This is a genomic window from Lentzea flaviverrucosa, from assembly GCF_003350445.1.
GTDB lineage: Bacteria > Actinomycetota > Actinomycetes > Mycobacteriales > Pseudonocardiaceae > Lentzea > Lentzea californiensis.
This window is the reverse complement of sequence record NZ_QQAU01000017.1, coordinates 1-113123: the sequence shown is the minus strand read 5'-3', so window position 1 is coordinate 113123 and position 113123 is coordinate 1. Positions and strand designations below refer to the sequence as shown.

The following is a 113123-nucleotide window of genomic DNA, read 5'->3' as shown; positions in this document are numbered from 1 at the left end:
ACGATGTCGCTGAGCGCACCGACCGCCGTGGCCACCACGGGGACACCGCAGGCCATCGCCTCGAGCGCGGCGCTGCCGTACCTGTCGGCGGCCGGTGCGCACACCGCGACGTCGGCCGACCTCAGCACCGCGGGCCGGTCGGTGCGCGGAACCGCGTTCGCGTCCACCAGCTCGACGTGATCCACAGTGGACACCACGGCGTCCACGGCCGAAGAGCCGGTGCCGGAGTCCAGATCTCCGGTCACGGCTATGCGCATTCGTCCATCGTGGACGGCGGCCGGACCGTCCGGGGTGAAGAAATCCGAGTTCACACCACTGGGCACCACGGAAATGCGGTTGCGCCGCACGCCCAGCTGCGACAGTTCCGCCGCTTCCGCCGAACTCGTCGCCGTGATCCACGCGGCTCGGCGTGCGATCAGCGCCTCGGCGTCGGAACGCTGTTTCATCCCGGACTCACCGAACCCGTGATAGGAGTGCACCACCGGTACCTGAAAGCGATGCGTGCCGATCACCGATACCAGCCCGGACGCCCAGTGGTGCGAGTGCACCACGTCCGGAGGCCGTGCCTGCCACTGCTCGGCGAGGAACTCGGTGAAATCACCGAGGTGGTTCACGAGCTCGTTCTCCGCGAGTGTGCGAGCCGGTCCGGCGGGAACGTCCACGACGTCGTAACCGTGGCCGGAGCTGAGAGCTGCCGGTGACGTGGAATCGTCGCGCCGGGTGTAGACGACCAGCTCATGTCCTGACGCGCTCAACCCCGCGCACAGTTCCGCGACGTGCGCGGCCTGTCCCGCGCTTTCAGCGAGCGGTCCTGCCTGTACTGACACCATCGCTATTCGCATTCGCCCGGCCGCATCCTCGGTCTTCAGCTCGACTCCGAGCTGCCGGCTCAACTCGACCAGTTCCGGTGGTGAATAGAACGACCGTATTGGTTCTCGGCACCGGCGACAAGAGTGCGCATCGGCGGCCGCGCACGCGCGCACTGGGCCCAGCGCGCCTGTCAGCATCTCGTGCCACTGCGCGAAAGTTCAGAAGAAGCACTGCTCAGGGCGGTTGGCGAACCCTTCGAGTGAGGTCTTGCCGATCACCGAACTGAACCCTCCGTGCTGTCGCGAGGGAGGTGTGCCTGCGTGATCCGAGGCTCGATCGCAGGCCGGGCCAGGCTTTCACCCCATAGCAGGATGCGAACGCGGAATACTTTGATCTTGCCTGCTCATCCGCCCGATACTTCCTAAACACAGATATTCGAGCATCACCCGATGGTGTGACGTGAGGCTGGGGTGTTCACACCATAGCGTGATTGCTAATTTGTTCTTGCTTGATTGTTTGGATACGGTCCTGCTCGGACTTGCGGCTGGCGTGTTGCCGACGCAACCCTTTCTTGACAAGTCAAACAAGGAGATTTCTGTGCTGAAGAAGGCAGGGGCGGCCGTCGCTATCGCGGGCGCATTCCTCGGTTTTGGTACCACGGCGCTGGCCGACGCCCCTGAGCTGGACATCACGGACCAGGTCGGCGTTGCCGACCTGAACGACTCCGAGGTCGCCAGCGATCTGAACGCCTGCTTCATCGACGTCAACGTCATCGCGGTGCCGGTGCTGTCGGACAACGACAGCGGCCTGTGCGCCAACCCCGACGACAAGTGACGTGAGACGGCGCACGCTGCGGTGGGGCGCCGTTCTTTCGATTGAGGGAGCGGAGTTCGGCGGATGTTGCCGACTCCGTTTCTCTCTTCGTTGCACGTGCAGATCAACGACTGACTCCCAGGAGAAAACGTCATGCTGAAGAAGGCTATTGCCGCGGCTGCTGTCGGCGCGGGTTTCCTGATGATGGGCACGCCCGCCTTCGCCACTCAGGGCGGCGCGATGGACGACATGATGGATCTCGCCTCGAAGTACGACCACGACCACCAGGTCGGCCTCGTGAACATGGAAGACTCCGAGCTGCTCAGCGACATCAACGTCTGCCACGTCGACGTGAACGTCATCGCGGTGCCGCTCTTCTCCAACAACGACGGCGGACCGTGCACGAACCCCGACATCGAGATCGAGGAAGTGCACCACCACCACGACGGGGACGACTCGGACCGCTGACTCGCGGCACATCACGCGACATCGGCGACGCACTGGCTCCTACCGGTTGATCACTTCGGGGGCCGGTACGCCTGACACGACCACGCGTGGTGTCGATGGTCCGGGACGAGTCCGGACACCCCTGTTCCTCCCGCGAAGCGCCCGGCTGCCACAAGCAGCCGGGCGCTTTGTGCATGTCCGGTTGTCGTTGTGCCACAACGGTTTCGGGCGTTGAACACGTCACCCGTTCTAGCGGTTTAGATGCGTTTTGACGTGATTTGTGATCTGGCCTCATCACCATTGTCCGCATGGTCAGGACGCCGATCTTCGACGAGCTCTACGCCAAGTACGTGGCCACTCCCGCGAGAACTGCGGTGGCGCCGCAGACTCCGCAGTGGCCGGCTGAAACCGACGAGGTGCTTCCCGCACCGAGCCACGCCGCGGCCGGTTCGCTCGAACCCGCCGGTCCGCCGAGCCACCGACGTCTGATGTAGCGGGCTGGGATGAAGCTCAATCGGATCAGCCTGTTGTGCACGGCGCTCACGGTGACGGCCGCCTCCACGACGCCGGTGGCCGGTGCGGAGGTCCTGCCACTGGCGGAACGCCTGCGCGAAGCGGTCGTGGCGCAGAACTTCAGGGACGTCGTCGACCTGACTCCGCCGGAACCCGGTGCGCCACCGGTGACGCAGCAGGAGAAGTACGACGCTTCGCCCGCCGAACTGATGAGCCGGGCCCGGACGCGTTCCGGCGGCAGGCCGCTGCACCAGACCCCGAACCTGGACGTGGCGATCATCGGACTCGACCCCGCCGGCCGCCCGGCGGCGGTGGCGAACGTGCTGCTCAGCCCGCAGCACCCGAACGGCGTGGTCGTGCCGGTGCAACCCCAGGGGCTCTCGACCGACCACGTCCGTTACCGCTGGTGGAACGACACCGAGTGGGACAACAACGGCGGCGTGGGCACTCGGGACGTGCTGCCGGGCCGGGAACACGCGCCGATCGACTTCGCCTCGCCGTACCCGGCGTCGGTGCTCAAGCTGCTGGTGGGCTTCGGCGTGCTGCGGCTGGTGGACCTGGGCAGGATCAACCTCGACGCCGAGTACGTGTTCGACCCGAACCCGGCGCGTGCGGTGTGCGGCGGGCCGTCGGTGAAGACGGTCCGGCAGCACTTCGACGAGATGATCACGAAGTCGCAGAACGAGTCGACCTGTGCGCTGGTGAAGCTGCTGCACGACCTGAGTGCGTGGGACCAGGTCAACCGGACGTTCGCGGACCTGGGGATGCCGACGCTGATGGTCACCGGGACGAATCCCGGTAACGGGGGCGCCTGGGGAGGCGCGAACATGAGCTCTCTCGACACCGCCAAGCTCCTGCTGCTGATCAACGGTGGCGCGGAAGTGCTGTGGACGACGACCGAGGGCAAGCCCGTCACCGCCGCCGAACTCTCGGCGTCGTCGCGGAAGTTCTTCCTGGACACGCTGGCGGCCCAGGGTCACAACGAGATGCTGTCCACGTCGAACTGGTGCGGGCGCGGCTACCCGGTGCAGGGCATCCCGCAGCAGGTACCGGCACGCTGGATCGAGCCGGACGGCACCGTGACGGTGGGCGACGCGATCTACGACCGGGACGTGCGCCCGTGCAACGAGACCGCCGAGGTGACCTTCGCTCACAAGACCGGCTGGACCGCCACCGCCGGTTCCGACGCGGGCATCGTGAAGTCGTTGCCCGGCAAGGACAAGCGCGACTACATCGTCGTCGTGTTCGGCAACCTCGGTATGGACTACGCCGACGCCGCCCGTCCGGCCGACCCGCCCGGCGTCTTTCCCGTGCTGTACACGCAGAAGTACGCGCAGCTCGGCAAGGCGATCGACGTCATCATGAAGACTTCGTGACCAGAGAGGTCACACCGTGAGCGGGCAGGGGATCAAGGCCCACACGGACTTGCCGACCGCACGCTGGACCACGCCCCACTGCTTGGTCAGCTGGTTCACGATCAGCAGGCCGCGGCTGCGCACCGAGTCGGGTGAGAACGGCCGCAGGACGGGCGCGGACGGGGACGAGTCCTCGACCGTGACCGCGACGACGCACGGCTCGCCCGACTTCCGCAGCCGGACGCGTGCCGGGAATCGGGCGTGGTCGTAGACGTTCGTCACGAGTTCGGTGACGACCAGCAGCACGTCGACGAGCTCGTCCTGGTGCAGGCCTGAGAGGGAGGCCTCGGCCCACCGGCGCACCCTGCCGATGTCAGCTAAGTCGCGGTCGAGTTCGTAAACATGTCCCGCTTCAGAAAACGGCTTGCCCTTCGTCACACCGCTCTCCTTTCGCGCCTTACCGCCGTGCGGTCCTGTCCGCGGTCCTGTGGTTCAGGGGTGCCCGCTCGGCGTGGCCGTGAACCGGCCGGCCCGATCATGCGAAGCTGGGACCCGCACGACCTGTTGTCGTCCGTACGCGCGGTGAGCGGAGTGAAATGGCTGAGAGCAGCGGTGCGTCGATCCGCCTGCGTGTCCTCGACGCCGTCACGGACGGGGCGCTCAAGGAGTTCGACCTGGACAAACTCCTCGGCACCCTGCTGGAACGCACCCGTGAGCTGTTCGAGGTCGACACCGTCACCGTCCTGCTGGTGGACCGCAGTGGCATGCAACTGGTGGCGCGGGCGACGTCGGGTCTGGAGGAGGAGGTCTTCCAGGGAGTGCGCGTGCCGGTCGGCAAGGGGTTCGCGGGCCGCGTGGCGCAGTTCCGGGAACCACTGCAGATCGGGCACGTCGACGAGTCCACGGTGGTGAACCCGCTGCTGTGGGAGCACGGCCTGCGCGTGCTGCTCGGTGTGCCGATGATCGCGGAAGGCGAGCTCACCGGAGTCGTCCACGTCGGCAGCACGACGGCACGCCTGTTCACCGACGAGGAGATCGAGGCGCTGCAGCTCGTGGCCGACCGCCTCGCGGTGGCGGTCTACGTGGACCGCACGCGTTCTGAACGCGCCGCGGCGGCGATGCTGCAGGAAAGCCTGCTCCCCGCGCGTCTGCCGAGCACGGAAGGCTGGGAACTGGCGGCCCGCTACGTCCCCGGCGCGGAAAGCGGTGTCGGCGGGGACTGGTACGACGTGTTCGAACTGCCCGGCGGGCGCATGGGTGTGGTGATCGGCGACGTCGCCGGCAACGGGCTGCGGGCAGCTGTCGTGATGGGACGGTTGAGGAGCGCGCTGCGCGCCTATGCGCTGGAGTACCCGGATCCCGCCGAGGTGCTGCGCAAGCTCGACCGCAAGGCCAGCCACTTCGAACACGACACCATGGCCACCGTCGCCTATGCGGTCATCGACACCGTGGCCCACCGCATGAGCCTCGCCGTCGCCGGGCACCTGCCCCCGGTCCTCGCGGTGCCGGGGGAGGAGGCCCGGTTCGCCGGCGTCCACGTCGATCCGCCCATCGGGTTCGACCTCGGCACCACCGGCCGCCGGAGCCTCGACGTCGAGCTGCCCCGAGGGGCCGTGGTCGTCCTCTACACCGACGGTCTCGTCGAACGCCGTGGAGAGGACCTCGACTCCGGTCTGGAGCTGCTGCGGCAGGCTGTCGAGCCGATGAGTCCCGAGGCGGTGTGCGGTCAGGTCATGGCCACGATGGTGGGCGACACGCCGGCGACCGACGACATCGCTTTGGTGGCGATCCGCTCCAGCGAGTGAGACGCCGCTGACAGCAATTCAGGGTTGAGGTTCGGTCGTGCGGGCACCCCAGGGTGGATGTCGCACCTGAGACTCAGGTGTCGGGGAAGGACGACATGGGCACCGACGACAAGTTCGAAGCCAAGGCCGACCAGCTCAAGGGCAAGGTCAAGGAAGGCGTCGGAGACGCGACCGACGACCCGGGCCTGCAGGCCGAGGGCCAGACCGACCAGTCGAAGGGCCACCTCAAGGAGGCGGCCGAGAAGGTCAAGGACGTCTTCAAGAAGTGACCTGCTTTACCCAGGAGGGGTGCGTGCATCGGCTGATGCACGCACCCCTCCTGGGTTTTCGCCTCGGTTAGGGTCGGGCCGTGGATCGAATCGCGGGATCGTTGTACGGGTTGGCTTTCGGGGACGCGCTCGGCAAGCCGACGGAGTTCCTGACCGTTGCGGAGATCGACCGGCAGTTCGGTCCTGCCGGGCCGGATGACCTGGTGGGCGATCCCGCACTGGTCACCGATGACACGCAGATGGCGCTCGCCGTCGCGTGGGCGCTGCCCGATGTCGGCCGGTACACCGCTGACACGCTCGAACCACGGCTGCGGGAGCGGTTCGTGGCCTGGGCGCACAGCCCGGAGAACGACCGCGCGCCCGGGATGACGTGTCTGCGCGCGTGTGGCGGCCTGGCGGAGGGCTTGCCGTGGGTGGAGGCGACCGTCGCCGGGTCCAAGGGATGTGGCGCGAACATGCGCGTGACCCCGGTGGGTCTGGTGCCCGGCCTCGACCTCGACGTGCTCGCCGGGGTGTCGCAGCTGCAGGCCGCGATGACCCACGGTCATCCCACGGCGCTGGCCGCGTCCGAGCTCACCGCCTACGCGACGCGGCTGCTGGTCGACGGCCTCGATCTGGCCGATGTGCCCGCCGCGCTGCTGGCCCGGTGCGAGGAACGGCGCTCCGTCTACCTGGAGGAGTGGCTGGGAACGCTGTGGCAGGTGCCAGGGGCGACCACACCCGCCGACTTCATCGCCCGAGGCTGGGACGAGTGCGCCGGGGTGCTCGAGCGGCTGGTGGCTGCTCTCGCCCGGCCTGACGACGGCCTGGACGTGTGCCTCACCACCGGAGAGGGCTGGATCGCCGAGGAGGCGCTGGCGAGCGGTCTGCACTGCGCGATCCGGCACGCCGACGACCCGGTGCGGTGCCTGGTGCGGGGCGCCCGGACCAGCGGCGACTCCGATTCGATCGCCGCGCTGGCCGGTGCGTTCGCCGGTGCCGCACACGGTCTGGAGGCCTGGCCGGCGGACTGGGTCGCGCGCATCGAGTACGCGGACCAGCTGACCGCGCTCACGAGCTGATCTGAGGCACCCCTGGACATAACAAAGCCCGGCCGGATGGATCACCCGGCCGGGCTTCGGCAGTCCTGCGTGCCGCTCGCGGCAGAAGGGACTAGGCGGGGACGATGTTCTCCGCCTGCGGGCCCTTCTGGCCCTGCGTGATGTCGAAGGAGACCTTCTGGCCTTCCTGGAGCTCACGGAAGCCCTGAGCGGCGATGTTCGAGTAGTGGGCGAAGACGTCGGCGCCGCCACCGTCCTGCTCGATGAAGCCGAAGCCCTTTTCAGCGTTGAACCACTTGACGGTTCCGGTGGCCATGGTGCACTCCAAGCATGAATTTGGCGCCCGCACTGTGCGGGGCCGGGTCATCTGTCATGACCGAAGGCGTTGAACAGCAAAACGCCCGTGACCTGCGATCACGGGCGAACGGTACTTCGGGACCATGACAGATATCAGTACCGTACACCGGATGACCTTCGTCGTCGCATCGACACGCCCGAAGTCTTCGAACCCCGCCGCGGTGGGGTATGCGGCAGTCGGTGAGAGTTGGCTGGTCATCGTGCGGATTGCGGTGTCGGGCGGCCGGCACGACGACGCCGAATAAGTGACGAGCGTCACTTATTCGTGGCCGCAGCGAGCCGGTTGCGGACTGTCCATTGTGCATGAATCGATCGCCGGAACCCGTGTGCAAGATCCGGGTAGCGTCGCGGTGCTGACCTTCGCGTTGCTGGCGGTCGGTCAGGACGGGCCCGGTTCGGTCGTCGTCGCGCTGGTCGTCGCCACGACCGCCTGGACGGTGATCCGCGCCCGGCGGCAACGGCTCGAGTACGAGGCGCGCCTCACCTCGTGGGCCGCGGAGCACGCGACGCACCAAGAGCGGCTCAGGATCGCCGGGGAGCTGCACGACATCGTGTCCCACGGCCTCGGCCTCATCATCGTCCGAGCCACCGCCGCACGGCGGGTGCGCGGCGACGGGCAGGAAGCCGAACGCGACCAGGCGCTCACCGACATCGAACAGGCGGGCCGGGACGCCGTCGCCGAGCTGAGGCGCATGCTCACCCTGCTGCGCGACGGCCACGAGCGCGACGCTCCGCTGCGGCCCGTGCAGAGCCTGGCGGACATTCCGGCCGTCGTCGACGCCGCCCGCGCCACCCCGCGTGCGCAGTCGTGCGGGAGCCGTGGTCTGTCAGACCCAGGGCGGCGATCACCCGACCGGAGACGACTCCGGCCGTCGCGGCGTGGTGCCGCGACGGCCGAAGTCAGCAGGGGCTCAGCAGGCGGGCGCGCCTACCGGGCCGAGTCCGATGTAGGGGGTCCAGCTGCTGGCGGCGGTCCAGAACTTCTGGATGAGGTCGCCGTTGCTGTTGCGGCTGAAGACGTCCATGCGCTGGCTGCCCCACGTGACGGCGGTGGGGCTGGTCGTGATGTAGCCGCCGAAGTCCTGCGGCTTGTAGGTGGTGTAGTCCGCGCCGTCGGGCGAGTACCACTGGATGAGGCTGCTGTCGTAGTGGCGCAGCAACAGGTCCACGCTGGTGCCGGCGCGCGTCGTGGCGGCGGGACGGCCGATGATCGCCAGGCCCCGGTCTGCCCAGTTGTACCAACCGGCGCTGCTGGTCCACATCAGGGTGAGCAGGCTGCCGTCGGCGGAGCGGGCGAAGACGTTCATCCGCGTTCCGTCGGCACTGGCCACGGCGGCCGGTGCGCTCGACGACGAGACGGTGGCCGCGTTCTGGCCGATGGCGGTCCAGTCGTTGACCCAGCCCTCGGCGATGCTGAAGTGGCGGTAGACGATCTTGTTGGCGGCGTTGCGGGCGAAGACGTCGAAGCCGGTGGTGTAGCGCATGGTCACGGCGGGCGAGGACGTGATCGTGTACGTGCCGAGGTCGGCCCAGTCGTACCACTGCTGACCCGAGATCCAGGTCAGCTTCTTGAGCCGGTTGTCGATGCCCTGGGCGAAGACGTCGATCCTGGCGCCGTTGGCGGACACGACGGCGGCGGGATCGCCCTTGATCTTGGCGTTGCCGGGCAGCGTGGCCCAGCACGACCACTTGCCGGCGGAGAAGTTCCGGTGCTTCAACCGGTTGTCGGACGTCGTCGCGAACACGTCGATCGACCCGTCCGCCCGCGAGACCGACGAGACACCCGGCATCGTCGGCGGGGCCTGGGTCCCGCAGTTCTGGCTGACGAAGGTCTCCGTGCCGCCCGCGTAGTCGAAGGGGTCGCCGTGGAACGACGCCGGCCTGATGTAGGCGGGGTAGCTCTGACCGCTGCCCCGGTTGCGGAACTCGAAGTGCAGGTGCGCCGAGATTCCCGAGGTGTTGCCGTCGGTGTTGCCGACGGTGCCGATCAGCTCGCCCTGGTGGATGGTGTCGCCGACACCGACGGACTTCTGGTCGAGGTGGGCGTACAGCGTCGAGTACCCGCCGCCGTGGTCGATCTCGACGTAGTTGCCGTAGTCGGAGCTCTCACCGCCCTCCCACCTGACGGTGCCGGCGGCCGCGGCGACGACCGGTTTGCCCTTGTCCTCGTCGCCGCTGGTCCCGGTCATGTTGAAGTCGATCTCGTTGTTGCGGTGCGCGCTGCTGCCGTTGGAGTTGCCCTTCCACGACGTGCCGCACACGAACGGCAGCTCGAGGGCAGGGGCGGCGGCGTGCGCGGCGACCGGGAACGCCAGCGAGGACGCGGCGACGGCGGCGGCGAGGAGGAGCGGGCGGACTGTCGCTGTTCTGGTGAGGTGCATGAGCACATTCCGCTCGACCGGTCGCCCAGAACTTGCCCAAATCCTGCCCGGATCGCGTAGCGGTCCAGGCACAGTGGGTGAGTGGAGTTTCGTGTACTGGGGTCACTTGAAGTCCGCGACCAAGGCGCCGCCCTCGCACTGGGCGGCGCCCGGCAACGTTCCGTTCTGGCCGCTCTGCTGCTGAGACCAGGGCAGACTGCCAGCATCGGCTACCTGGCGGACGCGGTGTGGGAGACGCCGCCCGCCAGCCCGGCGTCGAACCTGCGCACCTACGTCGCGGGACTGCGGCAGTGCCTGGGCGCCGACCGGCTCACGACCCGGTCCGGCGGCTACGCGCTGGAGGTGCGACCGGGTGAACTGGACCTCACCGAGTTCGTCGCCCTCAGCGGCGCCGGCGACGACGCGCTGCGGTCCGGTGATCTCGGTGCGGCGGCAGGCGCGTACGCACGGGCGCTGGCGTTGTGGCGCGGCACCGCGCTGGAGGGGCAGCCGATCGGCGCGGGGCTGCGGCCGGAGGTGACGCGCCTGGACGAGGAACGCCTGGTCGTCGCGGAACGGTACGCCGACGCCCGGCTGGGGCTGGGCCAGCACACCGATCTCGTGGGCGAGCTGCGCAGGCTCGTCGCCGACCACCCGTTGCGCGAGCGGCTGTGGGAACAGCTGATGACCGCGCTGCACCGCTCGGGCATGCGCGCCGAGGCGTTGCACAGCTACCAGCAGCTCTACCGGCTGCTCGACACCGAACTGGGCGTCGCGCCCGGCCAGTCGCTGCGCGATCTGCACGCCGCGCTGCTCGCCGACGAGCCCGCACGCGCCGTGCCCGCCGTCCAGCCCGATCGCGTGCCACGGCAGCTGCCACCGGAGGCCGACCACTACACCGACCGCGACGAGGCACTGGCCGAGCTGTCCACGCTGGTGACGCTGTCCGCGGTGCTGCCGGTGGTCACCGTGACCGGCAAGCCAGGTGTGGGCAAGACGGCGTTCGCGATCCGCGCCGGGCACCGGCTCGCGGCGGCGTTCCCCGACGGTCAGCTGTTCGTCGACCTGCGGGGCGCCGACACCAGACCTCGTTCGAGCGACGACGTGCTGGCCCGGTTCCTGCGCGACCTCGGCGTGCCGGGAGTGGACGTGCCGTCGTCCGGCGAGGAGCGGACGATGATGTTCCGCGACCTGCTCGCGGACCGGAAGATGTTGGTGGTGCTCGACAACGCCGCGTCGGAGCAGCAGGTCCGGCCGCTGCTGCCAGGGCACCCCGGCTGCTGCGTGGTGGTCACCAGCCGCAGCCGGCTCTCCGGCCTCGACACCACGAAACGCCTTGCGTTGCAGGCACTCGGCCCGGTGGACGCGGTGCGGTTGCTGGACCGGCTCGCGGACGCGGCGGGCGACCCGCAGGTGCGGCGCATCGCCGAGCTGTGCGGCGGGCTCCCGCTGGCGTTGCGCATCATCGGCACGAAACTGCGCTCGCTGCCGAACCTCACCGCCGACGTGCTCGCGACGCGGCTGCACGACGAGCAGCACCGTCTCGACGAGATGGTCGCGGGCGATCGAGAAGTGCGCGCGAGCTTCCTGTTGAGCTACTCCGGTCTCGACGACGCGCTGCGGCGCACGTTCCGGCTGCTCGCCCTGCTTCCCGGCCGCACGTTCCCGTCGTGGGCGGTCGCGGCGGCGCTGGGCGTCGACCTGCGCACGGCGGAACGCCTGCTGGACCGGCTGGTGGAGGCGAACCTGCTGGAGTGCGCGGGCCGCTACCGGTTCCACGACCTGCTCAGGCTCTTCGCGCAGGAGAAGGCCGCGCAGGACAGCTCGGAGGAGGAACGGGCGGAGGCCGAGCGCCGCGTCGCCGGCGCCTACCTGCACTTCGCCCAGCTCGCGGACGGCCTGCTGGAGTTCGGCGGCCTGCCGCGGTTCGACGCCCCCGCACCGGACTTCGACGCTGCCGACGTCGTCGACGCGCTGTCCGCCGACCCCGCGGCCTGGCTGGACGGCGAACGCCACTGCCTGACCGAACTCGTCGAACGAGCCGTGCGCGACGGACGTGACGAACAGGCCTGTCAGCTCGTCGCGACCTTGGGTGCGTACTGCGAACTCCGCGCGCGTTGGGACGACATGGTCATGTTGATGACTCTCGCCTTGGGCGCCGCCCGCAGGCACAACAGCGCGTACTGGCAGGCGTATGCGTTGTTCGGCTGGGGAATCGCGTCGCGAGAACAACGCGAGTTCGTCGTGGCGGAGGAACGTTTCCGTGAGTGCTTCGCGGTGCTGCCCGACGCGGGCGACCCGCTGCTGGACGTGGTCGTGCGCCTGTCCGTCGGGGTCGGGCACCGGCTGCGCGGCCGTTTCCCCGAGGCCGTCGTGGCGTTCGCGGACTGCATGACGAGGCTCGCGGCGCTCGACGCCCCGAGGTGGCTCGGCTACACGAAGCGGGAACTGGGAGTGCTGCACCGGTACCAGCAGCGGTGGGCGGAGGCGGAGGTCTGCCTGTCGCAGGCCGTCGAACTGTTCGGCGGCCTCGGCAACCGGCGGTGGCGCGCGGCGTCGTTGCGGGACCTCGCCATCGCGCGCCGCGACCAGGGCGACCCGGTCACGGCGCTGACGATGCTGACCGAGTGCCGCGAGGTGTTCGCCGACGTGCGCGACCGGCGCCGCGAGGCCGCGACCTGGCGCAGCCTCGCCTATGCCCACCTCGCGCTCGGTGCGCTCGACCAGGCGCTGTCGTGCGCTCTGCGCAGCCGCGAGATCTTCGCGTTCACGCTGGACGACCACGGCACGGCGTGCACCGTGGTGTGCCTGGGCGAGGTGCACCTCGCACTCGGGCGGCACGACGAGGCGTTGGCGTTGCTGCGGGACGGTGTGGCGCTGTTCGAGCGGCTGGGCGACGTGCGGTGGCACGCCAGGGCGTTGCGCGGGGTGGAACACGGCAGCGCCCAGGTTGGCCTGGTGCAGTAGGTCAAGCTTTGCTGTGGCGGTCGAGAAGTGCACGCAGGGCGGCCATCTCCGTGGCCAGCGCCTTGCGCCCAGCGGCCGTGACGCTGACCCAGGTCTTGGGCCGCTTGCCCTCGTAGCCCTTCTCGACCGCCAACAGCCCGGCCTCCTCCAGCACCGCGATGTGACGGGAGAGGTTGCCCGCGGTGAGGTTGAGGGTGGACTTCAGGTAGGCGAACTCCACACGCTTCACCTCACCCGCGATGGTGAGGATCCCGAGCCGGTGCCGCTGGTGGACGACGTCGTCCAGCGCCGCCGTCGGGTGCTCCGTCACGACGAGGCCCAGCTGGCCACGAGCGCACCCAGCCCGCCGAGCACGAGCACGGTCGCGAGCAGCAGGACGCCCGTGGCGCCGCCCAGAGCGTCGTTCTCCATGGACGCATTGTCGACGATCAAGGCGCCGGCCGTGAACACCACCGCGACCACCGAACACCACACGCTGCGCTCGATCCACGCCAGCGTCAGCAGACCAACTGAGATCGCCATGAACTGCGCGCCGCCGCCCATCCCGAGATCGACGCCGACGTCGGGCAACTGCAGCAGCGACAAGGCGATCGAGGCCAGCAGCAGTCCGACGGGGATGAACAGCGGCTGCATCCTCTTGGCGCGGAATGCGAGCACGGCAAGTCCCAGGAGCACCGCCATGGCGACGGCGGCGACGAGGGGCGTGGGGTAGAACAGGGCGTACTTGTGGATCACGCTCGTGCTCAGCGGAATCCCGAACAGCACGGCGACCAGCCCGAGCAGCGCGACCCGGACGTACGAACCGGTGGGAGTCTCCACGCCAACGCGTCGGGCGCGCCAGCGGTACCACCACACCGTGGCGAGCACGGCCACGAGCAGCGCGCCGAGCCAGTACAGCGACAGCGCGAGCGGGTGCACGACCTCCGTCTTCAGCCTGAGGTGCGCCAGCGGGCTGATCCACGGGCCCGGCCCGCCGTCGGTGAGGTGGTCGGCCGGGTTCGGGTCGGCCTGGGAGAGCGGTAGCGAAAGCAACGACAGGATCCCCGTGAGCAGCAACGGGAACCAGTACCCGTGCCGGTCGCCCCTGGCGCGCTTGCGCAGGCCGGCCAGTTCGTCGAGCAGTTCGCGCGGATCACTCGTCATCTCGTCCCCCAAACATGCCTGTGATGCAGTTAGGTTTGCATTGCAAACCAGAGCTGTCAACGGCACCAGCGCCGCCGCCGCCGGTCAGGCCAGGTCCGCGCGGAACGCGGCGTGAGTGCCGGGCAAGGATGCGCTGACCTGCTCGTAGGTGGGGAGGACGCCGGTGATCAGGCCTGTCAGCCGCATGCCGCGGGCCACTGCGCCCTGGTACCGGTGCCGCCAGCTCTCGTCGTCGGCATCGTCGTCGGCAGCGAGGTCGAAACCCGCCTCGCGGATCAGCGGGAGCAGACGGTCGGGGTCCGTGCCGCCACGGCTCTCGGGGTGGTTGAGGTTGAAGAACGTCCTGACGGTGCCGTCGACGGCGTGGGTGAAGCGGGGGGCGGCGAAGTCGTGCCGCACGACCGCGCAGGCCTCGGTGCCCCGGGACAGCGCGTCCACCACCGTTTCCAGCCAGAAGCTGGTCGGCTGGACCAGCACCGTCCACTCGCCCAGCGCGAACGCCGACACCGCTTCCAGGTCGCGGACGCGGCGCAACGCCTCGGGCGGGCCGACGTCGCGGACGAAGGCGAGCGAGAAGATCTCGCCCAGGAAGGCGGGGTCGCCGTGGCCGGCGTCCGCCCACGACAGGTCGTGTTGCTCCATGTGGTCCCCAGGCCGGTGCCGAGCGGAGTTTTCGCGCGTCCGAGTGACGCTCGTCGCCCTCCGCCGATTCGGGCTGCGGAGGGCTCAACGCCTAGGGTGCTGCATGTGTCGCAGTGCGACCTCGCCCGGTTGCCTGGGTGCTTCCACGAGCGCGGTCGCTACCGGGGACAATTGCCCCCGACCGTTCAGCTCCAGGAGGATTGTTGATCCACAAGTTCTCGGTTCGCTCCGCGGGGGTAGCGGAGCCCGACATCCGTGAGCTCGGCCGATCGTGGGAGCTCGACGACCTCGAGGTGTGGCGCGACTACTACGTCGAGTTCGAGAGTGCGCCCGATGCCGCCGCGCTCGCCGAGGTGGCCGCCGTGCTCGGTGACCAGCTCGACGTCGAGGTCTCCCTGGACCAGCCGCTTCCCGCGGGCGCCGTGCAGGTCGCCTACAAGCGCGGCGTGGTCGACAACGAGAGCGACTCGATCATCACCGTGTGCGGGCTGCTCGGCGTCAAGGCCCGTGCCGGCAAGGTCGCCACCAGCTACCGGTCGGAGTCGCCGCGGCTGCGGGACCTGGTGGTCTCCACGCGGTTCAACGCGACCATCGAAGAGCTGCACGACGAGGAACCGCACTACGACACCCTCGTGCCGCAGGGGCACTACGAGTCGGCCGTGCAGTACGACCTGCGCGGGCTCGACGACACGAAGCTCGCCGAGCTCGGCACGGCGGGTGGGCGCAACCTGTCGCTCGCGCAGATGAAGCACGTGCAGCACGTGCAGAACACGCTCGGGGACGAGTTCGTCACGGACGTCCTGCTGGAGGCGCTCGACGCCCGGTGGAGCGACCACTGCGCGCACACCACGTGGAAGTCGCTCGGCAGCCTGCTCGGCCGGCTCGTGCAGGCCGCGAAGGACGTCGACAACCCGAACGTGCTCAGCATGTTCCACGACAACGCCGGCGTCTGGGACTTCTACGACGGCCACGCGATCGCCATCAAGGCCGAGACGCACAACGGGCCGTCGGCGATCTCCGGCTACTTCGGCCAGCTGACCAAGCTCGGTGGCGTGCTGCGCGACATCCTGGGGACCGGCCTGAGTGCCGACCCGATCGGCAGTTTCGAGTACACCGCCGTCGGTGAGCCCGAGGCGCCCGCGCCCATCAAGGGCCGGCCGGACGCGCGCCGCCTCGCCGGCGAGACGATCCGGGCGATCAAGGAGTACGGCAACACGTTCGGCGTGCCGATGATGTCGTCGCGCATGACGTTCCACCCCGCGTACCGCGCCAAGCCGTTCGCGCTCGGCGGCAGCATCGGCCTGCTCCCGGTGTCGGCGGCGCAGCGCGGCACGCCGCGGCCCGGTGACTTCGTGGTGCTGATCGGTGGCCTGACCGGCAACGAGGGCATCCACGGCGCGTCCGCGAGCTCCGCCGGTGCCGTGATGGACACGGCCGCCGTGCAGATCGGCGCACCGCTCGAGCAGGTCAAGTTCCGCAAGGCGCTGATCGAACTGCGCGAAGCGGGCTGCATGAGCGCCCTCACCGACGTCGGCGGAGCGGGCCTGAACAGCGCCGTCGGCGAGATCGGCGAGGCGTGCGGCGTCTGGATCAACACCGCGCTGGTGCCGCTGAAGACCGCGGCGCTGCCGATGTGGCGGATCCTGCTGTCCGAGTCGCAGGAACGCATGCTGCTCGCCGTGCCGCCGGAGCACCAGGAGCGGGCGAAGAAGATCCTCGACCGCCACATGGTGCGCTCGACGGTCATCGGCCGGTTCGCGGACACGGGTCGCTACCACGTGTTCCACGCCCCGGACCTGACCGAGGAGGCCCTGATCGCGGGCGCCCCGGACGTCGTGCCCGCCCACCAGGGCGAACTGGGCTTCGACGTGGCGTACGACCTGCTCGACATCGAGGTCGAACGCCAGGAGGTCGGCCCGCCCCCGCGTCCGGCGGACGTGCCCGAGTGGCCCGAACTCGCACCCACGCAGCTCGCCGGGCTGCTCGAGGAGGTCGTCGCCGACGCGGAGGTGGCCTCGCAGCACTTCGCCGACTCGCAGTACGACTCCACGGTCCAGGGCAACACCTGGTACGGCCCGCACTACGGCACCGAGCACTCGGTCCGCACGGCCTACTGGGCCGGTACGCCGGTCGCCGGTTCGCCCGCCGCGGCGGTGCTCAACACCGCGTTCAACCCGTGGATGTTCGACGCCGACCCGGTCGCCGCCACGCGTCAGATGTTCTGCTCGGCACTCGCGGGCCAGGTGCTCGCCGGCGTGGCGGTGAAGGACGTCTGCATGTGCGACAACTTCTACACCCCGCACCTGTCGCCGCACTGGCGTGAGTGGCTGGTCGGCATGGTCGACGAGCTCGCCGTGCTGGTGCGCCACTTCGGCGTGCCGCTGATCTCGGGCAAGGACTCGTCGGCGGGCTCGGTGCACACCGACGAGGGCCTCGTCAGCGTGCCGCCCGCGGTGTTCCTCAGCGCGCTGGGCAAGGTGCCGCACACCGACGCCCTGCTGCGCGAGCAGTGGACCACGCCGGGCAACGTCCTGGTCCGCGTCGGCCTGGCCACGAGCTCCCCGGTCGGCACGGTCGCCGCCCGCAAGCTCAGCCTGCCGACCGGCGCGCTCGACGACCTGGCACTGTCCGATGTGGACAGCTACCTGAGCGCGCTCACCGCGAGCAGGAACCTGCTGCGCAGCGGTGCCCGCATCGGTGCCGGTGGCGTCGCGGCCACGCTCGCCCAGGGCGTGCTGGCCAGCGGCATCGGCGTCAAGCTGGAGTCCGCGACCACCGAGTCGCTCTTCGCCGAGCACCGCGTCGGCGCTGTCGTCGAGGTCGCCCCCGACAACGTCGCCGCCCTGCCCGCCGAGCTCAGCCCGGTCGTCCTCGGTGTCCTCGAAGGCACGCTGGAAGGCACCGGAATCGTGCTCGACGGCGTCGACCTGTTCGCCCCGGCCGCGCGCGACGGCTGGCTCAACTCGTTCACGGCGAGGATCGCATGAAGCCGACCGTCAACGTCCTGTACCTGCCCGGCACCAACTGCCAGGAGGAGACCGTCCGAGCGTTCGCCGAGGTGGGTGCGCAGCCGCGGATGCGGTTCGCGGCCGACCTGCTGGCGGGCACCGAACGGCTCGACGACGCCGACATCCTCTGCATCCCCGGAGGGTTCTCGTTCGGCGACCACCTCGGTGGTGGCGCGGTGGCCGCGGCGTTGCTGCGCAGCCACCTGGCCGACCAGTTCGAGGCCTGCCGCACCCGTCCGCTGATCGGCATCTGCAACGGCTTCCAGATCGCCGTGCGCGGAGGCTGCTTCGGCAAGGTCGGCCTGAAGGTCAACAGCGCCGGGACGTTCCGCAACGAGGAGAACCAGCGGCACGTCGTCGACGCCGAGAACGACAGCCCGTGGCTCGCCGGCCTGGGCGGTCAGACCCTGTCCTTCCCGTGCGCGCACGGCGAGGGCCGGTTCGACCCGGGTAGCGAGACCGAGGGCTACCGCGTCGCACTGCGGTACGAGAAGGACTCCAACCCCGACGGGTCGTTCGAGGACATCGCGGGCATCACGAGCGCCGACGGCCTGGCGTTCGGGCTGATGGACCACCCGGAGCGCGCGATGGACCGCGAGGTCCGGCTGGCGTTCTTCGAGAACGGTGTCCGCGCGGTTCGCTGACGTCCCAGGGCCTTCGCCACGGCCGGTGCTCACGATTTCCGTGAGCACCGGCCGTTTTTCGTTGATGGGCCAGGCGAGTGAGAGGCGTAACGGAACTCCGGTCGCTTCCGACGGAACGTGGCATCAGTGAGTCGACGTGGGAGGTAGTTGTGGGAGACACCGTCAAGTGCGGGAAGTGCAACACGGTCAAGATCCCTGGGGGCACGTGCGTGGGTTGCGGGAGCTGACGCGGTTGCCGTTCAACGGCTGCGACAGGAGCCGGATCGACTGGAAACGGCTGCGGCAGCTCTCCCGGCGCACCGCCCGCGAGACCAAGGTGGCTCGCGAGACGCACTCCGTGACCGTGCAGACGGTCAGGACTCGCGAAGTGCGCGGTGGATTTCTCAACCTCGCCAAACGAACCGAGAGCTACGGGGCGCCCGAGATCAGTCCGATGAGCGACGACGACGCGCTGCTCGACTTCGAGGCGAAGTACTACTCGTTCGATGACGGGATATCGGTCGCCACCGACCGAGACCCGGACAAGCGGCGCCCCAAAGGTGACGTCAAGGGCGCGGGGCTCACGTCGGCTCTGACGAGGCTGCTGACCGGCAGGTAGTCGTGACCCAGTACGACGCCACGATCCTGGACTTGGCGCGGCTTCGGCAGTTCGCCCAGCGGGTGGCGAGGCAGACCACCGTGCGTCCGAGCCCGGAGATGACCCATCAGGTGAGCAAGTCCGTGCCGTCGACTGAGACGAGACGGGCCGGCTTTCTGGGAATGCGCACGGAGATCGTCCACACGACGAAGTCCGTGCGGGTGAACGAACAGGTGATCGGGCCTTACTGGATCTTGCACAGCACCAACCACCACATCGAAACCCATGCGCGTGGGAAATACACCGAGTACCACGAGCAGAACTACTGGGTGCTGCGCACCGACGGCAGCCTGTGGACGATCTGGTGCTGGGAGGAGTTCACCCGCTGGACGGACAGTACGACGCGGCTTGAAACAGATCGCACGGCGAAGGAGATGACCGAGGACAAGGTCGTCCGGCTCGACTTCGCCGACCGGAGCATGGAGCAGGGCACCCACGGGCGCGGCACCAAGATCTGGGGTGACCGCGAACCGGGTCGGAGGATTCACCACGCCAAGGGAGTAGGGCTGTCGAAGGCCCTGAAGTCCCTTCTCGGCACCTGAATGAACAGGAGAAGCCATGGACTACAGCCAACCCCCGAACCTGGTCGGAAGCCCTCCCGCCCACGAGGACAGGAAGTTCGCGGAGGAGCAGGAGAAGATCCGAAGAAGGCGCGAAGAGGAACGCAAGAAGGCGATGGACGCCGACCTCCGCCTGCGTTCACAGCAGACACAGCAGGTCGACTGAGCTCGCCTGGTGCTGGCCCTACCGCGAGCGCGGGGGCCAGCGCCATGGTCGCGGCATGGTCACCACGGCACCGTGGTGATCATGAAATCACTCCTGATCGCGGCGATGGTCGCGGTGACTCCCTTACCTCCGCTGCAGCCGGAACTGCTGCGCGCGGCCATCGCCGACCTGGACAACCCGGCGGCGACGTCCGCGCAGCTGCGGGTCTCGGGTTCGGCGGGGTGCTGGTACGGCACCGAAGGCGTCGCGGACCGGCGGACGCAGCGCCCGGTCCGGCCGGACGACAGGTTCCGGATCGGCAGCGTCACCAAGGTGTTCGTGGCGACGGTCGTGCTGCAGCTCGCCGCGGAGCAGAAGATCGGCCTGGAAACGCCCGTCCGGCACTACCTCCCGGACCTGCCGCCGACGCTGGACGAGGTCGAGGTCGGGCAGTTGCTCGACCACACCAGCGGGATCCCGTTCGAGGTCGGCTTCCCCGACCTGAGCACGCCGGAGAAGGTCCTCGAACACCGCTACGACCGGTACGCGCCGGACCAGCGCCTGAAGATGATCCCGGCCACCGAGCCGAAGTTCACCCCTGGCACGCGGCAGGAGTACCGGGGCATCAACTACGTGCTCGCCGCGATGATCATCGAGAAGGTCACCGGCCACGGCTACGGTCACGAGGTCGACAAGCGCATCGCGCGTCCTCTCGGGCTCACCAAGACCTACGTCCCCGGCCGCAACGAGACGGGCATCCGCGGGGCGCACGTCCACGGCTACCTGGACGTGCCCGGTCAGGGCCTGGTCGACGTCTCCGACTTCAACACGTCCAAGTCCTACGGCGAGGGCGACATCATCTCCACGACCGGTGACCTCACCCGGTTCGCCGAGGCGTTGTTCGACGGCGACCTGCTGCCGCCCGCCCTGCAGGAGAAGCTGTTCACGCTCCCGCAGGTGTCCATGGTGGACGGACGGCCCGCCGCGTACAGCACCGGGCTGCAGACGTTCACCATCAACGGCGTCACGGTCTGGGGGAAGACGGGGGAGCAGTACGGGTACAACGCGGGCCTGTTCTCGACGCGGGACCAGCAGCGCCGCATCGCGTACTCGTTCACGCCGACGGCTCGCAACGACGCCCAGCAGCTGATGACGCTGAGGATCGCGAACGCTGCGACCAGCCCTGCAGCTGGTCGGCCTTGATGCCGTACTGCGCCATCTTGCGGTAGATCGTCGCCCGCCCGATGCCGAGCTCGGCGGACGCCTGCGCGATCGTCGCGCCCGGCGCGTGCGAGCTGATGGTGCTGGCGGCGCAGGGGAAGGTGACGCTGCACACCCAGAAGTACCCGCTGGACCGGTTGCAGGACGCGATCGACGACCTCGACGGCGGACGGGTGCGCGGCAGGGCGATCCTCACGCCGTGATTCCACGCCGGGGCGGCCCACTAGAATGGGGCCGTGGACTTGGCGCGGGTGCGGAAGCGCTGTGAGGAAGAGATCCGGCGACTGCGCATCAGCACACCGCTCGACGTCACGGCCCTGTGCGAGCAGCTTGCGGAGCAGCGCGGCAGGCCTCTGCACCTGCTCGCGCTGACTTCGCGCACCTCCAACCCGTCCGGGCTGTGGGTGGCCGCGAAGAAGGCGGACTACATCTTCTACGACGAGTCCGTGGGCGAGGCGCATCGCGCGCACATCGTCCTGCACGAGATCGGGCACATGGTGTTCGAGCACGCCGGGGTCGCCGAGCTGGACGACCTCACCGCGCGCCTGCTCGCGCCGAACCTCGACCCGAAGGTCGTGCGGCAGCTGTTGTGCCGCGACAGCTACGACAACGAGCACGAGCAGGAGGCAGAGCTGTTCGCCACGCTCGTGCTCGTGCGGGCCGGGTTCGAGGTCACCGTCACGCCGGATGCCGACGCCCCTCCGGGGCTGGCCAGGCTGCGCGAGGTGCTGAGTGCTTAGGGCGTTCCACATCCTCGTCGTGGTGCTGTTGTGGGCCTGCACGGCGTACCGGGTCTTCGTCCTCGTGCGGCGGCCGTCGCGGAGCTTCGGCAGCGTGGCCGTGTGCCTCGCGCTGTTCTTCCTGGCACTGGGTTTCACGGTCGGGCTCCCGCCGCTCTACCTGCGGATTCCCTGGCTGGCCGAGTCGCCGAGCCTCGTGCGGCTGGTGCAGCCCGTGTTCATCGTGGTCAGCGTGTTCTGGCTGAACATGTTCGTCGCTCATGCGGCGGGGCTGACAGCGCGCGTGATCGTGCTTCGGACCGCGACGGCGGGCACCGCGCTCGTCGCGATGACCACGCTGTTCCTGCTGGCCTCTCCCGGAGACGACGCGGAGGACTTCGTCCGGGCGTACGCCAAGGCGCCGTTCGTGACCGAGTACCTGCTCGCCTACCTCTGCTACTTCGCCTTCGTCCTGGCGGACGTCTTCCGGCTCACACGGCGGTTCGCGGCCAGTGCGCGGGAGGGGCCGATGAGGTTCGCCCTGCGCCTGTGGTCGATCGCGAGCCTGGTCGGGTTCGCGTACACCTCGCACAAGGCCGTGTACGCCCTGGGAACGCGGCTCGACGTCACGCCGCCCTGGGAGGAGGGGCCGGTGTCGACGACGCTGTCGGGGCTCGTCCTCGTGCTGCTCGTCGTGGGCATGACCGCCTACCTGTGGGGTCCCCAGTTCGAGCAGTACCGCACGTACCGCACGCTTCAGCCGTTGTGGCGGGCCTGCTACGACGTCATGCCGGGCATCGCGCTCATGCCGCCGGGCGTCCGGGTGCCGATCGACCTGCGCCTCTACCGGTGCGTCATCGAGATCCTGGACGGGCGGCTGGCGTTGCGCGCGTACTGGGACACCGCGATCGCCGAGCAGGACGGTGAAGCCGCGGCGCTGGCGGCCGCGCTGGCGGCGAAGGCCAGGGAGGAGCCCGTCGAGGGTGGTCCGGCCGGTCTGCCCGCGCTCGACGTCGCCGGGCTGACCGCCGTCGCCCGCGAGTTCAGGACTCTTTCGGCGGCAGGCCTTCCAGCTCACGCACGCGGTTGATGATCTCGGTGATCGTGTCGAGGCTGCGGTCCGACAGCCCGGCCGCCCGCATGGCGACCTCGCGGACGCCGTTGTCCTTCAACGCGGTGACGAGCGCGATCTCGCCCTCCACCTGCTCGCGCACGGCGTCGTCGAAGAAGTACGCGGCCGGCACGCCGAAGAACGTCGCCAGCGCGGTGAGGTGCTTGAGCGTGGGGTTGTCGCGCTGGCCGGTGCGCAGGTACCAGAGGTAGGACGCGGAGATCGTCACGCCCTGGTCACGGGTGATCGCCTCGGCGACGTCCTCGTTGCTGTACTCGCGCTGCCCGGACGCCCGGATGGAGCGGAACAGGTACTCCAGCCGTGCGGCCAGTGTGTGCGGCTCAGGTTTCTCACGCTCGGTCATCCAGCCCACCTCACGTTTTGACTGGTGTGAATCACAACAATACCGCATTCACACCGGTTGACGATCAGGGGTGGACCAAGGTTAACTTGCCCCGCCTCGACTGCTGTGGATCCGCTCGACTTCTGGTTCACGTCAGTCAACGGTGCGTCCGGACGGCACAGCCGGTTCCGGACCAGCGGCGGTGAGGCGGGGCCACGTCACTGGGGGTGGCGTGGCCCCGCCCCCCGCCGGGGCCACGCCGGGCACCTACAGGCGCACCAGGTTCGACGGCCGTCGCGGCGGTTCGGCGTCCACGGCGGGGAGCTCGTCCGGCAGCCAGGAGCGCAACGCCCGGCCGAACATCAGCAGCGTGCGCCAGGTGTCCCAGAGGGCGATCAACGACGCCGACAGCACCACGGCGACGGCGACTGCCAGCACGCCGCGAGCTTCCAGCAGCACGACGACGGCCACGATCGCCCACAGCTGGACGAAGGTGAAGACGACGGTGAGCAGGACCTGCTCCGTGTACTTGCGACGCGCCCGCAGGACCTGAGTGCGCGAGTCGGGGTCGGGCAGTGAACGGCGCTTCATGACGGCTCCTGCGGGCTCGGCGAACTGTGTCCCCAGGAAATCGCCACGGGCCGCGGATGTCTGCGTCAGATGCCACAGAGCGTCAGATCCCGCAGAGAACGCGCAGGAGATGCTCGCGGGATTCCGGAAACCCGTCCCAAGGCCAGCGTCGCCGTAGATCCGTGACCGAGTTCGTTCGGGGTGTAACGCCGCGCGCGGGCGGCAGGATGAGATTTCCATGGGTCTGGTCACTGTCGAGGGTCGCCGAGTCGGCTTCACCGACGCGCTGTCACGTGTCGCCGAGCAGCTGAGCCCGCTCGGCGACGCCGGCCGGTGCGTCGCCGAGTCGTACGCCCTGGCCACCGAGATTCGCCGCCTCAGCGAGGCGAAGGCCGTGGACGACAAGGAGGTCAAGCTGGCGCTGCTGGACCAGCGCCGGCGGGAGTCCACGGCGACCCTGCGCAGCATGCGGAAGGAACTGGGCCGGGCCGACAGGAGCGCGTCGGCATTGCGGGAGTGCATGGTCAACATGCAGCGCGCGACCGTGAAGCCGGGACTGGAGCTGGCGGAACGCCGCGCCTACATCGACCTGACCCAGCACTTCACCACCATGCTCGTGCAGCACCACTCCGAACTCACCGGAGGCGTCGCGGACGTCATCGACAAGGTCCTCAACGGATCCGGCGCGGCCGCTCTCGCACCCGCCCGCCGCACCAAGCCGCGCCGCACCCGGTGAGCCGCGACCAGCGGGGCTGTGGCGGGTGCGCGTTCGCGTTCCTCGCCCTGGTCCTCGTGATGCCGCTTGCGGTCGTGCTGGTGTCGCCCGCGGTCGCGGCGCGCATCGTCGTCGACGGCCTGCCCGAACACGCGGTGCACCTGCAGGAGTGGCTCTGGGGCTGCGCCGTGGCGGTGCCGATGGCCGCGCTGCTGGTCCGGTTCGCGCTGAACCGCCACGGCCGGCTGCGCCGCTCACCACCGATCCGGCGCTGGACGGGCTTCCTGGTGCGCGGCCTGGTGCTGCTGGCCGCCGTGAACGTCCACGTGTTCCTGCGGAAGTGGCCTTCCCTCCCCGGCGACCACGTCGTCGACGACGGCACCACGCTCTTCGGAACCGCGGCGCTGATCGGCGTCGCCGTCCTGGTCGTGATGAGGCTCTGGGACCGCCGTGCCCGCAGGGTCACCGTCGAGGAGGTGCGGGCGGCGGCCACCGAGGCCGACCAGGCGCTGCGGCGCGTCCGCACCCAGAACGACCGGGTGCGCCGCCAGGCCCAGCAGGTGCGCGCCCGCGTGGAGAAGCTCCAGCGTTCGGAGCGGCCCGGCGTCGAGTTCCACTCCCTGCGGGTGTTCCACCGCGAGTCCTACCAGTGCGCCGACACCGCCCACATCGCCTACCACTCGGCGCAGAACTCGTTGCGCACGATGGCGAGCCTCGTCCGCCACGCCCGGCGCGCGCCTTACCAGTTGACCGTGAGCAGCCGCGCCCGAGCCGAGATGAGGGCCGCCGCGGCACACCTGGCCCGCTCCCAGGGCGAGCTGCGGACTCACGTGGACGAGGGACTCGGCATGGTCCGCACGTTGAACGCCAACACCTCCGACCTCAAGCACGAGATCCGCGACCACTGCGGCGCACCGGGCCGCGAGTGGTTCGCGGCACTGGAGGAACGCGTCGAGCAGGCCCGCGAAGAGCGCCGGGTGGGAAACCGCTTTGGAGGCGGTCAGTAATCTCCTCGCCACAGCCTCACGTGAGAGGGTTAGGGCGATGCCTGGCGTGTTCGTCAACTACCGCACCGGTGACGGTGAATGGGCGGCTGCCCTGGTCAAGCGGGAGTTGAGCGCGCGCTTCGGAGGTGACCAGGTCTTCTACGCGAGCCAGTCGATCCGCCTCGGCGAGGACTTCTCCCGCGAGATCCTGAGCGGCCTGCGCCGGTGCGAGGTCCTCCTGGCCCTCATCGGCCCCCGCTGGGTGCACGCCGTGGACCGTGAGGGCGTCCGCCGCCTCGACAAGCCCGACGACTGGGTGCGCCGCGAGATCCTCGAGGCCTTCGACTGCGGCCTACGGGTCATCCCGGTCCTGATGGACGGCATCGACCCGCTGCGGGAGGCCGACCTGCCCGACGCGTTGCAGCGCGTGGCCCGCTGCCAGTACCTGCGCATCCACCACCGCAGCGACGACCTGGACCTGCCGCGCCTGGTCGACGAACTGGTCGAGCTGGTGCCGGAACTCGTCGCACCGCGCCCGTCGTCCGCCCCGCGCCCCGGCCGCCCGGCCGAGGGTGAGCTGCGCAGCCCGATCACCGAGTTCCGCCAGGCCCTGTCCGAACCGCTGGGACTGTCTGTCCACGAGCGCGTTCAGGCGGCGGCATCGGCGGCGCTCGAACTGCTCACGGAAGTCCGGTACCCCACCACCGGTCACCTCCACGACAGTGACCTGCCCTCCGACCTGGAGAAGCGGCTCACCGGCTACGAGCACGACCTGGCCCCGCTGCTGCGTCTCGTCGCCATCGGCGTGCGGTCCGGCGACCGGCGGCACGACGAGGTGTGGACCGGCCTGGTCGAACGTTTCCTGCGCAGGCAGCCGCGGCACCACGGCGCGCGCGACGTGTGGGTCAACGCCTCGGCCTACCCGGCGCTGCTGCTGACCTGCGTGATCGGCGTCGCCGCCACGGTGGCGAACAGGGAGGACCTCCTGCACCGCCTGCTGTGCCGGACCGCGGCCACCTCCGCGGACGGCCGCACGACGCCGGTGCTGCGGGAACTGGCGCTGCGCAACGTGGTCGACCCGCGGCACGCGGCAGCACTTCCCACCTGGGGCGGTGCGCCTCCTCACCAGGCGCTGAGCGTGCAACTGAGACAGGTGCTCAGCCGCGTGTTCTTCAACGTCGTGGACGGCCCGGCGTTCGAGTGGGCGTTCGCGGACTACGAGTTCCTGCGCAGCCTGCTGGAACTGCACGACGCGCCGTTCTCGTCGCTGGGCGAGTTCGCGGTGCGCCTCGACCACGACGACTCCGTCATCTACCAGCGCAACGCCGCGCGGCTGGACGCCGACTCGGTGCTGCTGCGCGCCGGGGCGTTCGGCGGGGAGCCCGACAACGTTGCCGTGGCCTGGCGCGAGCTGCGCCAGGCCACCCGCGCCCGGTACTCCTGACCGACCGGCGGGCGCGGATCACTCCAGCAGGACCAGGCCGTACGAGCCGCCGGCGGCGATGCCGATGACTCCGTGGTCGAGCTCGGCCGGTACGGGCGGCACGGGGGACACGGGGTACCCCATGTCCAGGCCCCAGCCGATGACGGAACCATCCGTCTTCAGCACCAGCACGTGCTGAACATGCGCGTCGACCGCGACGACGTCGTGCTGTGCGGCGGGTGGGACGGAGAACGGGCCGTTGTTGTCCAGTCCCCAGCCGGTGAGCGTGCCGTCCGTCCGCAGCGCCAGACAGGGCCCGTACCCTCCCGCGACGGTGCGGACGTCGTGCATCGGCGCGGGAGGGTCGCAGGTGTACTGGCTGGTGTCACCCCAGCTGACCACTGTGCCGTCAGCTCGCACGGCCATGCTGTGCATCCCTCCCACGGCGATGGCGGTGGCTCCGGTGAGGGACGGCGGAGGCGTCCAACTCCACTGGCCGGCGCAGCACAAGACGCCCCACGCGACCAGACTGCCGTCTCTCTTCAACGCCACGCTGTGCAGGACTCCGGCGGCGATCGCGATCACGTCGTGCCGGGCGTCCGGTGGGACGTCCGTGACCCCGTACTCGCTGATGCCCCAGGCGAGGACGGATCCGTCGGCTTTCAGCGCCAGACTGTGCTGGTAGCCCGCGGCGATCGCGACCACACCGCTCAACGCCTCCTCAGGCACGTCCGACTCGGTGGAGTAGTTGGAGCCCCAGGCGATAACAGAACCGTCCGCCTTCAGCGCCAAGGCGTGCTGGCCGCCGGCGTCGATGGCGATCACGCCGCTGGAGACCGATTCCGGCGGGGTCATGTCGACGTCGATGGTGCGACCCCAGAACCTGACCGCTCCACGTGCGACCGTGACCTCGCGGGACGACCGCGAGGTCGCCGTGCCGGTCGTGATGATGAGTGAGACGGTGTAGGCGCCGGCGCTCGAGAACCTGTGGTCGAACTCGGCGGTGCCGGCGGTGGCCTCGGGCGTGGCCGAACCGGTTCTGGTGACGGTCCACCGCCAGCTGTCCGGCCGCCCGGTGGTCTCAGCGCCGAAGCGCACCAGCTCGCCGATCACCGGCTTCGGCCGCTGGACCGCGATTCGGGTGATGCTCGGCGGGGCCCCCGGCTCGGTGATCGTCACCGTGGTCTCCGCCTGCGCAGTGCCCCCGCCGTCGAGGGACGCGGTGGCACGGACGGTGAAGCTGCCAGTCCGCTGCCAGCTGTGGCGGACGGTGGTGCCCGATCCCGCCGGTGCGTCGTCACCGAACGACCAGCTCGCCGGTGCCGCGGACGCCGATGGCGACACCATCGTCAGCTCGAACTCTTCACCGACCACGCCGTGGGAGCGCGGACTGACCACAATGGACGCCGCGGGAGGCGCGCCGGGTGTCGGCGGAGAGGGCTGACCCGTCTGTCCGGGCAGGCCCAGGTGCCGGCCCTCACGGCGATCGATCTTCTTCGCCGGGTCCGCTTGCGCGCGCGGGTCGGGTGACGGCCGGACGTCGCCCCTGACGGGCTCCCGGGTGTACTTGGTGATCGTTCGGACGCCGCCGGTCAGGTCCAGCACCCCGGCCGTGTCACCGCCAGGGTCGTTGAAGAAGACGACGTCGTCGTGGGCGATCAGCTCGAACTCGACGGGCTGGTCGAACAACTGGCGCTGGGCGACGACCCTCGAGTGGACGAGGTCGACGATCGTCGCCTGCCCGGTGGAGAGGTCGGGAACCACCGCGTGGCCGCCGACCTCGACCGGCTTCCCGAGTTCGGCACCTGCGGCGGAGACCTTCACGGGCGAGGCACAGCCGGTGCCGAACGTGCACGACACCAGTTCACCGCTGCTGCCGATCGCGACGAGCAGTCGTTCCTCAGCGGTGGTTCCCCCGATCGCCAGTTCGTCGCCGGCGGGCACGCCGAGCCGCACCGACCGCGTGATCGCACCGGTGGCGGGGTCCAGCAGTCCGGCCGTGCCACGATCTGGATCCACCAGCGCCACCCAGCCCCCGGTGATCGTCAGGCGGGCGTTCTTCGTCGCGGCGTGGGTCCGCCGTCGCCCGTCTTCCAGCCAGACCACGTCACCGGTCGAGTCGTCGACCGCCCAGACCCGGTCCTGCTCGTCGACGGCGGCGTTGCCGGGCCTGATCGACCCCGCCAGCCGCACCGGCTCGCCTCGTGGCGCGAGCGTCGCCGGGTCGACGGCCGCCGACATTCCACTGTGGACGTCGACCACGTGCAGCGCCTTCGGTGACGGCAGCACGACCAGCCCGTCACTCGCCGCCAGTGCGGCTCCCGCCGGGGTGACCCGTTCGCTGGCGCCGTCGACACCGCTCAGCAAGCCCGTCTTCCGGTCGAGCACCACGGCGGAGCCGTCCCGCTGGGTGACGGTCAGGTCCGTGTCCGGAGCGGCTACGGGCACGCGGGCCACCACCTCGGCGGCGGCGCCGTTCACCAGCGTCACCTCACCGGTCCGGGCCGACGCGAGCCAGACCGTGCCGGAGTGCATGCGCACCTCTGCCGCGTCGTAGCCGGGCCCCACCACCAGAACGGCCGTGGCGGCAGTGGCGACGGCGGTGAGCGCGCCCAGCAGCCGCGCCCGTCGCTTCATCGGTCTCATCGGTCAGTTGAGCCCGTCCTGCAGGACCAGGTTGAACCCCTTGCCCGCCGCGACGGCTGTCACCCCGCGGTTGTACTCGGGCGGCGGCGGGGGCTCGAAGTCGTACTCGAGGCCCCATCCGAGCATGGTGCCGTCGTTCTTCAGCGCCAGGACGTGTTGTTGACCGAAGTTCAGCCCGACAACGCCACTCTTGGCCGCCTCAGGAACGAAGGCGAGGGGGGACGAGAGGAAGCCCCAGCTGGTGACCGAACCGTTCTCGCCCAGCGCCAGGGTGACACTTTCCGAGAAGCCGGCTGCTCGTACTTCACCGTCGATCCGGCCGGACGCCTCTTCCCCGAACGGCCAGACGATGATGGAGCCGTCCTCCTTCCACGCCGTGCACCTCGGGAACCCGGCTTCGATCCCGATCACACCGCTGGTCGCTGCCTCGGGCACCGGTTGCAAGGAGGAGCTGGGACCCCACACGATCACGCGGCCGTCCTCGTTCAACGCCATGCTGTCGAACGACCCGGCGGAGATGGCGACAACGTTGTGCTGGGCCTCGTCCGGCACGTCCGACTCTCCGCCGTCGTTGCTGCCCCAGGCGATGACGGAGCCGTCGGCCTTCAGCGCGAGACTGTGATCTCCACCGGCGGAGATCGCGGTCACGCCGCTCAATGCCTGCGGGGGCACGTCCGACTGTCTGAACGCGTTGTCGCCCCAGGCGATCACGCGGCCGTCCGCTTTCAACGCCAGGACGTGGTTCAGCCCCGCGTCGATCGCGATCACCCCGCTCTCCGCCTCCCGCGGAGGTTCGAGCGCGAGGCGTTCGACTTCGCGGCCCCAGGCTTTGACGGAGCCCTGTCCCACGCTGAACTGCCGAGACGACTGAGCGGTCCGGGATCCCTTGGCGATCGTGAGCGTGACGACGTACTGGCCGGCTGCGGTGAACGCGTGGGAGAACTCGGCCGTCCGCGCGGTCATCTCGGGTGCCGGCTTGCCGGCCCTGATGACGGTCCACTCCCAGCGGTCCGGATCGCGGGTGGTGTCGGCACTGAAGTCCACCGGCTCGCCGACCACCGGTTTCGGCCGCCGGACGTTGAGCTCGGTGATGGCCGGCGGGGAGTCCGGCGGGTCCACGATCACCCTCGTCTCCGCCACGGCCTGCTTGCCCGTGCCGAACGTCGCGGTCGCGCGGACGGCGTAGGTGCCCGGCTCGGTCCACCTGTGCCGGGCCGAGAAGCCAGACGCGCCGGCTCCGTCGCCGAACGACCACCCGATGGTCGCGTTGACGGCAGGCTGCAGCACGAAGGTCAACTCGAACTCGTCGCCGATCTCACCGCGGTTGCCGGGCTTGACCAGGATGGACGCCGTGGGGCCTGGAACTCGCCGGCCGGGATCACCGCTCAGGCTGGGCAGTCCCAGCCCGGCGTCCGGCGTCTGCCTGCCAGTCTTCTTCACGTCGTCCGACGGCTTGCCCTCGGACACCTGCGGGAGGGCGGGCGTGGCGGGGTCGTCGGCGTACTTGGTGATCGTGCGCACGTCGCCCCACAGATCGAGGACGCCGGCCTTGGAGCTCTCCGGGTCGTTGAAGAAGACGATGTCGTCGCGGGTGATGAGCTCGAACGGGGCCGGCTGATCGAACAGCCGCCGCTGGGCCACCACCCGGGACGTGCCGAGATCGACGATCGTCACCTGTCCGGTCGAGTGGTCGGGCACCACCGCGTGGTCGTCGACCTCGACCAGGGCGCCGAGGCCGGCACCCGCGGCGGCGACTTTCACGGGCGCGGTGCAGGAGCCGGCGTCGAAGGTGCACGTGATCAGTTCACCGCGGGAAGGAATCACGATCAGCACCCTGGCGAGGCCGGGGGAGCCGCTCACGACCACGTCGTCTTCGGGACGGAGTTCCGGCCGCAGCGTGCGGCTGACGCCCCCGCTCTCGGGGTGGATCAGCTGAACGGTGCCGTGCTCGGGGTCCACCAGCGCGGGAAGGCCCTTGGTGATCGCGAGACGGCCGTTGCCGGTGCCCGCGGCACGGACTCGCCGCTCGCCCTCGCTCAGCCAGACCACGTCGCCGGTCTCGTCGTCGATCGCCCACACCCGGCCTTCGCCGTCGACGACGCCGCTGCCCGGCCTGATCCTCCCGGCCAGTCGCTCGGGTTCGCCGATCGGCGCCAGCGTCACGGGGTCGGCCGCCACGGCGACCCCACTGTGGACGTCGATCACCCGCAGCGCGTCCGGTGAGGGCAGCACGACCACTCCGTCGCTCGCGGGCAGCACGGACACCGTCGGCGTGACCTCTTCGGTGGCGCTGTCGACCCGGCGCAGCGCGCCGGTCCTCTCGTCCAGGACCAGGGCGGCGTCGCCCTGCTGGGTGACGTTCAGGGCCGTGCTCGGATCGCCGACCACCACCTGGGCCTTCACCTCGGCGGACGCGCCGTCCACGAGCGTCGCCTGGCCGACCCGTTCGGACGCCAGCCACACCGCCCCGGAGTGCATCCGCGCCTGGGAGGTCTCGTACCCGGGGCCCGCCACCACGACAGCGCCGGTCAGCGCGGCGATGACGGAGAGCATGACTCGGACGTGTCTCGGTTTCATTGGTACCGCCCCGTTTCCAGCCTCTCGCCCGCCTGCCGCCTGCGCCGCGTGGCGCCCCACGAGGTCCACAACGGACGCGGGTCCACCGCCGCGCGAACCCGTGCGACGGACAGGCGTCGCTGGTGGAGCACAGCGTTCAGCCGCGCCTCGTGTTCCCAGGCCTGATCGGATTCCGGCTGGCCGAGGAGTTCCGGTGCGTAGATCGCCGTGGTCGCCAGCCGAGCGGTCTCGGCGATCGGGTTCGCCGTGTCACCGAGCCTGCCTCGTACGTGCAGCGCCACCTCGTGGAACGTGAGTGAGACAGGTGGCGAGATGCCGCGTTCGGTCAGCCGGTCGAGCTGTTCGTGCCACGCTCCGAGAATCCGTGCCGCGTTGTCCTCACCGCTGCGCCTGCGCCTGCGGCGGCCGGCTTTGCCCAGTGTCACCAGCGCGCCGGCGAACAGCAGGAGCAGAACCGACGCCGGTATCAGGACCAGCGTGCCGTTCAGGACATCGCTCCAGCGCAGCGCCCACGCCTCCGGTGCGACGACGGATTCCGCTTCCGCCTGCGGCGCGGGAACTTGAGCCTCAGTCGGTGGGGCGACCTGCGGCGGGACCACGCGGGGTGGCTCCTCCGGTGGCGGCGGCGTGCTCGCGGTGTTGTCACCGGTCGGGTCGAACTTGACCCAGCCGAGTCCGGCGTAGTGCACCTCGGCCCAGGCGTGGGCGTCCGCGGTGGTGACCCGGAAGACGCCGTCCTGGGGAGAACGCAGGCGGTAGCCGACCGCGACCCTGACCGGGAACCCCCACATCCTGGCGATCACCGCGAACGCGGCGGTGTACTGCTCCGCGTTCCCGCCGGTTTCTCCCAGCAGCGCGCGGTTGATCGCGGCGTAGGAGTGCCCTGGAGGCCGGTCCAGCCGGTAGCTCAGGTTCCGCAGTTCGTGCTCGAGGAAGAAGAGCTGGGATTCAGCGGCGTTCGCGTGGCGTTCGCGGACCTTCGCCGCCAGCGAGTTGACCGAATCGGGAATGCCGCCGGGAAGCGCAGCCGAGTGGTTCGCCGCCGGTGTGGGCCGTCCCGGTTCGTCGAGCCCCTGGTTGGTCTCGGCCGTGAGGTCGTAGCTGAACCCCGGCGAGTTCGAACCGCTGCGCACCACCACACCCGAATCCGGGTCGAACCCGAACCTCCCACCGGTCCCGGCCTGCACGTCCAACCGGGACGGCCAGCCGACGACGGGCAGGTACGGGCCGGAGAGCTCCTGCAACTCGACCCGCATCTTCACCTGCTTTCGATTCGTCATGTCCGGGTCGACGGTGAGGCGGCTCCCGGCCACGCGGTAGGTGTCGTCCGCGGTCCAGGTGGTGCCGTCGAACCGGTCGAGGGCCGCGGTGCGGATCCTGTCGAACTTCGAGGCGGTCGCGGCGTCCGTTCGCACGACGAACAGCGGGCGGGGCGGGTTCTCGTTGAGCTGTTTCTTCAGTTCTGCCAGCGGGGTCAGCGTGTCGGTGCCGAGGACCGGCGGGGCCAGCACGTCGCGTGGGTCGAAGCGGTGAGCACCAGACGCGAAGGGCAGCACCTGCCCGCCGACGACACCGGACAACGCACTGGCGGCGACCATCGCGGCCACGAGGGCGAGGGCGACGACCGGCCTGCCGGACGGGCGTCCGGTGCGCACCGGACTGCCTCGATGAGTGCGGACCGTGATCAGGAGCAGCGCGGCGAGCAGGAACACGACGGTGGCGGCCAGATGGCCGCCTGCCTGGTTGCCGACGGCCAGGAGAGCGAACAGGAAACCGGCCAGTGGCGGGGCGAGCGGTGCCAGCGGGTGGCGTGTCCGCAGGACGAGCAGGACCGACGAGAACGTTACCGCCCACGTCACCAGCGCCGGCGCCGCCAGCAACTCGGGCCAGCTGTCGGCGGGAGCGGTCACGGTGAGCAGGCGGTTCCAGCTGCCGCGCGTTCCGCTGAAGACGGCGGAAGCGGCGCCGCCGAACACTCCGTAGACCATGACGACGGCTAGTCCCAGGGAGCCCAGTACCGCCGTCGCCCACATGTGCCGGTGGCCCGCCGCGGCCGTCAGCGCGCCCGCGAGGCACGCGAGCGCGAGCACCGGGAGGTAATCGGAGGTGGCGAAGAACCCTTGGTACACGAGCATTCCCGCCGCCGCGGTCACCACGGCGAGCACCACCTCGGCCGTGTCGCCCGGCGCGAACCTCTGCCAGTTCATCGCAGCACCAGCCGGTTCCAGCTCGTGGCGAACTGCTCGCTGTTCGCCGCGGCGATCGCGAGCACCCCGTGCGGCCTGGCCGGCAACGCCGCGTCCGGCGAGACGAGCTGGGCCAGGCTGACCGAGAGGAACCGGGGACGCAAAGACATCAGCAACTGGGAGGCCGCGGCGTCCGTGCGACCCGTGACGACGACGAGGGCGACGCCCTGGGTGTCGGTGACCACGTCCCGCACCAGGTCGGGCAGCGCGGCGAGTCCCCGATCGGCGCTGTCCCGCTGCACGGTGGACAGGAGCTCCAGCGCGGTACCGCTCGACTCCCGCTCCGCCCCGCCGGTGGTGCGGAGGTGCAGCGGCAGGCTCGATCCCTCGGCGGCGACGCAGAACGACGCGGCGACGCGGACCGCGTCCTCGAAGAGCGTCCCGGTGTACGGCGCGGAACTGGTGTCCAGCACGATCAGCTGGCGCGGCTCGTCGGGCACCACCACGTGGCGGGCCATGACCGTGCCGGTCCTGGCCGTCGCGCCCCAGTGGATGCGCCGCCAGTCGTCGCCGGGCACGTACTCCCGCAGGCTGTGGAACGCCGCCCCGCCCAGCGGAGCGTTGCTGGTCGTGTGGCCTTCGGCGTCCTGCGCTCCGCCGAACGTGTTCATGGCCAGCAGGTGCACGCGCGGGTAGACGTGCACGACGAGTTCGGACCCGGCCGCGCGGCCGCGCTGCAGCAGTCGCATCGGGTCGGAGTGCCCGAGCCGCACAGGTGGGATCGTGTAGCGGCCGCGCCGTCCGACCGGGAGCGGGTAGCTGACCGTGCAGTCGTGGCCCGCGGCCAGCGCGGGCACGGTGACGGTCGTGCGGTCTCCTCCGAGCGTCTCGGTGATCACCAGCGGCGGGCTTCCCCGCCTGCCCACGTTCGTCACGGTCAGCGTGCCCTGGGCGGCGCTGCCCTCGAACACACGCCTCGGCCGGACTTCCCGCACGGTCGTCAGCTTGGGCGTTGCCAGCAGCCACAGGGCGGCGACGAGCAGGGCGCCCGTCGCGGCCAGGCCGAGCGTCACCAGTTCCGGGTAGTCCGCCCACGTGCCGGCGCCGGTCAGGCACACGGCGGCGAGCGCCATCCAGGCGCCGGTCGAAGTCAGCCCGGTTCTGCGGAGCCGGGAAACGGCGCTCATCGGCCCGCCGGCACCGGCGCCGTGGCCAGGACCTCGGTCAGGATCGCCTCGGCGGTGCGTTGCTGGATGCGGGCTTCCGGGGTGAGCAGCAGGCGGTGGTTCAGCACCGGCACGGCCACCGCCTTCACGTCGTCGGCGGTGACGTAGGGACGACCGGCGGAGAGCGCGTAGGCCTGGGCTGCTGTGATCATGGAGATGCCGCCGCGCGGGCTCACGCCCAGCTCCACGTCCGGGTGGACCCGGGTGGCGCGGACGAGGCGGGCGACGTACTCGCGGAGGTCGTCGGCCACGCGTTGTTCGCGGACCGCGCGGATCATCAGGCGGAGGTCGTCGAGCTCCATCACGGACTTGAGCTCGTCGGGGCGGCGGCGGGTGACGCCGTAGGACAGGATGCTGACCTCGTCGGCCAGGTTCTCGGGGTAGCCGATGCTGATGCGCATCATGAACCTGTCCAACTGCGCTTCCGGCAGGGCGTAGGTGCCCTGGTGCTCCACCGGGTTCTGGGTGGCGATGCACAGGAACGGGTAGGGCACCGGGATCGGGCGGCCGTCGACGGTCACCTGGCCTTCGGCCATGACCTCCAGCAGTGCCGACTGGGTCTTGGGGGAGGCCCGGTTGATCTCGTCGCCCAGCAGGATGTGGGTGAAGACGGGGCCCTGGCGGAACTCGAAGCGCGAGCGGCCCTGGTCGTACACCTGCACGCCGGTCACGTCGGACGGGAGCAGGTCGGGGGTGAACTGGATGCGCTTCACCTCCGCGCCCGCGATCGAGCGCGCGATCGCCTTGGCGAGCGAGGTCTTCGCCACGCCCGGTACGTCCTCGATCAGCAGGTGTCCCTCGGCGAGCAGGCACACGAGCGCGAGCCTGACCACTTCGGGCTTGCCGCGGATGAAGTCCTCGACGTTCGCGGCCAGCGCCTCGAACCTGCGCTGGAAAATCGCCGCATCGGACACTTCAACGCCCCCATCGTGCTGTGTTCGGTGAATCGTTAGTGGAGCTGACTGCGCAGGGCCGCGTTGAGGCGGGGGTAGACCTCGCTGACCGAGGCCTGCCTGCGCTCGCGGCCGAGGAGGCGGGCGAGTTGCTTGAGGTCCTGGCGCACGGTGGCCGAGTCGACCAGGTCGGCGGCGTCGAGGACCTTCGCGGTCAACGCGCTGGCGTGGTCGATGTCGCCTGCGCTGGCGTAGGCGAGGGCACGGCGGGCGCCGAAGCGCGCGTGGGTGCGGTGGGCGCTGTCCGGCACCAGGGACAGCTGGCGGTCGAACGCGTCCGCTGCCTGGCGGGACCGGCCCAGGTCGTGCAGGCACCAGGCCTCGACGAGGCTGATCAGGTCGGCGCCGCTGACCGAGGCCGAGCCCATGGTCATGCCGTCGGCGGTGTCGGCCCTGGCGAGCAGGACGGCGGCGCGGTCGAGCGCGCGGCGGCAGTTGTCGTAGTCGCAGGCCAGCGCGTGGCCCTGGGCCTCGCGCAACGCGGCGAGCCCTTGCACGCGGGGGGAGGTGCCGGGTGCGGCCTGCGCCTGCCGGGCCAGGTCGACGGTGCCTGCGGCGTCCTCGCGGTAGAGCGTGATCAGCGCCTGCCTGATCAGTGAGTACGTGGCCATCTCGGTGTCACCGGCCGCGGCGCCCATCTCGACGGCGTTGCGGGTCCACCACATCGCGGCCCTGTCGTCACCGGCCTCCTGGGCCATCCACCCGGCGTACTCGCTGTAGCGGGCGGCGAGCCCCAGCAGCTGTTCGCGCACGGGGGTGGGCGCGCCGTTCGCCATGCCGCGCAACGTGTGGGTGTGCACCGTGACCATCGGCAGCACCACGCTGGGGCTCGTCGTCTGCCCCAGCTTCCTGACCTCGGTGAACAACGAGCGGAACGCCGCCAGGGTGCCGTCGTGGGCCGCGCTCGCGGAGGCGGCGCGGGGAGCGCCCAGCGTCAGTCCGAGCAACGAGGCGGCGCCCGCCGCGATCGCCTCGCGCCGAGGCATCGGAACCATCCAGCTCGACCCGTCCGGAGCCATGCTCATCACCCACACTTCGCCGTCGCCGTCGGCCGCGACGGCAGCGAGCGGGCTCGCGGGGGCGGGCTGGTCCACCAGGGCTGCCAGACGTCCACCGGCTCCGAGAACCGCGTCGCAGCGCCGGGCCAGATCAACACCTGGTTGCTTGAATCCAGTCTCGATCTTGCCCAGATAGCCCTTGCTGTAGTGGACCTGCTGCGCCAGCGCCGCCAGCGACAGGCCCGCCGCGGTGCGCAGGCGCCGCAGCTCCACCCCAAAGACATCCGACTGCTCAGCCATGCGTCCCCGCCCTCGACCGCCGCTCCCAGCGGCCGGTGAATCGACCGTTGCAGACTACTGAGCCGCTGGTCGCAGGCCCAGTCCCCCCGGAGCGCCGGCGTCGGCGGACGCCTGGCTGCCTCCGAGTCTGATCCGCCGCCCGGCCGAATCCCAGGCGTCTCCCGTCGCCTCCGTGATCGGGAGACGGGAGACCCCTGCCCCGCGGAGCCGTTGCGGGACATGCTGGTTCCGGACGGCACGCAAGACGTCGTCCGGTTTCTGGGGGGTGTGGCGGCAGGCCGGGGCTGGGGGCTCAGTCCTGCCGCCACAGACAAACGTGGAGAAGGGGAACCGAAGAGTGAACAGGGACTGGACGGGCGCGCCCTCCTGACCACGCGTCACCCGGTCGTGCACCCGGTCAACTGCGCCGAATCGGCGCCAGAAGATCACGGATGTGCTGAACTGAACGGCATGGGCACGCGCACGATCCGTTACACCGCACTACTGGCCTGCATCGCGGCTCTCACGGCCTGCACCGCGCCGCCCGAACCGCCGGTGGCCTCGCCAGGACCGGCGCTGGACCCGCAGGCGGTCAACTACGACAACCTCGACTTCGTGAAGTCACGGCCCGCCGTCTTCGACAACAAGTGCGGCACGCTTCCGCGCGACCTCCAGTCGGTGCTCGGGCTGGAGTCGAAGCCCGCCGACGGCATGGGCGGCGGCTGCAACGCGCGGGAGTCGTGGGGGAACCTCTCGATCCACCTGTTCAGCCCGATGTCGAACCGCAAGTCGCGGGCCCAGTACTTCTCCGACGCCTGGAACGGTGACCTCGGCGCGGGCGGCTACTTCCAGCGGTCGATCCTGCTGGACCGCTACTACGCCGTCACCAAGATCGCCGGTTCGGTCAACGACAGCTGCACGGTCACCGTCGACACCGGCTCCGAGCAGCCGTTCGAGGTCACGGCCTCGATGGACTTCGACGAGAGCATCGCGCTGTCGGCCCAGGACGTCGACCAGCCGATCGACCGCGCCCTGCGCGACTTCTGCCCCAGGGCCAAGGAAGCGGCGGAGAAGCTGCTGCCGCTGCTCGACGAGAACGGCGGCAGCCGCGCGGGCTGAGCCTCAGCCCGCGTCGCGCCTGCTGAGCACCACGAGCGAGATGGCGAGCAGCGTCAGCCACACCACCAGCGACGAGATCGTCTGCGGCCACCCCGCGCCGTCACCGGCCATGTGCCAGGCCGCCTCGAGCGGGTAGATCAGCCCGAAGACCTCCGGCAGCGCCAGGCGGGCCACCGCCAGCAGCGGCACGACGACGAAGAACACCGTCAGCGAGCCGCCCGTGTTCGGGATGAGCAGCGAGACGATCAACGCCGTGAGCAGCACCTGCGCGGTGGCCAGCATCGTCACGCCGAGCACCCAGCCCGGCCGTGAGCCGAGCAGGTAGTTGTGGTTGATCCCCTGCGCCGCGCTCTTGATCATCAGCGGGTACAGGACGAACGTGAACAGCGAGCACGCCAGCCACACGCCGGCGAGCACCGTGCCCTGCGCCAGCAGGTAACGCAGGCGTGAGGGCTGCACCAGGAGCGTGGGCTGCACGCTCTTGTACTGCCACTCGCCCGCGACGAGCTTGATCACGGTCGCGAAGACCAGCAGCAGGCCGAGCTGGATCACCATGAGCATCGGCTGGAGCTGCCTGCCCGCGCTCGCGAGGTTCGTCTGCAGCAACGTGAACAGCGCCATCAGCCCGAGCAGGAACACCGGCGCGCAGGCCATCACGATTTTGTCCGACCGCGTGCCGACGAGCTTGCGCGCCTCCACCGCCACCAGCCGCCAGAACGACGACGATCGGGCGGCGCGGGCGGCCCACGGGCCGGGTGCGGCAGGAGGCTGTTGCTGTTGCTGCTGCCACGCGGCCGGATGACCGACGGTCATGACCTACCTCCACTGGTCAGGCGGAAGAACAGGTCTTCCAGGCTCATCTGCTCCTCGCGCAGGCCCAGCAACGGGATTCCCGCGGCGAACGTCACGTCGGAGATCTTCTCGACCGGCGCGTGCGCGGCGATGAAGCCGTCCGGCGCGGGCTGGACGGCGATGCCACCCCGCTGCAGCGACTCGGCCAGGCGGTTCATGTCCTTGGCGCGCACCAGGGAGCGGGACGACGTGGTCAGGCTCGCCAGCGGCCCGTCCGCCACGATGCGCCCGCCGCCGATCACCAGCACCCGGTCGGCCGTCTGGTCCACTTCGGACAGCACGTGGCTGGACAGCAGCACGGTGCCGCCCCGGGAAGCGTGCCCCCGCAACAGGTTGCGCACCGCGCGGATGCCCTCGGGGTCGAGACCGTTGATGGGCTCGTCGAGCACGAGCAACGGCGGATCGGTGAGCAGCGCGTGCGCGATGCCGAGCCGCTGCCGCATGCCGAGGCTGTACTTGCCGATCTTGCGGGTGGCGGCGTCGGCCAGCCCCAGCACCTCCAGGACCTCGTCGGCCCTGCGAGCGGGCACGCCGGCCAGCGTCGCGGCCATCCGCAGGTGACTCCGGCCGCTCCGTCCCGGGTGGACGGCCGCCGCGTCGAGCAGCACGCCCGCGACGTGGGACGGGTTGGGCCACGCGGTGAACGCGCGCCCCGCGACCGTCGCCTGGCCGCGGTCGGGCCGGGTCAGTCCGGTGATCATGCGCAACGTCGTCGACTTGCCCGCGCCGTTCGGCCCCAGGAAGGCGGTCACGGTGCCCGGCTGGAGCTCGAACCCCACCTGGTCGACGACGGTGCGACCCTCATAGGCCTTGGTCAGCCCCCACGCTGCAAGCACCTACCCACCGTAGCGGTAGTCACTGTCCGTCGTGGACTGATTCGCCGTGTCGCGGCGCAGTTGCACAGCCGTTCACCCGCGCAGGTACGTGAGCGTGGCGAGCACCCGGCGGTTGCGGTCCTCGCCGGGCGCGAGGCCCAGCTTGGTGAAGATGTTGCCGACGTGCTTGTTCACCGCCGCCTCGGAGATGACGAGGTGATGGGCGATGCCCGCGTTGGCGTAGCCCTCCGCGACCAGGCCGAGGACCTCGCGCTCGCGATTGGAGAGACCGGCCAGCGGGTTGCGCTTCAGGAGTGTGCGGACCACGTCGGGGTCGACGACGGTGCCACCCGCCGCCACGCGCCGCAGGACGGCGACGAACTCCTGCACGTCGCCCACCCTGTCCTTGAGCAGGTAGCCGACTCCGGCCCCGGTGCCGGAGTCGAGCAGGTCGGCGGCGTAGCCGGTCTCGACGTACTGGCTCAGCGCCACGACGGGCAGGTCCGGGCGGGTCCGGCGCAGTCGCACGGCGGCGCGCAGCCCCTCGTCGGAGAACCCCGGTGGCATGCGGATGTCGGTGACGACGAGGTCCGGGGCGTGGTCGGTCACGGCGGCGACCAGCGCGTCGGCGTCCGCCACGGCCGCAACCACCTGGAAGCCGAAGCGGTCGAGCAACGCCGCGAGGCCTTCGCGCAGCAGGGCGCCGTCCTCGGCCAGGACTGTGCGGATCAGCACGGGAACTCCGCTCGCACGGTGGTGGGCCCGTTTTCCGGGCTGGACAGGGACAGGGTGCCGCCCAGGGCGGCGCAGCGGTCGGCCAGACCGGTCAGGCCGCTGCCGTGCCCGGTGTCCGCGCCGCCGCGGCCGTCGTCGGTGACCTCCACGGTGAGGACGTTGTGCCGCAACGACGCCGCGACCTCGATCCTGGTGGCCCCGCTGTGCTTGGCGGCGTTGCTCAGGGCCTCGGTCACCACGAAGTAGGCCGCGCTCTCGACGGTGCCGGACGGGCGTGCGGGGACGTGGCACCGCACGGTCACCGGGATCGGCGAGCGGTCGGCGAGCTCCTGCAGGGCGGCGGGCAGACCCAGGTCCGACAACGCCTGCGGGTGGATGCCGTGGACGAACTCCCGCAGCTCCACCAGCAGCTGCTTCGCCTGCGCGTGGGCACCGGCGACGGACTCGGCGGCGGGGGAGTCCGGTGGCAGCTCCAGTTTCGCGATGCCCAGCTGCATCACGAGGCTCACGACCCGTTGCTGCGCACCGTCGTGCAGGTCCCGCTCGATGCGGCGCCGTTCCGCGTCGAACGCCGTGACGAGCCGTTCGCGCGACTGCGCGACCTGGACGAGCTCGGTCCGCAGTCGGGTGCCGGACGGGTGCAGAAGAGCCCGCGCGACCGTCGAGTGGACACCGGCGACGAGGGCGAACACGTACAGCAGCAACGGAAGCAGCGCCAAGCCGGTCAACGCGAACGGCACCGCCTCCTGCACCGTGCGCACCTCCCCGAACCCGAGGGCGAGAACGCGGTCCGGTGTCACGAACAACGGGCCGGCGATCAACGCGAGCACCAGCACCAGTGCCAGCCCGAGCACCAGGGACGGCACCGCCAGGAGCACCACCACGAGCAGATGGGCGACGTCCCACCAGGAAACCGGGCCACCGGCGGAAGCCGCCCGGACGAGCCGCAACCGCCGGCGTTCCACCGCGACCACGGGACGAGCCGCCAGCGGCCCGCCCACGAGTGCGAACGGCAGCACCGCAAGGCTCGCCGCGGCGGCCAGCGGAGTGCTCAGAACGTACGCCACCGCGCGCCACGGCCAGCTGCTCAGCAGGAACCGCCACCGTCCCACGGCTTCCCAGATCGTGCGTTCCCCCACCAGGACCACCGTAGCCGGGTAGTAGTTCTGCTACCCCGGAAGCGGACGTCAACACCAGTGACTCCGCCCCGAGCGCGCGGTTGAGTTCTCCCATGTCGTTTCCAGCCGTGGAGCTGCGCCAGGTCACCCGCTTCCACGGGGCCAGGAACACCGGTGTCGCCGCGCTCGACGGCGTCAGCCTGGCCTGCCCGGCCGGTACCTGGACCGCGATCATGGGGCCGTCGGGGTCGGGCAAGTCGACGCTGCTGCACTGCGCCGCGGGGCTGGACCAGGTCACGACCGGCCGTGTCGTGCTGGCGGGGCGGGACATCACCACGGCACCGGACGGCGTGCTCACCGAGATGCGCCGCCGGACGATCGGGTTCGTGTTCCAGAACTTCAACCTGATCGGCTCGCTGACCGCCGAGCAGAACGTGGCGTTCCCGTTGAGGCTGGCCGGGATCCGCGCGTCCAGGAAGGACGTCCGCGGTGTCCTCGGCAGCGTCGGGCTCGCGGACCGGGCCACGCACCGGCCGCGCGAACTCTCCGGCGGCCAGCAGCAACGGGTCGCCATCGCCCGCGCGATGATCTCCCGCCCCGCCGTGCTGTTCGCCGACGAACCGACCGGCGCGCTCGACTCGCACTCCGCGAAGGTGGTCCTGGAACTGTTGCGGGACATGGTGCGCGGCGCGGGTCAGAGCATCGTCATGGTCACGCACGACCCCGCGGTGGCGGCCAGCGCCGACGCGGTGGTGTTCCTCGCGGACGGGCGGATCGCGGACCGGCTGGACGGGCCGACCACGCACCAGGTCGCCGACCGCCTCGCCCGGCTGGAGAGCTGATGCTCCGGATGTCGTTCCGCACGTTCCTCGAGCGGTGGCAGCTGTTCGCGGGAGCCGTGCTCAGCGTGGCCGTCGGTGTCGCGCTCGTGCAGGCGTCGTTCATGGTGCTGGTCGCCACGGGGGAGCCGCGGATCCCGGAAGGCCTGTCCCGCCAGGAGCACGACCGGATCCGCGAAGGGTTCGTGGGCGCGGCGACGGTCATGGGCATGACGGCGTTCCTCGCCATGTTCCTCGCGGTCTTCATCGTGAGCTCCACGTTCGCCTTCACCGTCGACCAGCGCCGCCGCGACCTCGCGCTGCTGCGGCTCACCGGGGGCAGCCGCGGCCAGGTGCGGGTGTTGCTGCTGTCCGAGTCCGTGCTGCTCGGCCTCGTCGGATCGGCACTGGGGGTGCCGATCGGACTGGTCGCCAAGCACGCGCAGACGTGGCTGCTCGTGGGGATCGGCCTGCTGCCGGACTGGTTCGCGGCGCCGTGGCGGTGGCAGGCGGTGGCCGTCGCCGGGGTCATCGGTGTCGGCGTCGCGCTGACCGGCGTGTTCGCCGCCTCGCTGCGGGCGGCGCGGATCCGGCCGCTGGAGGCACTGCGGGAGACCGGGAGGGCCGGCAGGGTCATGACGACCTCCCGGTGGCTGCTCGGCCTGTCCAGCGCGGCCTGCACGGTCGCGATGGCGGTGTGGGCGCACGGCGCGAACCTGATCGGCGCGATGCTGGCGGCGCTGGGCATCTCCATGGTCGGCGCGGTCGCCATGAGCGCGCTGAGCCCGCTCGTCGTCCCGTTCACGGCCTGGCTGCTCGGCCTGCTCCTGCCCGGCAGCCTGGTCGTGGCCTCGCTGCGGGACGGGGTGCGGCGCAGCGCGGCCACGGCGTCCCCGCTGATCGTGCTGGTCTCGTTGCTGCTCGGGCTGGCGGGCACGTTCGGCTCGCTCGCCGCCGCCGGTGGCGAGGAGGCGAAACGATCGGTGAACGGCCAGCTGGTCGTCACCTCCACCGGTGCGCAGGCGGAACGGCTGCCCGGTATCGAGGGGGTGGCCGTCGCGTCCCGCCAGAACACCGTGGACATCACGATCACGGCGGGGGAGCGGCGCAGCGTCTACTCCGGGATCATCGCGGTCGACGCCGCTGACTACGCGCGCACGCACACCCTCGTGCCGGCGAACGGTGACTTGAACGCACTCACCGGAGACACCGTTTTCGTCGGCCCCGCCCAGCACTCCGAATGGATCCGGGCCGGCGAGGTGCTCACCGCCCAGGTTGAAGGAATACCGCTGAGCCTCACCGTCGTCGGAGGACTTCCGGAGACGCTCGAACCTGGCGAGAACTTTGTGGTCCCGCGACGGATTCTGCCTCCGCGGGTCTGGGAGAACGCGCCGACCGAGTCCGTCGTCCAGGTCGAAACGGAACAAAACCCCGGTGCCGTCGCCGAACGGATCGAGCGGGCGGGTATCGGTGAGGTGAGCACCGTGGCGGATTGGGCGGAAGCACGAGCGGGCAGAAATCAGGCAGAAAACATGAAGATACTTTCGGTGCTGATGGGATTGGCCGGGCTCTACGCGTTGATGGCCGTCGTGAACTCGGTCGTCGTCGCCTGCGCCGAACGCCGGCGCGAGTTCGCGGTGTTCCGGGTGTCCGGGCTGAGCAGGCCCCAGGTCGTCCGCACCGCTGTGGCCGAGGCCACTTCGGTGGCGGTCATCGGCCTGGCGCTCGGCTGCGCGGTGGCCGGTGCGGGATTGGCGGGCATCGGCGGTTCCGTCCGCGCCGCGATCGGCGTCGCCGTCGTGCGCGTTCCCTGGACGCTCCTCGCGGTGGTCGCGACCGGATCTCTCGCCGTTGTGGCGGTGACCAGCGGTATCACCGCGTTCTCAGCGACACGGCAGAGGCCGGTCTCGCTGATCCCGACCGAGGAATGACCTGTGATGATCACGGCCGGTCGCCGTGATCGTCATGCGAATTCCCGAATAAGAGCTGGTGACGGATAGCGACGATTGGTCGCGCTCCGTTCTCGCGTAGAAGACGCCGTGCGCCGCTGTCAAGTTCGCCGTCAATAGCGCCGCGTTTCCACAGTTCAGTTAGCAAAAGCCCAGCTCGGCATCCTTTCGCCCGCTCGGTCACGCCGGCCGTCCTGCCTGCGAGAGCGTGTTCCTCCACCACAACGGTGCGACCGGTCCTCGGAACGGGGGGTGTTGCGTTGCGCATCCGACTGAGTACTCTGCACTCACCCCCTCAAGATCATCGCTGTTGGTCATGTTGATCATGTGGTGTTATCTTTCCGTCGCCAATTCGGGTGGTCGTGGAGCGTTGTGAAGCTGAAGAACGTGCCTGAGACGAATTACAAGACAATTCGTTCCCGGCTCACTGGTGTCGTGGTGGTTCCCAGCGTCGTCCTTCTGGCCATGTGGGCGTTGTTCTCGTCCTACACGGTGTTCGAGGGCCTCTACCTCCAGCTGGTCGCCTCCGGTGCGCGGGACGCGTCGATCCCCGCCGTCCAGTCGTTCGCGTCGCTGCAGAAGGAACGCGAGCTGTCCATGACGAGCCTGAGCCGGTCCGGCTCGAGCACGTCGGCGTTGCTCAAGCAGCAGCAGGACACCGACAAGGACGTCGAGCAGATGAAGTCGGCGTTCGCGGAGCTCGCCTCCCAGGCGCCGCAGGAGATCGTCGACGGCATCAACAAGCTCAACGGCCTGCTCGACCAGCTGCCGGAACAGCGTGAGCGCCTGGAGTCCGGTGCCACGTCCAAGGACGAGGTCTACCGCTACTACAACAGCGTGCTCGACGCCGGTGGCTCGCTGTTCGGCACGCAGGCCCGCATCGTGCCCGACGCCGAGACCGTGCAGGGCGCACTCGGTGCGCTGCAGTACTTCCAGGCCTCCGACGCCATGTCGCGGTCCAGCTCGATCGCCGCCGGTGCGATCGTCACGGGCAGGTTCACGCCCGAGGAGCACCGCGAGTTCGTCAGCCTCGTCGGCGCGTACCATTTCACGCTCAACGTCATCGAGCCCACCTCGCTGCCGAACGTGCGCGAGCACTTCAAGCAGCTCACCGGCAGCGCGCCGTACCAGCAGCTGGTGACCCTGGAGAACCGCCTGCTGCAGAACGCGGAACGGCCCGTCGGGCAGCAGGTCACGCTGGCGGACTACGAGAACGCCACCCGTGCCGTGTCGCAGGAACTCACCACGATGGTGCAGGAGCAGTCCACCGGCGCGGTCAACATCGCCATGGCGAACGGCAAGGAGAAGTTCACCACCGTCCTGATCGGCAGTCTGATCGCCCTGATCGCGGTCATCGCCGGCATCTTCGTCGCGGTGCGCGTCTCCAACCGGCTGGTCAACAAGGCGTTGATCGTCCGTCTGATCAGCCTGAAGAGCGACTCCCTGAAGCTCGCGCACGAACGCCTGCCGGACATCGTCGAGCGCCTGCGCGAGGGCAAGCACGTCGACGTCGCCGCCGAGGTCCCCGCGCTCGACTACGGCAACGACGAGATCGGGCAGGTGGCGGACGCGTTCAACGCCGCGCAGTACACCGCCGTCGCCGCGGCCGTGAAGGAGAGCCAGACCCGTGAGGGCGTGAACCGGGTCTTCCTCGACATCGCCCGCCGCAACCAGGGCCTGGTGCACCGCCAGCTCAAGATCCTCGACAAGCTGGAGCGCGAGGAGGAGAACCCCGACCACCTCGACGCGTTCTTCCAGCTCGACCACCTCGCCACCCGCGCGCGCCGCAACGCCGAGAACCTGATCATCCTGACCGGCGAGCAGCCGGGCAGGCAGTGGCGCAAGCCCGTGCGCATGCTCGACGTCGTGCGCGCCGCCGTCGCGGAGACCGAGCAGTACGCCCGCGTGAAGGTCAACCCGGTGCCCGAGGTCGCGCTGGTCGGCGCCGCCGTCGCGGACACCATCCACCTGATCGCCGAGCTCGTCGACAACGCGACGTCGTTCTCCTCGCCGCGCTCGCAGGTCGAGATCCACAGCAGCGAGGTGCCGCAGGGCCTCGTCATCGAGATCGAGGACCACGGCCTCGGCATCAAGCCCGACGACCGCGAGCTGCACAACAAGATGCTGGCCGCGCCGCCGGACTTCGAGGCGATGAGGCTGCGCGGCGAGTCCCGCCTGGGCCTGTTCGTCGTCGCCCGGCTGGCCGCCCGCCGCAACATCCACGTCGAGCTGCGCGACTGCCCGTCCGGCGGCACCATCGCGCTGGTCCTGATCCCGTCCGAGCTGATCGTCGGCGAGGTGGGCGCGGCCGACCCGGCGGACTCCCAGCAGATGCCCAAGCCGACGTTCCGCCAGCAGGCGCTGCAGCAGGCCTCGCGGTCACCGGAGGCCCTGGAGGCCTCGGTGCCGATGCAGGGCGACCTGGTGCGCGACTCCCGGCACGGCGAGAAGCCCACCGAGACCTTCCGCCTGGACGACTTCTGGGCCGGGAGGGCAGTGGGAAACGACCTGGACCCAGGCCCGGACAGGGACCTGGACAGCAGCAGTGGACACATCGAGCTGCCCCGGGAAGACCGCCTGGCCGGGGTCTGGCCGGCCGACGACCCGGCGGAAGGTGAGGCGACGACGCGTCAGAACACCCGGCCGGAGCTGCCCCGCCGCAGGCGGCAGCAGCACCTCGTACCGCAGCTGGCCAACGACGAACCCAGGCCGATGCCCGAACTCGCGGAGTTCAACCCCGAGGAACGGGCGGAACGCACCCGCGACGGAATGTCCGCCTTCCAGCAGGGCACGCGCAACGCCCGCCAGGCCGACGACGTCGTGGAACCGTGATCACGAAACTGAAAGGGCTATTTCCGTGGACGACCTGACCGGCGGGCACCCCGAGCTCAACTGGCTGCTGGAGGACCTCGTCGCGAGAGTGGTCGGTGCCCGGCACGCGGTGGTGCTCTCCGCGGACGGCCTGCTGCTCGCCCACTCCCCCGAGCTCTCCAAGGACGACTCCGACCACCTCTCGGCGATGGCGTCGGCGTTCCAGAGCCTCGCTCGCGGCACCGGACGGCACTTCGGAGGTGGACAGGTCCGCCAGACCATCGTGGAGATGGAACGCGCGCACCTGTTCGTCACAGCGGCGGGGCAGGGCGCCTGTCTCGCGGTGGTGGGCGACGAGGACGCGGACATGGGCATGATCGCCTACGAGATGAACATGCTCGTGAAGCGTGTCGGCGCGTACCTCTCGTCGGCGCCCAGAACACTGGCGTCACCGAGGATGCCCAACCCCCTCGGACTGTCATGAGCAACTCCTCCGACTGGTGGTACGACGAGGCGGCGGGCCCCATGGTCCGCCCGTACGCGATGGTGAGCGGCCGCACCAGGCCCAAGCCCGCCGGCGAGGACCTGACCCTGACGACCCAGGTCCGGTCGCTGCGCACGACGACGGACCAGGGCACGCTGGCGGTGGAGCACCTGGAGATCATCAAACTCTGCCGGAAGCCGCTTTCCGTCGCGGAGGTCGCCGCCTACCTGCACGCGCCGCTCGTCGTGGTGAAGGTGCTCCTGAGCGACCTCATCCAGCGCGGTGACGTCATCACCAGCGGCCCGGCCACCACGGTGGCCCCGGTCGACATGAACCTACTCCAGAAGGTGCTCGATGGTGTCCGTGCAATCTGATCGGCCCGGTTCCGGGCAGGGCGGGGAAGAGCTCCTCGTCCCCTCGTCGGTCAAGATCGTCGTCGCCGGCGGCTTCGGCGTCGGCAAGACCACGATGGTCGGCGCGGTCAGCGAGATCACCCCGCTGCGGACCGAGGAACTCCTCACCGAGGCGGGCGAGGAGATCGACGACCTCTACGGCGTCGAGGGCAAGACCACCACGACGGTCGCGCTGGACTTCGGCCGCATCACGATCAACCCCGAACTGGTCCTCTACCTGTTCGGCACACCGGGCCAGGACCGCTTCTGGTTCCTGTGGGACGAGCTCGCGATCGGCGCGATCGGCGCGGTCGTGCTGGTCGACACCCGCAGGCTCGACGCCGGCTTCGGCGCGATCGACTTCTTCGAACGCAGGGGCATCCCGTTCGTCGTGGCGGTGAACTGCTTCCAGGGCAGCCACTCCTACACGGCGGAGGAGATGCGCGCGGCGCTCGACGTCGCGGACACGGTGCCGCTGGTGCTGTGCGACGCCCGCGACCGGGAGTCGTGCAAGGCGGTGCTGGTCCGCGTGATCGAGCACGCGATGAACCGGCTCGACGTGATGGCCTGATCTGACCTTGCTGAAGCCCTTGGCGTTGTACGCCAAGGGCTTCGGCTGTTGCTACGGCTTGACCTGCTCCAGCCGGCACCGGAACGGCCGCAGGATCGGCGGCACCTCGGTGAGCCGGTAACCGGGTACTCGCTCAGGGTTCTCGGCGATGGACGCGAGCGTCTCCGCCACGTACTCCAGGTGGCTGCGGGTGTAGACGCGGCGCGGGATCGCGAGCCGCACCAGCTCGAACGGCGCGGGCGTGATCAGGTCGCCGGAGGAGTCGATGTCGCCGAGGTAGAGCGAACCCACCTCGGCACAACGGATCCCGCCCGCGAGGTAGAGCTCCGACGCGAGAGCGTGGCCGGTGAAGCGGCTCGGCGGGATGTGCGGCAGCAGCCTGCCCGCGTTGAGGTAGACCGCGTGCACACCTGCCGGCCGCACACTGTCCACACCGGCCTCACGCGCGCAGTCGGCGAGGTACGCGGTGGCCTCGGCCCGCTCGCGCAGGTACAGCGGATCGGTGACCTCGAGCAGGCCCTGCGCGCACATGTCGAGGTCGCGGCCTGACAGCCCGCCGTACGTGCTGAACCCCTCGGTGGCGATCAGCAGGAGTTCGCACTGCTTGGCCAGATCGGCGTCCTGCAGCGCGAGCATCCCTCCGATGTGGACGATGCCGTCCTTCTTCAGGCTCAGCACGCAGCCGTCGGCGAGCCGGAACGCCTTCTTCGCGACCTCGCGGGGACTGTGGTCGCGGTACTTCTCCTCCCGCTGCGTCACCAGCCACGCGTTCTCGGCGAACCGCGCCGCGTCGAGGATGAACGGCACGCCGTGCCTGCGGCACAACTTCTTCACGGCCTTGAGGTTCGCCATCGACACCGGCTGCCCGCCGCCGCCGTTGTTGGTGATCGTCATGAGCACCAGGCCGACGTCCTCGGGCCCCTCCAGCACCGCTTCGAGTGCTTCCAGGTCGATGTTGCCCTTGAACGGCTCGTCGCTGTCGAGGTCGGCGAAGGCCGGCGACGGCAGGTCCCGCACCACGCCGCCCGCCAGTTCGACGTTCGCGCGGGTGGTGTCGAAGTGCGTGTTGCTGACGGAGAGCTGTCCCGGCTTCAGCAGTGCGCTGAACAGGATCCGTTCCGCCGCACGGCCCTGGTGCACGGGCAGGATGTGGTCGTAGCCCGTGAGCTCCCCGGTCACCTCGCGGAACCGGAACCAGGACCGGGATCCCGCGTACGTCTCGTCGCCGCGCATCCCGGCGGCCTGCTGCTCCGCGGACAACGCGCCGGTGCCGGAGTCGCTCAGCAGGTCGATCGTGACGTCTTCCGCCGTGAGGTTGAACTGGTTGTACCCGGCTTCGGCGTAGCGGCGTTCCCGGTACTCGCGGGTGGTGATCGGAATGGGCTCGACGACCTTGATGCGGTACGGCTCCACGGCGGTGGCCTTTCTGGTGCAGCGTTAAGCGGATAGTGCGGTGGTGCGGGGTGGTGTGACGTCGTAGGCCTCGGAGGACAGGTAGACCGAGACCCCGGGCTTCGGCAGGCCCAGGCGCAGGGACACGTGGGCGATCAGCCCCGCGCCGTCGCCGAGCGGCCGCCGGACGAGGCTCGCGAGCGCCATGACGAACGGCGTGGTGTCGAGCCCGCACCGCGCCATGATCGCCAGCACGCGTTCGCAGGCCTCCAGGTCGTCCTGGACGTAGTCCCGCACCGGGATGTAGAGGGAGTAGCCGCTGGGCCGGTCCGTGTCGCCGGACAGGAACGTGTAGCTCGACATCAGCGGGCGCCCGGAGAACGGCCCGTCACCGCCGCGGGCGAGCTCGCAGACGTCCGCCAGGAGCACCGGGTCGACGTCCGGGGTCGCCGCGGCGGCCCGCACCACGTCCGCGATCATCGCGTCGTCGTGCGACACGTAGGTCTTCACCCGCGCCCGGTTCTCGTCCGTGAGGTCGAGGGCGAAGAAGGAGAACCGGTCCAGCCCCTCGCGCCGCAGCCCGTGCTCGGCGACGACGGGGAACGCCGAGTCCAGGCCGAGCCGGGCGAGTGCCTCCGCGACCAGGCCGGTCGAGCTGTCGCGGCCGCGCGTCTCGGGGTTGAGGTAGACCTTGACGGCCGGTGCGCCCGACGGCTGGACGATCAGCGAGTACCAGAACGCGAACGCGCCCTGCGGGTCGTCCGGCAGGAACAGGTCGCGCACCCGGTCGAACTGCCCGAGCCTCAGGTCGTACCGCTCGGCGAGCCGGTCCAGCACGCCGAGCGCGGCGGCCAGGTTGGCCTGCCTGCCGGGCTCCTCGGCGAGCGACTCGACGATCATGCGAACGGCGGGCCGTTCGTTTTGAGCCAAAGCCACCGAGAATTCAACGGGGGAGTGGTCGTCGGCGACGAATGAGGGCCAATGGGGAACTGCGGAGAGGGGCACTCGGGAGCCGGGTCCTAATGCCTCACCCAGCAGTTCTGTCGCCGTATTGGCTGAACCCGCTAAACCGACGGCGCGCAGGAGGTTGCGTAGTTGGCCAATGGCGAAATCGTGCAACGAGACGACTGGCGCGCTCAAGATGGGGCACTCCTGATCGGCCGGGAATCAGTTCGGGTCGCAATCCTGACGGGGTGGAATCGCGAAGTGAATTCTCTCAACCCGCCACATGTCCAGGTCAAGAGCCAAGGGGGTTGCGTGCGACACTCTGCGCTGTGATGAAGATTGCACCACTCGGTCTATTGACGCGACCGTTTCGACTGTTCTTGCGGGCAATTGCGTCTGCGAGCACGGGTGTGCTATGTGCGGCCGCTAATCGTGTCGCAGAGTAAGGTTTGTGCCAATAGTGGCCCTCGTGGTAAAGCGCCCGCATCGCGCCCGTTTGTCCCGGTACAAAAGAAACGGGGGTGCCCGCAGCGCGGACACCCCCGTTTGGGGCTTGTTGAGAAACTGCTCAGCTGCTCGACTTCGCGCACCGCGCTTTGCCGGGACAACTGCGGATCATGCGCACCGACGGTGCCTCTTCGATCGTGGCGGGCGGGTTCGTCGCGCCGCCGGGCCACTGCACGGAGATCGCGATCGACGACGCGTTGTTGTCGTAGTTCTTCTCCAGCAACGCACGGTCGGAGTTCACGACGTTCACGACGTCGTACACACCGGACTTCACGTGGGTCAGGTCGAGCCACTGGAAGTCGACCTCGTGCTTGTAGTCGTCGCCGGAACCGACCGAGATGCCGAACATGACGTCCAAAGCGGACGGGTTGTGGTGTTCGCACATGTGCCCGTCCAGTCGCTTCGCGAGCTGGCCCGCCGGTGTCGCGGGATCCGTCGGCCGGTTCGGGAGGTCGTCGGAGACCTCGTAGCGGTCGCCGATGCAGAAACCGTTCTTGCGGTCCGTCTCGACCACGCGGCCGTCGGGCGCACGCAGCTGGAAGTACTCGAAGTTGAGCAGGTGCCAGTGCGTGTGCGTCGGAGCGGGTTCGTAGTAGGCGCTGGAGGTCGTCTCGCGGCGCGCCTCGTTGTACGACCCGGCGATCGAACCGTCCACACCGGACTGAATGGCCTGGCGCACGTTCATCGTCGGCGTGGCGGTGCTGTCGCGGTGCGCGTGCAGCAGCAACGGGCCGTCGCCCACGTTGTCGATCGAGGTGGTGAACCTCAGGCGCACGGCCTGCGCGCTGCCGCCGCGGAACATGCACTTGCCGCGCGGCGCCGAGGCGTCCTCCACGAGGCACACGTCCCAAGCGCGGCACAGCAGCGGGGAACCGTCGTGGCCGCCGGGGCAACCGATGGGCGCCTGGCGGAGATCGGGCAGCAACGGCGCCGGATCGGCCTGGACGTGCTGCGAGGAGACGAGGTTGACCGCAGTGATCGTGAGTGCTGCGATCACCGCGCCGAATCTGCTGACCATGCGACGTTCTCCTGGGTCGAGGAGCTCCTGGCGGCGCGCAGGAGCGTGTCCGTCACCGAGTTGGAGAGCTCGACACTGGAGTTCCAGCTCGTGACGTCGGGGTAGACGTGGGCCGTGGTGGCGAGCAGCAGCCGGGTGCCGCCGACCTCGACGGCCGGGCGCTTCGTGAGGTAGCCGAGCGGGTACACCGGTTCGACGAACGGTGCCTTGAACACGCGCACCTCGTCGACGTCGTCCGGCGTGAGTCCTTTGTGGAGGCTCAGCAGCTGCTCGGTCCACCGGCGGGCGATGCTCCCGGAGTCCTCGCGGTACAGCGCGGACTCGCGGTCGGTGTAGTGCATGACGTACACGAGGTGCCGGTCGCCGTACCGCTCGGAGCCCGTCAGCGGGGTCATCTCGATCACGCCGTCGAAGTCGGTGCCCGAGCGGATCACCGGTGCCCAGTAGTGCCCGGACAACGGCTTGCGCAGGAAGAACAACGTGTTGACGACACCCTGGTACGGCAGCTGCACGTCGGGCAGCAGCGGCGCGAGGCCGGGGTCCGCGATGGACCGCAACGCCGGCAGTGGCACCGTGGAGACCGCGTGGTCCGCCTCGATCGTCTCGCCGTCGATCAGCGTGACGAGCACCCGGTCCTCGCCTGCTTCGAGCCGACCGGCCGGGGCCGAGGTGCGGACCTCGCCGCCGTGCGCCTCGATGGACGCCTTCAGCGCGTCGATCACGCTCTTGTAGCCACCAGCCGGATAGCCGCGCACCGACTCGTTGCTCTCGCGGCCCAGGCGCTGCCACACGTACAGCGCGGGCACGTCACCGAACGCGGCGCCGAACTTGGCGCCGAACAGCGGTGCGAGCAGCAGTTCCCAGATCTTGTCGCCGTACAGACCGCGCAGCCAGTCCTCGGTGCGCATCCCGTCGAGGTCCTTGCCCTTGCCCAGCCTGCGCAGCAGCAACGAGACCACGCCGAAGCGGATCCGGTTCACGCGACTCAGCGGCCGGAACCGCAGCAGGTCCAGCGCGGAGTTGAACGAGCGGTGCTCGCCCTCGACGACCATGCCCATCGTGGTGGGGTTCCAGCCGATGCTCTCGCGCAGGCCGACCTCGTCCAGCAACGCCAGCAACGCCGTGTCGGTCGGCATCACGCAGTGGTAGAAGCGTTCCACCGACCGGCCCCGCGAGGTGAAGAACGTGCCGAGACCGCCGAGCTGGTCGCTCGCCTCCAGCAGAGTCACGGCCATGCCCTCGCGGGCGAGGCGGTGCGCGGTGGCGAGGCCGCAGATGCCGCCGCCGATCACGACGACGCGCTGGGGCATCAGAGCTTCCGGAACGGCACGGGCGCGAGGCGGTCACGCGTGAGCAGGAGCAGGTACTGCCGCAGCGTGCGGCCGAGCCGGAGCTTGCTGGCGCCGGGCTTGCGGTCGTAGCGCAGGTGCAGCGGGATCTCGCTGACGATCGGGCCGCAGTGCCGCAGCTTGAGCAGCAGCTCGACCATGCAGGCGAATCCGCGTTCCTCGACCAGGCGCTCGCCCCAGTGCGCGGTGGCCCGGCGCAGCAGGCTCACCCGGTAGGCGCGGAAGCCGCTGGTGAAGTCGCGGACCCCGTCGAAGTGCAGGATCTTGCCGAACACGACGCGGGCGCCGCGCGAGAGCAGCCTGCGCCACTGCGGCGCCGTCGAGTCGTCGCCGCCCGCGACGAAACGGGAGCAGATCACGACGTCCGCGCCGGCCTTGATCTCGGCCAGCATCGCGGGGAACACGCCGGGGTCGTGCGTGTCGTCGGCGTCCATGACGATCAGCACGTGCTCGGGAGCGGCCTCCGCGAGCGCCGCCCTCAGTCCTGATTGGACGGCCTGGCCGAGTCCGAGGTTGACCGGGTGGGTCACCAGGCGGACGTCGAGGCCGCGCACGCCGGTCGCGCTGTCGCCGGTGCCGTCGGACGAGCCGTCGTCGACCACCCACACCGTGATCCGGTCGGCGATGTCGGTGCGGGCCATGCGGGCCAGCAGGGACGGCAGCGCCACGGCCTCGTTGTAGGCGGGCAGGACGACGTGCACGTCGCCACACGTGCGGATCGGCTTCTGCACGATCGCGACCGGTTCACCGGCCGAATGCCGGATGCCGTGTTCGTCGACTCTCACTCAACGCCCCCTCTTCGGTGGCTCGTGGTTGGTGGCGTGAATTATTGACACGGCGTGCTAAAGCTTTGAGTGCGGCCCTGGGTGAGTTCAGGGCAGGAACAACGTCGAATCCTCACCAACTGCGTTCGCGCGGGACACTGAAGAGGGATATTGATACCCGAAGAGATGATTTCTCAGAGTTCATTCACTCTTTCGTGCGCGTCTGCGACCACAACTCCTTCGATCGGATGATCTTCCATGAGGCGATTCTCGGCGGTTGCCGTTCCAGCCGGACCACTTCACGCGCGCGAGCCTGATCCCGTACGCCCGCCGCAGCGCCCCCTCAAGCCGTCCTCGGTGGGTAGGGACCTGCTCAGCCGGGTGAACGCGGTCGCGGTGCTGCTCGTCCTCGCCGACACCCTGACGCTCGCCGCGGTGTGCGTGCGGCACGGCCTGGGCTGGGGCTGGAGCAGCGCGGTCGTGGCCTCGGTGGTCACGGTCAGGGGAGCCTGGCGGCTCTACCGGCGGCGGCTGTGGCTGTCGTGGCTGCAGGACCTGCCCCGGTCCGCGGCGAGCACCGCGCTGGCCTTCGCGCTGCTGTCCGGCGCCGGCCTGATCAGCGGTTCCGACGCGGCCGACCTCGCCGCCGCGCAGTGGGCGATGATCGTGTTCGCGCTGGCCATCGAGCCGGTGCGGTGGTGCGTGTTCGCCTTCGGCCGGTGGTGCCGGCGCCGGTTCGACCGCTGCGACCGCACGATCATCGTCGGCGCGGGCGAGGTCGGCGTGAACCTCGCGAGGACCATGCTGGAGCACCCCCAGTTCGGCCTGCGGCCCGTCGCGTTCGCCGACTCCGGCCCCGATCCGGACCGGCTGCCGCCGATGCTGGAGGTCGTCGACGGCGACCTGGCCGACGCGATCGTGCGGCTCAAGGCGGGCACCGTCGTGCTCGCGTTCTCGCACACCCGCGACTCGCCGCTGGTGGACGCGGCGATCACCGCGCACCGGCTGGGCTGCTCGACGCTCGTCGTGCCCCGCATGTACGAGCTGCACCCGGACGGCCCCGGCATCGAACGGCTGCGCAGCTACCCGCTGATGCGCCTGGGCACCGCGCCGACCAGCAGGCCGACCTGGTGGATCAAGCGCGCGGCCGACCTGCTGCTGGCGGCGGTCGCCCTGGTCGTGCTGTCGCCGGTGATCGGCCTGTGCGCGCTCGCGGTGCTGGTCGAGAGCGGCCGGCCGTTGTTCTTCCGGCAGGTCCGCGTGGGCATGGACGACCGCACGTTCACCCTCTACAAGATCCGCAGCGTCCGGCAGTCCGGCGAGGACGACTCGCAGGTGAAGTGGTCGGTCGTCGGTGACTCCAGGGTCGGTCCGGTCGGCCGGTTCCTGCGCCGCACCTCGCTCGACGAACTGCCCCAGCTCTGGAACGTGCTGCGCGGCGACATGTGCGTCGTCGGGCCACGCCCGGAGCGTCCCGGTTTCGTTCGCGAGTTTTCTTCCATTCACGAGCTATATTGGGCGCGCCATCGCGTTCCGACCGGCTTGACTGGACTAGCCCAGGTGCACGGTCTGCGAGGTGACACTTCCATCGCCGACAGGTCTCGATACGACAACTACTACATCGCTAATTGGTCGTTGTGGCTCGACCTGAGGATTCTACTGATGACAGCGGGTGAGTTGTGTTGTCGGAGAAATCGCTGATACGTCGATTCGCAGTTGTCGCCCTCGTACTTCTTTCGAGTGCATGTGCGGTCAGCGCCGCCGAATCGGACCCGATCGTCACCGGTCCGATGCCCAAGGCGCTGGCGCCCTGCGCGTGGTGGTACGGCATCGGCGACTCGCCCACGCAGTGGGAGATCAGAGCCGCCGCCAAGCACTACGACGTGGTCGTGCTCAACGCGTGGGAGACGGCGGCCATGCGCAAGCTGCACGAGCTGAACCCCAAGGTCAAAGTGCTCGTGTACAAGGACTTCTCCAGCACGCGCAACTACTACGGCGCCGTCGAGGGCGACCGCGACGCCCGGTACCTGCCCACCGGGATCGGCTACCACGCCGCGGAGCGGAACCAGCCGGGGTGGTTCGCGATCAGCACGCTCGGGCAGCGCATCGAGTGGGCCGGCTACCCGCAGCACTGGCAGATGACGGTCTGGGACCCGGCCTACCAGCAGGCCTGGGCGGACGCGGTCGTCGGCGAGGTGCTGCGCGAGGGCTGGGACGGCGTGCTGGCGGACAACGACTTCAGCTCGCTCAAGTACTACTCGCCCGCGGTGATCGCGGGCACCGCCGACGCCGCCGGGTCCGACCGGCTGCTGCGCGACGGCCTCGACGCCATGCTCGCGCTCACCGGCGACGCCCTGGAGAAGTCCGGGAAGATGCTGATCCCCAACGTGTCGGAGTCGCAGCTGACCCCCGGCCGCTGGTCGGCGCACTCCCGGTACGCGGGCGCGATGGAGGAGAACTTCGGCCTGCAGGGTGACGACGGCACCGGCGAGCTGATCACGTTCCAGGGCAACCAGTTCAAGGAGCAGCGTGCGCAGGCCGCGCTCGGCGAGTCCTGGTTGCTGCTGATCACGCACACGAAGTCGGACAAGGAGGAACGCGTCGGGTACGCCTCCGCCGCGCTCCTCGCGAGCCCCCACACGTGCTGGACGAGGGCCCAGCCCGACTACAAGAACCCGTACTGGTCGTTGTACCAGGACGCCCAGCTCGGCGAGGCGGTCGAGACTGCCACCCGCCTGCCGAGCGGCGTGTGGCACCGCCGCTACTCGGGCGGCTGGGTGGCCGTGAACCCGACGAAGACGTCGGTGCTGCTGACGCCCCCGCCGGGCCTCGTCACGCTCAAGGGCGAACCGGTGCCGGACCGGCTCGACCTGCCGTCGGCCGACGCGGTGGTGCTGGTCAACGGCCCGAAGCGGTGAGCTTGCGGTAGAGGTCGAGGTGCCTGCGGGCGCACACCTCCGGCGTGAACCGCTCCCGTGCCCTCCTGGCGAGCCGGTGCCCGGTGCTCGCGGGGTCGGGGTCGGCGAACAGCGCGCTCAGCCGTGCGGCCAGCGCCGGCACGTCACCGGGCTTCGGGCAGTCGTCGCCGGGGATGCCCAGCATGTCCGCGACACCGCCGGTGTCCGTGGCGACCACGGGCTTGCCCGCCGCCATGGCCTCCGCGACGACGAGCGGTTGCTGCTCCATCGTGGACGGCAATACCAGGGCGTCGTGCTCGAGCAGCAGTTCGGTGATGTCGGTGCGGAAACCCAGGAACTCCACCCTGCTCGTGAGGCCGCGGCGGGTGACCCGGCCCTCCGCCTGGAGCCTCTGCGGGCCGTCGCCGACTACGGTGAGCGTCGCGTCCTCCGGCATCGTGGTCTCCAGCGCGTCCAGCAGGTCCAGCAGACCTTTGCGCTCCACCAGGAGCCCGACGAACACCAGTTTGCGCACGGGCCCGGCGGGCGGGTCCGCGGCGCCGACCTCGACGCAGTTGTCGATGTGCGTCATGCGGTGCGGCGGCACGTAGAGCCGTTCGCGCAGGAACCGGCCCATCTCCCTGGCCGGGACCACGGTGCGGTGCACGACGCGGGCGACGGCGGCGTCGGCGGCCAGCACCGCCCTGGTGTAGGCCGGGGGAGGGGTGGCGCCGCGGACGTTGCGGAACCACGGCTCGGCCACCTCGTCGGGCACGCCGTGGTAGGTGTGCACGATCTTGGTGCCGGTCGTCGCGAGTGGTGCGCTGACCAGTCCGGACCGGCGGTCCTGGGCGTGCACGACGTCCGGGTTCCACGCCTTGAGCGCGGCCCGCGCCTGCCGTGCGGCGGCCATGTCCCCCTTGCGCGTCACCAGGGTCTCCTCGAAGTACGGGTCGATGAGCTCCGCGCCGCGCCGAGGCCGCGGGCCGAACACCCGCACCTCGGCGTCGCCGGACTTGGCCAGCGCGGCGGCCAGTCGCACCGTCACGTCCACCGGGCCACCGCTGTCCTGGGTGAGCAGGTAGGCGATCCGTGTCATCGTCGTCCTTCCTCGGTGACCAGTCTCGCGGTGAGCGTCGCGATCCGGTCGGTCATGCGTTCGCGGTCGAACAGGGTTTCGGCCCGGAGCCGGCCGCGTTTTCCTTCCGCGGCCGCGAGTTCGGGATCGGCGAGCCGGAGCGCAATCGCTTGCGCCAGGGCTTTCGTGTCGCCCGCGGGGACTACCTCGCCTGCGTCACCGAGGCTTTGCCCGACGCCCTCGACGTCGAACGCGACGACGGAGCGTCCACAGGCCATGGCTTCCAGCGGCACCAGCGCCATGCCTTCGGCGCGGGAGGGCAGGACCACGACGTCGGCCTCGGTGTAGAAGCGGGAGACCGTGTCGCTGTGACCGTGCCAGCGGGTGTTCGGGGAGTCGGTGGCGCGGAGCTGTGCGGCCATCGGGCCGTCGCCGACGATCAGGAGTTCGGCGTCCGGGACCTTCGCGAGCACCTGCGGCCAGGCTTCGAGCAGCAGGTCCTGGCCCTTCTGGTGGGCCAGCCGGCCGACGCACACGGCCGTGGGGGTGTCGTGGGGCTTGGGTTCCGGGTTCAGGCGTCGGGTGTCGACGCCGTTGCAGACGACCTCGGCTCGTGCCGTCACCCGTGCGGCGCGCCCAGCTGTGAGCTCGTCGTCGCTGACGCACAGGAGCAGCGTCGTCCAGCGGGAGGCTCGGGCCTCCCAGAACCGGCAGGCCCGGCTGAGCAGTCCGGTGGCGACGCGGAACGACCACAGGTGGGGCTGGAAGAGCGTCGGGGTGCGGCCGCGCAGGACGAGCCTGGCCAGACCGGCCTTGGAGCTGTGCAGGTGGACGACGTCGGGCTTGATGCTTCTGAGGGTCTTGCGGAGCGACCGGAGTTCCAGCGCGGTGCGGGGGCCCGGGCTTCGGGTGGCCTGCCAGGGGTGCAGCGGGATGCCGGCCTTGGCGGCCTCGTCCGGCAGCCAGCCGGTGGAAGGACAGGCGATGCTGACGTCCCACCCCTGCCGCCGCTGTGCCTTGACCAGGTCGAGGACCACGACGGCCACTCCGGCCTCGACCGGCTGCGTCACGTGGACGATCCTCACGCGCGCTCCTCCAGTCCGATGAGGACGGTGCGGTTCAGGGGCAGGGCGATCGCGCAGTAGGTGGCGAGCAGCAGCAGGCCGGTGGCGATCAGGCCGGTGACGGTGGTGCTGTCCGGCAGGACACTGCTGATCGCGAGGCAGGCGGCCGCCGCCCCGGCCACACCGGCGACGGCGCGCAGCGGAACCGGGAACGCGAGGCCGTAGCGGGCGAGGACCAGCCACGTCACCGGCACCAGCAGCCACACCACGGTCACCTGGGTGAGGGCGACCGCCGCCGGGCCTCGTCCGGTGGTGAAGAACAGCGCGGTCAGCAGGGCGACGAGGTGGGCGGCTTCGAGGGCGAGGTACTGGCGGGCGTGCCCGGCCGCCCTGATCACCTGGTACCAGACGTGCAGCAGGCCCAGACCGAGTCCGTAGCCGCACAGCAGCACCAGCAGCCCGGCCGCGTCGGCCCACTGCTCGCCGAGGACCACGATCCCGTGCGCGGACAGCGCGACCACGACGTACAGGCCGCCGGTCACCACCAGGGTGGCGATCGTGAACCGCTGCAGGGTGGCGGGCAACCGGTCCGTCCGTCCATTCCGGACCAGCTCGGCGCAGATCGGGAACAGCACGCCGCCCAGCACCACCGCGACCATGATGTACGGCACCCAGGCGATGCGGAACGCGAGTGAGTACCCGCCCACCGCCTCGGGCCCGAGGACGTGCCCGATCGCGAGGTAGTCGACGTTGATCAGCAGCACGGCGATCAACGCGCCGGGTCCCACGACCGCCAGCCACCTCGCGGCTTCCACCGCGGCCTCGTGGTCCCAGACCGGGCGGATCCGCGCTCCGGCGACGGCGGCGAGCACGGGTTGTGCGACCGCGGTGCAGAGCAGGCCCAGGACCAGCGCCGTGGGCCCGGTCCCGTTCGCCGCCAGGGTGACCGTGACCGCCGCGCCGACGAGCATGCCGCCCGCGTCGGGGAGCATGCGGCGCCGGAAGTCGAGCTCGCGGTGCATCAACGCCATCTGCACCCCGCCCGCCGCCGTGAACGGCAGGGTCAGCGCCGCGAGCCGCAGCATCCCGGCGGCCTCCGGTGCCCCGAGCGCTCCGGCGATCGGATGTGCGGCGGCGATGATCACGAGTGCCAGCACCGCTCCGGTCGCGACGCTCATCGTGAGCACGGTCCCCGCGGTCCTGAGGGGGTCCAGGGCGGTGCGGCTGACGATGTCGTAGACGCCCATGGCCTGGATCACCTGGCCGATGTTGACGATCGACACGACCAGGGCCACCGCACCGAGGTCGGCTTCGGTGAGGAACAGGGCGAGCGCGAGGGTCACCACGATCTGGCTGCTCTTGCTCACCAGGTTGACCGCGAAGAGCCACAGCGACCCCCGCACCGCCACGTCCGTCATGTGGCGCGCCGGACGTGCCGTGCCGCGAACACCGCGAGCACCAGCCAGGCCGCCACGACCGCGATCCCGTCGAGCGTGACGGCGGCTCGCGCTCCCAACGCGCTCTTGATGGCCGTGTCGACGAAGTACAGGTGCGCGAACGGAACCACGAGCAGCAGGGTGGCCACGCCGGCCCACCGCCAGTGGCTGTCCTCGCGCCGCCGCCAGCACACGACGGCCAGCGCCGTCATCGCCGGGACCGCGATCAGCACGTCGCCGGGCTGGTGCACGAGCGCGACCACGATGCCGAGGCAGGTCAGCAGATCCGCCGCCTCCGACCCGTTCGCGGTGCGGTCGAGCCTGCGGGCGAGCAGCGCGGTGACCGCGAGGACCCCGCACAGCGCCAGCAGTTCCGCCGCGGGCGGCAGCCACCCGGTCGTGCGGAAGAACACCGCCGGCAGGTCGACCCGTTGCGCCGTCATGGAGTCGACCGCGCCGTAACCGGTGCTGCTCGCCCACTCCAGGTTCCGCGAGATCACGTCGAGGAACTCGCCGACCCCGCCGCCCCTGACGACCAGGAGCGCGGCCACGGGCAGACTGGCCAGCGCGGCGATCGCCGTGCCCAGCAGCGCGACCTTCCGGTCACCACGCACGAACAGCAGCAGCGCCAGCGGAAGCCCGAACTGCGGCTTGAGCCACGCCAGCGCGAGCGCCACCGACGCCCACGCGGGGCTCTTCGTGCGCAGCAGCAACGCCCCGGCCGTGCCGACCGCGATCAGCGGGTTGACCTGACCCACGTACATCTGGGCCTTGCCGACCTGGCTCGTCACCAGCAGCGTGCTGATCACGACCGTGCCCGCGACCATCGGCAGCTTCGCGCGTCCCGCCGCCATGACGGCGAGACCCACCAGCAGCACGAGGCACGCCAGCGCGAACGCGACCGCGCCGACCCGGTACTCCGGCAGCGCGAACGGCAGGTGCAGCACCAGGTGGTAGGGCTGGTAGAGGTTGAAGTTCTGACGCACCGGCCAGTGCTCGAACATCACGGCCGGGTCGTAGGGGTTGCCGCCGTTCAGGAACTCGCGGATCGGGAAGTAGAGCGCGTCCCGGAAGTCCTGCGTGCGTTCTTCCGGCAGGTTCGCCTCGGTGGGGAGCGGCACCTCCCACGACGGCTTGAGCGCGCGGAACGCGCCGAGCGTGCCGGCCAGCGCGACGAGTGCGACGCCGATCGTCCTGGCGAGACCGGCCCGGTTGGTCGTGGTGATCATTCCGGCATCACCGCCACCACCACGGAGGTCGCGGCCACCGCGACGACCGCGGCCAGTGCGGCGAGGACGGCGAGTCCGGCGACGGTGAGCACGACCTGGAGGTCCACCTGGCGCACCAGGGCGGCCCAGCGGGAGGAGATCGTCACGCCAGCACCACCGCCACCAGCACCGACGAGGCCGGCAGCACCGCGAGGGCCGTCGCCAGGTCGTTGCGCCGCGCCCGGTCGTTCGACGCGACGGCGATCACGGCCGTGCCGTCCGCGGGCTCGGAAGCCTTGTCCGGCAACGCCCGCGCGAGTTCCTCCGCACGGTCCGCCAGCGACGGGCTCACCGCCAGCACCCGCACCGGACGGGCCGCGGCGAGGCACAACGCCGTGAGCCGCTCGGTGAGGGCCGGGTCGTCATCGGCGGCGACGACGACCGGATGCCTGATGCCCGCGGTCGACAGGGCGGCACCCACCGCGTTGGCGCGCAGGCGGCGCACCGCCAGCACGGCCACGCCCGCGATCACGGCGGCCACCAGGGCGAGGCCCGTGGCGAGGCGCCAGTCCGGCGTCACCTGCGTGGTCTCGGGGCGCGGGTCGACGAGGCGGAACTTGGCGGCGGGCGCCAGCAGGTCGGCCTCGATCACCGCCTGGGCGACCGCGGTGACGGCCGCGGCGGCGTGGGCGGCCGTGTCGGCGCGGACCGAGATGCGGGCCACGCCGGACGCGGGGACCAGCTCGACGGCGATGGCGTCGGCCAGGCGGTCCGGTGTCGTGCCCGCCGCGCTCGCCGCCGCGTCCAGCACCGACGGGCTGCGGACCAGTTGCACGACCGCCGGCGCGGCCAGCGAGGTGACCTCGCCGAACTGGGCGCTGTCCGGTGCGGACGGGGTGGCGAGCAGGGTCAGCCTGCCCTCGGTCACGCCGTCGCGCAGTGCGACGGCCAGCAGCACGGCCGCACCGACCAGCACGGCGGCCAGCACGCCTTCCAGCACAGCTCTGCGAGCTTTCATCGTCCCTCCAGGACGGTACGAAGCAGTTCGTCGTAGGACTTCATGAGCGTGTGCGCGTCGGCCGAGCCGTCGTGGGACGCGGCCACCGAACGCGCGGCGGGGGAGAAGAGCAGACCGCGCAACGCTTTCGCGGTCTGTCCCGGGCTGCGGCGGGGGACCAGTACGCCACCACCGCCGGACAGCACCTCCCGCACACCGTCCACATCGGACGCGACGACCGGGCGGACCGCCGCCAGCGACTCGAGGAGCGCGATCGGCATGCCCTCCCAGTCGCTGGTGAGCACGGTGACGTCCGCCGCCTCGAGCAGGTCGCGCACGTCGGTGCGGGTGCCGAGGAACCGGACGCGGCCGGGAGCACGCGCCTCCAGTTCGGCACGCAGGCTGCCGTCGCCGGCCAGCCACAGTTCGCAGTCGCCGGGGATCTGGGCCCACGCGTCGAGCAGCACGTCGTGCCGCTTCTGCGGTTCCAGCCGGGCGGGGCAGAGAGCGACGGGCACGTCGAGCGGCGTTCCGAGCCGGGCCCGCACGGTCGCCCGGTCCGCCGTCGGCTCGGAGGGGAAGACGGCGTTCGGGATGACGACCACCGAGCCGAGCCCGGCGTCGCGCAGCCGGGCCGCCGCGGCCGCGGCGACGGTCACCACGACGGTCGAGACCCGGCGCAGCACCTTGACGGCACCGGGTACGTCGGCTTCGGCGACGCCGTGGAACACCGTCACCACCGGCCGCCGCGGCGAGGCCAGGCGCGCCACGAGCGACGCGGAGACGTTGTGCGCCACCACGACATCGGGCCGGAACCGGCGCACGGCCACCCGCACCGCCCAAGCCGCACGCACCACACCCAGCGGTGAACGCCTGGCCACCGGCACGGCGAAGACGGGGACACCACCGGCGCGCAACGCATCGGCGCGGAAGCCGCCACCGCTCGCCACCGCGGACTCCCAGCCGACGTCACCGCCCGCCAGCGCCATCCCGGCCACGAGCGCCTCGGCACCACCCGCGCCCATCTCGCTGATCACGTGGAGAACGCGCATCGGGACTCCTTCTGAGAACGCCGCTCGATCGCGACCGCGAGGGCGACGAGCGACCACAGGGGCAGGTAGTACTGCTCGGACAGGAAGATCGAGGCGATCAGCACGGCGATCAGCGCCGCCTGCACGGCCACGGCCTCACGCCGGTCCGCCACGCGGCGCAACGCCCGTTCGCTGGCGACGAACCCGACCGCGACGAACGCGATCAGCAGCGCGAACCCCGGCACCCCGAGCTCGGCGGCCACTTCGAGGAACAGGTTGTGCGCCACCGGGGTCTGCTCGTCGATCTCCGCGTTGTGCCCGGCCGCCGCGTACTCCTGGCGGAACCCGCCGGGCCCGACGCCGAGCACCGGGTTGTCGGCGAGCATCCGCGAGGCCGCCTGCCAGCGCAGCATCCGGGTGTCGGCGTTGGTGCCCGCGATGTGGCTCTTCTCCTGCAACGCCCGGGACAGCTCGGCCTGCGCCGCCGAGGCGAACGCCAGCGCCGCCACACCGGCGACGGCCGCCGTCACGACCACCGCGCGGACCGGCAGGGCCCGCCGCGCGATCAGCCACACCAGCGCGCAGGCCAGCGCGATCCCGCCGCCACGGGAGAACGTCGCCGCGGCACCGGCCACCAGCACCGCGCCCAGCAGGAGCGGCACGACCCGCGGCCGGCCCACGGCGACCAGCAACGGCAGCGCCGCCACGAGGAAGAACGCCAGGTCGTTGGGATCCTCCAGCGGCCCGGTGGCGCGCAACGAACCACCGGCCACGCTGAGCAGCCCGCCCGCCGCCGCCACGACCGCACCGGCGACCGTCGCCGCGAGCAGCGCGCGGACCGGCACCTCCCGCGCGGCCACGTCGGCGAGCACCACCGCGATCACCAGGAACGGCACCCACCGCACCAGGTACTCCAGCGTGAACGGCTCGGCCACGTGCGCCGCGGAGGTCGCGAGCAGCACGACCGCCAGCAACGCGACGACCAGGTGCAGGGGGTGCGGCGCGGGCAGACGCCGTTGCCGGTACAGGGAGAACAGCCAGACCCCGATCAGCAACGCGGGCACGACCTTGGCCGACTGCCCGTGCACCTGCAGCAGATAGCCTTCCAGGGGCGCCAGCGCCACCGTCCCGCAGGCGAAGACGCGCAGCAGGACCGTCAGCCACATGCGACCGGATCCCGTTCGCGCAGCCGGGAACCCGCGACCCGCTCGACGTGCGCACCGGTGCCGACCACGTCGAAGTGCTCGCGCAGCAACGAGAGCACCCAGCCCAGCAGCTCGACCTTCTGCGCGCCCGGCACGGCCATGCCGGGGAAGAACTCCATGCCGGGCGCCTCGGCACCCGAGAGCACGTCGGTCGGGTGCAGCAGCAACGACGGGGAGACCCTGCGCGCCAGGCACAAGCGCAGCGCCGTGCGGAAGTACCCGCGCGCCAGCCGTGGTGAGATCTGGTGCAGCTGCAAGAGGTACGCGCCGTGGATCGGCACCCGCAGCAACGGCATCGTCGTCACCGGCAGCTCGACCAGTCCGTTGTCCCGCCAGCGGTACGCGGTGTTGGGGGCGCGCACCTTGCCGAACCCGCCGAACAGGTCCTCGCCGCCGTCCGTCGACCCCGCCGAGCGGTTGTGGTAGGCACGGGCCAGCGGCCCGATCCACGTCGGCAGCACACTGGCGTCGTAGAGATAACCGCGCCGCCGCAACACTTCGAGCAACGCGGGCGTGACGCTGAAGCCGGGTCCGCGGAACCCGACGGGCCGCGGAGCCCCGGCGGCCGTGATCGCCTCCTCGGCGCGCATGACCTCCTTCTCGACTTCCTCGTCGGAGAAGCGGTGCAGCCACGGCTGGTGCCAGAAGGAGTGGTTCGCGATCTCGTGCCCGGCCGCCACGATCGACGCGACCGCCTCGGCGCCGTCGTCGCGTTCCGCGTCCGCGCCGACCACGAAGACCGTGGTGGTCAGGCGTTGTTCGCCGAAGACGTCCAGCAGGCGCGGCACCGCGGACGGCAGGAAGCTCGGCCTGCTCTCCCAGCGAGGGTCGCCGTGCGTGCGCAGGTACGCCCACAGGTTGTCGAGGTCCAGCGACACACTGGCGACGGGCTTCACCGCTCACCTCTGGCCGGGACCAGTTCCCGTGCGGGCTTCGCGGCGTACCCGAGCACCAGCACGCCGGACACCACCAGCAGCACGCCCAGCGCGACCCACCACTCGCGCCCGGCCGCGATCTGGTCGCCCATCACCGCGAGCCCGGCCGCCGAGCCGATCACCACGGTGGTCGCGTCCATCGACGCCACCGCGGACGTGGCCGAACCACGCTGCAACGCCGTCGCGAGGCACGCCTGCCCGACGAACGCGGCGATCACCATCACCCACGTGAGCGGGTGGAGGAGCAGGTCGAGCACCGGTTTGCCGGCGACGTTGCGCGCGGCCACCGCGACCACGGCGAACGCGACACCGGCGAGCACCGGCGTCGCGGTCTTGAACACCCGTGCCAGCGGTAGCACCGCGATCGTCAGCAGCCCCAGCACCACCAGCGCGGGCACCAGCGGGAGCTCACGGGCCGTGGACGGCGCCGCGGCACCCGTGAGCAACAGCAGCCCGCACGCCATCACCACCAGCACCGCGATCTCGACGCGCCGGATCCGCCAGCCGAGCAGCAGCACGCCGATCACGGTGGCGAGGCCGACCGCGCACGACGAACCGGCCTGCACCAGGTAGAGAGGCAGGTCCTCGCGAGCCAGGAACGCGAACAGGAACCCGCCGACCTGGCCGGTGAACCCCAGCAGGTACAACCGGTCCGCGGCGAGGCGGGCGAGCAGCCCCACTCCGGTGCCGGGACGTTCTTCGGCCCTCCGCGCGGCGACGGTCTGCGCGACTATCCCCAGGCCGTAGAGCACAGTGGACACCGCAAGTGCCAGATGACCGGACATGAGCGCGGACACTACGACACGCTTGTGCGGCAACACTTTCGAGCGATGTCCGAGGCAACTCTTTCGAGTGAACGTGGGCGGGAATCGGCCGGATTCGTCAAGATCGATGAAGTACCTTGCCGCGGTGCGGGAAACGAACATCGTGACGATCGTCTGCGGCACCAGGCCGGAACTGATCAAACTCGCGCCGCTGGTCGACCACTTCGGCAGCGCGTGCACCATGATCTACACGGGCCAGCACTACGACCGCTCGATGTACTCGCTCATCCGCCGCGAGGTGCCGGAGCCGGGTGCGTTCCACGAGCTGCGGCTGGGCGGCCTGCGCCGGGGCGACCAGCTCGGCCGCGCCGTCTCGGCCGTGGACGAGGTGCTGGCCGCGGACCGGCCGGGCGCCGTGATCGTGCAGGGCGACACGACGTCCGCGCTAGCGGGAGCGTTGGCCGCCAACGCCTGCGACGTGCCGCTGGTGCACGTGGAAGCGGGCCTGCGCAGCTACGACCGAGCGATGCCGGAAGAGCACAACCGCGTGCTCATCGACCACCTCTCCGACCTCTGCTGCGCCCCGACGCCGTTGAACCGCCGCAACCTCCTGGGCGAAGGCGTCGCGGAGAGCCGCATCGCCGTCACCGGCAACACCGTCGTGGAGGCGCTGGCGCACGCGCTGCCCTCCGCCGACGAGCAGGACGTGGTCCTGGGCGACCTCGGCCTGAAGCCCGACCGCTACGTCCTGGCCACGATCCACCGCCCGGAGAACGTGGACGACGCGGCCAACCTCGAGACCATCCTGCGCGAACTCGGCGGGTTGCCCCTGCCCGTCGTGCTGCCGCTGCACCCCAGGACCGCCGGCCGCATCACCGAGTTCGGCCTGGAAGCTCTGCTGCACGGCCTCCAGGTGATCGACCCCCAGCCGTACCGGCCGTTCCTGGCCCTGGCACACGGCTCCGCCGTGATCGTGTCGGACTCCGGCGGCATCCAGGAGGAGGTGAGCGTGCTGAAGCGCCCCGTGGTGGTCGTCCGGCGCAGCACCGAACGCCCGGAGATCGAGGGCACCTTCGGCACGCTCGTTCCCCCCGGCCCGCTGGTGGGCAGCTCGGTGCTGGCGTGGCTGGACGACGTGGAGGGGCACCGTGCCGCGCTGCGGGAGATCCCGTCGCCCTACGGCACCGGCTCCCCCTCCGAGCTCATCGCCTCCGCCGTCCGCCGGATGCTGCGGCACTGAGCCAGGCGGTGCGGCCGCGCCCCCCTTTGCCGCGGCCGCACCAGGTTCACCTCCTGGTCGGGTTCGGTCTCCTCGGCCGGCGCCCCGCGCAACGCCCGGCCGGAGGCGAACACGGACTGCCAGGCGTCCCACACAGCGATGAGCGCGGCCGACAGCACGACCGATGCCGCGACAGCGAGCACACCGTCGTCCTCGAGCAGCACCACGGCGGCCACCACGGCCCACAGCTCGACGGCGGTGAAGACGACGGCGAACAGCACCCGTTCCGTGTGCTGGCGGCGAGCACGCGCCATCTGCTTGCGAGAGCTGGTTTCCAGCAGAGTGTGGCGCTTCATGACGGCTCCTGGTGTGTCCTCGGTGCTGCTCGTACACCAAGGAAAGCGCCACCGGCCCGGAACGTGTGCGTCAGATGCCGCACACGGAGCGCAGTTCGTCCTCCCGTAGAATTTCGATGCGCGTGCGCCGGGTCGCGATGATCCCCGCCTCCCGCAACGTCTTCAGCGCCCGCACCAGCGTCTCGCGCGAGATGCCCGCGATGCCCGCGAGCTCGCGCTGGCTGAGCGGCACGGTGGCGATCATGTCGCTGGCGTCCCGATTGGCGAGGTCGAGCAACACCGAGCCCACGCGGTGCAAGGAGGGCCCCGTCCTGAAGTCCTGCTGATCGCCTCCCGCCCGTTGACGTGCCACCACAACGCGCAACACCGCCCAGGTGAGCCGCGGCCGCTCCTCGCACAGCCGCTTCAGAGCGAGGGCAGGGATCAAGATGCCGTCCACGGCGTCCACGGCGGTGAGAGTCGCGGACCGTCCCCGCCCGTCGACGGCGGCGACCTCACCGATGATCTCGCCCGGCCCTCGCACGGCGAGCACGGTTTCCTCGCCGCTGAGCGAGAACCGGCTCACCCGCACCCGTCCGTGCGCCACGACCAGCACGTTGCGCGTTCTGTCCCCTTGGTGGCAGATCACCACCGCAGGCTCGAACGACACGCGGGTCGCCGCGGCCAGCAGCGCCTTCTGGTCCGTGTCGTCGAGCATCTCCCAGAACGACTGGTCGATTCCCATGCTTCCATGGTTCACGGATCAGCACGGTGACCGTTGCCCCGATCGATCTAATCGCCTGGCATTCGAACCGATGGATGTAACGGCCCGCTACGACCTTCCGAAGATCCCGGCGGGTCGTGCCGGTGGCCCGCTCGTCCTATCGGCTGAAATCTCCGACGGGGCAGCCCGACCGTTGGTTGGTGTGAAGGGAATCCTGCTGTAGTTACGCACGAGTGTCTGTCTGCTGTGCGAGATCCCACGGGGTGGAACTGGGCCTTGTGCGTCAAACGGCGCGCAGCCCGGCCGGTCGGTCTGGTACACGACGAGTCGGCTCGCCGGTTGCTCTCCGGCGTCATGTCGTGGGAAGGACGGTCGTGCCCGTTTCGCCACCGACCGAACATCGGACGATCGTCGTGGTCGACGTCGCCGAGTTCACCCGTCCGGACAGAACTGTCGCGGACCAGCTCGCGGTGCAGGAAGGTCTTTACGAGGTGTTGCGGGCCGCGCTCACCGCAGCCGGGGCGGATCCCCACGACTGCGTGATCGAGGATCGCGGTGACGGCGCGCTCGTCCTGGTGCCGGCCTCCGTGTCGAAGAGCGAGCTCGCCGACAAGCTGCCGGACCGCCTGGCCGCTGAGATCCGCCGCCACAACGCGATTCATTCGCGACCGGCTCAGTTCAAGCTCCGGGTGGGGTTGCACGCCGGTGACATCCGCAAGAACGAGCACGGCTGGGTGGGCAACGCCGTGGTGCTGGCGTGCCGAATCCTCGACGCGGAGGAGGCGAAGTCGGAGTTGGGCAGATCTGAGCAGCTAGTGGCCTTCATCGCCAGTTCGTATTTCTACGACGAGGTGATCGCGCAGGACCCCGCCAGCGCGCCGGGCTCGTATCGCCGCATCGACGTCTCGGTGAAGTCGTTCGAGGGGTATGCCTGGCTGCGGCTGCACGGCGGCGGCTGGGAGTCGGGCACGGCGCTCCCGGCGCTGGTCGCCGCACCGGCGCGGGACGAGGACGTCGTCGTGCGGGACCTCTTTCCCGCCGACGAACTGAAGGTCCTGCAGGGTCTTCTGTCGGATGTCGAGACCGATCGCCTGCCGATGATCGTCAGTCGTGCCACGCGCGCGCTGATTCCCGTACCTCGCTTTCGCTCGGTGTGGGACGCTTTTCTCGACCTGGCCGACGTCAACGCAGGTCCCGATGGAATTCCTCCTGCCGTCGAATTCCTCGAACTGCTCGCTGCGGACCTCGGTGACGACGACGGTGCCGAGCTGACGACCTGGGTCGCGCAGAAGATTCACAACCTGCGGCGCACCGGCGAGCAGGTGGAGCGCCAAGCGGAAAGAATTCCGCTTCCCGTCGAACCGCGGCTGCATCTGATGATCGTGGTCGAGCTCGACGCCATCGACGAGGGCCGCTGCGTGCTTTCCTTCTGGCGTCAAGAAGATCCGTTGGAGTGGCCCCCGCCTCGCGGTGGAGTGTGGGAGCTCGCGGTGGACGAACTGGAACAGCGCATCGACGACGTGATCGTCGATGCGGAGAGCGAGTGGTCTGACCAGGCGATTTCCGTTGCACTGGAATTCGTGATGCCCAGGCCTCTGCTCCAGATGTCGATCATGGCGTGGAAGAAGGAGTACCGGTCGGGGTATCCACGACCGCTGGTCTATGATTATCCCCTGACTCTCAGGTCGCTCGAGCGAATGCGATCGGCTCACTGGCACCGCCTTTGGCGCATGAGGTGGGATTCGTCCGTCGATGTCACCCCGTCGTTGCGGAGAATTCACCCGTACGGATTAGTGGAAACCAAGGAGAATCCGATCGACGCCGTGCTGAGTGAATCCACGTGGGTTGGAATGGTCATGGACGAACCGCCTTCCGCGCATCCGGATCCGAGCGCTGGACCCGATGCGCTGACGGCCGCGTTGCGAGCCGGCGTGCCCCTGGTCATCTGGCATCCCCAGGCGGGCGCCGAAGAGCTGCGCGACCTCGTCAGCCGCCTCCTCCTCGACGGCATCCCCGGTGTTCCGGGTCGCCACCGTGACGCGCACCTGGCCGCGACCGACGACGGCCTGGTCAAAGATCTCGTCGTGCTGCTCGACGACCCGAATCGGAAAATCGTTCCCGGCGGACCTTCTTCGCCGACGTCGAGTGGGGGCCTCAAATGAGCGTGCGTGAACGCGGTGAAGGTGGTCGGCGCACGGGAGTCGATGCGCCTGACTGGTGGATATATCGGGGCACCGGTCGCGAAATTCACGACATCGACCTCGCCGAGTTGCTTCCGCCGCCCCCGCCGTGGCGCGATTTCCAGGGTGGCCCCCTGCCGGAGAACGACGTTCCGCGAAAAGACGACGGTGAGGCGGATCGCAGGCTCGGGCCGGAGATCAACCTGGCCGAGTCGGACGTCGACGAGCACGAACTCGATGTCGTCAACGCCGCTTTGTACTTGCGCAGGCCGTTGCTCCTGACCGGAAAGCCCGGCGTCGGGAAATCTTCTCTCGCGTGGCGCGTCGCCAGAGAACTGCGCCTCGGCCGCGTGCTCAGATGGTCGATCACCAGTCGTACCACGCTGAATTCCGGACTGTTCGATTATGACGCCATCGGCCGGGTGCAGGCGGCTGCCGGCCGGGCGCAGTCGGGAAGTTCCGAGGAGACCTCCATCGGTGAATTCGTCCGGCTCGGTCCGCTCGGCACGGCTTTCCTCCCGGGCAAACTCCCGCGCGTCGTGCTGATCGACGAACTGGACAAATCCGAGTCGGACCTCCCCAACGACCTGCTGAGCATTTTCGAAGACGGTGAGTTCGTCATCCCGGAGCTGGCCCGCGTGCGCAACCAGACGCGCGAGGTCACCGTCCACACGAACGACCCCAACGGGACCGCGACCGTCGTGGACGGCAGGGTCGGCTGCCGGGCGTTCCCGATCGTCGTCATGACGAGCAACGGCGAGCGCGAGTTCCCGCCGGCGTTCCTGCGCCGCGTGCTGCAGCTGGAGATCAAGGACCCGACGGTGGAGCAGCTGGCCGCCATGGTCGCGAACCATCTCCTTGATGCCAAAGGGGAACACCGCGAACGGCTGGTGCGCGAGTTCATCGAGAAGAGCCGCGCGGAGGGCGGCCTTCCCGCCGACCGCCTGCTGGACGCCGTCTACCTCGCCACGTCCGGGGCGTACCAGCCGGACGACGCGGCGTGGCAGCGGCTGCTCGATGCCCTGTGGCGCAGACTGAACGTGGACCAGTGACGTGGCCGGTTTCGAGGGCTTGGACTGGCCCGAGGTAGCGGACATCGTCTGGCTGGCCGCCGCCATGCGCAGCGGTACAACGGAAAGCCGTGAGCACGACTCCGGCGGAACCGAGCTGCCGGACCCCGTGAGACCAGCGCCCGCCGAGGCCGTGAACGACGAACCGCCTGCCCCTGTCGAGCCGGCCTGCCGCGAACCCAGGCGTGAGCCGGGGGACGCTCCCGTCGCCGAGACGCCGCCACCGGACGTGACCGGGACTCCGCCGCCGAACCGTGACGAGGAAGCCCGCGGGGAACTTCCCCCGGCGGCCGCCGGAGGGCCCGCGCTGACCGAAACACTGGAATGCTTCCGCGCGTTGCGGCCCTTGAAGCGGGAGATCGCCTCTTTTCGTTACGGTGCAACGATTTTGGACGAGGTGGCGACCGCGGAGCAGGTGGCGCGGACCGGCACGTGGTGGCCGATCACCCGTTCGAGTCCGGAGCGTTGGCTCGATCTGACCGTCGTTTTGGACGACAGTCCGTCCATGTCGCTGTGGCGGCCGAAGGTCGTCGCGTTCCTGGAGATGCTCGCGCGACTGGGGGCCTTCCGCACGATCCAGTTCCGCTTGGTCGACGTCGTCCGCAACGAGGACGGCACGGAGGTTCCGGTGTTGCGCGGTGGTACGCCCGGTGCGCCCGCGCGCGATCCCGCCGAGGTGCTCGACGTCTCCGGACGCAGGGTCATGCTGCTCGTGACGGACGGGGTCGGCGGCATCTGGCGGCCGGGCCTGCTGAACCCGGTGCTGGCTCGGTGGGCGCGGTCCATGCCGGTGAGCGTGCTCCACCTGTTGCCGCAGTGGTTGTGGGGCCGGGGTGCGGTGCCGCTGCACCGGGCGAACCTCAGCGTGCCGGCCGCGATGCGTCCCAACAGCCGCTGGACGTTCGACCTGCCCGACGCCTGGCTCGAGGAGGATCCGTCAGCGCACCTCCGCGACGGTGCCGTGCCCGTGCCGGTGATCGAACTGCAACCCAGGTACTTGAAGTGGTGGGCACGGCTGATCACTGCTGGGCACCGCGGCCCGGCTGCCGGGACGGTGCTGCTGGCCACTCGGGAGACGAGGGTGGCGCCGGACGGAGACATGTCGGCAAAAGAGCACGTCGGCAGGTTCAGAAGCCTTGCTTCGCCGCCCGCGCTGCGTCTGGCGACATTGCTCGCGGCGGTCCCGGCCCACCCCGAAGTCGTGAAGCTCATTCGTCATCGGTTCGTTCCCGAGGCGAAAACCGAGCATCTCAGCGAATTGCTTCTGAGCGGCGTCGTGCACTATTCTTCCCACCGCGGTGGTGGGCCCACATGGGACTCCACTGCTTTTGTCTTTCCTGAAAAAGTGCGAGAACTGCTGCTCAACGGCGCTCGGCGGTCCGAAACCGCAGGTGTCGTGCAAACGGCCGCGGCGGTATTCGGAGATCGTATTCCGGTACTGGGTCGTCTCAGGGATGCCATTGTGGATCCGGACAACACGCCGGACCCGGTGCCCTCCGTTTCCAATGCCGCTGAGGTCGGGCTGCAGCGTGCGGTGATGGGGGCGCTGTCGGGTCCGTACCTGTCGCGCGCGGATCGGCTGAGCAATGCGGTGGCGCGCGAGGTGGCGCCATCTTCTGGATCAATCAAGACTAGGATGGCGAGCAAGGAAATGCCCGATGCGGCCGAGCGCACCAGCAAGTCGACGCTGTCTGAATCACATGCGCATTCCGCATCGGACGTGGCGCATTTCGCCGGGTCGCGCGACCTCGGCCTTCCCGAGGTGAGCGGTATGACGGTTCTTCCCGCTTCGAGCTCGCGGTCGTTTCACGAACGAAGGTCGGATGATCCCCCGATCATCTGGGGAAATGTGCCGCCGCGAAACCCGAACTTCACCGGACGGGTGGAACTGCTCGAACAGCTCGGCAAACGCCTGACCGCCGGCGGCGCCACCGCGGTCCTCCCGTCCGCGCTGCACGGCATGGGCGGTATCGGCAAGACGCAGATGGCGACCGAGTACATCTACCGCCATCTGCAGGACTACGACCTCATCTGGTGGATCGAGGCGGCCCGGCCGACCCAGATCCGCGCGGGTCTGACCGAACTGGCGCGCCAGCTCGGACTTCCTGGCGCCTCCGAGGCGAACACCGCCGTCCCCGCCGTCCGTGAGGCGCTGCGCGTCGGCCGGCCGTTCCGCCGCTGGCTGCTCGTCTTCGACGCGGCGGAGAGCCCGGAGGAGGTCCGCCCGTACTTCCCGGCCAACGGTCCCGGTGAAGTGCTGATCACCTCCCGCAACCCGGACTGGGCCGGTGTGGCACGGCCGCTGGAGCTCGCGGTGTTCGACCGCGCGGAGAGCATCGAACTGCTCGGCAAGCGCGGCCCGGAGATCGACCAGGCGGACGCGAACGTGCTCGCGGAGAAGCTCGGTGACCTCCCGCTCGCCATCGAGCAGGCCGCGGCCTGGCGAGCTGTCACCGGCATGCCCGTGAGCGAGTACCTCCGGCTGTTCGACGAGTCCGTCGCGGAAATCCTCGACACGTCCGCCCAGACGGACTACGAACGCTCGGTCGCCGCCGCCTGGAACGTGTCGTTCGACGAGTTGAAGAAGCGCAACCCGGCCGCACACCAGATCCTGCACATCTGCGCCTTCTTCTCACCGGAACCGATCTCGCGTGACCTCTTCACCGGTGTCAACCGGGTGTCGATCTCCCCGGAACTGGACGCGGCGCTGCGCGACCCGATCAAGCTCGCGCGGGCCATCCGCGACATCAACCGCTACGGCCTCGCGAAGATCGACCACGCCAACAACACCTTGCAGCTGCACCGGTTGGTCCAGTTGGTGCTCCGCAACCGAAGCATGGCGCCGCAGGTGCACGCCCAGATGATGCACGGCGCGCACCAGCTCCTGGCCAGTCTGGACCCCAACGACCCCGAGTCGAACAGGCACTGGCCGCGTTACCGCGAACTGCTGCCGCACGCTTACGCGTCCGACATCTCCGACTGTGATGACGACTGGCCCCGGCAGCTCATCATCAACCTGATGCGCTTCCTCTCCGCCTGGGGCGACCACGAGGAGGCCGCGCGCCTGGCGCAGCGCGCGAACGAGAGCTTCGAGCGCAAGCTGGGGCCGACGCATCCGCAGACGCTGGAAGTGGCCTCACGTCTCGGTTTCTACCTGCGAGCGGCGGGCAGCTACGAAGAGGGCTCGCGGGTCAACCAGCGCACGCTGCAGCGCCGGATCTCGGTGTCCGGGGAGGACAGTGAGGAGGTGCTGAAGCTCCAGCTCAACATCGTGGTCGATCTCCGGGTGCAGGGTGACTTCGCCGCGGCGACGAAGCTGAGCGAGGAGATCTACCACAAGTCCAAGCGGTTGTTCGGTGAGGACGACCCGGAGACCCTCCAGGCCGCCTACCAGCACGGCATCAGCCTCAGGCTGTCCGGTGAGTACCTGGCGGCGGCCGAACTCGACCGCGACACCGCCGACCGCCGCAGCGAGGTGCTGGGGCCTGATCACCCGAGGACGCTCAGCAGCTACGCCTCGGAGATCGTCGACCGGCGCGAGGCGGGTGAGTACGTGCGCTCCCGCATAGAGATGGAGAAGTTCACCGAGGTGTTCAGGGCGCGGTTCCCCGCGGACAACCCGGACCAGGCGACCTTCTCGTTCATGCTCTCGGTGGTGCGCCGCAAGGACGGTGACCACGCGCGAGCGCTGGAGCTGTCCACGCCGGCACTCGCCCAGTTCTCGCTGCTGTACAAGGCTGACAACGCGACGCGGATGGCATGCGCTCTGGCGCATTCGATCGACCTCCGCCACACGGGAGATCTGGACGCCGCGAAGAAGCTGGGTGAGGACACGTTCGAGCACTACCGGAACGGCTTCGGGGAAAGCCATCCGCACACGATCTCGGCGACCGTCGACCTCGCGGTGACGATGCGGCTCAAGGGAGAGGTGGCCGAGGCGCGAGAGCTCAACGAACGGGCGTTGGAGCTCTTCCGCGGCGGTCTCGGTCCGAACCACCCCTATGCGATCGTCACCACGGTCAACCTGGCGAGCGATCTCGCCGCGCTGGGTGAGACCGAGCGGGCGATCGCGCTGGGCCAGGACGCTGTGGAGCGGGGCGGCCGAGTACTGGGCGTCAACCACCCGACCGTGCTGGCGGCCTCGCTCAACCTCGGCCACGACCTGCGAACGGCGGGTCGCCCGGAGGAAGCCGTGCCTTATCACGAACCGGTGCTGGACAGGTATCGCAAGGTGTTGGGCGAAGCACACCCCGGCACCATCTCGGCGGTCAAGGGCGTACGTGCGAACTGCGACATCGACCCGCTGCTGATGTAGTGGGTTTCAGCCGGAGACGAGCTGGCCGAGCCACCAGGCGAGCTTTTCCGGAGTGGGTACGTCACGTGCGGTGCGCCGGAGTTCGCGGTGCACCGCACGTACTACTTCCGGGCAGTGCAGCAGTGCGCGTGCGGCCGGGTTGGGACCGGATCCGCTCAGGGCGAGTCCGAGACCGACCAGTGGGGCAGGCCGGTCGGGATCGACCCGCAGTTCCGCGCGGTAGCCGCGGGCCGCGTCGGTGAAACGCCCGGTGGTCAGGGCGAAGTCCGCCTCGGTGGCTCCGGGGACCGCGCGCCGGAGGTCGCGTCCCCCGTCGCTCAAGCCGAGGCGCGTCAACGTCGCGCGGCTTCGGGACCACGGCCCGTCCGGCACCGGTGTCGGTGGGAGGTCGGCCGGAGCCAGGACGACGGGCGGCCTCGCGCGCCCGGCCAGCCAGGCTTCCGCCGCCGCGGCGACGATCGCGGGATCCGGCCGGAGGTGGCGCAGTCGCCAGCCGGCTCGGTGGTCGGCGGCGAGCAACTCGGTCTGTTCCAGGACGTCCTGGGGCACCGGTTCGTGCTGCCACGGTCCGAGCACCTCCGCGATGCCGTCCAGAAACCGTCGCCCCGCCTCAGTCAACATCGCGTCGCGACGTAGGGCCAGCAGCGTGCGCCACGTCTGGCCGCGCCAGTGCGCGAACTCGAAACTTGCGCGCTGCGATTCGCCGGACCGGGCCTTTCCACGCCAGAACGCGGTCACTCCGAAGAACGCGTAGACGCCCTGGAGAGCGCCGCTGAGCGGGCGTGGATCATCTCGCCAGGGCACGTAGATCCGTTCTGTGCGGTCGATTTCGTAGAGCACCGCCAAGTGGAGGATGCCGCCCAGCACGATGTGCTGGAACTCGTGCACCAGCGTGGCGGCGAGGTCGGCGGCGTCCACGGGCAGTCCGATCACGGCGCTGCCGAAGGCCTCGCCGGTCGACGCGCTCGGGTTCTGGAACGGCACGTTCGGTTTGGGCACCACCGAGTCCAGCCCGGCGGCGAGCGCACCCGCGAGTTCCGGTGTGGCATCGAGCAGCAGTTCGCGCGCATCGCTGAGCAGTCGTCGCCACACGCCGACTTCGGTGATCTTCAGTCGTTCCGGCATCAGCGGCTCGTGGAGCCCGCGATAGGGATCCAGGTCGTCCAGGGTCACTGAGAGCTTGCTCGTCCTGGTGCCGGCTCCGCACGTGCGCAGGCCCCACCAGCCGGGAGAGTCGGAGTCGAGTCTGGCCGGCAGCTGCACCTCGCCGCTCTCGCCGGAGACGACGTAACGGCCACGTCCGCCTCGCACCTCGGCGGTGGAGAACTGGTCCGAAGCCGGCAACCGGGCAGTTCCGAGCGAGGGCAGGATCGCGTTGCCTTCCCACAACGGTACGGAAATCTCGAAATCCAGGTCGGCCATGACCGCCGCGGCCGCCGCGAGCGCGTGCACGTGGCCGAGGTGCATCCACAGTGGACAAACACCGTCGATGCCGTTGTTCAGCAACCGGGTCGTGTAACCTGCCCAGCTTCCGGTGTACGGGTGCGCGAACGCCCGGTCGAGGGCTGTGGGCGACACGTTCTCGACTCGGGCGAGCAGGTCCCACACCGCTTCGAGCGGTGGCAGCGGCCCGTACGCCTCTGGTGTCTTCGCTGAGAGTTCGAGCAAAGCGTGCACCAGGAGTTTTCGTCTGCTGAGCTCTGCTCCGCGCAACCGGCCGATCATGTGTGCGTCGCCGCTCAGGCGAGCGAAGGCGTCGAAGTCACTCCACGGCAAGCGGTGGAACGGGGTGGTGGCATGTGTCATGATCAGTCGATCCGCTCACCACCTGTGTTGTTGTCGCTTCTGTAGCCCGTGCTGATGTGGCCGGCTCGTTCGACGACGTGGCGCAGGGAGCGGCGCAGGAGGTCGCTGTCGAGCTCGCGCAACCTGGTGAACGGGATGCCTTCGAGGTCGATCAGCGCGGATTCCAGGTCCGGCTCCAAGCCCGATGAGCTCATGGTGTCGATTCCCCTCACGCCGAGTGCCCGGTCGGTGCGGGCAATCCCATGATGACGCAACAATGAGGGGTTCAGGTAGGCCGGAACCTGACGTTTCCTTGCGCCGAAACGACCAGCGGCCGTCGAGTTCGAGCTTCGGGTGGCACTGCTGGCCTGGAATTGGACAAGAAATGGAAGCTTTCGAAATGGGAGGAGCGGACCCGCGAAGCGGTTCGCCGAGCTGGCCGGTGAGCGGCTCGTCGGACTCGTGCCGCCGAAGATCATGCCGGTGCGTGCGTGCGTGCCGGAGCACGGGCGGTGTTGCAAGAAGGGCTACCGCTGCAACGGCATCTGCTCGTCGGCGAGCAGCAGCTGCAAGTGACACGACGGGGTGCCGGCGATTCGTCACCAGCACCCCGCACTCGTTGCCAGAGGCCGACGTGTTCGACCTGTTCGCTCGTGTGCTGCTCGCCGTTGCGGGCACGCGGCTCGGGTATGGCGTCGTCATGACGTTGCTCGTGGCGTTCTGCGGCGCGGCCGTCCTGGCCATCACCGGTCGGAAAGCGGTGCGCTGCAAGTGTTGTGGTGGTGGTGGCGACGTGCTGTCCCCGCCGCACACCCGCCCGATCGCCAGCACCGTGCCCAGCCGGGGGAACCGGCGGCTGGTCAAGGCGTCGTGCAACGTGCCGCGGGCACACCCGGTGCGGCGTGCCAGTTCGCGGTGAACAATCCGACCAGCAGACGAAGCTCGTCCAGGTCGATGCCGAGCGCGGTCCTGCCCCCTGTGGCCATCCAGACTCCCGTGTTGCGGGCTCTCGTCCAGCCCGCCGCATGGTTGCCCGAGGGCCCGAGAATCCGCTGCTGGCCTTGCGACTAGGGCAGGCGGGCCTGCGCTGTGTCAGCACCGGTCTGGGCGTTGAGTTCGCTCTTGCGGCGCGTCAGCACGAGCGGCCCGTCCTCGGTGATCGCGACGGTGTGCTCCGAGTGGGCCGTGCGCGAACCGTCGGCCGAGCGCAGCGTCCAGCCGTCCTCGTCGTAGATGATCTGGTCGGTCGTGGCGGCGAGCCACGGCTCGATCGCGATGGTCAGGCCGGGCTTGAGCTTCATGCCGTGCCGGGGCCTGCCGTTGTTCGCGACGTGCGGGGCCTCGTGCATGGTGCGGCCGATGCCGTGGCCGCCGAACTCCAGGTTGGGCGTGTAGCCGGACTTGCCGCAGACCTCACCGATCGCCGCCGAGATGTCGCCGAGCTTGTTGCCCACCTGCGCCACCTCGATCGCCGCCGCCAGCGCCACCTCGGTGGTGCGGACCAGGCGCTGGTCCTCCTCGCGGGGGGTGCCGACGATGACGGTCATGGCCGAGTCGGCCGCCCAGCCGTCGATGGTGACGGCGATGTCCATGGTCAGCACGTCACCGTCCTGCAGCACGTAGCTCTTCGGCAGGCCGTGCAGCACCGCGTCGTTGACGGCGAGGCAGGTCACGTTGCGGAACGGGCCGCGGCCGAACGACGGCGAGTAGTCCCAGTAGCAGGACACCGCGCCGCGCTCCTCGAGCATGTGACGCGCGTGGTGCTCGAGGTCGAGCAGGTTCACCCCCACCGCGGCCCTGCCGGAGAGCTCGTCGAGCACCTCCGCGATGAACTGGCCGGTGACGTGCATGCGCTCGATCTCGGCGGGCGACTTGAGCTCGATCAACGTGTTCCTCCATCAGCGGGTGCCGGTATAACTATACCGGCTTCGCGGAGACGGCTGAACAACACCACCCAGGAGGGGGACGCGCGTTGCGCCAGCCCGGACACATCACCACAGTGCCTGGTCATGAAGCAGGTGTTGCAGCACAGGATCGACTCGACCTTCGCCCACTACGACGTGAACCGCAACGGCGTCATCGAACTCGCGGACGTCTACGCGCTGGCCAACCGGCTGTTGCAGGCGTACGGGGAACCGGCGTCCTCGGAGCGCGGCCGTGAGCTCGTGGAGGCCTACGACCGGTTCTGGGAGATGCTGGCCGACCACTGCGACACGGACCGCGACGGCAAGATCGGCCCGGTGGAGTACCGCGACGCCATGAACGAGGCGTTCGTCGAGGGCGGTCCGATCAACATGGACTTCCTCGAGGTCGTCCAGTCCCTGCTCGACCTCATGGACACCAACGGCGACGGCCGCGTGGACGCGTCCGAGTTCGGGGTCCTGCTGAAGGCGCGTGGACTGTCGGCGGAGGAGTGCGGCCGCGCGTTCGCGCACCTCGACACGGACGGCGACGGCGCGATCAGCGTGCAGGAGTACGTGATGGCCGTGCGCGACTACTACACGAACCCGGCCGAGGACACCCCTGGCAGCTGGCTGTACCCGAAGGCGCTGCAGCGCACCTGATCTGCTCCGCCGACCGCGAGGGGTTCCTCGGTGCCCGGCTCGTGCGGCTGCCCGGCGGTGAATGGCTCGACGTCGTCGAGTGGCGTTCCTCGGAGGACTACGCCGCCTCCGGCCGGAAGGGCCCGAACCTGCCCGGCATCAAGGCGTTTGGTGGGGGCCCGGTCAGTGCGGCCGGACCCCACCATCGCTAGCCGCAGAAGTAGCTGGAGGCCGACTTCGGGTCGCCGTGGAAGTACCGGGACGTCCGCGGGTACGGGCAGAGGTTGCGGGTCGAGTCGGCCGTCGCGGCGGTGAGGGTGGCGGGTGCCTTGCCGCGTTCGACCCAGTCGACGAGCTGGCCCAGGGCGTTGGTGGGCTGAGGTCCGTCGCCGCCGAGGCAGTGGTCGACGCCGGGAGCGGTGAACAGGCGGTAGAAGTCGTTCACGTACCCCATGCGCCGCTCGACCTGGTCGCGGTACCTCAGCGTGCCGCCGGGCGGGATCAGCTGGTCGTTCGTGCCGACGAACGTGATCAGCTTGCCGCCCGCGCGCCGGAACGCCGACAGGTCGGGGTCGGAGGTGCCGATGACGCCGTCGAACTCGCGGACCGACTGCCGGAACAGGTCGCGGTACTGGGCGTAGGTGAGCTTCGAGGTGTCGAAACCGGGTTGCTTCAACAAGAAGTTCTGCACCCACTGGGCCGCGACGGGGAAACCGGGACCGGGGAAGCCGGGGATCGTGCCCGCGAGCCACACCGGGTCGGCGCCCTTCGGCAGGCCCGGCCAGAGGCTGCGGCCGCGTTCGTCGGTGGGGCCGTCCCAGATCTTGCGCATGACGTCGGCGTCGGCCTTCGTCACCACGACCTCGCCGCCCTCGCACAGGATCTTCCTGCCGACGAGCTGACGCGGGTCGTAGCTGCAGCGGTCCGGGCGGTCGACGATGCCGTTGGTGACACCGTCCTGGGAGTCGCACGCCTCGATCGCGGCCTTGCGGAACGCCTCCAGCACGCAGTTGCCGACGACGTGCCCGTCGTTGCCCTGCACGATCTGCGGCCACAGCGTCGCGACGGCGAACTGGGACCAGTTCACGGCGGGCGCGTTGGCGAGGACACCGTTGTAGTCGTCCGGGAAGCGTTGCGCCTCCAGGTAACCCTGGCGGCCGCCGGTCGAGCAGCCGTTCCAGTACGAGTACGTGACCGGACGCTGGTAGTGCCCGCGCACGACCTGCTTGGCGATCACGGCGGCCTCGTGCACCGAGCGGCTCGCGAAGTTGGTCAGCAGCGTCTGGTCGACCGCGCCGTTCTTGACCGCCCAGCTGGTGTCGAGGCCGCCCAGCACGCCGGCGTCGGTCGTCACGGCCGCGTAACCGCCCTGCAGGGCCTGGGTGAACGGCGCACCGGTGTCACCCGCGGCATATGCGCTGCCGCCGACGCCCTGCAGCCGGCCCGTCCAGTTCTGGGGCAGGCCGACGACGACCTTCACGTGGTCGTCGGTGTGCGTGAGCGTCACGGTGATCTCGCAGTGCGTGGCACGGCTCACGGCGTCCACGGACTCGATCTTCGCGCCCGCCGGGGCGGTGACCGCGACCGTCGCGCAGGTAGGGGTGCTCGCCGACGCCGGCGCGAGCGGCGCCAGTCCGGTCAGGAGCAGTGTTGTCGCCAACAGCTTCGTCAGTCGTCTCACGCCGCGCGACGTTAAGCGGGGTCGTCACGGCGTCGCGCCCGTCACGTGACGCTGCCCCTGTACGTCACTGGACCGGGTGAAAGACTTCCGCGCATGCGCGAGGTGGGCAACAGACGCTACCGGCTGGTTCGCGAGCTGGGGCGCGGCGGCATGGGGGTCGTGTGGCTGGGGGAGGACACCGTCCTCGGCCGCGACGTCGCCGTCAAGGAACTGCTGCTGCCCGGCACCGTGCCCGCCGGAGAACGAGCCGTGTACCAGGAACGGGTGCTGCGCGAGGCACGCATCGCCTCTCGGCTCCAGGACCCCGCCGTCGTCACCGTCTACGACCTCATCTCCGAGGACGACCAGACGTTCATCGTCATGGAGCTGATCAACGCCCCGACGCTGGAGGAGTCGGTCGACCTCGACGGACCGCTCGGGACGCGCGAGGCGGCCACGCTGGCCCGGCAGCTGCTGGGCGCGCTGGAGGCGGCGCACTCGTCCGGCGTGGTGCACCGGGACGTCAAGCCCGGCAACGTGATGGTGCCCGGCAGGGGCACCGCGAAGCTCACCGACTTCGGCATCGCCCAGTCCGTCGACGACCCCCGGCTCACGGCCACCGGCACGCTGATCGGTTGCCCGCCTACATGTCGCCGGAACGACTGGCGGGCGGCGAGGCCTCGCCCGCCTGGGACCTCTGGGCGCTCGGAGCGACGCTGTTCTTCGCCGTGGAGGGACGCGGCGCGTTCGACCGCCCGACCACCTCGGCGACGATCCTCGCGGTGATGAACGAACGGCCGGTGCCGCGGGTGGCCGGACCGCTCGGCGAGCTGATCACCGGCCTGATGGAACCCGATCCCGCACGGCGTCTCGGCATGGCCAGGGCGCACGAACTCATCGAGCACGCGCTGGCCGCCGCGGAGCTCTACCCGGCCAGGCCACCGGTGGTGACCGGCGCCGCGCCGACGGTGGCCGGCCCGACGCTGCGCGTGAACCTCCCGGCGCCGTCCGGAAGCGGACCCCCGCCCACGTCCGGACCGGTGGCCATCGGCCAGTTCGCTCCCGCCCGGTCTTCCCGGTCCCCCCTCGCCGCAAGCGGTCGGCAGGCTTGATCCTCTCGGCGACGCTGATCCCGCTGTTCCTCGTCGGCGCGCTGGTCCTGTTGTACGTCACCGTGTTCAGGCCGATGCTCATCGCCATGGGCAAGGGCGTGCCGGACATCCCCGCGAGCACCGCCGCGATGCAGCCGGTGCTGACCATCGGCCCGGGCGGTGACCTGGCGGAGGGCACGCTGTCGCTGGCCTTCCGCAACTCCTGCCTCACCTGACTGCCCGCGAAGGGCGCCCCGAAGATCCAGACCGAGGACCGCGTCGGCTGCTACGCCGAGCACGACGTCGAGCTGCTCGACACCGTCCTCGCCGACACCGAGACCGAGAAGGACGTCCCCTACCCCGGCGCCGAGCAGCTCACCAAGGTCGGCGGCACGGAGTGCACGCGCACGTTCCTGTCGGCCAAGGTGAACGGCCAGGACAAGGAGAAGACACTGCGGTACTGGGTGGTCATCCCGACCGCGGAGGCGTGGAAGGTCAGGACGGAGAACGGGTACCGCGGCTCGGACCGCCTCATCCACTGCTTCGTCGGCAAGGCGGACGGATCGAAGCTGGTCGAGCCCTTGATGAAGGACCAGGTGTCACATCTGCGCGGGCAATCGGGTCTTCCTGGCAGGAACCCCGCACGCGAAGGATGAACACCATGTCTTATCCCAAGAAGGTCTACCTCGGCGACACCGGCGAGGTGAGCGCGCGCTACCGGCCCGCGAGCACCCCGGTCGACACCGGTGAGCCCGGCAACGGCATCCACTACCTCGCGACCACCGAGACCACGCGCGGCGAGTTCGGCCTGTACCGGGTCGTCATGAAGCCCAAGGCCGGCGGTCCGGCGACGCACTTCCACCGGACGATCTCCGAGTCGTTCTTCATCCTCGACGGCACCGTGCGCCTCTACAACGGCGACAAGTGGATCGAGGCGGGGAAGGGCGACTTCCTGCACGTGCCGCAGGGCGGGTTGCACGCCTTCCGCAACGACGCCGACGCACCGGCCGAGATGTTGTTGCTGTTCACGCCCGGTGCGCCGCGCGAGGAGTACTTCGAGCGGCTCGGCGAGGTCGCGGCGGCCGACCGCGCCGCGTTCCTCGACGAGCACGACTCGTACTTCGTGGAGGGCTGAGGTCAGGCCTCGACCTCGATCGCGGAGGCCGGGCACACGGCCGCCGCGTGCCGGACGTCGGCCAGGCGCTCCGGCGGCGGGCTGGCGTCCAGCAGGTCGACCAGGCCGTCGTCGTCGCGCTGGTCGAACACGTCGTCCGCGGCGAGCACGCACTGCCCGGCCCCGACGCACTTGCCCTGGTCCACCACGATGTTCACGCCGACCTCCAGGTGACGGGCAGCTCCGCCACGCCGCCGGTGAGCGTCGCGCGGACCTGCAGCTGGTCGAGTTCCTTGGCCAGCCGCATCGACGGCAGGCGCTTGGCGAGCGCGGCGAACACCACGCGCAGTTCCGTGCGAGCCAGGGACGCGCCGATGCAGAAGTGCGCGCCGTGGCCGAAACCGAGGTGTGTCCTTTCCGGACGGTCCGGGTCGAAGTCTTCGGCGTTGGAGTACACGGACGCGTCGCGGTTGGCGGCGTTGGTCGAGATGACCAGCGCGTCACCGGCCTTGATGGTCACGCCCGCGATGTCGACGTCCTCGCGGGCGTACCGCAGCAGGCCGAGGTCGCCGGGTGCGCCCAGGCGCATGACCTCCTCGACCACCGCGTCGACGCGGCCGTCCGGGTCGGCGACGAGGGCGTCCCAGCGCGAGCGGTCGGTGAGCAGGAACAGCACGCCCAGGCCGATGCGGTTGACCGTGGTCTCGTGGCCCGCGAACAGCAGTCCGACGCAGAGCCGGACCATCTGCACGTAGTCGAACGACGGGTCTTCGGCCTGTGCGCGCACGAGGTCGGAGATCACGTCCTCGCCGAGCGCGCCGCGCTTGGACTCGACGAGCCCGACCATGTACCGGAAGAACTCCTCGCGCGCCTTGTGCGCTTCTTCGCCGATCTCGGTGCCCGCCATGCGTTCGGACAGCGACGCGAACAGCTCGTTGTCCTCCTCGGGGACGCCGAGCAGACGGCAGATCATGGCCACCGGCAACGGGAACGCGAGCCCGCGGTGCAGGTCGACCACACCCGTCCTCTCGTGCTCGGCGATCAACGCGTCCAGGCAGCTGTCGACCAGCTCCTCCATGTTCTCGCCCAGCAGCCGCATCCGCTTGGCGGAGAACGCGGGCGTCAGCAGGCGGCGCATGCGCGTGTGGTCGGCCTCCTCCGTCGCGTACTCGCCGGTCGGGCCGTCCTGCACGGCGGCGGTCGAGATGCGGGAGGCCTTCTCCGGCTCCGGGTGGGAACGGCCGAAGCGCTTGTCCCCCAGCAGGAGGCGGACCTCCTCGTACCGCGTCACGAGCCAGGCGGGGTCGCCTGCCGGCGTCGTCACGGGTGCGATCGGTGCCTCGCGTCGCAGCACCTCGTAGAGCGGAGCGAGATCGAGGACGTTCGGCCTGGCCAGCGGCAGCTTCAGGCGCTCTGCGTCAATGCTCATGCACCGACCGTAGCGCTTAATGGCAGATGGTGCCAATAAATGTTCCCGGCTGGGTGACGTGCTTGAATCGCCCGATGACGGACGTTGCGACAGAAAAGCCTCGCCGTGGCCGGCCTCCGGTCAGCGACGAGCAACGTCGACGTCAGCGCCTCGACCTCTCCCGCCACGCTGTCCGGTTGTTCGCCGAGCAGGGCGTCGCCGCCACGTCGGGAGAGCAGATCGCGCAGGCCGCGGGCGTCTCCGAACGCACGTTCTGGCGGCACTTCCCGCACAAGGAGAGCTGCGTCGAACCGCTGCTGACCAAGATGGTCGACGCCTTCTGCGTGGTGGTGCGCGCGTGGCCGCGCGAGCTCGAGCTGATCGACCACCTGCGCGAGGCGTACAGCCCGTTGCTGGACGAGGCGTCGGACGAGGACATCGAAGCGGTGCTGGCCGTGGTGCGGCTGACCCACGGCGAACAGGCGTTGCGCGCCGCCTACCTGATGTTGCGCGAACGGGCGGAGGACGCCCTCGCGGAAGTGCTCGCCGAACGGGCGGGACTGCCGCGGAACGCGATCGAGGTGAGGGTGCAGGCCGCCGCGATGAGCGCGGTGCTCAAGGTCGCCACCGACGACGTGGCCAGGTCCGCGGCGGACGGCGTCACGAGGGAGACGCTCGAAGGGCATCGCGAGCAGATCGCCGCCGCGCTGCGCGGCCTGTCGCAGATGCTCTAGCCACGCCTCTAGGCCGTGAGGTTCGAGAGCGCCCACATGAACACGATGACCAGCGTGATCACGACGACCACGCCGACCGTGCCGGCCAGTGCCATCCCCGTCCCGGCGGAACGCCACGGCGCGGGTGCGGCCACCTTCACGACGAGGCCGGCGATGGCCGAGCCGAGCGCGATCCAGATGAACGAGTAGGCGTATTCGCCGCCCTGCCAGCCGAACGACTCCAGTGCGTCGTTCAGGAACGCGACGACGGTCGCGACGAGCAGGACGGCGGTGGTGGCGAACCCGGCCAGTGCGGCGAGGCGGCCACGGTCGATTTCGGTCACACGTCGAGAGTGCCGCCGCTGGTCCGCGACGGCATCGGTACAACTACTCACACCCTGAGCAGGGCTTTGACTCGGTCGCGCAACGCGTGGGCCACCGAGTCGAAGCCGTTCTTCACATACGCGCCCTGCGCCGCGAAGATCGCGTCCGCGTACTTGCCCGTGAACGTCTCGAACGTGCGGTAGCTGCACCGCTGCGGCCCGAGCGGTGTGATCAACTGGTCGCGCGTGCCGAGCAGGCCCGGGAACGTGTCGCCGGTGTCGTAGCGCAGCAATCGAGGTGGCTCGACCTCTCGGATGTACTCGCGGCTGACGAACGTCCCCTCGCCGCCGTCCGGACGTGGCAGCGTGAGGTCGATCGGCGAGTCGATCTCCAGCGTCGTGGCGACCGCCAGCGTGTAGGGATTCCACTGTGGATAGTGCGGGTAGTCGAGCAGCACGTTCCACACGAACGATGCGGGCGCATCGATCTCCACGACCACGGACTCGATGAGATGTGTCATGCCGGCATGTACTCCCCGCCGTTGACGTCGAGCACGGCACCGGTGACCTCGGAAGCGTGCCGGGACAACAGGAACAGCACGGCTCCTGCGCACGCGTCATCGGTCGGGATGCGGCCCAGCGGGTTGCGGGCGGCGATCTCGTCGTAGACGTCCTGCGCGCTCGTCCCGCGCGCCTCGGCGGTGAACTCGAGGTAGAAGCGCACACCCGGTCCGTCGAGCCAGCCCATCACGGCCTGGTTCGCGCGGATGCCGTGCTCGCCCAGTTCCAGCGCCAGGAACTGGGTCGCGGTCGCCATCGCGGCCTTCGCCACGGCGTACCCGCCCTCGCCGCGCATGGGTTTGCGGGTCGTCATCGTGCCCACGTTGACGATCGAACCGCGTCCGGCGGCCTTCATGTGCGGCACCACCGCGCGGGTCACGTTCAGCGCGCCGAACAGGATGATGTCCATGGACCGGCGGACCGCCTTCTCGGGCGTCTCCAGCAGGTCGAACCAGCCGGGGTGCCCGAACGCCGAGTTCACCAGCCCGGTGATCGTGCCGAACCGCTCGACGGCCGTCTCGGTCAGCCGCGCGACCTCCTCGGGCCGCCGCACGTCGCACTGCACGCCGACGGCCTCGCCACCGGCCGCGGCGACGTCCTCCTCCACCTGCTTCATCACGTCGGCGGAGCGGGCGGCCATCACGACCTTCGCGCCCTCGGCGGCGGCGCGGACGGCGAGCTTCGAGCCCAGGCCGGGGCCGACGCCGGTGATCACCACGACCTCGTCTTGCAGCATCACAGGTAGACCTCCGAGTAGAAGGCGAAGTCCCGTCGCAGCTGGTCCTCGGACAGCCCGAAGTCCGGTGGTGCGTAGGAGTGCGAGCCGTGCCGTTCCGTGCGGTTCTGCGCGAGGTAGGCCTCGAACGCCGCGTCGTCGGCGGGGCCGGCGGGCAGGTCCAGCGCCTCCAGCACCCGGCGGGCGACCTCCAGCGGTTTGCTGACCGTGTCGGCGAACCGCACGTCCACGAACCGGTCGGGACGCGCGGACCGGGCCGCCGCGAAACCCTCCAGCGTCGTGGCGAACCTGCGGGACCAGTACCGTCCGATCCGTGCCGGATCGACGTTCTCGCTGTACTGCGAGGACATCGCGCGCACCATCGACGCGTACGACGGCACGGCGTTGACGGGGGAGCGGTGAGTCATCACGATCCTGCAGCCGGCGAACTCGTCCAGCACGGTGTCGACCGCGGTCAGGTGGTGCGGTGACTTGAGCACCCACGGCAGCGAGCGCGAAGCGTTCTGCCACTGCAACACCTGCAGCCACTCGCGCAGTTCGCGGTAGGCGGGCCGCTGGTCGGCCGAGCGCAACCAGTCGCCGTACGCGGGCACCCAGTAGAACGAGTCGAAGCTCATCGACACGAACGTCCGGTCCAGCAGGATCACGTCCTCCTCCGGCCCGTCCCACACCACGGTGTGCAGGTCGCCGAAGTCGGGGGAGAGCTGAGCGAACATCTGCATGCGTTCCTGCGCACGGCGTTTGCGCTGCTCGGCGCCGGGGCCCTCGCCGGGGAACGGCAGCGGGTACGCGACCTCCCACGACAACGTGGACGTCACCTGGGGCGACGCGGCGAGAAGCCGGTGCAGCAACGTCGAACCGGTGCGCGGCAGACCGCAGATCTCGGCGGCCACCCGGACCTCGACGTCGAGCACCTCGGGGTGCACGCGCTGGAGCTCCCGCAACCGCAGGCGGTCGGACAGCAGCGCGGCCAGCCGGTGCTTCGTCAGCTCGAAGCCCAGCGGTGACAGCGCGGCCTCGGTGTTGAGGCTGTGCACGAGCACGTCCAGCGGCTCGCGGAACCAGTCGTCGCCGAAGTCGGAGAGCCCGCTCTTGGCGGAGGCCTTCTCCAGCAACTCCGGCACGTTCAGCGCTGTCGTGACCGTCATCGAACCTCCTCCAGGGGGACCACGCGGCACTTCGGGATCGGGTGGGCGGAAGCGCCGAGCCAGCGCAGCAACGCGGTGCCCGAGCTGTGGCCGCACGTGTCGATCCAGTTGCCCACGCCGGGATCCTCGGCGGCCACCACGATCGTCAGCCGGCCGCCGGACAGCGACGCCGTGTGCTTGTTGACGGTGATTCTGCGGTGGTGGTCGAGTGACTCCATCCACCAGTTGCCGAGCTGGAAGTTCCAGTACGGGCAGTCCGGCACGTCGGTCTCGATCACCCACGCCTCGCCGGGCTTCAGCGTCCAGTAGCCGTGCAGGTAGAAGATCTCCGGATCGCCGCCCGCCCGCTGGAACATCTCCTGGCCGAAGTCGGGCAGTTCGTTGGGGCGCGCCATGAACGTGCGGGTCCAGTGCGCGAACGTGGCCGCTGTGCCGTGCACCGATAAAGCGGCCCGCTGCAACGCTTTGGCGAGGAACTCAGGAGTCAGGGGAGCGGGCTCGGCGGGTCCACCGACCTGCTCTATGTGCCACTGACCCGGTGTCTCGGTCGTGCGGTCCAGATAGGTCTGCCGCACCACCAGGCCGGTGGAGTCGGGCGCGAGCGGCAGCCAGTTCCCGGGCTGGGGTTCGGCGCTGGCGATGATCTCCACGGTGCCGTCCTGCCCGAGCGCCAGGTCGGCGTCGGACAGCTCGCCGGTCGACGCCATCGTGCCGTCCTTGGCGTACCGGTTGGCCTTCGACCCGATGCTGAAGTACGCGATGGTGCCGCGGGTCCCGGTGATCCGGTACGTCCGGTCGCCGCGGATGTTCGCGGACAGGTAGACGTTGTCCGGGTTGTCCGCGCCGATCTTCACGAGGTCGAGCTCGTGGAAGCGCGGGAAGTCGGGATCGGCGTTGTCCAGGCAGGAGTACAGCATCTCGCGGGTGAGCCGGGAGAGGTACCGGTAGCCCTCCGCGCGGTCGAGCGGGGTGTCCGGTGCCTGGTCGGAGAGAACGACCTCGCCGGCCTTCTCCAACGCCCGGCAGAACTGCGACCACGCCTGGTCCGGCACTGGATGCCTCCCGAATTTAGAACGTGTTCTAGCTGAACGTACACGATTTTGGACAACGTTCAACAGACGCCGAGCGCACGCAGCCGTGCCACCACGGCGTCCGCCGCGGCCTGTGCGCTCAACGTCGTCGTGTCGAGCCGCACCTCGGGTTCCGCGGGTGGTTCGTAGGGTGAGTCGATGCCGGTGAAGTTCGCCAGCTCACCCCTGCGCGCCTTGCGGTACAGGCCTTTCGGGTCGCGCTGTTCGGCCACGGCCAGCGGCGTGTCCACGAAGACCTCGCAGAACTCGTTCTCGCCGACCAGTTCCCGTGCCAGTGCCCGCTCGGCCCGGAACGGCGAGATGAACGAGACCAGCACGATCAGCCCGGCGTCCACCATCAGCGCGGCGACCTCGGCGATGCGCCGGATGTTCTCGACGCGGTCCGCGTCGGTGAACCCGAGGTCGGAGTTGAGCCCGTGCCGCACGTTGTCGCCGTCGAGCAGGAACGTGTGCCGGCCCTCGGCGTGCAGCGCCTTCTCGACCAGGTCGGCGATCGTGGACTTGCCCGCCCCGGACAGCCCGGTCAGCCACACCACGCACGGCCGGTGCCCGTTGCGCGCGATCCGGGCCTGCTTGTCGACGGTGAGCGTCTGCCAGCGCACGTTGGACGGGCTCAGCGCGAAGTCGATCATCCCGGCGCCGACCGTGGCGTTGGACAGCCGATCGAGCACCACGAACGAGCCGAGATCGCGGTTGGCGCGGTAGCCCTCGAACGGCACGGGTGCGTCGAAGTGCACGTTGTCGACGCCGATCTCGTTGAGCCCCAACGCCTTGGTCGCGGTGAAGCCGACCGTGCGCGCGCCGATCTTCGCCAGGTACTGCCGGCCGGGCAGCAGCCCGTTCTCGTGCAGCCACACCAGCCGCGCCTGGAACGAGTCCGCGATGCCCGGCGGGTCCTGCGCGGCGCCCAGGACGTCGCCCCGGCTCGCGTCCACGTCGTCCGCCAGCACGACGGTGACCGACGATCCGGCCGGCGCCTCGTCCAGGTCGCCGTCCATGGTGACGATCCGGGCGACGCTGGTGGTCCGGTTGCCGAGACGGACCGTCTCGTCTCGTCTCAGTGTCCCGCCCAGCACGCGACCGGACAGGCCGCGGAACGTCGCGTCCGGCCTGTTGACCCACTGCACCAGGAAACGAGACGGACCGTCTCGTCTCGTGTCGCTGGAACGAGACGAGACGTCTCGTCTCGCAGATGGTGTGACCAGTTCCAGCCACTGCAGCAGGGTCGGCCCGTCGTACCAGGGCGTCAGCTCGCTGCGCCCGACCACGTTGACGCCCTCGGTCGCCGACATCGGCACACAGGTGATCTCCTCGAGGTCCAGGTCGGCGGCGAACTCCGCGAACGACGCGCTGACCTCCTCGAACAGCTCCCGCGAATAGCCCGCGAGGTCGAGCTTGTTCACGGCCAGGGCCACGTGCCGGATGCCCAGCAGCGACACGATGCGCGCGTGCCGGCGCGTCTGGCTGAGCACGCCCTTGCGCGCGTCGAGCAGCAGAACCGCTGCCTCAGCTGTGGAAGCGCCGGTGACCATGTTGCGCGTGTACTGCTCGTGCCCCGGGGTGTCCGCGACGATGAACCGCCGCGCCTCGGTGGCGAAGAACCGGTAGGCGACGTCGATCGTGATGCCCTGCTCGCGTTCGGCGGCCAGCCCGTCCACCAGCAGTGCGAAGTCCAGCTCGCCGCCCCGCGTGCCGACCCGGCGGGAGTCCGCCTCCAGGGCCGCGAGGTGATCGGCGTAGAGCAGCTTCGACTCGTACAGCAGCCGCCCGATCAGCGTGCTCTTCCCGTCGTCCACGCTGCCGCAGGTGATGAACCGCAGAAGCTCCATCAGAAGTACCCCTCCCGCTTCTTGCGCTCCATCGACCCGCTCTGGTCGTGGTCGATCACCCGGCCCTGCCGCTCCGACGTCGTCGCGGCCCGCATCTCCTCGACGATCTCCGCGACCGTGCGCGCCTCGCTGCGCACCGCGCCCGTCAGCGGGTAGCAGCCGAGCGTGCGGAACCGGACCAGTTCCTGCCGGGGTTCCGCGTGCAACGGCATCCGGTCGTCGTCGACCATGATCAGCGTGCCGTCGCGGTCGACCACCGGCCGCACGGCCGCGAAGTACAGGGGCACCACGGGAATCCGCTCGCGTTCGACGTAGCGCCACACGTCGAGCTCGGTCCAGTTCGACAGCGGGAACACCCTGATGCTCTCCCCGGGCGCGACCCGCGTGTTGTAGAGCCGCCACAGTTCCGGTCGCTGGTTCTTCGGGTCCCACTGGTGCTGCGCGGTCCGGAACGAGAACACCCTCTCCTTGGCGCGCGAGGCCTCCTCGTCGCGCCGCGCGCCGCCGAACGCCACGTCGAACCGGTGCTCGTCCAGCGCCTGGCGCAGACCTTGCGTCTTCCACAGGTCGGTGTGCCGCGCGGAACCGTGGTCGAACGGGTTGATGCCCGCCGCCACGCAGTCGGGGTTGCGGTGCACGATCAGGTCCAGGCCGAGTTCGGCGACGACGGCGTCCCGGAACGCGATCATCTCCCGGAACTTCCACGTGGTGTCGACGTGCAGCAACGGGAACGGCGGCTTCGACGGATAAAAGGCCTTGCGCGCCAAGTGGAGCAGCACCGAGCTGTCCTTGCCGATCGAGTACAGCAGCACCGGTCGTTCGCTCTCCGCCACGGCCTCGCGGAAGATGTCGATGCTGTCGGCTTCGAGCTGGTCGAGGTGGTTCACACGAGCACCCCCGCGAGTTCCGGACGGCAGATCAGCAGGTCTGGGAGCCAGGGATCGGGCTGGTTGTAGACGAGCGGCCGTCCATCGGCGCGGGAGGCGTGCAACCCGGCCGCGCGGGCCACGTAGACGGGCGCGGCGGAATCCCACTCGTACATGCCGCCCGCGTGCAGGTAGGCGTCCGCCTCGCCGCGCACGACGGCCATCGTCTTCGCGCCCGCGCTGCCCATGGGCACCAGCACGGCGTTGATCGTCTCGGCGATCCGGCGCGCGTGCGCGGGTGGCCGGGTGCGGCTGACCACGATTCGGATCCGGCGGCGCGAAGCCCTTGGCACAGGGCGCAGAGCGGGCACCGCCACGGCTCCCGCGACGAGCTCGCCGCGTTCCCAGAGCGCCACGTGCACGGCCCAGTCGGTGCGGCCGGGCTCGGCGTACTCGCGGCTGCCGTCCAGCGGGTCGATGATCCACACCCGGTCGGCGGCCATCCGGTGCGGATCGTCGGGCGCCTCCTCGGACAGCACCGCGTCGGCCGGGCGGTGCTCGGCGAGCTGCGCCGCCAGGAAGAGCTGCGCGACGTGGTCACCGTCGCCCGGCCTCACGCTGACCAGCAACCGGCCGGTCTCGGTGGCTAATCGTCTTGCCAGCTCCGCATCGGTCTCCGCCATGCACCCGAGCGTAGCGAGCAAACCGAACAACGTTCAATATGCTTTTGAACGTTGTTCAAAGTAGGCTGAACGCCGTGAGCACCGAGCAAACGGCCTGGGGGGACGCGGAGGGCAGGCGGCGCGACATCCTGTCGTCCGCCGAGCTGATCCTCGAAGAGCAGGGCTACGCGGGCCTGACCATGCGGGCGATCGCGGTCGGCGCGGGCGTCAGTTCCGGCACCGTGTACCAGTACTTCTCCGGCAAGGAGGACGTCTTCGCGGCGTTGATGGAACGGCGCCTGGACGAGCTGCAACGCACTCTCGCCACCGTCGACCGCGGCCTCGGCGTCGCGGGCGTGCTCAGGGAGGTCGAGCCGCAGATCACCGACCTGTGGCGGCGGTTCGGGCGGTCGGCCGCGCAGTGGGAGGCCAAGGTGCTCTCCGGCGGCCGCCGGGGCCGGGAGGTCGCCGGATCGGCCCAGGACTACCGCAAGACGCTCAAAGCGCTCGCGAAGGCGCTGAAGGAGACCGCCGAGGCGTGCGGCCAGGAGTTGATCGACGACCCCGCACTGCCGCACTGGGTCTGGGACTCGCTGATCGGCCTCGCGGACGACCTGCTGCTGCAGGGCGCCCGCATCAACCGGGTCAAGCCGGCTCAGCTCGTCGAGTTCGCCACCGGTGCGATCGAGCGGGGGATCATCGCCCGCTGACGGGCTGGTCGTAGCGCCGCCGGATGCTCGTGCCGAGGATGCTGACGTCGGCGCCGTAGACGTGGATCGAGATCGCCACGGAGCTGGAGTTGTTGCACACCTTGTGGATGTCGCCCGGCGGCACCAGGTAGGACGCCACGCCCTCCGGGGTCTTGTTGACGCGCAACGGGATCAGCCGATCGCCGCGCAGCCGGTAGGTGGTCTCTTCCTCCTCGCCGACGTACGTGCCGACGACGCACCACGAGACGTGGTCGTGGATGCAGGTCTCCTGACCCGGCAGCCACACCAGCGCGACGACCGAGAAGCTGCCGTCCGGTTCGACGTGCAGGACGTGCTGGCGGTAGGCGTTCGGGTCGGGTTCCCGCTGCGTCGCGCTCAGCAGGAACGGGTCGGTGAGGTGGCCCTCCAGCGTCCGCGACACCCGAGCGGCGACGGCCGCGTCGTCACCGCCGCCGGCGATCGCGGCCCGGAGCGAGCCCACCAGGAGCGTGGCCGTGGGGGAGAGCAGGCTGTGCGTCATGAGCGGGTCCTCCTCTGAGGAAAGCGGAGATCAGCCGATCAACGCCGTGCCGGTCAGCACGAGGACGACGATCACCGTGGTCGAGAGCAGGCCCAGCAGCAGCACCGCCGGGCCGGAACGGATCAGGGAACGCAGGCGCACCGCCGTGCCGAGCGCGAACATGCCCGCCGCCAGCAGCACGTTGTCGACGAACGTCGCCACCGACAGCACGACGTCGGGCAGCAGGCCGGTCGCCCGCACCGCCGCCATGGCGAGGAAACCGAGCACGAACAACGGCACGATCGGCGGACGCTGTCCGGACGCCGGGTACTTGAGGCGCTCGGCGAAGCTCACGGCGGCGAGCATCGGCGCGAGCAGCACGACCCGCGTCAGCTTCACCGCGACGGCGATGGCCAGGGCGCCGGTGACGGGTCCGGCCGCGGCCACGACCTGCGCGACCTCGTGCACGCTGCCGCCCGCCCACACCCCGTACTGCGCGGGCGTGAGGCCCGTCAACGGGAACAGCGCGGGCAGGGCGAACATCGCGACGGTGCCGAAGAGCGTGACCAGGCCGAGCGCCTTCGCCACGTCCTCCTCGTCCTGCCGGCGGACGCTGTTCATCGCGGCCACCGCGGAGGCGCCGCAGATCGAGAACCCGGTCGCGATGAGCAACGACAGGCCCTCGCTGACCCCGAGCACCCGCCCGAGCCAGCGCGTCACGACGAACGTGACGACCACGGCGACCACCGCGAGCAGCAGGATCTCGTAGCCGAGCTTCAGCACGTCCTGGAAGACCAGCTTCAGCCCGAGCAGCACGACGCCCAGGCGCAGCAGACGACGTGCGGCGAGCTTCACCCCCGGCGTGACCGACGGCGGCAGCGTCACGACGTTGGCCACGACGGCGCCGAGCAGCACGGCGACGGTGAGCGCGCTGACCGAGGGGTAGAGCCAGGACACGACCATCGCGACCGCGACACCGGCCGCGACCAGCGCGAGGCCGGGCAACACCGAGCCGGCCGTGCGCGGGGTCGTCCTGGCGATGCCCATACCGGTAACGATGACCAGCGCGGGCTATGCGCAGTAGATGACCATTCCTTGGAGGCCCATAAGGCGCGCTTATGCCTTGGCCGACGCGGAGATCAACGCGTCCACGGTCGCGCGCATGATCGGCAGCCGGATGAGGTCCGGCCAGGTGTAGAGCGACGTGAGCCGTTGCGCCGCCGACTCCACCTCGACCGCGGTCAGACCGGGGTGCTGCAGGAACGACAGCAGCAGCCTGGGCACCAGCGCGACGCCCAGACCTGCGGTGACGAGACTCTGGATGGCCAGGTTGTCGTCGGTCGAGCAGGTGATGTCCGGGACGAACCCGGCCGCCCCGCACGCCTGGTGCAGCGCGCGCTGGCACCGCACACAACCGGCGATCCAGCGTTCCTCCGCCGCCTCGGTCAGCGACACGCGCTCACGGCCGGCGAGCCGGTGACCGGCGGGCACGAGCAACGCCAGGGGCTCCCGCAGCAACGGCACGCTCAGCATGCCGTTCACGGTGGCCTCGTCCTGCGGTTCGTCGAGGTAGCTGAAGCTCAGCACCAGGTCGACCTCACCGCGCCGCAGCAGCGCGAACGAGTCCGGCGGCTCCTCCTCGACCAGCTCGAGCCGCAGCGCGGGCCGTTCCTCGGCCAGGATCGCCGCCGCCGCGGGCACGAGCGACACGTTGGCGCTCGGGAACGCGCAGATCCGGATCGTGCCGATGTCGTGCGTGGCTATCGCGCTGACCTGCTGGTGCGTCGTCGCCAGCTGGTCCAGCAGGTCCGACCCGCGTTCCGCCAGGATCCGGCCGGCCTCGGTGAGGTGCAGGCCCCGGCCCGTCCGCACGAACAGCGGCCCGCCGACCTGCCGCTCCAGAGCGCGCATCTGCTGGCTGACGGCCGGCTGGGAGCAGTGCAGCAACCGCGCGGCGGCGCTGAACGAGCCGGTCCTCGCTACCGTCGCGAAGACCTCGAGCTGGCGGGTGTCGAACATGTCCGCACTGTAGGGCCAGGGCTCATTTTCCGGTGACGAGCGAATCGAGCGTGGCGCCGTTGTGCTCGCCGCAGTGCCGCCGGGAGGCGTCGAGCGTCATCGGCTTGTCCGCCTCGGCGGGGGTGCCGACCTGCCCGAAGAGCCGTCTGAGCAGCTCGACCTGTTCGTCGACGCCCGCGCGGAGGAAGTCTCCGCAGCTGGACTTGACGGTGAGCCGGCCGTCCGACGGCATCAGGTCCACCGGCCCGAGGACGAACAGGAACGCGATGATGATCGCGAGCCCGAACCCGATGACCGCACCGCTCGCGGAGCTCTTGCGCGGGGCCAGCCAGTTCTGGGCCTGCTCGACGAACGGCTCGGCGGGGGAGAGGTCGGCGTCGATCCAGAACTCGAGGCTGTCGCCGCCGGTCACGTCGAACTGGACGTGCCCGGCGGCGAGCATGATGCGCACGATCTGCTTGCGCTCGTACGAACCCGACCAGAACGGTTCAGGCCGCACCAGCACCAGCCTGTCGGGCAGCAGGAACACGACGTCGCGCTCGCCCCTGGCCAGGCGCTCGGTCTGGCCGGGGCCGACGATCGTGCCTGCCAGCCTGGCCATCACGAGGGCGTGTTCGTGCTCGTCGAGGGCCTCGGCGGCCGACGACCACAGATCGGGTTCCACGTCACTGCTATCGCTGCAGGCAGGGACGTTAGTTAGCCGTGGCCGCCGAGGTTCCTCCGAATGCCGTCCTAGAAGGTCAGCTTCCAGGAGTTGATGTGACCGACGTCCTGTGCCGCGACGTCCTTGACCTGCAGCTTCCAGGTGCCGTTCGCGACCTCGCCGGAGGCGTTGACCGTGTAGGTCGCGACGAGGTTGTCGGCGGAATCACTGTTGGAGCTCTTGAGCCGGTACGCCGTGCCGTCCGGGGCGACCAGGTCGACGACCAGGTCACCGCGGTAGGTGTGCACGATGTTGACGTCGACCTTCAACGTGGCCGGGGCGTTGCCCGTGACGCCGGAGACCGTGATGGGGCTCGTCACGGCCGCGCCGTTGTCCGGGATGGCCACGTCAGCGGCGTTCTCGAACTCCTTGGCGCCGGGCGTGGTGCCGCCGACCGCCGCATGCGCGTCGACGCGGCCCTCACCGAAGAAGTTGTTCTTCGCCGTGGTGCCGGCGCAACGGCTGTCGGAGCAGCTCAGGTCGTCCGCCTGGGTCGCCAGCAGCGTGCGCAGCTGGGCAGGGGTGGCGGTGGGGTTGGTGGACTTGAGCAGCGCGGCGACGCCCGCGACGTGCGGGGAGGCCATCGACGTGCCGGACAGGTTGCCGTACTGGCCGCCGGGCAGGGTCGAGTAGACGTTGCTGCCGGGCGCCGTGATGTGGATCTTGTCGGTGCCGTAGTTGGAGAACGACGACAGAACGTTGGCCGAGGTGATCGACGAGACGCTGACGACGCCGGAGACCTCGGTCGGGATGCTCAGGCACGCGTTGGTGACGGTGCGCTGCACGGCGGTGGAGTCGTTGGGGCTGGTCGAGTCGCTGGTCTTGTTCGCGAGGTTGTAGGTCGAGTTGCCCGCCGCCGCGACGTTGAGCACGCCCTTGCCCTCGGCGTAGGCCACCGCGCGCTTCACGCCCTCCAGGATCGCGTCCTGGTCGGCGTTGTCCGGGCAGTTGAACAGCCACGGGTCGGTGTAGTAGCTGTTGTTGGTCACCTCGAATCCGCGGTCACCGGAGAAGACCATGGCGCAGATGGTGTTCTCCGGGAAGAAGAAGTCCTTCGCCCCCTCGGAGACGCGCACCGAGGCGATCTTCACGCCGGGAGCGACACCGACCATGCCGAGGTTGTTCTTGGCTGCCGCGATCGTGCCGGCCACGTGCGTGCCGTGGGAGCTGACGGGGCTGGTGGCGGTGTTGGCACGCCATGAACCAGTACGGGTGTCGAGCTTGCCGTAGGCGCAGGAAGCGGAGTTGGCCGCGTCGAAGTTCGGCTTGAGGTCGGCGTGCAGGTCGTCCACGCCCGTGTCGAGCACACCGACCGTGACGCTGGACGACCCCGTGTTGACCGCCCACGCCTTGTCGGCACCGATCTGGGCCATGTCCGCGCGCAACGGCTCGCCCGCCGCAGGAGTGCTTTGCGGCTGTGCGGCGGGAATCGGCGGATTCGCCGCCGCGGCCGGGATGTCACTGGTGCGCGTGGCGCCGACCTTCTGCACACCGCTGACGGTGCGCATCTTGGTGGCGAAGTCAGTGGCAGCGGAGTGCGCGACGAGGACGCCAATGGCGTCGTACTTCGTCCACACAGTGCCACCGTTGGTGCTCACAGCCGTCTCGGCGCCGGAAGTGGCACCGGGCGCCGTGATGACCAGATAAGCACGCGTACCCGCGGCAGGTGCGGCAGCGGCGGGGGTGGCCGCCACCAGCACACCGGCGCCCACGGCCGCGGCGATGACCGCGGCGCGCAGGCGAGATCGTGAACCCAGGAACACGGATTCCTCCAGCTTTCTCAGCGGGCTATGCCCGCGCACTTCGCGCGGGTGCAGGGGCCCGTCAGAGTCCTTAGAGGAGGCTGGACGGCTTTCGGGACGCGGCGTTTCCAAGATGCCCCGTTCGGCTCACTACGAACGTCGCACGTCAGGCGTGTCGCGTGAACAATCCGACGAAGTGGTTCATGTCGGCCTGCACGCACGCTTCGTCGGCGTGCTTGCCCGTGCAGCCCGGCGCCCACCCGCTGCCGTCGCCGTAGTCGGAGAAGTGGAAGGGGATGTTCGCGGCCCGCAGGTGCGCCGCCGTCACCAGCGCCGTCTCGCGCGCCCGGTTCTCCAGCACGGCCTGGATCGGGTTGACCGTCAGATCGCCGCCGTCACCCGTGTACAGCGCGACACCCATGCCCCTCAGCGACGCGACGTGGTGCGCCGGGCTCTGCGCGTTCCAGACGCCGTCGAACGGCCAGACCGGCGGCCCGAAGACCGCGTCGGCGTTCACGGTCGGCGTGCCGCTCGCCGGGTTGACCATGGTGGCCGTGATCGCCGCGCGCAGTTCGGAGTTCCGCAGGTCGAGGCCACCGGAGAAGCTCCCGGCGTAGCCGAAGAGGTCGGGCCGGTGCTCGGCGTAGTGCAACGCCCCGAAACCGCCCATGGAGTGCCCGACGATCGCGCGGTCCGCCCTGGTCGCCTTCGTGCGCAGGTTGGCGTCCACGAACGGGATCACCTGCTCCAGGTGGAAGGTCTCCCAGTTCTGCGGTCCCGCGGCACCGGGGTTGACCCAGTTCGAGTACCAGCCGCGGCCACTGCCGTTGGGCTGCACGGTGATCAGGTCCGTGCCGGCCGCCGCCCTCTCCACGACCCGCTGGTTCCAGGCGGCGTCCGGGCGGTCGGGGTGGCCGTGCAGGTAGTACTGGACCGGATAGCTCCTGGTCGTCTCGTCGTAGTCGTCCGGCAGCGTGACGACGACGGCGTGCCTGCCGGGTTCCTGACCCTGCAGGAGGGTCGGTGCCGGCACCTGGTCCGTGGACACGCTGAAGACGAACGTGCGGCGGTTCTCGTCCACCCAGCGGGGTTGGCTCGTGACGGTGAGGCCGAACCCGTCAGCGAACCGCGGCGGCGTCTCGCCGGCCTGGGCTGCGGGACTGGACAACGACATCACGGCGGTCACGGCGGCGATCATGCGCAATCGGACTGACATGCCTCGATCATGCTGTCCGGCCAGGCCGGAGGACCAGGCCAGGGGACCGGCCATTGCCGGCCGGTCACCACCCACCACCGAGTTCGTGCTCACCGGCCGATCGTGGTGAGGCTGGCAGGCAGGCGTTCGAAGCCGCGCAGGATGCGGGTCGGGCGACGGCGCGCGCCGGGAAGGGGTGCCAGGTCCGGGAAGCGGTCGAAGATCGTGCGCAGCCCGATCTCGCCCTCCATGCGCGCGAGCTGTGCGCCGAGGCAGTAGTGGCGGCCTGCGCCGAACGACACGTGGTCGCGTGCGTTGGCACGGCTGACGTCGAACGCCGACGAGTCCTCGAACACCGACGGGTCGCGGTTGGCCCCGGCGAGCACCGTTGTGACGAGCTGGCCGCGGTGCACGGGGACGCCGGCGACCGTCGTGTCGCGGGCGCACATGCGGCCGGTCAGCAGGACCGGCGGGTCGTGGCGCAGCACCTCGTCCACGGCGTTGGCCCACGACGAAGGTTGCGCGCGGAGGGCTTCCAGTTGCTCGGGATGCCTGGTGAGCAAGGAGATCCCGTTGCCCAGGAGGTTGACGGTGGTCTCGAAACCGGCGGCCAGCACCAGGCCCGCGGTGGCCTTCAGCTCGCGTTCGGACAGGCCCTCGCCGTCCTCGCGGGCGGTGATCAGGCGGCTCAGCAGGTTGTCGCCTGGGTTGGCGCGCAGGGTGTCGAGGTGACCGGAGAGCCAGGTGTCGAACGAGCTGAGCGTCGTCTCCACGTCGCGGAACACGCGCCACGACAGACCCAGGTCGAGGCTGGGTGCGGCGGCCGCGCCGAGGGCCAGGACGGTCGCGCGTTCCTGCGGTGGCACGCCGAGGATCTCGCTGATCACCGTTACCGGCAGCAGGCCGCAGTAGGTCTCGATCAGGTCGACCGGGCTGGCGGGGTCGAGTCCGTCGAGCAGGTCGTCGGCGATCTGCTGGGTGCGGGCGCGCAGCTGTTCGACGGCGCGGGCGGTGAAGACGCGGGTGACGAGCTTGCGGTAGCGGGTGTGCGCCGGGGGTTCGACGGCCAGCAGTGACGGCGGCTGGACCGGGTGCATGACGTCGGTGGCGGACCACGCGGCGAGCTTGCCGAGGATGCCGGCTCCGAAACGCGGGCGGGCCGTCACGAACGCGTCGTCGGACAGGACCGCCTTGACGACCTCGTGCCGCGTCGTGGTGTAGCCGATCTTCGTGGCGGCGAGCGGGCCTTGGGCGCGGATCTCGTCGAACAGGCCTGTCAGGTCGGCGCCGGTGGAGGCCTCGACGGTGATGCGGCCCTGCAGGTCGCCGCGGCGGGCGGCCAGGCGCAGGACGGCGCGCGGCAGCGCGTGGCCGATGCTCCAGCGCACCGCCGGTTTGACGTGCTCTTCAGCCAGGCTCGTCACGGTTCGCAGCGTGCCCAGTGCGCCGCCGCGCGTCAAGGTCTCGCCCGTCCGGCTGACGGGAAGTCCACTTGGGACTCAGATCAAGCCCGGATGACGGGCACCTCCAGCGTGCGCACGGTCTCGTTGTCCGCGTCCGTGATCACGCCGGCGACCTCGGTGAACGGCAGCACGGAGAACCTCGACGCGGTGCCGATCTTCTCCGAGCTGGCCAGCACGTAGGTGTCCGCGGCCTGGTGGGCGAGCGCGCGTTTCATCGCGGCCTCGTCCGCGTCGCCGGTCGTGAGGCCCGTTTCGGGGTGCACGCCCGTGACGCCAAGGAAGAAGAGGTCTGCGTGCACGCCCCGTGCGGCTTCTACGGCAGCGGCGCCGCACGCGACCATCGAGTGCTTGAAGAGTCGCCCACCGATGACGTAGACCTCCACGTCCTGGTGCTCCTCCAACGCGCTCGCGATCGTCGGACTGTGCGTGACGACCGTGGCGTGCAGATCGAGCGGTAGCGCGCGTACGACGGCAAGGGTGGTCGTGCCGCCGTCGAGGATCACGGTGCTGCCCGGTTCGATCAACGCTGCCGCCGCCCGTGCGACCCGTTGCTTGCCGTCGATCTGCACGCCCTGACGCGTGGCGTAGTCGGCGATAGCGGGGGATACGGGCAGTGCGCCGCCGTAGACGCGTTGGCAGAGCCCAGCCGCCGCGAGATCGCGCAGGTCGCGGCGGATGGTGTCCTCGGAGATGCCGACTTCGGCGGCGAGGTCCTTGGCGACGATCCGGCCGTCGGTGCGCAGTCGTTCGAGCAGCAGTTCACGGCGTTGGGCGGCGAGCATGCACGTTTCTCCTTGTTTTTGCCGAGTGTTGCACATTATGGTCGGTCGCATGCTGATTCTGATCGCCGGGCCCTACCGCTCCGGCACCGGGGACGACCCCGAGTTGATGGCGCGCAACCTCGAACGGCTGGAGGAGGCGGCGTGGCCGCTGTTCCGCAGCGGGCACGTGCCGATGATCGGAGAGTGGGTGGCGTTGCCCGTGCTGCGCGGCGCCGGCGGCAGCGCGCCGACCGACCCGATCGCATCGGAGATCATGTACCCGACCGCGGAACGCCTGCTGCGGCACTGCGAGGCGGTGCTGCGGCTACCCGGCGAGTCGACCGGCGCGGACGAGGACGTGCGGATCGCGCGAGAGCGTGGACTGCCGGTCTACCACCGGGTCGAGGACGTTCCGGGCTACCGCGCGGCCTGACCGCGAGCGGCCAGAACGAACTCCCGCATCCGGCCGTGGTCCTTGACGCCACGGCTCGACTCGATGCCGCTGGACACGTCCACGCCCCACGGCCGCGCGACGCCGATCGCCCCGGCGACCGTCTCCGGAGACAGCCCGCCCGCCAGCACCCACGTGCCGGTGGGCGGGTTCTCGGCGAGCCGCGTGACGTCCCACTGCTCGCCCGATCCCGCGACGGGGGAGTCGATCAGCAGCAGCTCCTCGCCGAAAGCCCCGGTGCGCACGTCGGTCTCCGGCCCGAGCGCCGTGGCCCTCACCAGTCCGAACGGCAGCTCGGCCAGTTCGTCGAACGCTTCCTTCGGGTAGTCGCCGTGCAGTTGCAACGCGCGAACGCCCGTCTTCAACGCCATCTCGCCCGCCTCGGCGGCCGGGATCCCGCGCACCACGGCGACGGTGAGGACGTCCGCCGGCACCTCGGCGACGAGCCGCGCCGCCAGGTCGACGTCGATCTGGCGCGGGCTGGTCGTGAGCACGAACCCGACGGCATCGGCCCCCGTCTCGACCGCGACGGTGACATCGGACTCGGTGCGCAGACCGCACAGCTTCACGAACACACCACCGATCCTACTGATGTGGCCACGAACGCACTGTCACGCAGCTAACAGTCACAAGCCGATGCGCCGCCCGGTCCTTATTAATGGAAGAGACGGGCAACGGAGGCCGTGATGACTGAACATCAGCTAGCCACTTCGGTTTTGGTGATCGGCAGCGGCGGCGCGGGACTGCGCGCCGCCATCGAACTCGCGGAGAGAGGCGTCGACGTCCTGGTCGTGGGCAAGCGGCCCAAGGCGGACGCGCACACCGCGCTCGCGGCCGGCGGCATCAACGCCGCACTGGCCACGATGGACCCGTCCGACACGTGGCAGCAGCACGCGGCGGACACCATCAAGGAGAGCTACCTGCTCGCCAACCCGGAGATCGTGCGGGTCGTGGCCGAACAGGCGTCGCGCGGCATCGAGGACCTCGAGCGCTACGGCATGCCGTTCGCGCGGGAGGCCGACGGGCGCATCTCGCAGCGGTTCTTCGGCGCGCACACGTTCCGCCGCACGTCGTTCGCCGGCGACTACACCGGGCTGGAGATCCAGCGCACGCTCGTGAACCGGGCCACGCAGCTCGGCATCCCCATCCACGACACCTGCTACATCACGCGGATCCTGGTGCGGGACAACGTGGTGTTCGGCGCGTACGGGTTCGACCTCAACAACGGCAAGCGGTACGTCTTCCACGCGGACGCCGTGGTCCTCGCGGCCGGCGGGCACACCCGGATCTGGCGCCGCACGTCGAGCCGCCGCGACGAGAACACCGGCGACTCGTTCCGCCTGGCCGTGCTCGCGGGCGGCCGGATCCGCGACCCCGAGCTCGTCCAGTTCCACCCGTCCGGCCTGATCGAACCGGAGAACGCGGCCGGCACCCTGGTCTCGGAGGCGGCCCGCGGCGAGGGCGGAATCCTGACCAACGCGTCCGGCGAGCGGTTCATGAACCGTTACGACCCGCAGCGGATGGAACTGTCCACACGCGACAGGGTGGCGCTCGCCGCGTACACGGAGATCAAGGAGGGGCGCGGCACCCCGAACGGCGGCGTGTGGCTGGACGTGTCGCACCTGCCGCGCGAGCAGATCATGCAACGGCTGCCCAGGGTCTACCAGACGCTGCTCGAACTGCAGATGAAGGACATCACGCAGGAGGCCATCGAGATCGCGCCGACCGCGCACTACTCGATGGGCGGCGTGTGGGTGTCGCCCGCGGACCACTCGACGGGCGTGGACGGCCTGTACGCGATCGGCGAGGCGTCCAGCGGCCTGCACGGCGCGAACCGGCTCGGCGGCAACTCGCTCATCGAGCTGCTGGTCTACGGCCGGATCGTCGGCGAGGCGGCTGCCGAGTACTCGACTTCCCTGGACGCGCAACGACGTTCGCGCGTCGCGCTCGGCGAGGCGCGGTCCGAAGTGGACGAGCTGCTCGCCGCCGACGGCCAGGAGAACGTCCGCGCCCTGCAACGCGCGCTGCGCAACACGATGACCGAGCACGCGGGCGTCGTCCGCGACGAAGCCGGTCTGCGCAAGGGACTCGCCGAGCTGGACGAACTGGAGAACCGCATCCGCGACGTCGGCGTGCACCCCGACATCGCCGGGTTCCAGGACCTCGCCCACGCCTTCGACCTGAAAGCCTCGGCGCTCTCCGCCCGCGCGACCCTGGAGTGCGCCCTCGAACGCCGCGAGACCCGCGGCTGCCACAACCGGTCCGACCACCCGGACCTCGACCCCGCCCAGCAGGTGAACCTCGTCTGGGCGGGCCCCGGCCGGGTCGTCCGGGAGGAGATCCCCCCGGTGCCGGACGAGATCGCGTCGCTGATGCGCGAGGTCGACACGGCCGGCAAGCTGGTCGAGTGACCACCGAGGGGCGGGGAGGTCATCCCCGCCCCTCGTGCTCGTCACGGCAGCCGCAACGCCGTGGTGAACAGGAAGGCGCTGTCCTCCAGCGCCTCCACCCGGTGCCGGCGCTGCGGCATCGTCAGCAGGTCGCCGGGCGACGCCTCCCACGAGTCCGGCCCGGCCACCAGCCGTACGCGGCCGAGCAGCACCTGCACGGTCACCTCGCCGGGGTGTTCGTGCTCGTGCAGGTGCTCGCCCGCCCGCAACGCCATCACCGTCTGCCGCAACGCCGCCTCGTGTCCGCCGTGGACGGTCGCGGCACTGCGCCCGCTCGAAGCCTCGCGGGCGATGCCGACGTGGTCGCGCGCCAGCGCGTTCAGCGACGCCTTCACGGCCGGGGCGCCCTGAGGTGTCTGCGCGCCTCCAGTTCGTCCGGCTCGACGACGGTCAGCATCGGCTGGCCGGGCGCGCAGAACATCGTCACGACGAAGACGGATTCCTCGTCCGTGAGGTGGTTGCCGTCCTGGTAGTGGATGACGTCGCCGCCCGGCTCCCAGAACGTCCCGCCCGCGCGGACGACCCGCTCCGGCTCGCCTTCCAGTTCGAACGTGATGGCCCCCTTCACGACGTAGCCGTACGCGGGCCCGGAATGCCGGTGCGGCGGCGCGCCGGGACTGGACGGCGGCAGCGTCACGAGGATCGTCATGGCCTCGGCGCCGTCCGGGATCTGCGGCGCGCCCGGCACGGTGCCGATGACGTCGATCTTCGGCGGCGGGCCGCTCTTGCCGGGGTTGTCCAGGTGGTGGGTGTGGTCGTGGCTCATGTCAGAAAAGACCACGCAGCACACCGGTTTGTGACAACGTCGGGATTCCCGCCGAGAGGAAGACCGTTGTCCGAGGAGATCGCGGGCTGGGAGCTGTCCCGCCACGGCCGCGAGGAGACCTACCGCAAACGCTTGGCCAACGGCATCACCGTCCGCGCCCGCTGGGACGGGACCGGCACGGTCGAGGCGTACGCCGAGCCCGCCGGCGTCGGACGCACGCTCACCAGCAGTCGCAAGGAGTTTCGCGACAAGGAGGCGTTCTTCACCGCCGCGCGGCTCGTCGTCGACATGGCCGCGAACCTGCCGTCGTTCCGCGCGGGCGCCGAGACGCACGCGGACCACGCGCTGACCGGCGAGGTGGCCGGGTCCGTCGCGGCGATGCCGGGATCGGGCGGACTACCGGAGGCCGAGCTGACCTTCACGCTCACCGACGGGCGTTCGGTCACGCTGATCCTCACCGAGGACCAGTCGAACGACCTCACGTCGAGCATCCACTCGCTCAGCAAGCACGTCTGGTCCGAGCAGCACGAGGAAGAGTCCGCGCCGGAGATCGAGGCCGAGGTGCCGGACGTCAGCGAGATCGACGCCGGACCGGACACCGCGCACGAGCTGATGACTGTGCTGGAGCAGCGGTTCGGCGTCACGCGCGACTTCCTGCTCGCCCACGTCGACTTCTCCGCCGTGGTCGTCGTCGGCGAACCGGCGGTCAGCACGCTGCTGGAGCGCGCGGACGAACTCGCCGAGGCCATCGCGCCGAAGTGGTTCCCCGGCGCGACCGAACGGCCCGGCGAGATCTGGGTGGTGCTGTACCGCGACTCGACGCGCTGACGGCAGGCCGCGCTCAGCAGCGTTTGGTCCGCACAACGCCCCGGCTCGACTCCACGTTCACGAAGCTGAGCCGGTCGGGGTCGGCGGCACCGGGCGTGACGCGGACCTCGGCGTTGATGTTGATGTTGCGCTTCTCGCCGCACGGCACCCACTGGACCTCGGTCGCGTCCGGGCGGTAGCGGTTCTGCCAGTCGCCGCTGAACGGCCCGGTGAACTGCCGGGTCACCGTCGCGGTGGGCGAGGTGCCCTGCAGGTAGGTGCTGATCCGGCTCAGCCCGGTCGCGCCGTCCTGCAGGTGCGCGTAGCCCTCGTAGGTGGTGCGCGCCAGGCCGTAGGTGTAGCCCTGTGGCGCGTTCACCCGCAGGTTGACCTGGCAGTTCTTGCGCTGGTCGAGCGGGGACGAGCCACCGCCCGCCCGGGCCAGGAACGTGTGGTAGCCGATCGTGAACGCCCTGTCGTCCGTCTGGACGTCGGCGTCACCGGCCGGGCAGCCCGAACCGTTGACGGTGACGACCTCGAGGAACGGCGCCGGCTGCTCGGCCGGTGCCAGAGCGGACAGGGCGATGAGTGTTGCCGCTGCCGTGGTGAGCATGGTGAACCTCTCCGAGGAGTCGTGGCGGCGGCCTCAGACGGTAGCGGCGATGCGCCTGACGGTTCCCTGACGATTCACGGCTTGAAGGGCAGCAGTTCCTCCTCGACACCGGGCCTGACCACCACGCACGTCGACTCCGGCACCTCCTGCCACGCCCCGACCAGATCGCCGAGCGGTTCGGACACGACCAGCCGCGAATCATCGGTGAGGTCGTGCAGCGCCGGGTTGTCCGGGTACTGGCGGCGCAGGGTCGACACGTCGGTGCTGTGGAACAACGACCGCGACTTGCCGCGGCTCGAGTACCGGAACGCCCAGGTCGTGGAGCCGTCCGTGACCGCGACCGTCATCTGGACCGGGTACTCCACGCCCGCCCGCCGTCCGACGTCCTCGACGAACTCGACCATGCGCGCCACTGCGGCCGGCGGGTCCTGCTCCAGCCCGAAGCTGACGGCGAGGTAGAACATGATCTCCGAGTCCGTCGACCCCTCGATCAGCGGGAACAGCACGGGGTCGATCGCCAGCATCAGCTCGCGCCGCACCAGCGGGAACTTCGCGATCAGCCCGTTGTGCATCCACAGCCAGCCGCCGTGCCGGAACGGGTGGCAGTTCGACCGCTGCACTGCCCCGCCCGTGGAGGCCCGCACGTGCGCGAACACCCGGTCGACGGTGATCTGCGCGGACAGTTCCCGCAGGTTGCGGTCGTTCCACGCCGGTTCGGTGCTCAGGAAGAGACCGGGCGTGCTGGTGCTGCCGTACCAGCCGATGCCGAACCCGTCACCGTTCACGGCCGTCGCGCCCAGCCGGGCGTGCTTCGACTGCATGACGAGCGAGTTCTCCGGCGCGTAGAGCAGTTCCTCCAACAGGACCGGCGAACCGGAATACGCGAGCCACCTGCACATGTCGAACCTCCTGAACACCCAGCGCTACATGGGAACACGTAGCAGAGGGGAAGGGGAGGTTTGCGGCGACGCGCCCCCTCGGGCAGCATGGCGGGGGTGACGGTCCCTCCCGGCTTACGGCCCCCGCCCTACGAACAGCCGCGCGGGAACTTCGAGACGATCGAGGTGTACGCGCCCGTCGCGCAGGTACCGGTCCCGGCCGAGCCCGCCCCGGAGCCCGAGGACCGCTCCGACCTCGCCGTCATTGGCCCGATCGCCGCGCTCGTGCTCGCCCTGACGATCAGCACCCTGATCCTCGAGCACCCGGCCGCCCGCGCCGTCGCCGCCGGTCTCGCCACCATCGGCCTGGTCGTGGCCGTCGCGCTCATGCTGATGAGCAGGAAGCCGCAGCCCGGCCGGCACGTGGCCCGGCACGCCATCGACCCCGAGGCGACCGAGCGGATCGCTCCTCCCGGCTGGGGCGCGACCGACCGGCGCCGGTGACGGGCGCCGATCGGTTCCCGAAAGCTCACTTCAGGGTCGCGAGACCGGCCTTCGCGTACTTTTCGTCCAGGTCGCCGCTGGGCGCGCCACCGACGCCGATGCCCGCGACGGACGTGCCGTCGACCGCCACCGGCACGCCGCCGCCCAGGAACAACGTGCCGGGGATGTCCCGCAGCGTCGCGCCCTGGCCCGTGACGCGACCGGCGAGCTCCGAGGTCGGGGCGTTGAACGACACCGCGGTGAACGCCTTGCGGCGCGCCGACTCCTCGGTCTGCGGGCCCGCGCCGTCACCGGCGAGCAGCACCACGACGTCGCCGCCGCGGTCCACGACGGCGACCGTGACGCGCTGGTTCTCCTTCTCTGCGGCGTCGAGGGTGGCCTGGGCGGCCCTGATCGCCGCGTCGATGGTCAGCACCTTCTCCGTGCGGGTGGTGGTGCGCTGGTCGGCTGCCGCGTAGCCGCCGCCGATGCTCAGCACGACGAGGGTGGCGACTGCGATCTTCTTGAGGTCCATGGCCACCACGGTGCTCCGGTCCGGGCGGCTTTCCCTGGTGGTGACGGTTGAACCTCGGTTCAACCCATCGGTTGACCCGTGGCGGTGCGTCTCTCGCCTACAGTCGCCGACGTGTGGCTGCACAGGGCGATGCACGCGGGTTTCTCCGTGCTGCTGACGGCGTCGGCGGCGCGGTACGTCGCGTACCACGGCGCCGATCTCGTCGTGCTCGGCCTCGCTCTCGCGCTGGCGCTCGGTTATCCCGCGAGCGTGCGGTGGACGCGGGCGTTGCCGCTCGTGCTCGCCGTGTGGCTGGTGCTGGTGTGGCTGGCGCCGAGCTTCGGCTGGTGCGCGATCCCGTTGTTCTTCCAGTGCCTGCGCCAGCTCCGGCCCCGCGTGGCGCTGCCGATCGCGGCCGTGCTGACCGCGGCCGTCGTGCTGGCCCAGATCAGGCTGGCGGCGACGTTCGACTGGTCGCTGGTGCTCGGCCCGGTCGGTGTCGCGGTGCTGACGGCGGCGGTGTTCTTCGACCGCGCCCGGCTGCTGCACGAGGCCGGGGTGCTGGAGGAACGCCAGCGCCTCGCGCGCGAGATCCACGACACCCTCGCCCAGGGCTTCTCCAGCATCAACCTCCTGCTGTCGCTCGGGGAGTCCGAGAAGGCCGCCGAGGTCGCGCGCGAGAACCTGGGGGAAGCGCGGCGGTTCGTCCGCGACCTGTCACCGATCCACGGCACGCTGGTCGACGCGCTGCACCGGCTCTGCCCGCACGTGGAGGTGGACGGCGACCCGTACGCGCTGAGCGTGCAGACGGAGGTGGCGTTGCTGCGGGTCGCCCAGGGCGCGGTCGCGAACGTCGCCGAGCACGCGCGAGCGAGCAGGGTGGCGATCACCCTGTCGTACCTGGGAGACGCGGTGACGCTCGACGTGGTGGACGACGGCCGGGGCTTCGACCCGGCGCAGGTGAGGACGGCGGACGGCCGCGGCTACGGGCTGGCGTCCATCCGCGGGCGCATCACCGAGCTGGGTGGCACCGTGTCCGTGGAAAGCGCGCCAGGGGAGGGAACCGCTGTGGCCGTGACGGTGCCGACGCCATGAGGGTGCTGGTGGTGGACGACCACCCGGTGGTCCGGTTCGGGCTCGTCGGCCTGCTGTCACGCGACTTCGAGGTGGTCGAGGCCGCGACCGGGGAGGAGTCGGTGACCAGGGCGTCCACTGTGGACGTCGTGCTGATGGACCTCCAGCTGGGCAAGGGCATCGACGGCGTGGAGGCCACCCGCAGGATCCGCGCGCTGGAGAACCCGCCGCAGGTCGTGGTGCTGACGACCTACGACTCGGACGCCGACATCGTGCGCGCGGTCGAGGCCGGTGCGATCGGGTACCTGCTCAAGGACTGCGGTCCTGAAGACCTGGCCGAGGCCGTGCGCACGGCGTCTACGGGCCAGACCGTGCTCTCGCCGGACATCGCGCAACGGCTGCTGCGCCAGGTCCGCGGCCCCGCGCCGAAGCTCAGCAAGCGCGAGGTGCAGATCCTGGAGCACCTCGCCCGCGGCCTGTCGAACCGGGAGATCGCGAAGGAGCTGTTCATCAGCGAGGCCACGGTGAAGACGCATCTGGTGCGGATCTTCGTCAAACTCGGCGTGGAGACCAGGACGGCGGCCGTGACGACCGCCGTCGAACGCAAGCTGATCCGGCTTTAGTGGCGTGACCCGGAACGTTGGCTGGGTAATTCACGCTCAGCAGGACACCTCGCGACACCGCCAGCCAGTACGAGGACGTGGGGGCGGCGCCGCGATGCGCCCGTCTGACCGCGAATTCGCCCGGCAACGTTCCGGGCCACGCCACTAGTAGCGTGTCGCTGCTTAGTTATGGAGTCTTTGGCTGGGAGGCTGTTGTCATGGCCTCCCAGTTGAAGCGGCCGGTCACGTTGTCGGCGCGGGATCGTGAAGAATTGCTCCGGCTGACCACCACGGGCGT

The 113123-nt window shown here is 70.1% G+C and carries 113 protein-coding genes and 2 pseudogenes (1 of these 115 running past the window's edge); 50 read left to right on the top strand and 65 right to left on the bottom strand.

Annotation, left to right across the window (positions count from 1 at the left end):
* Positions 1-827: the 5' portion of a glycosyltransferase gene (locus DFR72_RS38420; protein ID WP_170176589.1), read on the bottom strand. It extends 271 nt beyond the left edge of the window; only the first 827 of its 1098 coding nucleotides appear in the window; its start codon is at positions 825-827; its stop codon lies off the left edge, out of view.
* 499 nt (positions 828-1326) lie between these two features.
* Between DFR72_RS38420 and DFR72_RS38415 the strand changes: the two genes are divergently transcribed.
* The 4 genes from DFR72_RS38415 to DFR72_RS38400 all read left to right on the top strand — a co-directional run bounded on the left by DFR72_RS38415 (position 1327) and on the right by DFR72_RS38400 (position 3959).
* On the top strand, positions 1327-1644 hold the full coding sequence (locus tag DFR72_RS38415; protein ID WP_143086965.1) for a hypothetical protein: 318 nt from the start codon (positions 1327-1329) through the stop codon (positions 1642-1644).
* Positions 1645-1776: 132 nt separating this feature from the next.
* Positions 1777-2091: a hypothetical protein gene (locus DFR72_RS38410; protein ID WP_090071695.1), complete on the top strand. Its 315-nt coding sequence runs from the start codon at positions 1777-1779 to the stop codon at positions 2089-2091.
* 287 nt (positions 2092-2378) lie between these two features.
* A complete protein-coding gene (locus tag DFR72_RS38405) occupies positions 2379-2564 on the top strand; it encodes a hypothetical protein (protein ID WP_090071697.1) in 186 nt (61 codons plus the stop codon).
* A 9-nt stretch (positions 2565-2573) separates the two neighbouring features.
* Entirely contained in the window at positions 2574-3959 is a 1386-nt protein-coding gene (locus DFR72_RS38400) for a serine hydrolase (RefSeq protein ID WP_090071699.1), read from the top strand.
* A 9-nt stretch (positions 3960-3968) separates the two neighbouring features.
* Here DFR72_RS38400 and DFR72_RS38395 read toward each other — a convergent pair whose 3' ends face one another.
* Positions 3969-4376 (bottom strand): ATP-binding protein, encoded by a 408-nt coding sequence (locus tag DFR72_RS38395; protein ID WP_090071701.1) that lies wholly within the window; start codon positions 4374-4376, stop codon positions 3969-3971.
* 158 nt (positions 4377-4534) lie between these two features.
* Here DFR72_RS38395 and DFR72_RS38390 point away from each other — a divergent pair, with 158 nt between their 5' ends.
* The 3 genes from DFR72_RS38390 (at position 4535) to DFR72_RS38380 (ending at position 7073) form a co-directional block, all read left to right on the top strand.
* Positions 4535-5743, top strand: coding sequence for a PP2C family protein-serine/threonine phosphatase (locus DFR72_RS38390; RefSeq protein WP_090071703.1), 1209 nt, complete (start codon positions 4535-4537; stop codon positions 5741-5743).
* Between the two features lie 95 nt (positions 5744-5838).
* Positions 5839-6012 carry a CsbD family protein gene (locus DFR72_RS38385; RefSeq protein WP_090071885.1) on the top strand — a complete coding sequence of 58 codons (174 nt, stop codon included), beginning with the start codon at positions 5839-5841 and terminating at the stop codon, positions 6010-6012.
* Between the two features lie 80 nt (positions 6013-6092).
* Positions 6093-7073 carry an ADP-ribosylglycohydrolase family protein gene (locus tag DFR72_RS38380; protein WP_211335674.1) on the top strand — a complete coding sequence of 327 codons (981 nt, stop codon included), beginning with the start codon at positions 6093-6095 and terminating at the stop codon, positions 7071-7073.
* Positions 7074-7164: 91 nt separating this feature from the next.
* On the opposite strand, the gene DFR72_RS38375 is transcribed toward DFR72_RS38380, so the two are convergent.
* Complete coding sequence (locus tag DFR72_RS38375) at positions 7165-7368, bottom strand: cold-shock protein (protein ID WP_030475722.1); 204 nt, start codon at positions 7366-7368, stop codon at positions 7165-7167.
* A 151-nt stretch (positions 7369-7519) separates the two neighbouring features.
* Here DFR72_RS38375 and DFR72_RS47610 point away from each other — a divergent pair, with 151 nt between their 5' ends.
* Positions 7520-7654, top strand: coding sequence for a hypothetical protein (locus DFR72_RS47610; RefSeq protein WP_256240021.1), 135 nt, complete (start codon positions 7520-7522; stop codon positions 7652-7654).
* Positions 7655-8113: pseudogene (locus tag DFR72_RS47795) on the top strand (histidine kinase); the annotation flags it as partial. It lies immediately after the preceding gene.
* 207 nt (positions 8114-8320) lie between these two features.
* Here DFR72_RS47795 and DFR72_RS38365 read toward each other — a convergent pair.
* Entirely contained in the window at positions 8321-9790 is a 1470-nt protein-coding gene (locus DFR72_RS38365) for a DUF8189 domain-containing protein (protein WP_143086966.1), read from the bottom strand.
* Positions 9791-9871: 81 nt separating this feature from the next.
* Between DFR72_RS38365 and DFR72_RS38360 the strand changes: the two genes are divergently transcribed.
* Positions 9872-12736, top strand: coding sequence for an AfsR/SARP family transcriptional regulator (locus tag DFR72_RS38360; RefSeq protein WP_090071709.1), 2865 nt, complete (start codon positions 9872-9874; stop codon positions 12734-12736).
* A 1-nt stretch (position 12737) separates the two neighbouring features.
* Here the strand turns inward: DFR72_RS38360 and DFR72_RS38355 are convergent, their stop codons facing one another.
* From DFR72_RS38355 to DFR72_RS38345, 3 genes are all read right to left on the bottom strand, one after another.
* On the bottom strand, positions 12738-13046 hold the full coding sequence (locus DFR72_RS38355; RefSeq protein ID WP_245983818.1) for a transcriptional regulator: 309 nt from the start codon (positions 13044-13046) through the stop codon (positions 12738-12740).
* A complete protein-coding gene (locus DFR72_RS38350) occupies positions 13043-13879 on the bottom strand; it encodes a hypothetical protein (RefSeq protein WP_090071711.1) in 837 nt (278 codons plus the stop codon). Before DFR72_RS38350 ends, DFR72_RS38355 begins: the two co-directional genes overlap by 4 nt.
* An 84-nt stretch (positions 13880-13963) precedes the next feature.
* Positions 13964-14521 carry a DUF6461 domain-containing protein gene (locus tag DFR72_RS38345; protein ID WP_090071713.1) on the bottom strand — a complete coding sequence of 186 codons (558 nt, stop codon included), beginning with the start codon at positions 14519-14521 and terminating at the stop codon, positions 13964-13966.
* A 203-nt stretch (positions 14522-14724) separates the two neighbouring features.
* Between DFR72_RS38345 and DFR72_RS38340 the strand changes: the two genes are divergently transcribed.
* From DFR72_RS38340 to DFR72_RS38320, 6 genes are all read left to right on the top strand, one after another.
* A complete protein-coding gene (locus tag DFR72_RS38340) occupies positions 14725-17508 on the top strand; it encodes an AIR synthase-related protein (RefSeq protein ID WP_114773921.1) in 2784 nt (927 codons plus the stop codon).
* Positions 17505-18173 carry a phosphoribosylformylglycinamidine synthase subunit PurQ gene (locus DFR72_RS38335; protein WP_090071716.1) on the top strand — a complete coding sequence of 223 codons (669 nt, stop codon included), beginning with the start codon at positions 17505-17507 and terminating at the stop codon, positions 18171-18173. Before DFR72_RS38340 ends, DFR72_RS38335 begins: the two co-directional genes overlap by 4 nt.
* A gap of 205 nt (positions 18174-18378) precedes the next feature.
* Positions 18379-18771, top strand: coding sequence for a hypothetical protein (locus DFR72_RS38330; protein ID WP_090071718.1), 393 nt, complete (start codon positions 18379-18381; stop codon positions 18769-18771).
* Between the two features lie 2 nt (positions 18772-18773).
* Complete coding sequence (locus tag DFR72_RS38325) at positions 18774-19352, top strand: hypothetical protein (RefSeq protein ID WP_090071720.1); 579 nt, start codon at positions 18774-18776, stop codon at positions 19350-19352.
* Positions 19353-19368: 16 nt separating this feature from the next.
* Positions 19369-19536, top strand: a complete 168-nt coding sequence (locus DFR72_RS46015) for a hypothetical protein (protein WP_170176588.1) — start codon at positions 19369-19371, stop codon at positions 19534-19536.
* An 81-nt stretch (positions 19537-19617) separates the two neighbouring features.
* Positions 19618-20718, top strand: coding sequence for a serine hydrolase domain-containing protein (locus tag DFR72_RS38320; protein WP_211335673.1), 1101 nt, complete (start codon positions 19618-19620; stop codon positions 20716-20718).
* Here DFR72_RS38320 and DFR72_RS38315 read toward each other — a convergent pair.
* Positions 20630-20851: a helix-turn-helix domain-containing protein gene (locus DFR72_RS38315; RefSeq protein ID WP_245983817.1), complete on the bottom strand. Its 222-nt coding sequence runs from the start codon at positions 20849-20851 to the stop codon at positions 20630-20632. The genes DFR72_RS38320 and DFR72_RS38315 overlap by 89 nt on opposite strands.
* Between DFR72_RS38315 and DFR72_RS47275 the strand changes: the two are divergent.
* The 3 genes and pseudogenes from DFR72_RS47275 to DFR72_RS38300 all read left to right on the top strand — a co-directional run.
* A pseudogene (locus tag DFR72_RS47275) lies at positions 20808-20939 on the top strand (NAD(P)-dependent alcohol dehydrogenase); the annotation flags it as partial. The gene DFR72_RS38315 and the pseudogene DFR72_RS47275 sit on opposite strands and share 44 nt — an antisense overlap.
* Positions 20940-20972: 33 nt before the next feature.
* Positions 20973-21476: an ImmA/IrrE family metallo-endopeptidase gene (locus tag DFR72_RS38305; RefSeq protein WP_090071722.1), complete on the top strand. Its 504-nt coding sequence runs from the start codon at positions 20973-20975 to the stop codon at positions 21474-21476.
* The gene (locus DFR72_RS38300) at positions 21469-22545 is read left to right on the top strand and encodes an MAB_1171c family putative transporter (protein ID WP_143086967.1); all 1077 of its coding nucleotides are present in this window, start codon (positions 21469-21471) and stop codon (positions 22543-22545) included. Before DFR72_RS38305 ends, DFR72_RS38300 begins: the two co-directional genes overlap by 8 nt.
* Here DFR72_RS38300 and DFR72_RS38295 read toward each other — a convergent pair.
* Complete coding sequence (locus DFR72_RS38295) at positions 22499-22930, bottom strand: helix-turn-helix domain-containing protein (protein WP_090071726.1); 432 nt, start codon at positions 22928-22930, stop codon at positions 22499-22501. The two genes, DFR72_RS38300 and DFR72_RS38295, sit on opposite strands and share 47 nt — an antisense overlap.
* Positions 22931-23176: 246 nt before the next feature.
* A complete protein-coding gene (locus DFR72_RS38290) occupies positions 23177-23500 on the bottom strand; it encodes a hypothetical protein (protein WP_177224639.1) in 324 nt (107 codons plus the stop codon).
* A 217-nt stretch (positions 23501-23717) separates the two neighbouring features.
* On the opposite strand from DFR72_RS38290, the gene DFR72_RS38285 reads away from it, so the two are divergent.
* The 3 genes from DFR72_RS38285 to DFR72_RS38275 are packed head-to-tail and all read left to right on the top strand — an operon-like array spanning position 23718 to position 26624.
* On the top strand, positions 23718-24215 hold the full coding sequence (locus tag DFR72_RS38285) for a magnesium transporter CorA family protein (RefSeq protein WP_090071728.1): 498 nt from the start codon (positions 23718-23720) through the stop codon (positions 24213-24215).
* Complete coding sequence (locus tag DFR72_RS38280) at positions 24212-25201, top strand: hypothetical protein (RefSeq protein WP_090071730.1); 990 nt, start codon at positions 24212-24214, stop codon at positions 25199-25201. Before DFR72_RS38285 ends, DFR72_RS38280 begins: the two co-directional genes overlap by 4 nt.
* Positions 25202-25238: 37 nt before the next feature.
* Positions 25239-26624 (top strand): toll/interleukin-1 receptor domain-containing protein, encoded by a 1386-nt coding sequence (locus DFR72_RS38275; RefSeq protein ID WP_090071732.1) that lies wholly within the window; start codon positions 25239-25241, stop codon positions 26622-26624.
* 18 nt (positions 26625-26642) lie between these two features.
* Here the strand turns inward: DFR72_RS38275 and DFR72_RS38270 are convergent, their stop codons facing one another.
* Genes DFR72_RS38270 through DFR72_RS38245 form a run of 6 tightly spaced genes read right to left on the bottom strand, consistent with a single transcriptional unit; the run spans position 26643 to position 37489 of the window.
* Entirely contained in the window at positions 26643-29240 is a 2598-nt protein-coding gene (locus DFR72_RS38270) for a PKD domain-containing protein (RefSeq protein WP_114773919.1), read from the bottom strand.
* Between the two features lie 12 nt (positions 29241-29252).
* Positions 29253-31802 (bottom strand): PKD domain-containing protein, encoded by a 2550-nt coding sequence (locus DFR72_RS38265; RefSeq protein ID WP_114773917.1) that lies wholly within the window; start codon positions 31800-31802, stop codon positions 29253-29255.
* A 20-nt stretch (positions 31803-31822) separates the two neighbouring features.
* Positions 31823-34033 carry a transglutaminase TgpA family protein gene (locus DFR72_RS38260; protein WP_090071737.1) on the bottom strand — a complete coding sequence of 737 codons (2211 nt, stop codon included), beginning with the start codon at positions 34031-34033 and terminating at the stop codon, positions 31823-31825.
* Positions 34030-35199, bottom strand: a complete 1170-nt coding sequence (locus DFR72_RS38255; RefSeq protein WP_211335672.1) for a DUF58 domain-containing protein — start codon at positions 35197-35199, stop codon at positions 34030-34032. The genes DFR72_RS38260 and DFR72_RS38255 overlap by 4 nt, the downstream gene beginning before the upstream one ends.
* Positions 35196-36152, bottom strand: a complete 957-nt coding sequence (locus tag DFR72_RS38250; protein ID WP_090071741.1) for an AAA family ATPase — start codon at positions 36150-36152, stop codon at positions 35196-35198. The genes DFR72_RS38255 and DFR72_RS38250 overlap by 4 nt, the downstream gene beginning before the upstream one ends.
* A 35-nt stretch (positions 36153-36187) precedes the next feature.
* A complete protein-coding gene (locus DFR72_RS38245) occupies positions 36188-37489 on the bottom strand; it encodes an NsdA family TPR-like regulatory protein (protein ID WP_090071744.1) in 1302 nt (433 codons plus the stop codon).
* Between the two features lie 450 nt (positions 37490-37939).
* On the opposite strand from DFR72_RS38245, the gene DFR72_RS38240 reads away from it, so the two are divergent.
* Entirely contained in the window at positions 37940-38587 is a 648-nt protein-coding gene (locus DFR72_RS38240) for a DUF3558 domain-containing protein (protein ID WP_090071745.1), read from the top strand.
* 3 nt (positions 38588-38590) lie between these two features.
* Here DFR72_RS38240 and DFR72_RS38235 read toward each other — a convergent pair whose 3' ends face one another.
* The 4 genes from DFR72_RS38235 to DFR72_RS46535 form a co-directional block, all read right to left on the bottom strand.
* On the bottom strand, positions 38591-39400 hold the full coding sequence (locus DFR72_RS38235; RefSeq protein ID WP_090071747.1) for a hypothetical protein: 810 nt from the start codon (positions 39398-39400) through the stop codon (positions 38591-38593).
* The gene (locus DFR72_RS38230) at positions 39397-40275 is read right to left on the bottom strand and encodes an ATP-binding cassette domain-containing protein (protein WP_090071749.1); all 879 of its coding nucleotides are present in this window, start codon (positions 40273-40275) and stop codon (positions 39397-39399) included. The genes DFR72_RS38235 and DFR72_RS38230 overlap by 4 nt, the downstream gene beginning before the upstream one ends.
* A gap of 72 nt (positions 40276-40347) precedes the next feature.
* Positions 40348-40983 carry a response regulator transcription factor gene (locus DFR72_RS46540; RefSeq protein WP_211335686.1) on the bottom strand — a complete coding sequence of 212 codons (636 nt, stop codon included), beginning with the start codon at positions 40981-40983 and terminating at the stop codon, positions 40348-40350.
* Positions 40983-42128, bottom strand: a complete 1146-nt coding sequence (locus DFR72_RS46535) for a sensor histidine kinase (protein ID WP_211335671.1) — start codon at positions 42126-42128, stop codon at positions 40983-40985. The genes DFR72_RS46540 and DFR72_RS46535 overlap by 1 nt, the downstream gene beginning before the upstream one ends.
* A 92-nt stretch (positions 42129-42220) precedes the next feature.
* Here DFR72_RS46535 and DFR72_RS38220 point away from each other — a divergent pair, with 92 nt between their 5' ends.
* From DFR72_RS38220 to DFR72_RS38195, 6 genes are all read left to right on the top strand, one after another.
* The gene (locus DFR72_RS38220; protein ID WP_090071751.1) at positions 42221-42949 is read left to right on the top strand and encodes an ABC transporter ATP-binding protein; all 729 of its coding nucleotides are present in this window, start codon (positions 42221-42223) and stop codon (positions 42947-42949) included.
* Complete coding sequence (locus DFR72_RS38215; RefSeq protein WP_090071754.1) at positions 42949-44856, top strand: FtsX-like permease family protein; 1908 nt, start codon at positions 42949-42951, stop codon at positions 44854-44856. Before DFR72_RS38220 ends, DFR72_RS38215 begins: the two co-directional genes overlap by 1 nt.
* 453 nt (positions 44857-45309) lie before the next feature.
* Positions 45310-47706 (top strand): sensor histidine kinase, encoded by a 2397-nt coding sequence (locus DFR72_RS38210; protein WP_245983816.1) that lies wholly within the window; start codon positions 45310-45312, stop codon positions 47704-47706.
* Between the two features lie 25 nt (positions 47707-47731).
* Positions 47732-48169, top strand: a complete 438-nt coding sequence (locus DFR72_RS38205; RefSeq protein WP_030475700.1) for a roadblock/LC7 domain-containing protein — start codon at positions 47732-47734, stop codon at positions 48167-48169.
* Positions 48166-48543, top strand: a complete 378-nt coding sequence (locus DFR72_RS38200) for a DUF742 domain-containing protein (protein WP_090071758.1) — start codon at positions 48166-48168, stop codon at positions 48541-48543. The genes DFR72_RS38205 and DFR72_RS38200 overlap by 4 nt, the downstream gene beginning before the upstream one ends.
* The gene (locus DFR72_RS38195; RefSeq protein ID WP_090071760.1) at positions 48524-49132 is read left to right on the top strand and encodes a GTP-binding protein; all 609 of its coding nucleotides are present in this window, start codon (positions 48524-48526) and stop codon (positions 49130-49132) included. Before DFR72_RS38200 ends, DFR72_RS38195 begins: the two co-directional genes overlap by 20 nt.
* A gap of 51 nt (positions 49133-49183) precedes the next feature.
* On the opposite strand, the gene DFR72_RS38190 is transcribed toward DFR72_RS38195, so the two are convergent.
* The 5 genes from DFR72_RS38190 to DFR72_RS38170 form a co-directional block, all read right to left on the bottom strand.
* Entirely contained in the window at positions 49184-50545 is a 1362-nt protein-coding gene (locus tag DFR72_RS38190) for a tryptophanase (protein WP_090071762.1), read from the bottom strand.
* A gap of 24 nt (positions 50546-50569) precedes the next feature.
* On the bottom strand, positions 50570-51643 hold the full coding sequence (locus DFR72_RS38185) for a tryptophan dimethylallyltransferase family protein (RefSeq protein WP_281273464.1): 1074 nt from the start codon (positions 51641-51643) through the stop codon (positions 50570-50572).
* Positions 51644-52037: 394 nt separating this feature from the next.
* On the bottom strand, positions 52038-52994 hold the full coding sequence (locus DFR72_RS38180; protein ID WP_090071764.1) for a lysyl oxidase family protein: 957 nt from the start codon (positions 52992-52994) through the stop codon (positions 52038-52040).
* Positions 52970-54304, bottom strand: coding sequence for an NAD(P)/FAD-dependent oxidoreductase (locus DFR72_RS38175; RefSeq protein ID WP_090071766.1), 1335 nt, complete (start codon positions 54302-54304; stop codon positions 52970-52972). The genes DFR72_RS38180 and DFR72_RS38175 overlap by 25 nt, the downstream gene beginning before the upstream one ends.
* Positions 54304-55128, bottom strand: a complete 825-nt coding sequence (locus DFR72_RS38170; RefSeq protein WP_090071768.1) for a glycosyltransferase — start codon at positions 55126-55128, stop codon at positions 54304-54306. The genes DFR72_RS38175 and DFR72_RS38170 overlap by 1 nt, the downstream gene beginning before the upstream one ends.
* A 336-nt stretch (positions 55129-55464) precedes the next feature.
* Here DFR72_RS38170 and DFR72_RS38165 point away from each other — a divergent pair, with 336 nt between their 5' ends.
* A complete protein-coding gene (locus tag DFR72_RS38165) occupies positions 55465-56808 on the top strand; it encodes an exopolysaccharide biosynthesis polyprenyl glycosylphosphotransferase (RefSeq protein ID WP_245983815.1) in 1344 nt (447 codons plus the stop codon).
* A gap of 89 nt (positions 56809-56897) precedes the next feature.
* Positions 56898-58025, top strand: coding sequence for a putative glycoside hydrolase family 15 protein (locus tag DFR72_RS38160; protein WP_090071773.1), 1128 nt, complete (start codon positions 56898-56900; stop codon positions 58023-58025).
* On the opposite strand, the gene DFR72_RS38155 is transcribed toward DFR72_RS38160, so the two are convergent.
* Genes DFR72_RS38155 through DFR72_RS38115 form a run of 10 tightly spaced genes read right to left on the bottom strand, consistent with a single transcriptional unit; the run spans position 58006 to position 67743 of the window.
* Positions 58006-59103, bottom strand: coding sequence for a glycosyltransferase family 4 protein (locus DFR72_RS38155; protein ID WP_090071775.1), 1098 nt, complete (start codon positions 59101-59103; stop codon positions 58006-58008). The two genes, DFR72_RS38160 and DFR72_RS38155, sit on opposite strands and share 20 nt — an antisense overlap.
* Entirely contained in the window at positions 59100-60167 is a 1068-nt protein-coding gene (locus DFR72_RS38150) for a glycosyltransferase (protein ID WP_090071777.1), read from the bottom strand. The genes DFR72_RS38155 and DFR72_RS38150 overlap by 4 nt, the downstream gene beginning before the upstream one ends.
* Complete coding sequence (locus DFR72_RS38145) at positions 60164-61564, bottom strand: oligosaccharide flippase family protein (RefSeq protein WP_090071779.1); 1401 nt, start codon at positions 61562-61564, stop codon at positions 60164-60166. Before DFR72_RS38145 ends, DFR72_RS38150 begins: the two co-directional genes overlap by 4 nt.
* On the bottom strand, positions 61561-62811 hold the full coding sequence (locus tag DFR72_RS38140) for a glycosyltransferase family 87 protein (RefSeq protein WP_090071781.1): 1251 nt from the start codon (positions 62809-62811) through the stop codon (positions 61561-61563). The genes DFR72_RS38145 and DFR72_RS38140 overlap by 4 nt, the downstream gene beginning before the upstream one ends.
* Positions 62808-62957, bottom strand: a complete 150-nt coding sequence (locus tag DFR72_RS46010) for a hypothetical protein (protein ID WP_170176587.1) — start codon at positions 62955-62957, stop codon at positions 62808-62810. Before DFR72_RS46010 ends, DFR72_RS38140 begins: the two co-directional genes overlap by 4 nt.
* Positions 62954-63808, bottom strand: a complete 855-nt coding sequence (locus DFR72_RS38135) for a hypothetical protein (RefSeq protein ID WP_090071783.1) — start codon at positions 63806-63808, stop codon at positions 62954-62956. Before DFR72_RS38135 ends, DFR72_RS46010 begins: the two co-directional genes overlap by 4 nt.
* Positions 63805-64839, bottom strand: coding sequence for a glycosyltransferase (locus tag DFR72_RS38130; protein ID WP_090071785.1), 1035 nt, complete (start codon positions 64837-64839; stop codon positions 63805-63807). The genes DFR72_RS38135 and DFR72_RS38130 overlap by 4 nt, the downstream gene beginning before the upstream one ends.
* A complete protein-coding gene (locus tag DFR72_RS38125) occupies positions 64821-65984 on the bottom strand; it encodes an O-antigen ligase family protein (protein WP_245983814.1) in 1164 nt (387 codons plus the stop codon). The genes DFR72_RS38130 and DFR72_RS38125 overlap by 19 nt, the downstream gene beginning before the upstream one ends.
* Positions 65975-66919, bottom strand: a complete 945-nt coding sequence (locus tag DFR72_RS38120) for a polysaccharide deacetylase family protein (protein ID WP_090071787.1) — start codon at positions 66917-66919, stop codon at positions 65975-65977. The genes DFR72_RS38125 and DFR72_RS38120 overlap by 10 nt, the downstream gene beginning before the upstream one ends.
* Positions 66916-67743, bottom strand: a complete 828-nt coding sequence (locus DFR72_RS38115; protein WP_090071898.1) for a hypothetical protein — start codon at positions 67741-67743, stop codon at positions 66916-66918. Before DFR72_RS38115 ends, DFR72_RS38120 begins: the two co-directional genes overlap by 4 nt.
* A 124-nt stretch (positions 67744-67867) precedes the next feature.
* Between DFR72_RS38115 and wecB the strand changes: the two genes are divergently transcribed.
* A complete protein-coding gene (gene wecB / locus DFR72_RS38110; RefSeq protein ID WP_245983813.1) occupies positions 67868-68962 on the top strand; it encodes a non-hydrolyzing UDP-N-acetylglucosamine 2-epimerase in 1095 nt (364 codons plus the stop codon).
* Here the strand turns inward: wecB and DFR72_RS38105 are convergent.
* Complete coding sequence (locus tag DFR72_RS38105) at positions 68899-69297, bottom strand: hypothetical protein (RefSeq protein ID WP_090071792.1); 399 nt, start codon at positions 69295-69297, stop codon at positions 68899-68901. The two genes, wecB and DFR72_RS38105, sit on opposite strands and share 64 nt — an antisense overlap.
* 70 nt (positions 69298-69367) lie before the next feature.
* A complete protein-coding gene (locus DFR72_RS38100) occupies positions 69368-70021 on the bottom strand; it encodes a Crp/Fnr family transcriptional regulator (protein ID WP_090071794.1) in 654 nt (217 codons plus the stop codon).
* 353 nt (positions 70022-70374) lie between these two features.
* Between DFR72_RS38100 and DFR72_RS38095 the strand changes: the two genes are divergently transcribed.
* The 3 genes from DFR72_RS38095 to fxsT are packed head-to-tail and all read left to right on the top strand — an operon-like array spanning position 70375 to position 77565.
* Positions 70375-72162, top strand: a complete 1788-nt coding sequence (locus DFR72_RS38095) for a VMAP-C domain-containing protein (RefSeq protein WP_143086968.1) — start codon at positions 70375-70377, stop codon at positions 72160-72162.
* Positions 72159-73232 carry an AAA family ATPase gene (locus tag DFR72_RS38090; protein WP_090071798.1) on the top strand — a complete coding sequence of 358 codons (1074 nt, stop codon included), beginning with the start codon at positions 72159-72161 and terminating at the stop codon, positions 73230-73232. The genes DFR72_RS38095 and DFR72_RS38090 overlap by 4 nt, the downstream gene beginning before the upstream one ends.
* A 1-nt stretch (position 73233) precedes the next feature.
* Positions 73234-77565, top strand: a complete 4332-nt coding sequence (fxsT, locus tag DFR72_RS38085; RefSeq protein ID WP_281273461.1) for an FxSxx-COOH system tetratricopeptide repeat protein — start codon at positions 73234-73236, stop codon at positions 77563-77565.
* 6 nt (positions 77566-77571) lie between these two features.
* Here fxsT and DFR72_RS38080 read toward each other — a convergent pair whose 3' ends face one another.
* Entirely contained in the window at positions 77572-79371 is a 1800-nt protein-coding gene (locus tag DFR72_RS38080) for an HEXXH motif domain-containing protein (RefSeq protein ID WP_090071799.1), read from the bottom strand.
* A gap of 2 nt (positions 79372-79373) precedes the next feature.
* On the bottom strand, positions 79374-79829 hold the full coding sequence (locus tag DFR72_RS47270) for a hypothetical protein (RefSeq protein ID WP_245983812.1): 456 nt from the start codon (positions 79827-79829) through the stop codon (positions 79374-79376).
* Positions 79830-79969: 140 nt separating this feature from the next.
* On the opposite strand from DFR72_RS47270, the gene DFR72_RS38070 reads away from it, so the two are divergent.
* Positions 79970-80269, top strand: coding sequence for a hypothetical protein (locus DFR72_RS38070; RefSeq protein WP_143086969.1), 300 nt, complete (start codon positions 79970-79972; stop codon positions 80267-80269).
* A 148-nt stretch (positions 80270-80417) separates the two neighbouring features.
* On the opposite strand, the gene map is transcribed toward DFR72_RS38070, so the two are convergent.
* The gene (gene map, locus DFR72_RS38065) at positions 80418-81236 is read right to left on the bottom strand and encodes a type I methionyl aminopeptidase (protein WP_090071805.1); all 819 of its coding nucleotides are present in this window, start codon (positions 81234-81236) and stop codon (positions 80418-80420) included.
* Between the two features lie 123 nt (positions 81237-81359).
* On the opposite strand from map, the gene DFR72_RS38060 reads away from it, so the two are divergent.
* Positions 81360-81914: an EF-hand domain-containing protein gene (locus DFR72_RS38060; protein ID WP_090071807.1), complete on the top strand. Its 555-nt coding sequence runs from the start codon at positions 81360-81362 to the stop codon at positions 81912-81914.
* A gap of 187 nt (positions 81915-82101) precedes the next feature.
* On the opposite strand, the gene DFR72_RS38050 is transcribed toward DFR72_RS38060, so the two are convergent.
* Entirely contained in the window at positions 82102-83574 is a 1473-nt protein-coding gene (locus DFR72_RS38050; RefSeq protein WP_090071810.1) for a tannase/feruloyl esterase family alpha/beta hydrolase, read from the bottom strand.
* 93 nt (positions 83575-83667) lie between these two features.
* On the opposite strand from DFR72_RS38050, the gene DFR72_RS38045 reads away from it, so the two are divergent.
* The 5 genes from DFR72_RS38045 to DFR72_RS38030 all read left to right on the top strand — a co-directional run bounded on the left by DFR72_RS38045 (position 83668) and on the right by DFR72_RS38030 (position 85779).
* A complete protein-coding gene (locus tag DFR72_RS38045; RefSeq protein WP_245983811.1) occupies positions 83668-84339 on the top strand; it encodes a serine/threonine-protein kinase in 672 nt (223 codons plus the stop codon).
* Positions 84339-84665, top strand: a complete 327-nt coding sequence (locus DFR72_RS47265) for a hypothetical protein (RefSeq protein WP_245983810.1) — start codon at positions 84339-84341, stop codon at positions 84663-84665. Before DFR72_RS38045 ends, DFR72_RS47265 begins: the two co-directional genes overlap by 1 nt.
* Positions 84662-84880 (top strand): hypothetical protein, encoded by a 219-nt coding sequence (locus DFR72_RS38040; protein ID WP_090071812.1) that lies wholly within the window; start codon positions 84662-84664, stop codon positions 84878-84880. The genes DFR72_RS47265 and DFR72_RS38040 overlap by 4 nt, the downstream gene beginning before the upstream one ends.
* Before the next feature lie 189 nt (positions 84881-85069).
* A complete protein-coding gene (locus DFR72_RS38035; protein WP_090071814.1) occupies positions 85070-85300 on the top strand; it encodes a hypothetical protein in 231 nt (76 codons plus the stop codon).
* Positions 85301-85305: 5 nt separating this feature from the next.
* Positions 85306-85779, top strand: coding sequence for a cupin domain-containing protein (locus DFR72_RS38030; protein WP_090071902.1), 474 nt, complete (start codon positions 85306-85308; stop codon positions 85777-85779).
* A gap of 2 nt (positions 85780-85781) precedes the next feature.
* Here DFR72_RS38030 and DFR72_RS38025 read toward each other — a convergent pair whose 3' ends face one another.
* A complete protein-coding gene (locus DFR72_RS38025) occupies positions 85782-85976 on the bottom strand; it encodes a ferredoxin (protein WP_090071816.1) in 195 nt (64 codons plus the stop codon).
* Positions 85973-87187, bottom strand: a complete 1215-nt coding sequence (locus DFR72_RS38020) for a cytochrome P450 (RefSeq protein WP_090071818.1) — start codon at positions 87185-87187, stop codon at positions 85973-85975. Before DFR72_RS38020 ends, DFR72_RS38025 begins: the two co-directional genes overlap by 4 nt.
* Positions 87188-87261: 74 nt before the next feature.
* Here DFR72_RS38020 and DFR72_RS38015 point away from each other — a divergent pair, with 74 nt between their 5' ends.
* On the top strand, positions 87262-87900 hold the full coding sequence (locus tag DFR72_RS38015; RefSeq protein WP_090071820.1) for a TetR/AcrR family transcriptional regulator: 639 nt from the start codon (positions 87262-87264) through the stop codon (positions 87898-87900).
* An 8-nt stretch (positions 87901-87908) separates the two neighbouring features.
* Here DFR72_RS38015 and DFR72_RS38010 read toward each other — a convergent pair whose 3' ends face one another.
* Genes DFR72_RS38010 through DFR72_RS37975 form a run of 8 tightly spaced genes read right to left on the bottom strand, consistent with a single transcriptional unit; the run spans position 87909 to position 95116 of the window.
* A complete protein-coding gene (locus DFR72_RS38010) occupies positions 87909-88223 on the bottom strand; it encodes a hypothetical protein (protein ID WP_090071822.1) in 315 nt (104 codons plus the stop codon).
* Positions 88224-88270: 47 nt separating this feature from the next.
* Positions 88271-88723: an SRPBCC domain-containing protein gene (locus tag DFR72_RS38005; RefSeq protein ID WP_090071824.1), complete on the bottom strand. Its 453-nt coding sequence runs from the start codon at positions 88721-88723 to the stop codon at positions 88271-88273.
* Complete coding sequence (locus DFR72_RS38000) at positions 88720-89499, bottom strand: SDR family oxidoreductase (RefSeq protein ID WP_090071904.1); 780 nt, start codon at positions 89497-89499, stop codon at positions 88720-88722. The genes DFR72_RS38005 and DFR72_RS38000 overlap by 4 nt, the downstream gene beginning before the upstream one ends.
* A complete protein-coding gene (locus DFR72_RS37995; RefSeq protein WP_090071826.1) occupies positions 89499-90647 on the bottom strand; it encodes a sulfotransferase family protein in 1149 nt (382 codons plus the stop codon). Before DFR72_RS37995 ends, DFR72_RS38000 begins: the two co-directional genes overlap by 1 nt.
* Positions 90644-91699 carry a DUF1214 domain-containing protein gene (locus DFR72_RS37990; protein ID WP_090071828.1) on the bottom strand — a complete coding sequence of 352 codons (1056 nt, stop codon included), beginning with the start codon at positions 91697-91699 and terminating at the stop codon, positions 90644-90646. Before DFR72_RS37990 ends, DFR72_RS37995 begins: the two co-directional genes overlap by 4 nt.
* A 59-nt stretch (positions 91700-91758) precedes the next feature.
* Positions 91759-93567, bottom strand: a complete 1809-nt coding sequence (gene cysC / locus DFR72_RS37985) for an adenylyl-sulfate kinase (RefSeq protein WP_090071829.1) — start codon at positions 93565-93567, stop codon at positions 91759-91761.
* Positions 93567-94454 carry a sulfate adenylyltransferase subunit CysD gene (cysD, locus tag DFR72_RS37980; protein WP_245983809.1) on the bottom strand — a complete coding sequence of 296 codons (888 nt, stop codon included), beginning with the start codon at positions 94452-94454 and terminating at the stop codon, positions 93567-93569. The genes cysC and cysD overlap by 1 nt, the downstream gene beginning before the upstream one ends.
* Positions 94451-95116 carry a 3'(2'),5'-bisphosphate nucleotidase CysQ gene (locus DFR72_RS37975; protein WP_090071831.1) on the bottom strand — a complete coding sequence of 222 codons (666 nt, stop codon included), beginning with the start codon at positions 95114-95116 and terminating at the stop codon, positions 94451-94453. Before DFR72_RS37975 ends, cysD begins: the two co-directional genes overlap by 4 nt.
* A 74-nt stretch (positions 95117-95190) precedes the next feature.
* Here DFR72_RS37975 and DFR72_RS37970 point away from each other — a divergent pair, with 74 nt between their 5' ends.
* Positions 95191-95805, top strand: a complete 615-nt coding sequence (locus DFR72_RS37970) for a TetR/AcrR family transcriptional regulator (RefSeq protein ID WP_170176585.1) — start codon at positions 95191-95193, stop codon at positions 95803-95805.
* Here DFR72_RS37970 and DFR72_RS37965 read toward each other — a convergent pair.
* The 8 genes from DFR72_RS37965 to DFR72_RS37930 all read right to left on the bottom strand — a co-directional run bounded on the left by DFR72_RS37965 (position 95792) and on the right by DFR72_RS37930 (position 104208).
* Positions 95792-96325, bottom strand: a complete 534-nt coding sequence (locus DFR72_RS37965) for a cysteine dioxygenase family protein (RefSeq protein ID WP_090071835.1) — start codon at positions 96323-96325, stop codon at positions 95792-95794. The genes DFR72_RS37970 and DFR72_RS37965 overlap by 14 nt on opposite strands.
* A gap of 30 nt (positions 96326-96355) precedes the next feature.
* The gene (locus DFR72_RS37960; protein WP_090071837.1) at positions 96356-97351 is read right to left on the bottom strand and encodes a YeiH family protein; all 996 of its coding nucleotides are present in this window, start codon (positions 97349-97351) and stop codon (positions 96356-96358) included.
* Between the two features lie 69 nt (positions 97352-97420).
* Entirely contained in the window at positions 97421-98323 is a 903-nt protein-coding gene (locus DFR72_RS37955) for a LysR family transcriptional regulator (RefSeq protein ID WP_090071839.1), read from the bottom strand.
* Between the two features lie 22 nt (positions 98324-98345).
* Positions 98346-98987 (bottom strand): hypothetical protein, encoded by a 642-nt coding sequence (locus DFR72_RS37950; RefSeq protein WP_090071841.1) that lies wholly within the window; start codon positions 98985-98987, stop codon positions 98346-98348.
* A gap of 68 nt (positions 98988-99055) precedes the next feature.
* Entirely contained in the window at positions 99056-100789 is a 1734-nt protein-coding gene (locus DFR72_RS37945) for a S8 family peptidase (RefSeq protein ID WP_211335670.1), read from the bottom strand.
* 145 nt (positions 100790-100934) lie between these two features.
* Entirely contained in the window at positions 100935-101984 is a 1050-nt protein-coding gene (locus DFR72_RS37940) for an alpha/beta hydrolase (protein WP_090071843.1), read from the bottom strand.
* 89 nt (positions 101985-102073) lie between these two features.
* Positions 102074-103387, bottom strand: coding sequence for a cytochrome P450 (locus tag DFR72_RS37935; protein WP_170176584.1), 1314 nt, complete (start codon positions 103385-103387; stop codon positions 102074-102076).
* An 80-nt stretch (positions 103388-103467) separates the two neighbouring features.
* Complete coding sequence (locus tag DFR72_RS37930) at positions 103468-104208, bottom strand: DeoR/GlpR family DNA-binding transcription regulator (protein WP_090071846.1); 741 nt, start codon at positions 104206-104208, stop codon at positions 103468-103470.
* Between the two features lie 49 nt (positions 104209-104257).
* Here DFR72_RS37930 and DFR72_RS37925 point away from each other — a divergent pair, with 49 nt between their 5' ends.
* Entirely contained in the window at positions 104258-104620 is a 363-nt protein-coding gene (locus tag DFR72_RS37925) for a DUF4406 domain-containing protein (protein WP_177224640.1), read from the top strand.
* Here DFR72_RS37925 and DFR72_RS37920 read toward each other — a convergent pair.
* On the bottom strand, positions 104605-105213 hold the full coding sequence (locus DFR72_RS37920) for a phosphoribosylanthranilate isomerase (RefSeq protein ID WP_090071848.1): 609 nt from the start codon (positions 105211-105213) through the stop codon (positions 104605-104607). The two genes, DFR72_RS37925 and DFR72_RS37920, sit on opposite strands and share 16 nt — an antisense overlap.
* Before the next feature lie 111 nt (positions 105214-105324).
* On the opposite strand from DFR72_RS37920, the gene DFR72_RS37915 reads away from it, so the two are divergent.
* Entirely contained in the window at positions 105325-107049 is a 1725-nt protein-coding gene (locus tag DFR72_RS37915; RefSeq protein ID WP_090071850.1) for an L-aspartate oxidase, read from the top strand.
* Positions 107050-107090: 41 nt separating this feature from the next.
* Here DFR72_RS37915 and DFR72_RS37910 read toward each other — a convergent pair whose 3' ends face one another.
* Together DFR72_RS37910 and DFR72_RS37905 are read right to left on the bottom strand one after the other, a co-directional pair.
* Positions 107091-107423: a cupin domain-containing protein gene (locus DFR72_RS37910; RefSeq protein ID WP_090071852.1), complete on the bottom strand. Its 333-nt coding sequence runs from the start codon at positions 107421-107423 to the stop codon at positions 107091-107093.
* Positions 107420-107854, bottom strand: a complete 435-nt coding sequence (locus DFR72_RS37905; RefSeq protein WP_090071854.1) for a cupin domain-containing protein — start codon at positions 107852-107854, stop codon at positions 107420-107422. The genes DFR72_RS37910 and DFR72_RS37905 overlap by 4 nt, the downstream gene beginning before the upstream one ends.
* A gap of 66 nt (positions 107855-107920) precedes the next feature.
* Here DFR72_RS37905 and DFR72_RS37900 point away from each other — a divergent pair, with 66 nt between their 5' ends.
* A complete protein-coding gene (locus tag DFR72_RS37900; RefSeq protein WP_090071856.1) occupies positions 107921-108682 on the top strand; it encodes a hypothetical protein in 762 nt (253 codons plus the stop codon).
* Positions 108683-108695: 13 nt separating this feature from the next.
* On the opposite strand, the gene DFR72_RS37895 is transcribed toward DFR72_RS37900, so the two are convergent.
* On the bottom strand, positions 108696-109274 hold the full coding sequence (locus DFR72_RS37895) for a DUF4360 domain-containing protein (RefSeq protein ID WP_090071858.1): 579 nt from the start codon (positions 109272-109274) through the stop codon (positions 108696-108698).
* A 74-nt stretch (positions 109275-109348) separates the two neighbouring features.
* Positions 109349-110173, bottom strand: coding sequence for a class II glutamine amidotransferase (locus tag DFR72_RS37890; RefSeq protein ID WP_090071914.1), 825 nt, complete (start codon positions 110171-110173; stop codon positions 109349-109351).
* Positions 110174-110269: 96 nt separating this feature from the next.
* Here DFR72_RS37890 and DFR72_RS37885 point away from each other — a divergent pair, with 96 nt between their 5' ends.
* Positions 110270-110656: a hypothetical protein gene (locus tag DFR72_RS37885; protein ID WP_143086970.1), complete on the top strand. Its 387-nt coding sequence runs from the start codon at positions 110270-110272 to the stop codon at positions 110654-110656.
* A gap of 25 nt (positions 110657-110681) precedes the next feature.
* On the opposite strand, the gene DFR72_RS37880 is transcribed toward DFR72_RS37885, so the two are convergent.
* Positions 110682-111170 carry a GlcG/HbpS family heme-binding protein gene (locus tag DFR72_RS37880; protein ID WP_090071916.1) on the bottom strand — a complete coding sequence of 163 codons (489 nt, stop codon included), beginning with the start codon at positions 111168-111170 and terminating at the stop codon, positions 110682-110684.
* Between the two features lie 111 nt (positions 111171-111281).
* Here DFR72_RS37880 and DFR72_RS37875 point away from each other — a divergent pair, with 111 nt between their 5' ends.
* A complete protein-coding gene (locus DFR72_RS37875; protein ID WP_245983808.1) occupies positions 111282-112244 on the top strand; it encodes a sensor histidine kinase in 963 nt (320 codons plus the stop codon).
* Entirely contained in the window at positions 112241-112846 is a 606-nt protein-coding gene (locus tag DFR72_RS37870) for a response regulator (protein WP_090071862.1), read from the top strand. Before DFR72_RS37875 ends, DFR72_RS37870 begins: the two co-directional genes overlap by 4 nt.
* Positions 112847-113123 lie beyond the last annotated feature (277 nt).

Bases quoted from the DNA above. Each gene is read 5' to 3' on its own strand.
- DFR72_RS38410 (WP_090071695.1), top strand. From the start codon at position 1,777: ATGCTGAAGAAGGCTATTGCCGCGGCTGCTGTCGGCGCGGGTTTCCTG.
- DFR72_RS38405 (WP_090071697.1), top strand. From the start codon at position 2,379: ATGGTCAGGACGCCGATCTTCGACGAGCTCTACGCCAAGTACGTGGCC.
- DFR72_RS38400 (WP_090071699.1), top strand. From the start codon at position 2,574: ATGAAGCTCAATCGGATCAGCCTGTTGTGCACGGCGCTCACGGTGACG.
- DFR72_RS38390 (WP_090071703.1), top strand. From the start codon at position 4,535: ATGGCTGAGAGCAGCGGTGCGTCGATCCGCCTGCGTGTCCTCGACGCC.
- DFR72_RS38385 (WP_090071885.1), top strand. From the start codon at position 5,839: ATGGGCACCGACGACAAGTTCGAAGCCAAGGCCGACCAGCTCAAGGGC.
- DFR72_RS38375 (WP_030475722.1), bottom strand. From the start codon at position 7,368: ATGGCCACCGGAACCGTCAAGTGGTTCAACGCTGAAAAGGGCTTCGGC.
- DFR72_RS47610 (WP_256240021.1), top strand. From the start codon at position 7,520: ATGACCTTCGTCGTCGCATCGACACGCCCGAAGTCTTCGAACCCCGCC.
- DFR72_RS38365 (WP_143086966.1), bottom strand. From the start codon at position 9,790: ATGCACCTCACCAGAACAGCGACAGTCCGCCCGCTCCTCCTCGCCGCC.
- DFR72_RS38350 (WP_090071711.1), bottom strand. From the start codon at position 13,879: ATGACGAGTGATCCGCGCGAACTGCTCGACGAACTGGCCGGCCTGCGC.
- DFR72_RS38345 (WP_090071713.1), bottom strand. From the start codon at position 14,521: ATGGAGCAACACGACCTGTCGTGGGCGGACGCCGGCCACGGCGACCCC.
- DFR72_RS38335 (WP_090071716.1), top strand. From the start codon at position 17,505: ATGAAGCCGACCGTCAACGTCCTGTACCTGCCCGGCACCAACTGCCAG.
- DFR72_RS46015 (WP_170176588.1), top strand. From the start codon at position 19,369: ATGGACTACAGCCAACCCCCGAACCTGGTCGGAAGCCCTCCCGCCCAC.
- DFR72_RS38320 (WP_211335673.1), top strand. From the start codon at position 19,618: ATGAAATCACTCCTGATCGCGGCGATGGTCGCGGTGACTCCCTTACCT.
- DFR72_RS38295 (WP_090071726.1), bottom strand. From the start codon at position 22,930: ATGACCGAGCGTGAGAAACCTGAGCCGCACACACTGGCCGCACGGCTG.
- DFR72_RS38290 (WP_177224639.1), bottom strand. From the start codon at position 23,500: ATGAAGCGCCGTTCACTGCCCGACCCCGACTCGCGCACTCAGGTCCTG.
- DFR72_RS38285 (WP_090071728.1), top strand. From the start codon at position 23,718: ATGGGTCTGGTCACTGTCGAGGGTCGCCGAGTCGGCTTCACCGACGCG.
- DFR72_RS38275 (WP_090071732.1), top strand. From the start codon at position 25,239: ATGCCTGGCGTGTTCGTCAACTACCGCACCGGTGACGGTGAATGGGCG.
- DFR72_RS38270 (WP_114773919.1), bottom strand. From the start codon at position 29,240: ATGAAGCGACGGGCGCGGCTGCTGGGCGCGCTCACCGCCGTCGCCACT.
- DFR72_RS38265 (WP_114773917.1), bottom strand. From the start codon at position 31,802: ATGCTCTCCGTCATCGCCGCGCTGACCGGCGCTGTCGTGGTGGCGGGC.
- DFR72_RS38260 (WP_090071737.1), bottom strand. From the start codon at position 34,033: ATGAACTGGCAGAGGTTCGCGCCGGGCGACACGGCCGAGGTGGTGCTC.
- DFR72_RS38255 (WP_211335672.1), bottom strand. From the start codon at position 35,199: ATGAGCGCCGTTTCCCGGCTCCGCAGAACCGGGCTGACTTCGACCGGC.
- DFR72_RS38245 (WP_090071744.1), bottom strand. From the start codon at position 37,489: ATGGCTGAGCAGTCGGATGTCTTTGGGGTGGAGCTGCGGCGCCTGCGC.
- DFR72_RS38240 (WP_090071745.1), top strand. From the start codon at position 37,940: ATGGGCACGCGCACGATCCGTTACACCGCACTACTGGCCTGCATCGCG.
- DFR72_RS38235 (WP_090071747.1), bottom strand. From the start codon at position 39,400: ATGACCGTCGGTCATCCGGCCGCGTGGCAGCAGCAACAGCAACAGCCT.
- DFR72_RS38220 (WP_090071751.1), top strand. From the start codon at position 42,221: ATGTCGTTTCCAGCCGTGGAGCTGCGCCAGGTCACCCGCTTCCACGGG.
- DFR72_RS38215 (WP_090071754.1), top strand. From the start codon at position 42,949: ATGCTCCGGATGTCGTTCCGCACGTTCCTCGAGCGGTGGCAGCTGTTC.
- DFR72_RS38200 (WP_090071758.1), top strand. From the start codon at position 48,166: ATGAGCAACTCCTCCGACTGGTGGTACGACGAGGCGGCGGGCCCCATG.
- DFR72_RS38195 (WP_090071760.1), top strand. From the start codon at position 48,524: ATGGTGTCCGTGCAATCTGATCGGCCCGGTTCCGGGCAGGGCGGGGAA.
- DFR72_RS38180 (WP_090071764.1), bottom strand. From the start codon at position 52,994: ATGGTCAGCAGATTCGGCGCGGTGATCGCAGCACTCACGATCACTGCG.
- DFR72_RS38175 (WP_090071766.1), bottom strand. From the start codon at position 54,304: ATGCCCCAGCGCGTCGTCGTGATCGGCGGCGGCATCTGCGGCCTCGCC.
- DFR72_RS38160 (WP_090071773.1), top strand. From the start codon at position 56,898: ATGCCCAAGGCGCTGGCGCCCTGCGCGTGGTGGTACGGCATCGGCGAC.
- DFR72_RS38155 (WP_090071775.1), bottom strand. From the start codon at position 59,103: ATGACACGGATCGCCTACCTGCTCACCCAGGACAGCGGTGGCCCGGTG.
- DFR72_RS38145 (WP_090071779.1), bottom strand. From the start codon at position 61,564: ATGACGGACGTGGCGGTGCGGGGGTCGCTGTGGCTCTTCGCGGTCAAC.
- DFR72_RS38140 (WP_090071781.1), bottom strand. From the start codon at position 62,811: ATGATCACCACGACCAACCGGGCCGGTCTCGCCAGGACGATCGGCGTC.
- DFR72_RS38135 (WP_090071783.1), bottom strand. From the start codon at position 63,808: ATGAAAGCTCGCAGAGCTGTGCTGGAAGGCGTGCTGGCCGCCGTGCTG.
- DFR72_RS38130 (WP_090071785.1), bottom strand. From the start codon at position 64,839: ATGCGCGTTCTCCACGTGATCAGCGAGATGGGCGCGGGTGGTGCCGAG.
- DFR72_RS38125 (WP_245983814.1), bottom strand. From the start codon at position 65,984: ATGTGGCTGACGGTCCTGCTGCGCGTCTTCGCCTGCGGGACGGTGGCG.
- DFR72_RS38115 (WP_090071898.1), bottom strand. From the start codon at position 67,743: ATGTCCGGTCATCTGGCACTTGCGGTGTCCACTGTGCTCTACGGCCTG.
- DFR72_RS38105 (WP_090071792.1), bottom strand. From the start codon at position 69,297: ATGAAGCGCCACACTCTGCTGGAAACCAGCTCTCGCAAGCAGATGGCG.
- DFR72_RS38100 (WP_090071794.1), bottom strand. From the start codon at position 70,021: ATGGGAATCGACCAGTCGTTCTGGGAGATGCTCGACGACACGGACCAG.
- DFR72_RS38090 (WP_090071798.1), top strand. From the start codon at position 72,159: ATGAGCGTGCGTGAACGCGGTGAAGGTGGTCGGCGCACGGGAGTCGAT.
- DFR72_RS38080 (WP_090071799.1), bottom strand. From the start codon at position 79,371: ATGACACATGCCACCACCCCGTTCCACCGCTTGCCGTGGAGTGACTTC.
- DFR72_RS47270 (WP_245983812.1), bottom strand. From the start codon at position 79,829: ATGATCTTCGGCGGCACGAGTCCGACGAGCCGCTCACCGGCCAGCTCG.
- DFR72_RS38060 (WP_090071807.1), top strand. From the start codon at position 81,360: ATGAAGCAGGTGTTGCAGCACAGGATCGACTCGACCTTCGCCCACTAC.
- DFR72_RS38045 (WP_245983811.1), top strand. From the start codon at position 83,668: ATGCGCGAGGTGGGCAACAGACGCTACCGGCTGGTTCGCGAGCTGGGG.
- DFR72_RS47265 (WP_245983810.1), top strand. From the start codon at position 84,339: ATGAACGAACGGCCGGTGCCGCGGGTGGCCGGACCGCTCGGCGAGCTG.
- DFR72_RS38030 (WP_090071902.1), top strand. From the start codon at position 85,306: ATGTCTTATCCCAAGAAGGTCTACCTCGGCGACACCGGCGAGGTGAGC.
- DFR72_RS38020 (WP_090071818.1), bottom strand. From the start codon at position 87,187: ATGAGCATTGACGCAGAGCGCCTGAAGCTGCCGCTGGCCAGGCCGAAC.
- DFR72_RS38015 (WP_090071820.1), top strand. From the start codon at position 87,262: ATGACGGACGTTGCGACAGAAAAGCCTCGCCGTGGCCGGCCTCCGGTC.
- DFR72_RS38005 (WP_090071824.1), bottom strand. From the start codon at position 88,723: ATGACACATCTCATCGAGTCCGTGGTCGTGGAGATCGATGCGCCCGCA.
- DFR72_RS38000 (WP_090071904.1), bottom strand. From the start codon at position 89,499: ATGCTGCAAGACGAGGTCGTGGTGATCACCGGCGTCGGCCCCGGCCTG.
- DFR72_RS37995 (WP_090071826.1), bottom strand. From the start codon at position 90,647: ATGACGGTCACGACAGCGCTGAACGTGCCGGAGTTGCTGGAGAAGGCC.
- cysC (WP_090071829.1), bottom strand. From the start codon at position 93,567: ATGGAGCTTCTGCGGTTCATCACCTGCGGCAGCGTGGACGACGGGAAG.
- DFR72_RS37975 (WP_090071831.1), bottom strand. From the start codon at position 95,116: ATGGCGGAGACCGATGCGGAGCTGGCAAGACGATTAGCCACCGAGACC.
- DFR72_RS37965 (WP_090071835.1), bottom strand. From the start codon at position 96,325: ATGACGCACAGCCTGCTCTCCCCCACGGCCACGCTCCTGGTGGGCTCG.
- DFR72_RS37960 (WP_090071837.1), bottom strand. From the start codon at position 97,351: ATGGGCATCGCCAGGACGACCCCGCGCACGGCCGGCTCGGTGTTGCCC.
- DFR72_RS37955 (WP_090071839.1), bottom strand. From the start codon at position 98,323: ATGTTCGACACCCGCCAGCTCGAGGTCTTCGCGACGGTAGCGAGGACC.
- DFR72_RS37940 (WP_090071843.1), bottom strand. From the start codon at position 101,984: ATGTCAGTCCGATTGCGCATGATCGCCGCCGTGACCGCCGTGATGTCG.
- DFR72_RS37930 (WP_090071846.1), bottom strand. From the start codon at position 104,208: ATGCTCGCCGCCCAACGCCGTGAACTGCTGCTCGAACGACTGCGCACC.
- DFR72_RS37925 (WP_177224640.1), top strand. From the start codon at position 104,258: ATGCTGATTCTGATCGCCGGGCCCTACCGCTCCGGCACCGGGGACGAC.
- DFR72_RS37915 (WP_090071850.1), top strand. From the start codon at position 105,325: ATGACTGAACATCAGCTAGCCACTTCGGTTTTGGTGATCGGCAGCGGC.
- DFR72_RS37905 (WP_090071854.1), bottom strand. From the start codon at position 107,854: ATGAGCCACGACCACACCCACCACCTGGACAACCCCGGCAAGAGCGGC.
- DFR72_RS37895 (WP_090071858.1), bottom strand. From the start codon at position 109,274: ATGCTCACCACGGCAGCGGCAACACTCATCGCCCTGTCCGCTCTGGCA.
- DFR72_RS37890 (WP_090071914.1), bottom strand. From the start codon at position 110,173: ATGTGCAGGTGGCTCGCGTATTCCGGTTCGCCGGTCCTGTTGGAGGAA.
- DFR72_RS37880 (WP_090071916.1), bottom strand. From the start codon at position 111,170: ATGGACCTCAAGAAGATCGCAGTCGCCACCCTCGTCGTGCTGAGCATC.
- DFR72_RS37870 (WP_090071862.1), top strand. From the start codon at position 112,241: ATGAGGGTGCTGGTGGTGGACGACCACCCGGTGGTCCGGTTCGGGCTC.